Genomic DNA, 113,658 nt, shown 5'->3' with positions numbered 1-113,658 from the left:
ATGGGCACCGCCGCCGGTCTGGCCGTGGGAGGCATGACCGTCTTCGCCTCCACCTTCGCCGTCTTCGCTACGGGACGCGCGTACGACCAAATCAGGCAGTCCATTGCCTACCCCGACCTGAACGTCAAGATCGTGGCGTCGCACGCCGGCATCACCGTGGGGGGCGACGGGGCCTCGCATCAGACCATGGAGGACATCGCTCTTATGAACGCCATCCCCAACATGACCGTGGTGGTCCCGGCCGACGGGCCGGAGACCTATAAGGCCGTCATGGCCATCGCCGAGAGGCGCGGCCCGGCCTACCTGCGCATGGGTCGCAGCGACATACCTATCATAACCTCGAATGCTGACAAGTTCCAGATCGGCAAGGCCTCGGTGATGCGCGACGGGACGGACGTGGCCCTGGTGGGCACTGGCCAGATGGTCGCATCGTGCCTTCTGGCAGCCGAATCACTGAAGGCCAAGGGCGTATCCGCCCGGGTCATCAACCTCAGCACCATCAAACCTCTGGACGTCCATACCCTGGTCAAGGCGGCCAAGGACTGCGGGGCTGTGGTCACCGCCGAGGAGCATAACATCGTGTCCGGCGTCGGCACCCTGGTCGCCGCCGCCCTGGCGGAAGCGTACCCGGTACCAATGGAAAGGGTCGCGATGCAGGACGTGTTCGGACAGTCGGGCGAGAGCGAGGAGCTCATGCGCGAGTATGGGCTGAGCGACAAGGAGGTCGCCGCCGCGGCAATCAAGGTCATGGAGAGGAAAAAATGAAGATATTCATCGACACCGCCAACATAGAACAGATCAAGGAGGTCAACTCCTGGGGCATATTGGATGGCGTAACGACCAATCCCAGCTTGATCGCCAAGGAGAAGAAGGACTTCGCCACCATCGTCAACGAGATCTGCGAGGTGGTCGACGGACCGATAAGCGTGGAGGTCATCAGCCTCAAGTCGCAGGAGATGTACGAAGAGGGCATGAAACTGGCCGCGGTCAATGACAACATCGTGATCAAGGTGCCCATGACCGAGGAGGGCCTGAAGGCCACCAACATGCTGTCCAAGGAGGGCGTGTCCGTGAACATGACTCTCATCTTCTCGGCCAATCAAGCGTTGCTGGCGGCCAAGGCGGGCGCCCGCTACGTCTCGCCCTTCGTGGGAAGGCTGGACGATGTAGGGCAGGACGGCATGGACCTCGTCTCGGAGATCATGGACATCCTGGACAACTACGATTTCGACACCGAGGTCATCGTGGCCAGCGTGCGCGACCCCATCCACGTGACCGAGGCGGCGCGCATGGGCGCCCACATCGCCACCATCCCCTTCGACGTGCTCAAGAAGATGTTCAAGCACCCCCTGACGGACATCGGCATCGAGCGCTTCCTGAAGGACTGGGAGAAGGTCAAGAGCGGCAAGTAGACGCTTTTTCCAAACCACTTCCGTTGTTTTTTCGTTCGAAAGATTTGATATACGCCGCCCCTCTACGAACCTCGATGCGCTGCGACGTGCTGGTCGTCGGCGGCGGCCCGGTGGGCTGCACTGCCGCCTCCGTTCTGGCCCCCGCCCTCGATACGGTGGTGGTGGAGGAGCATCCCTGCATAGGCGAGCCGGTGCAGTGCGCCGGCCTGGTGACACCCAGGGTCGTGGACCTGGCCTCGGCCTGGGACACTGTGATCAATCGCATCGACGGCGCCTATGTGCATTTCCCCGGAGGAAGGACGCTTATCCTTCAGGGCAGCGAGGTCAAGGCCGTGGTGGTGCGCCGGGGCGACTTTGACCGCCGCTGCGCCTTCCTGGCCGAGAAGACAGGGGCGCGGGTGCTGACCTCCAAGCGCTGCTTGTCCGTTCGCAGGGACGCCGACGGGCTGGTCGCCGATATAGAGGAGGGTGAGGAGGTCCGTTGCCGTGCGCTCGTCGCTGCCGACGGATACCGGTCCAAGGTGGCCAAGCAGCTCGGTCTAGGCGAACCCAGGGACCTATTGCGGGGCATCGAAGCGGACCTCCGTGTGAGGATGGAGGACCAGGGCAAGGTGAATGTTTACTTGGGTAGGGACGTGGCCCCGGGCTTCTTCGCCTGGGCCATCCCCTGCGGTGACCTGACCCGGGTGGGACTGTGTGTCACCCCGGGGGGCGGGACCCCGCAGTCCTACCTCGAAAGGCTGCTGGAGAGACAGGGATGGGCCGGAGCGGTAAGGGAGCGCACCTATTCCGGAGCCATCCCCCTGGGCCATCTGGAAAGGACGTACGCCGAGCGGGTACTGCTGGCCGGCGACGCCGCGGGGATGACCAAGCCGCTCAGCGGCGGCGGTCTTTACACTGGCATGACCGCAGGGCGGATGGCCGCCGAGACGCTCATCGAGGCCTTCCGCCAGGACGACCTGTCTGCCCAGAATTTGTCCAGTTACGAAGAGAGGTGGAAGGGGGAGTTCGGCAGCGAGCTGCGGAACTCGTTCCGGGTGCGCCGGGTGTTCGTCAAGATGACCGACCGGGACTTCGACAAGGCCGGAAGCAAGTTCGACCGGGAAAAGGTGCGCGGGGTCCTGGCCACCGGGGACATCGACTTTCCCACCGCACTAGCACGGCCGTTGCTGAAGAAAGCCCCCTCGCTCCTGTCCTTGTCCCCGATGCTGATCCTGCGCCTGATGAGGCGGTGAGATGAGAGCGATAGAGGTCCCCAAGCGGGAGGCCGACGGGGTCAAGGACCACCTGAACCGTCTGCGGTCCCTCGACCTCAACTGGAAACCGGGTAGGAAAGGGGACATGGTGCTGCTCCCTTTGCAGGACGAGAACCCCTTCCCGCAATATCCGGTGGTGGACGTTGAGCTGGAGGCCCAGGACCGCCACCGGCCGCCCCAGGAGCGCATCGCCGAACGACTGGACCTGCCACCGGCTCTTAAAGCGCTGCTGCCGGAGAGATATGAGAGGCTGGGGCACGTGCTGATCATCCAGCTCCCGGAGGAGCTGCTCCCTTACACGCGGGAGGTGGCCAAGGCCTACGCCACGGTCCTCAAGGCCAGGACCGTGCTGCTGGAGAAGGGGATAATCAAGGGCGTGGAGCGGCGGCCGGACGTGGAGCTGGTCTATGGGAAGGAGACGGAGACCACGCATCTGGAGTCCGGGATCCTGTACCGGTTGGACCCCAGCAAGGTCATGTTCTCCTCCGGCAACTTCGATGAGAAGCAGCGGATGGGGAGGCTGGACTGTCGCGGCGAGACGGTGGTGGACATGTTCGCCGGCATAGGCTACTTCACCTTACCCATAGCGGTGAAGGCCAGGGCAGACCGGGTCATCGCCTGCGAGATAAATCCCGTGGCCGCGGACTACCTGCGCACCAACGCCCGCTTGAACGGGGTGGAGGAGCGCATCACCGTATTCGATGGGGACAACCGGGACCTTCCCGGGGAGCGCCTCGCCGACCGGGTGGTGATGGGCTACGTCAACGTCACCTGGCAGTTCCTGCCCAAGGCCTTCTCCCTGGTCAAGAAGGGCGGCATCATCCATTACCAGGACACCTGTTCGATAGACCGCATCCCCCAAGGCCTCTTGGAGAACCTGAAGGAAGGTTGCGGCGGAAGGCCCTTCGAGGTGCTGGGGGTGAGGGAGGTCAAAGCGTACGCCCCGTCCATCTCCCACATGGTGGTGGACGTCAGGGTGCTCTGACGGCCGATTCGCCCGAACCGCTGTCCCTCAGGAGCAGGACGAGCGACTGGTGATATTCCTCGCCGCAGCCTTCGACCATGACCTTGGCGTGCGTGGTGAGGTGCTCCCCATGGTCCCTCTCCTCGTTGCTGAACTGCCATTTGCGGGACTGCCCTTCGCCCACGGCGTTCAGGAAGGCGTAGCATACCGCCCGCAGGAGATGCTCCTTGGCCGTGCGCTCCACCAGCCGCAGCATGGCCGGGGTCCCTTCGGTCTTGTAGGCCTTGGCCAGAGTATCGGCCAGTTGCCCCACCGCTCCCAGTCCGGCGTAGGCCGGCAGGGTGCAGAGGGCCTCCCTCTCCTTCACCAGTCGCTGCGCCTCGGAGAGCATCTGCCCGGGGGTGAGCTCCTTCTGGCCCCATATCCGATCGGCGGTCAGCTCGTCCGATACCGCTATCAGCATGGCCCGACCGTGCGACTCCCACATCTCGCTGATGACCTTTCCGGACTGGTTCTGGTCGGAGACGATGGGTGCGCCACTGGCGATCACGGCCTGCAGCGCCTTGCGCTCCATGTCGCTCCCCTTGAGCGCGTTCAGGAACGCTTCGCCGTCCTTTCCGAAACATTCCTGGCCTATAACGTAGATGGTTCCGCGAGAGCGCATCCTCTCGCTTTTCGCCTGCACGTGCGCGGCGATGAGCCCGGCATCGTCCAGGTCGCCCTGCAGGTACCTCTCGATCAACGCCTTGGGAGTGGCGAACTCCCCCTGGCATTCCGGACGTCCGCCGACGTACGAATGGTCCACGCTGACCTTCAGGTCGTCGTAGGGGTCGGGGGCGGCCATCCGGGCCACGATGTGCTGGGCGGTGTTCATGTCCCCGGCACATTCCGCGCATACCCGCAGCGTCTTGTTGGCCGAGGTCCAGTGTATGAGCACCGCCGGCCGTCCGCTGTGCCCGCAGTTGCCCTCGATGACGCGATAGGGCAGATTGTCCAGTATCTCTTTTACGTAATCCTCCGGAGCCTTGGGACCGGAGAACGAACAGGACAGCCCCTTCTCCGTGGAATAGATATGCATCTTCCCCTCGCGAGCCATGTCCAGGTAGGCCAGCAGCCGGAGGTCCGGATCGTCGAAATGCTGCAGGGCGATCTGCTTTTCCCGGTCCACCTTCCCTCGTAATGCGAATGAGACCGTACCCCCCGGTAGGTTGGCTATGGTCAGGTAGGGCAGCTTGCCCGAGGCGGAAATGGAAATCGCTGCGGCGTAGGCGCGAACGAATTGATCGCCCTTGCCAGCTAGCTTGATGAGCCGTACCGGATCGTCCTTGTACCGCAGGACCTTGTTCAGCCTCTTGTTCAGCTTGGCGAAGGGGTCCTTGCGCACCTCCTCCAGGAGGCGGGGGACGACCAGAGAGGGGTCATCGGCCAGCCTTTTAGACGTGGCCAGCATTTCCTTCTCCATGTTCTTGGGGGTCGTTTTGATGCCGCGGAAGCGGGCCCTGCGAGGCATGAGCCCTCATTCAATCCCCTCCCATAAAATCATTTGCCGAGGTTGCCTCGATAATTATTTCACCGACGCCAATCATATGCTTCACAGAGGGATGGGTTGAGCAAGGATTATGCCGACGGGTACCTGAAGGGCTACGAGGATGGCCTCAGGGAAGCTCTGGACGAGCTGCTCAGCATGACCTGTCGCCGGAACTACAACGCCACGGAGATCCAGCTGCTGGCCAAGAACCAGAAGAACGGCATCCCCAAAAAGCTGGCCCAGCGACGCAAGCAGATACAACGGGAACTGGGCGTGGATCTGGACCAGAAGGAGGAGGGGAAACCGACACCCCGTGGGGAGGCCGGGCCGGGAAAGACGGTGCTGCTCAAGGGGGAGGCCAACGCCGAGGCCCTCGAGGCCTTCCGCGACCTGGTCCGGGAGGGCTGGGACGGGCTGTGCATTTCCCGCACGTGCCCTAAGGACGTGCGTCAGTACGTCGGTAAAGAATGCTCCGTGCTGTGGCTGACCAAGGCCGACCCGCAGGCCGGGGACCTGGACCGTGAGGAGTACCTGCAGCCCACGGAGACGGCCAAGATGCAGACCAGCATACGGAACTTCCTGGCCAAGAACAAGGGCAAACCGTCCGTCATCCTCTTGGACGGGATGACCTACATCGTCACCAACACCGACTTCCGTTCCTTCCTGAAGATCGCCCAGAAGCTGAAGGACGACGTCTTCCAGGCCCAGTCCTTGCTGCTTCTGCCCTACGAGCCCAGCAACATGGCGGAGAACGAGGTCAGCCTGCTCATCAACGAGATGTCCTAACCCTTCTGCAATGATATCTCGATGGAGGAGACGTTCAGCGGTTTACTGTCCTGGCCGGGCAGCACCTCGGTGTTTATCTCGATCCTTTCCAGTTTGGCGTTCTTCACATACCGGTCCTTGACGATCAGTGCGACGTCCACCGCCTTGCTGATGTTCTTGCCCCGGGCCTTGATGATTATCGGTACTTCCCCGCCGTTAAGCTTGGATACCGTGACCAGCACGTAGTTCATGGTCGGCTTCTGGCCTATGTAGATCAATTGGCCTTCGCTCATCTAGTCCTCTGAACTAATTTAATTTAATGATACTATATATTAAACTATGCCGGTGATTATTAAAAATTATAATCAAGGGCGCGCCATGGAACTGGCCACGTTCTTCAGGGCGATCATGTTGGCCGCGGTGCGCATGTCCACCGCCTTCTCCCTGGCCATCGACGATACGTCGCGGTAGGCCATGGTCATCATGATCGACAGGCGCGACCGGACCTCCTCGATGCTGCAGAACTTCTGTTGACGGTCCTGATGCCACTCAAAGTAGCTGACGGTCACGCCGCCGGCGTTGGCCAGTATGTCGGGCAGGACCGGTATCCGGCGTTCGAAGAGAATCACGTCCGCGGCGGGGGTGGTGGGCCCGTTGGCCCCCTCGACGACCATGCGGGCCTGCAAGGCCTCGGCCTCCTGGCGGTCGATGGCGTTCTCCATGGCCGCCGGCACCAGCATGTCGCACTCCAACCGAAGGAGCTCGGCGTTGCTGACGTCCCTGGCGCCCGGGAAACCCTGGAGGGAGCCGGTGCGGTCCTTGTGCTCGCGCACCTTCAGGGGGTCCAGGCCCTCTTCGGCGAATATCCCTCCGCGGGAGTCGCTGAGGGCCACGATGCGGCATTCGCGTTCCTGGTGGAGCAGCCGGGCGGTGTTCCAGCCCACGTTCCCGAAGCCCTGCACCGCCACCCTGGCACCCTTCATGCGGATGCCGTGCTCCTCCGCTCCGGCGGTGGCCACCTCCATGATCCCGCGCGAGGTGGCCTCCTCCCTCCCCTGGGAGCCGCCCAGCTCCAAGGGCTTGCCGGTGACCACGGCTCCGGAGCGGTCCCCGGTCAGCTTCGCGTAGGCGTCCAGGACCCAGGACATGACCTGGGCGTCGGTGCCTACGTCCGGCGCGGGGATGTCCCTGTTCGGGCCGATGATAGGGAATATCTCCATCGTGTATCTCCTGGTCAGCCGTTCCAGTTCCCCCTGACTGAGCGCTTTGGGGTCGCAGGCCACGCCGCCCTTGGCCCCGCCGAACGGCACCTGGACCACGGCGCACTTCCAGGTCATCCACATGGCCAGGGCCTTGACCTCGTCCAGGGTGACCCCGGGATGGTAGCGTATGCCGCCCTTCGCCGGCCCCCTGGCCGTGCTGTGCTGCACGCGGTATCCGCTGAACATACGTTCCTTTCCGTCGTCCATGCGCACCGGGAAGTTGCATTCTAGCACCAGCTGCGGTTTTTTTAGCCTTTCGACCATGAACTGGTCCATGTCCAGCATGGCGCCCACCTTCTCCACGTGCTTCACCGCGTTCAGGTAAAGGGACGTTCCGGTCATCGCTGGTCACTATGGATGCAGCTGCAATTTAACACCATCGCATCAGGGAAAAAATAGTAATGGCTGAGGACAATAGAGTGAATGGGGCAAGATGCCGGTCCCGAGGTGATTCATACCATGTCAGAAGTGGACGTTTCGATGACGAGGGAGGAGATGGAGAGCATGTCCAAGGAGGCCATCACCATCTGGTGGTCCACAGTCATCAAGGCCGTGGTCTCGAGCAGCAGCTCCGAGGAGATGAAGAAGATCTTGCACCATTTCCTAACTTCGGCGGTCAAGGAGATGGTGAGCACCTATGGCTCGAAACGCACCATGGAGCTCATGGGACCAGTGATGAAGCAGGGCGGCAAGAAGGCGGCCGTGCGCGCGCTGGAGGAGCATGAGATCGTGGACCGGGACGGCATCGCCATCTCCTCGCTCATCGACCTGTGGGAGGGGGCGCTGGGCGTGCGCGGCACCATCGTGGAAAAGAGCGAGATATCCGTGGTCAAGGTGGCCAAGGAGTGCCCCTTCGCCAACCAGCCTCCGGAGCTGTGCGCCTTGTTCGGCCGCTTCGTGGACGGCTTCTGCGAGGTCATAAACCCGGATTACGGATGGTGCCAGACCCATAAGATGTCCGTCGGGGACAAGGAGTGCCGCTGGGTCTGCAAGAAAGAGAGATGAGGGGGGACGGTGGAGAACAACGCCAAGGTGGCCGCCATCCTCGAGGAGGTGGCCGACCTTCTGGAACTGAAGGAGAACACCTTCTTCCAGGTCCGGGCCTATCGCCGGGCGGTCAAGGAGATCTCGTCGCTCACCGAGGACATCAAGGACCTGTACGTCCGAGGGCACCTGGACACCGTTCCCGGGGTGGGAAAGGCCATTCACGATAAAATCGTGGAGATACTCCGCACCGGAGAGCTGCAGTACCTGAACGACCTGAGGAACGAGTTCCCCGCAGGGTTGTTGCAGGTCATGCGGGTGCCGGACGTGGGTCCCAAGACCGCCGGCCGTTTGTACAAGGAGCTGAAGGTCACCAACCTGCAGGACCTGCGCACGGCGGCGGAGATGCATCAGATAAGGAAGCTCAAGGGCTTCGGGGAGAAGACCGAGGAGAACATCCTGAAGGGCATCAGGTTCCTGGAGTCACGTCAGGGCCGCATGCTGCTCGGTTACGCGTTTCCGAGGGGGAAGGCCCTGGAGGAGCACATGCGCTCCTGCGGGTTCGAGCTGGTCAGCCTGGGAGGCAGCCTGCGCCGCATGAAGGAGACCATCGGGGACATCGACATTCTGGTGGGGAGCGTGGATGCCGCCAAGGCCATGGACGCCTTCGTCTCCTACCCTCAGGTGGGGGAGGTTCTGCTGAGAGGGGATACCAAGACCTCCATACGCCTGCAGGACGGGGTGCAGGTGGACCTGCGCGTGGTCGTCCCCTCCAGCTACGGGGCGGCGCTGCAGTATTTCACCGGTTCCAAGGAGCACAACGTACGAATGCGCTCCCTGGCCCAGGACCTGGGACTCAAGCTCAACGAGTACGGGGTCTTCCGGAACGCCGACGGGGAGAAGGTGGCCGGGGAGACCGAGGAGGGCGTGTACGACGCGCTGGGATTGCAGTGGATGCCCCCGGAGATGCGCGAGGACCGCGGGGAGGTCGACCTGGCCAGGAGGAACGAGGTGCCCCGGGCGGTCACCCTTTCCGATATCTGCGGCGACCTGCATGTGCACTCGGAGGCCAGTGACGGCGTGGACAGCGTGGAGGCCTTGGCCCGGGCCGCGGCCACCCACGGGTACGAGTATCTGGCGATAACGGACCACAGCCGCTCATTGACCGTGGGTAACGGCCTCAGCGTGGAGCGGCTGCTGGAGAACGCGGACAAGGTGCACGCCGCGGCCAGCGTTGTTCCCGAGGTCCACCTGCTCACCGGGGCGGAGGTGGAGATCGACGAGTACGGCGGCCTGGACTACCCGCCGGAGGTGCTTGGCGACCTGGACCTGGTGGTCGCGGCGGTGCACAGCCGATTCAAGATGCCCCCGGAGGAGATGACGCAGAGGCTGATCGCCGCCGTCTCCAACGAGCACGTAGACGTTCTCGCGCACCCCACCGGCCGCATCATCGGGGAGAGGGAAGGGTACCAATTCGACATGGAGAAGGTCATGCAGGCGGCCAAGGACAACGGGGTGTCGCTGGAGGTCAATTCCTTTCCCGAGCGCCTGGACCTCAACGACGTGCATTGCGCCATGGCCCGGGAGAGGGGCGTCACCGTCTGCGTGAACACCGACTCCCACAACGTCAGGCAATTGGACTACATGTTATTCGGCGTCGCCACGGCCAAGAGGGGCCGGGTGCCGCCGGAGCTGGTCCTCAACTCCCTGCCCTGGGAGGGGCTGAAAAAACGCCTGAACTTGTGAGACTGGACGGGCAACGTTTATCTGGTAGGAGGACCGATACTCAGAGGATGTCGGCCGAGGAGATCGCGGAGCGCATTCGTAGCATGGAGATACGGGGGGCGGCGGAGATCGCCCGCCAGGCGGCCCAAGCCCTGAAGGACGAGGCCGAGGGCTGCCATACCGATGACCTGAAAGAACTCAAGGCCTGCGTGGAAAAGGCCCGGGACATCCTCTTGGCCTCCCGCCCCACTGCCATATCCCTGTGGAACGGCGTGCAGTACGTGTTCAAGGACACCTCGCATCTCATCGATGCCGTCGAGTACCGGGAGAAGGTGAAGGCGAACGCCGACCGGTTCATCAAGCGCTCCAAGAACGCCCTGAAGACCATTGGCAAGCTGGGCGCCAACCGCATCCGCGACGGGGACAAGGTCCTGACGCATTGCAACAGCAAGGCCGCGATAGCCGTAATGGCCGAGGCCTGGGCCCAGGGTAAGCGCTTCGAGGTGTTCGCTACCGAGTCCCGCCCCTGGAGGCAGGGCGTGATCACGGCCAACGACCTGGCGAAATTGGGCATCCCGGTCACCATGATCATCGATTCCGCCGTCCGCTACGTCATGAAGGACATGAACCTGGTGCTGGTAGGCGCGGACACCATAGCTTCCAACGGCGCGCTCATAAACAAGATCGGAACCTCGCAGGTGGCCCTAGCAGCGCATGAGGCCCGAGTGCCGTTCACCGTCTGCGCGGAAACCTTCAAGTTCTCCCCGCGGACGATATACGGGGAATTGGTCAAGATAGAGGAGAGGGACGCCACCGAGGTGGTGAAGGAAGGAGAGGTGCCACCGCAGGTAAAGGTCTTCAACCCGGTCTTCGATGCCACCCCGCCGGAGTACATCGACTCCATCGTGACGGAGATAGGCGTGATACCGCCCTACGCCGCCTACCAGGTGATCGTCAAGGAGCTGGGCCAGGAATTCATATTCTACGAGGATTGATAGCATGGAATACGAGGACAGATACCTTCATCTGAACGAGGCCATAGACGTGGATTCCCACGTCATCTGCAGATACAAGGTCAAGACCGCAATGAAAATGACCACGGCCGCGGCGGCCATCGCCACTGAGCAGTCCACCGGCACGTGGACGAAATTGTCCACGCTCAATGAGGACAACTTCTTAAGGAGGAGCGGCAAGGTCACGGCCATCGACGGGAACATGACCACCATCGCTTTCCCGGTGGAGGACTTCAGCCTGGACATCGGCGGCGTGCCGCAGATACTGAGCGTCATCGCCGGCAACCTGTTCGGCCTGGAGGCCTTGGAAGGCGTCCGCTTGGAGAGCGTCGTCTTTCCCAAGAGCATGTTGAAGGAGTTCAAGGGGCCCAAGTACGGCGTGGACGGCATGCGTAAGATCCTGAAACGACCGAAGAAGCCCCTGGTAGGCACCATCGTCAAGCCCAAGATCGGGCTGTCGCCCAAGGAGACGGCCGACTACGTGTACGAGGCCGGCATGGGCGGGCTGACCAACGGCAAGGACGACGAGACGCTCAGCAACCAGAAGTTCTGCCCGCTGGAGGACCGCGTGGTGGCGATAGCCGAGGCGTTGGACCGGGTGAAGAGCGAGACCGGGCACATCATGATCCACGCCATAAACGTAAGCACCAACGGCCATCAGATACTGGAGGTGGCCGAGCGGGCCCAGGAGCTGGGCGCTTCGCAGCTCATGGTGGACGTGCTGACCTGCGGCTTCGGGGCCATACAGGTGCTGGCCGAGGACCCCTCCATTAAATTGCCCATCCACGTCCACCGGACGATGCATGGGGCGATGACCCGGAACCCGGACCTGGGGATCAACATGAACGTCTTCGCCACCCTGGTGCGCATGGTGGGCGGTGACGCTTTGCACGTCGGGACCTTCGGGGTGGGCAAGATGAAGGGCGTGCCCCAAGAGGACCTGATCAACAAGGACATCTGCTTGACGAAGGACCTGCCGTACAAGAGGGTGATGCCCGTCGCTTCTGGCGGCGTGCACCCTGGAATGATCAAGAAGTTCGTGGACATTGCCGGAACGGATTTGCAGATACAGGCCGGCGGCGGCGTTTCCGGCCATCCAGGTGGAGTGCGCGGCGGCGCCCGGGCCATGGTCCAGGCGGTGGACGCGGCCTACGAGGGCGTCGAGCTGGAAGTGTACGCCAAGGACCACAAGGAGCTGGCCGAGGCTATAAAGAAGTGGGGATTAGCATGAAGCTCAAGGCTAAGTACGTGGATGTGGACACCGGCGAGGTGTCCGTGGTGATGCATGACTTCGACTGCGCTGAGCTCGGGTTGCGGGAGAAGGACAGGGTCAAACTGAGCCATGAGGGGAAGACGACGGTGGCTATCGTCACCACTAGCGACACCGTGGTCAAAAAGGGGGAAATCGGCCTGCTCGGCCACACCTTCCAGACCATCGGGGCGGAGGACGGGGAGATGGTGGAAGTGTGCGTTACTAGCAAGCCTGAGTCCATCGAGTTCATCCGCAAGAAGATGGACGGAGCGGAGCTCAGCACCGAGGAGATCAACACCCTCATCGCCGACATCTCCTCCCGTTCACTTTCCAACATCGAGCTTTCCGCTTACGTTACCGCATTATACATCCGGGGGATGAACATACGGGAGACGGCCGATCTCACGAAAGCGATGGTGGCCACCGGGGAGACCATCAAGTTCGACAACGGGCCGATATACGACTTCCACAGTGTGGGCGGGTGCCCGGGCAACAAAATAACACTGCTGGTGGTGCCGATAATGGCCGCGGGCGGGTGCAAGCTGCCCAAGACTTCCTCTAGAGCTATAAGCAGCGCCGCCGGGACCTCGGACATAGTGGAGGTCTTCGCCAATGTGGCCTTGACGCCTCAGGAGCTCAAGGCCGTCACCGAGAGGGTGGGCGGGGTCATGGCCTGGGGCGGGTCGCTGAACCTGGCGCCGGCGGACGACCTGATCATCAAGGTCGAGTATCCCTTGGGTATCGACCCGCACGCCCAGCTGCTCGCTTCCGTCATGTCCAAGAAGAAGGCCGTGGGAGCGAACTACCTGGTCATCGACATACCCATGGGCGATGGCACCAAGGTCCCCACCATGGATATGGCTAAGGTGTACGCCCGGGACTTCATACAGTTAGGAGAGCAGCTGGATATCCGGGTGGAGTGCGCCATCACCTACGGTGGTCAGCCGGTGGGCCGGGCCATCGGACCGGCCCTCGAGGCCATCGAGGCCATCAGCATCCTGGAGGGGGCCAAGACGCCCAACAGCGTGGTGGAGAAGACCACCAGCATCTGCGGGATGCTCTTCGAGATGGGCGGGGAGTACATGGGCTCGGAGAAGGCCCGGCAGATACTGGAGAGCGGCAAGGCCCTCAAAAAGTTCCGGGAGATCGTGGAGGCCCAGGGCGGTAACCCGGACATAAAGTCCACGGACATCAAGGTCGGGCAGCATAGCGTGGACGTGATGGCCAAGCAGAGCGGGTATGTGGGCGCCATCCAGAACAAGGCGTTAGTGCGCATCGCACGGACCGCCGGCTCGCCCAAGGACAAGGGCGCCGGGCTGGTCATCAGCAAGAAGGTGGGCAACAAGGTGGACAAGGGCGAGACCATCTACACCATCTACACCGAGAACGAGTGGAAGCTGCAGGAAGCGCTCAAACTGGGCATACGCCTGGAGCCGATTTGCATCCAGGGAATGGTCCTGGCCAGGGTGCCCTCATTCTCTCGCGTGGCCCTCTGAAACCCCTTTCCCCTTCTGTTTTTTTATCGCTTCCTCCAAGCCCAGGGCGCCCCGTGCTACGTCACCGGCCAGGGCGGAGGAGATGGTCACCGCCCCGTCGCTGTGGATGCGGCTCAGCCGCTGGATCTCCCTCAGCTCGCCTGGCGTCGGTTCCACCTGCGGCTTGAACGGGATGAGCTCCCCACGCATCTTGGATATGGCCATGGCCGCGTCGGCGTCCGGGCTTCCGGTGCGGCGGGTGGTGGACGTCTCGTCCACCATCTCGATGTTGCGGGTGATGGCCCACAGCGAGTTGATCACCCGGTCGCGGTTGGTGCGGTCGCCGTGACCCACCCGGACCAAAAGCTCGTTCGTGCTTATCAGGGAGAGGAAGTCCTGCACCGCCGGCCCCACCTCCTCCGGGGAGAGGACGGTGTCCGAGTGCAATGCCTTACCATCGCCCAGGAAGGCCACCCCCGGCCGTGGGCCGGGGTCTACGCCCACTATCACGCGGTTGTAGGAGCCGCCCTGCATCAGGGCCAGAGCGGTCTTCACCGCCCTCTCCGGGTCGTCGCTGGCGATCACCCTCTTCCCCCGCAGCCTCTTCCGTTCCGCTTCGGTGGTCAGCACCAGCTCCACGTTCAGCGGCAGGGGGTCGTCGAACCCCATGGAAATGAAAGGATGACCCTTCTCCTTTAACAGCCGGACCGCTCCGTAGAAGAAACGGAAGTCCTCGGTGATGACGGCCACTACTTTCATCCGGGGGCTACTTGGCGCCGCGGGACTTAATGCTTGCCTGCGGAAGAACTTCGCCTGCGTCCGTCGAGGCACCCGCAACGGTGAAATAAATCCTGATGACATGGAATCGCGTGGATGGGAAAGCGCTCAGCGATTCGGTGAAGGGTAGGTGCGAGAACACCTGCCGAGAGTTCCTGAACGAGGAACTGCCGGAGATGGCCAACTAGTATCTGTCGAAGTACCTGGCGGTGCAGATCGACGGGGAGCTTCCGGAGGCCGCCCGGACCATGAAGGGCGAACGCCAGGTGATCGAGGAGAACGACCCTCACTAGTGCGTGCGCGTGCTCACCTCCGAAGGCGGGGAGCACTCCATGATCATCTTAGGTCTGAACCTGCCGCGGGAGCAGACCATGGAGGCGGTGGAGCGATTGAAGGGCTCCCCGACCAGGGAGAAGCTGTTCGTCTACCTCTTCACCTTCGAGAAGGTGGACGACGAGGAGGTCATCTCCCACGCCATCATGGAAGGCGAGCTCTTGCGGATGATACGCGATACGGGCATAATCGCTTTCTTCGCCATGCTGGACGCTCAAGCGGGCATGGGCATGCTGGCCCGCATCGACGGCGATAGGCGGACGATCGAGTACCTGCCGCACTAGACCGCTTCGTTCTCGTCCACGCGGTCGGTGCGCTCCGGTATGGCCCGTCCCAAGGCCAGGAAGCCTATGGCTGCGAACAGCCCGAAGCAGCCGATGCCGGCCCACATTATTATCGGATCGCCCAGGAAATTGTCGTAGAGCAGCCCGCCGAAGAAGGGACCGGCGGAGAATCCGAAGCTGCTCACCAGCCCGTACATCCCTTGGTACCTGCCCCGTTCCTTCTCCGGGGACATCTTGGCCACCAGGGCGGTAGATGACGGCGAGACTATCATCTCGCCCATGGTCACGATGAACATGCACATGGCCAGGTACATGAAGCCAGGGGAGAGCAGCCAGGACGGTAGCTGCAGTCCTAACGTCGGGGTGAGGCCGACAATGCCGTAGCCTATGGCGTACAACAACGAACCAAAGGCCATGACCCTGGTCATCCGATGGTGGCTGATGGCCCGGGAGATGGGGAACTGGATCAGTACTACCATCAGGCCGTTGATCGCGTAGATATAACCGATCTCGGCGCTGGTCAGTCCGATCTGGGCCGTGGAGAACACGGCGTAGGTGGAGGCCATTTGCCCGAACATCATGAACAGGAATATGGAGATGAAGGAGAAGGCTATGAAGCGGCGGTCCTTGCCCAGCCGCCCCAGGTCCCGCAGGGAGAAGCGCTCCCTCTTGGAGCCGGGGCTGATGCTCTCCCCCACGAACAGGAACACTATGATGGACACCGTCCCCGTGGCCAGGGCGCTGATGAGGAACAGGAACGGGTACGATATCATGGCCAGCAGCCCGCCCAGAAGCGGCCCTATAGTCCAGCCGAGGTTGCCGCCTATGCGCAAGAGCCCGTAGGCCTCCAGCCTCTTCTTTGGCTCGACCACGTCGGCTATCATGGCGCTGGAGGCTGGCTCGAAGAAGGACCCGGCCAGGCTGCTCATGCAGATCATGACGGTTATGACCACCAGGTCGGCCCCTCCGGCGATGACGTAGGCCAGCCCGATGAACATCAGGCAGCGGGTGGCCATGGCGATGACCATGACCTTCTTGCGACCGACGATATCGGCCAGCTCCCCTCCCAAGATCTGCCCTGACGCTCCGACGATCGCCGATATTAGGAGCACTAGGCCCACCACGGTCATGGATATGCCCAGCTCCTGGTTCAGGTAGATGGAAAGGAAGGGCATCACGATTGAGAAGCCCAGCGAGGAGATGATGCGCCCGTAGAAGAGCGTCCAGACCCGGCGGTCGTAACCGCGGGCGGATTGGAAGGAAGGCAATCGGATGGCCATTTGTAAGGGGTAGTCAATGCCGAGCCTCAATTAATGATTTCTACTGTCATGGAATAACACGTTTTCCGGCAGGTTTATCTATTGAACTGCGCATCAAAACCATGGTCATTGGACCAGGAGGTTCCCGGATATGATGCCAGCACATATATTTTCAGCAGGATGCCGGGAACCTGACTGAGGTCTCGCCCAGGCATCCTTCTTCGTCAGCGTTCCGACCGATTCGAATTTCGCACAGAGAAAGAGATGCCAAACGATCCGTATCTTGACACCAGCGTGGCCTGGCGCATCAGATCAGGGAACATCGAGTTCCAGGAGAGTGGATACCGTCAGACCGTCCAGTGCATACTGGAGAACGGCCTGGCCACGAAGGTGCGGGGAATGATATCCTCCGGGAAGGAGGCCGAAGTGTACTTGGCCGAGTACCACGACGCGCCCCTGGCCGTGAAGGTGTACCGTTTGTACCAGACCTCGCACCGAGGAGGACACCCTATCAAGCTGATCTCGGCGGGATGGATGGCCGCGCACGAGTACGACATGCTGCTACAGGCCTGGAAGGGCGGGGCTCCGGTATCAACCCCGGTCAGGCGAGTGGAGAACATATTGTCCATGAGGTACCTGGACGATGGATGGGGACTGGCGCCCCGACTGCAGGATTGTGAGCCCCAGGACCCCGCAGGGATGATGGAAATTGTGCTGCAAGGAGTTGCCTCCCTGGCTCGGGCAGGCGTTGTTCATTCAGACCTCAGTCCCTACAACGTGTTGGTCGCCGACGACCGTCCATGGTTCATCGACCTGTCCGAGGCTATCCGGGTGGACCGCATAGGGGATGTGCCCTGGGCCAGGCTGACCGAAGCTGAGAGGGCTCTGCGGCAGGGCCTCGGTTCCTTGGACCAGTACTTCCGAAAATTCGGTCTAAGGGTAGAGCAGGAAGACCTTGTATCTCAGTTGATGAGGGGCTGGGACCGCTTCGGGGTGATGTCGTGAGCTGAGGGCAGGAAAAACCATTTACGGCTCCTGCGCATTTATCTGGTATGGAGTGGGACTATCCGACGCTGCTGTTGGTCGGCGCATACCTGCTGGTCAACCTATTGGCTATGGTGCTGTACGGCTTCGACAAGCACCGGGCCAGGATTGGCGGCCGGCGTATCTCGGAAAAAAAAATGCTGACCATGGCCCTGTTCGGGCCGTTCGGGGCCTTGGCCGGAATGAGATGGTTCCATCACAAGACCAGGAAGACCCTGTTCCTGCTGGTGCCAGTGTTCGCCGTGCTGCACGTACTGCTGTTCGTGCTGCTGCTGACCTAAAAAACCGTCAGATCTTGCTCCGCCCGAAGAGCCCTTTCCTCCCCGGTTCGAGGCCTTCGAACTTCCGCAGCAGTTCCTTCTGCTCGGCCGTCAGCTTCTTCGGCACTACCATTTTCAGGCGGGCGTACTGGTCCCCCCGGCCGTGCCCTTCCATGCGCGGCATTCCCAGCCCCTTCAGGCGCTGCACCTCTCCGGGTTGCGTGCCGGCGGGGATGGTCATTTCCACCTTCTTCTTCTCCAGCGTGGGGACCTCGATCGTCGCGCCAAGCGCCGCCTCGGTGAAGCTGATCTCCTGCGTCATGTACAGGTCCGCACCGTCCCTCTGGAAGACACTGTGCTCCTTCACATTCATGACCACGAAGAGGTCTCCGGGCGGTCCACCGTCCGGCGATGGTTCCCCGGCCCCGGCCACGCGCAAGCGCATTCCGGTGTCCACGCCCTTCGGGATGTCCAGGGATATCTTTTGACGCTTGCGCGTCCAGCCCCTGTCGCACTCCGGGCAGGGGTCCTTGATGTTCTTGCCGGTGCCGTCGCATTTGGAGCAGGGGCCGACGGTCACGAACTGCGAGTAGCCGCGGCGCTCCACGCGCTGCATCTGGCCCTTGCCGCCGCACTGCGAGCACAGCTCCTCCTTGCGGCTCTTGGAGCCGGTGCCCCCGCAGGCCTCGCACTTGACCGTCAGGGGCAGGGTCAGCTCCTTCTTAATCCCTGAGGCCGCCTCCTCGAGTGTGATATCCAGGTCGTAGCGCAGCGACTGCCCCTGGTGCGGGCCGCGCGAACGGCCGCCCCCGAAGAACATGTCGAATATGTTGCCCCCGCCGAAGCCTCCTTCCCCGAATATGTCGCGGATGTCGCCCTGGTGGGTGAAGTCGTTCCAGTTGAACCCGCCGCCCTGGAACTGGCTGTTGACGCCGGCGTGGCCGTACTTGTCGTACAGCTCCCGCTTCTGCTTGTCCATCAGCACTTCGTACGCTTCGGACATCTCCTTGAAGCGCTCCTCGGCCACCTTGGGGTCCTCCTTGGTGACGTCGGGGTGGTACTGCCGGGCCAACTGGCGGTATGATTTCTTAATCTCCTCCTCGCCGGCCTTGCGGTCCACGCCCAGGACCTCGTAGTAGTCGCGCTTCTCGGCCATGTGGACGCCTACTTATCGTCAACAATCTTGTAGTCGGCGTCGACTACGTTGTCGTCCTTGGGGGCCTCGGCTTGCGGGCCCTGTTGGGCCTCCTGCTGCTTCTGCGCCATGTTCTGGTAGATGCGGGTGGATATGGCGTAGAACTCCTTCTGCAGGGCGTCCATCTTCGCTTTGATGGAGGCGGCGTCGCCCTTCTTGATCTCCTCCTTGACGTCGTTGACCAGGGCCTCGACCTTGGTCCTCTCCTCGTTGGAGGCCTGGTCGCCCAGCTCGGTCAGCGCCTTCTCCGTGGCGTAGACCAGCTGGTCGGCCTGGTTGATTGCTTCCACCTTCGCCTTGTTCTTCAGGTCGTCCTCGGCGAAGCGCTCGGCCTCCTTGACCATCTTGTCGATGTCGTCGGTGGAAAGCTTGGTAGAGGCGGTGATGGTGATCTTCGCTTCTTTCTTCGTTCCCAGGTCCTTGGCGCTGACGTTCACGATGCCGTTGGCATCGATGTCGAAGGCCACCTCGATCTGCGGGATGCCCCGCGGTGCGGGCGGGATGCCCATTAGCATGAAGCGGCCCAGGGAGGTGTTGTCCTTGGCCATCGGGCGTTCGCCCTGCGTGACGTGTATCTCCACGCTGGTCTGCCCGTCGGCGGCGGTGGAGAATATCTGGGACTTGCGAGTCGGTATCGTGGTGTTCCTCTCGATGAGCTTGGTGGCTATTCCGCCCAAGGTCTCGATGCTCAGGGACAGGGGCGTCACGTCCAGCAGGAGCACGTCCTTGACCTCTCCGGCGAGCACGGCCGCCTGGACCGCGGCGCCCATGGCCACGCATTCCATCGGGTCGACCCCGCGCTGGATCTTCTTGCCCACCAAACCCTCGACGAACCTCTGTATGACCGGCATGCGGGTCGGACCTCCGACCAGGATGATCGAATCTATCTTGTCGGCGTTGAGGTTGGAGTCCTTGATGGCTCGTTCGACGGGCCCGCGGCAACGGTTGACCACCGGCTCGACCAGCTCTTCTAACTTCGCCCTCGTTAGGTTAAAAGCAAGATGCTTCGGTCCGTCGGCGGCGGAGGCCAGGAAGGGCAGGTTGATCTCGGTGGACATGGTGGTGGAGAGCTCGATCTTGGCCTTCTCGCAGGCCTCGCGCACCCTCCACATGGCCATCTTGTCCGGGGTCAGGTCGATGCCGGACTCCTTTTGGAAGGTGTTGACGGCGAACCTGATCAGCAGCTCGTCCATGTCCGTTCCGCCTAGCTGGGTGTCGCCGCTGGTGGAGACCACCTCGAAGACGCCCTCGCTGAAGTCCATGATGGTGACATCCAACGTTCCGCCGCCCAGGTCGAACACCATGACCTTCTGGGACGTGCCGGCCTTGTCCAGGCCGAAAGCGAGCGCCGCGGAGGTAGGCTCGTTGATTATCCTGATCACTTCCAGCCCGGCGATGGCCCCGGCGTCCTTGGTGGCCTGCCTCTGGTTGTCGTTGAAGTAGGCCGGGACGGTGATGACCGCCTTGGTGACCTCCTCGTTGAGATATGCTTCGGCGTCCCTCTTGATCTTCTGCAGTATGAAGGCGGAGATCTGCTGCGGGGAGTACTCCTTGCCCAGTACCTTGACCTTGTAGTCCGTGCCCATCTTGCGCTTTATGGCGGCAATGGTGCCGTCCGGGTTGGTGACCGCCTGGCGCCTGGCCGGCTCGCCGACCAGAAGCTGGTTGTCCTTAGTGAAGGCCACGTAGGACGGGAAGGCCTTCCCTCCTATGCTGGTCCCCTCCGCGCTGGGTATTATCGTCGGCCGGCCGCCTTCCATGACCGCCGCGGCCGAGTTGCTGGTTCCCAAATCTATTCCAATGATCTTAGCCATCTGATTCACCTCTGTCCTTATCCTTGCCCACTTTCACCTTGGCGTAGCGAATTACTCGCGGTCCCAGACAGTACCCCTTCTGGTACACCTCCAGGACCTTGCCCTCCTCCCCCTCGCCAACGCACAGCGCCTCGTGCAGCGCCGGGTCGAAGGTCTCGCAGGGCGTCTCTACCAGTCCCTTGGACTGGAGCATTGATCGTAAGTTATCGTGGATGGATTCCAAGCCGCTCCGGAGTTCCTCCGGCGTCCCCTTCGATGAGAGGGCCCGCTCGAAGTCGTCCAGGAAGCCCAGCAGTTCGTAGAGCAGCTTGTCGTTGGCCGCCTTCATCTGCTCCTCGCGGTCGCGCTGGGTTCGCTTCTTGTAATTGTCGAAATCGGCCTGTATTCTCTTGGCCAGCTCCAGGTTCCTTTCCGCCTGGGCCTTTGCTTCCACAAGGTCCTTTTTCAAGAGCTCCGCCTCTTCACCCGTTGTTAGCGACCCTTCCTGGGCCTCCCCCGCTTGCGGGGGCCGCGTGTCCTTGGAGCTGTCTTCCATCGAGGGACCACCCGTTAGCTTAGTCTTCAGAATGTAAAAGGTTGTTGATGGGGGGTTTTGCCCCCCGTTAGGGTTTAATCAACGTCGGCCAGTCCCTGCTTGCCGACCATGTCCTTGGAGCTCATGCCAGGGGTGCCCTTGGAGGCGATGACATCGTCGATCCTCAGGATCATGATAGCGGCGTCGGTGGCCGAGCTTATGGCCTGCTTGCCCACCCGGAACGGTTCCAGGACGTCATTGGCAATCATGTCCTCGACCTGCCCGGTGAATACGTTCACGCCAGCGTGCTTCTTGCCCGCCTTGTGGGACTTCCTCATCTCGATGAGTATGTCGATGGGGTCCAGCCCGGCGTTCTCGGCCAGGGCGGTGGGAATTACTTCCATCGCAGAGGCGAAGGCGTCGATGGCGATCTGCTCGCGTCCTCCGACGGAGGAGGAGTACTCGCGCAGGCGCAGGGCCACCTCGACGGCCGTGGAACCGCCGCCGGTGAGCATGTTTCCGTCCTCGATCGCGACGGAGACGACGCTCATGGCGTCATCCAGGGAACGCTCGATCTCGGCCACCACATGGTCGGTACCGCCCCTGATCAGGATGGATATGGCCTTGGGGTTCTTGCAGCCGGTGACGAAGGTCATCTCTTCCTCCTGGATCTTGCGGACCTCTACCAGGTCGGCCTTGCCCAGGTCGCTGACCTCCAGCTCGTTGATCTTGGAGATGATGGTTGCGCCAGTGGCCTTCGACAGCTTCTCCATGTCGCCCTTCTTGACCCGGCGTCCGGCGAAGATGCTCTCCTTGGCCAGGAAGTGCTGGACCAGGTCGTCGATGCCCTTCTGGCAGAAGACGACGTTGGCCCCGATCTTCTTGATCTTGTCGACCATCTCTCTCAGCATGCGCTCCTCCTCGTCGAGGAAGGCGTGCATCTGGGTGGGGTCGGTGATCTCGATCTTGGCGTCGATCTCGGTCTTCTTGATCTCCAAGGCCACGTCCAACAGGGCGATCTTGGCCTTCTCGATCCTCTTGGGCATGCCGGGGTGCACCGGCTCCTTGTCCACGATGATCCCCTGGATCAACTGGGTGTCGTCCATGGAACCGCCGTGCTTCTTGGTGATCTGGATGTTGTCCATGTCCACGACCCATTTGCCGTTGACCTTCTCGGCCACGTTGGACACAGATTCGACGGCCACCTTGGCCATGAGGTCCTTGGAACCGGATACGGACTTGCTCATCATGGCGGTCTTGGCGATCTTCATGAGGGTCTCGCGGTCCTTCGGCTCGACCTTGATGGACACCGAGTCCAGGACCTCCATGGCCTTGGAGCAGGCCAAGCGGTACCCGGCGGTGATGATGGTCGGATGAACGTTGGCGTCGATGAGGTCGACGGACTTCTTCAGCAGTTCTCCGGTCAGAATGACCGCAGTGGTGGTGCCGTCGCCGCACTCCTCGTCCTGGCTCTTGGCGACCTCCACCAACATCTTGGCGGCGGGGTGCTCGACATCGATCTCCTTCAAGATGGTCACGCCGTCGTTGGTGATGACGACATCACCCATGGAGTCGACCAGCATCTTGTCCATTCCACGGGGACCGAGGGTGCTCCTGACCGCGTCAGCGATGGCCCTGGCGGCCATTATATTGTTGTATTGGGCGTCCTTGCCCTTCTCGCGCTTGGAACCCTCTTTGAGTATCAGTATAGGTGTGTTTCCCATTGCCATACTACTAACCTCCATATCAAATCAAATTGACATCTAGCTCTGAGCTAGCGGGCCTTGGAATGTTTGTTCTTCTATATAAGAATATTGTGGCACCCCGTTCCACCCATATTGATAATGATAAAAACCTAGGACGGCTGCCTGAGGGGTCAAATGGCTGGGCCGTATTTTATCCTATCGTGCACTGGGGGCAAGGTTATATCGAAGGAAGGGATTCTTGAGCATGATCGTATGAACGAGCTCCAGCGGACCGTGGCCGTGGTTTTCAACCGCAAGGGGAAGAAGATGCTGTCCGAGCGGGAGTTCATCAACGCCCTGTTCTTCGAGCTGAAATGGTCCGACCCCACCGGCTCCGGCCGGATCGAGGCCAAGGAAGCGCAGCGGATACTGGAGGCGGGGCTGCGCAAAGGGCTTCTAGAGCTTACGGACGGTTACGTGCGCCCGACCTTCGACCACAAGGCGGTGGAAGTGCCGTTGAACTACAAGCCCACCAAAGACCTGCTGAACGAGCTGGGGGAAGCTGCTCCATCGACCAAGGCCGAGGCGTCCCCGGCCGCAGCGAAGGCGGAGGCGCCGCCGGTGTTCTCCGTCCTCATCGACGACATCGCCGCCAAGTCCGGCTGGAACAAGCGGGAGGTCGTGGCCCGCATAAACAAGGTGGTGGAGAAATTGTCCGTTGACGCCGAGGTGGCCGCCCTGCTCGTCGGTAAGGACGTGGGCGTGGACGTCGGCAAGTACATATTAGAAGTGAAGGAAGAGGTTTTGCGGAAGTGATGCTCCGGTACCGGTAGTCACTTCTTTTTCTTAACGCAGTCCTCGAGGGTCAGGGCCTTGCCGCTGGAGGTCTTCTCCACCGTGGTGATCATTACTTTTTCCTTCAGCTTGATGTCCAGGGCCTTCTCCACCTTCCGCACCAGGGTGTCGTTCGGATGCATCGTCCCGCTCTCCAGCTTGTGGATGATGCTGACCCGCTCGTTGATCTTGGCCGCCAGCTCCTCCTGCTTCCAGCCCATCTTCTCCCTGGCTTCCTTAATCCGCTTGGAATAGTCCTCGGCCATCTCGATGGACTCCTCACCCGTTTCGTACACGGAATGGGTCTGCATCCGGCGCTCGCGGTTGTCCAGCCTCGCCTGGATGACCGACGGCTCGGCGGTGGTCGTCTTCTTTCCCCCCGCTTTCACGTTATCGCCGAAGCGGGCGCAGTCGCGGCAGACGCTGAGCACCGTCCCCTCGATCCTCACCGGCAGCAGGCTCGCCATTTCCTTACCGCACATTTCGCATATCATCTCTATCGTTCGAGCTAATGTTAGAAGAATAATTTAAACATGAGCCGCAGTTCAATCCTTCATCCTGTGGAACGGCTTGGGCGGCGAAGGGGCGAAGCACTCCTCTACCTCGAACACCAATACTCGTAGGGGTCATCTATGGCTGCGTCAAGGGCAAGAGCAATGCCACGGGAATGGCCGTAGCCTTCTTGGTGGGGGGGGATGCTGGTCTCCACGGTAAGCACCATGTTCGCTAACCCGGCGGTGACCTTCGCCAGGATGATGACCTATGCCATATGCGGGATTGTCCCCCTCAGTGGCATCGTCTTCATGATAATGGAGGTCGTCGGCGCCCTTCTGGCCATGGTGGTCTTCACCAAGGTGCTGTACCCCACCCCCCTGGAGAAGAAGGAGATATACGAACCGGGATATTGCCCGCCTAAGCTCATCGAGATAAAGGATTAATCTTTAATCCCGGGGAACGCCCAGGCCAGGAGCGCTGATGCCCGCCTCCTGGGCGCCCCTTTGTTTTTATTATGTTGATATGCGTTGGCAAATGCTCAAATATGGGGCGGTTTAATCAATGTTCGAAGGTGCCACGATTGATGGACGAAGAGCTTGACCAATCCATCTCCAACGAGATGGTCGAGAAGCTGGAGCTTATAGAGAGACAGAACTCCGAGCTGCTCGAGGAGGTCAGGAGGGTGGAGGGCGAGAAGAGGTACGTGGAGAGCGAGCTCTTCCGCTTGCAGAAGGAGATCAAGCGCATGCGCTCCGAGCTGGAGCGCCTGAAGTCCCCGCCGCTCATCATCGGCAGCATTAAGGACATGCTGATCGACGGCCGTGTCATAGTCAAGAGCAGCACCGGTCCGGACTTCATCGTCACTACATCTGAGTATGTGCCGCAGGAGGACCTCATCGTCGGCGCGCGCGTAGCTCTAAACAAGCAGACGCTTGCCGTGATGTCCGTTCTGCCGCAGTCCCTGGACCCCATCGTCACCGGGGCGGAGATCATCGACAAGCCGAACATCACCTACGAAATGATCGGCGGGCTGGACGAGCAGATCCTGGAGGTCCGAGAGGCCGTGGAGGACCCGCTGCTCCGACCAGAGCTGTACAAGAAGGTCGGCATCGAGCCCCCCAAGGGCGTGCTGCTGGTGGGACCGCCAGGCACCGGCAAGACGCTCATCGCTAAAGCCGTGGCGAACCACACCAACGCCACCTTCATCCGCTTCGTCGGTTCCGAACTGGTGCAGAAGTACATCGGCGAGGGTGCTCGCCTGGTGCGCGAGCTGTTCGAGCTGGCGCGGGAGAAAGCGCCAAGCATCATATTCATCGACGAACTGGATTCCGTCGGCGCCAAACGCCTGGACGCGGCGACGTCCGGCGACCGCGAGGTGCAGCGCACGCTGATGCAGCTGCTGGCCGAGATGGACGGGTTCAACCCCCTGGACAACATCAAGATCATCGGCGCGACCAACCGCCCGGACATTTTAGATGATGCGCTGCTGCGGCCGGGCCGCTTCGACCGCATAATCGAGATACCCATCCCGAGCTACGAGGCCAGGCTGGTGATCTTCCGCATCCACTCCACCCGCATGAGTGTGGAGGAGGGACTGAACATCGAGGCCCTGGCGACGAAGACGGAGCTGGCCACCGGCGCGGACATCAAGTCCATCTGCACCGAGGCGGGAATGTTCGCCATCCGCGACAACCGCGATGTCGTGACGATGTCCGACTTCGAGCGGGCCATAATCAAGGTGCTGGACAACGAGACGAGCAAGTGCACCGAGTCAGGCGTCATGTTCGCCTGAGAAACCATTTTCCGTTACTTCTATTTCCTTCTCCAGGGCGAAGGAGCCCATGTACCCGCACTTCAGGCAGCGGTACTTCTGGCCCATTATCATCCCTGCTTCGTAGATCAGGTCGGCCGAGCCGCACTCGGGGCAGGTCAGTATCCAGGTCTTCATAGGTTGAATACGTCCGCGGACGGAGATAAATCAATCGTTCGTCAGGTCCTCGCCGCCCTCGAAGGACTGCTGCACCATGTTGTATATGTCCTCCAGCCCCGACGGTTCCGTGGCGGAGGCCGGGACCATCTTCTTGTAGGCCCCGATGGACTCGAGGGCCTTGAACAGCTCGATGCCCAGCAATGTGCGGGAGTCGATCTTGTCGGTTATGGCCCCGTACAATGCGTCGGAGGACTCTGACCAGCCGATTATGGCGTCCTGCTCTTCCTGCTTCAACAGGTCGCTTTTCGATAGTACGGTGAAGAAGGGGACGTTGAAGCGGAAGTGGACGGTCGCCGCCAGCATCACCGAGGAGACGAAGCCCGAAGGCGACTTACATAGGCTGGGGTCGGCAAGGAACAGCAGGCAGGCGTCCTCCTTGCCCAATTCCTCCATGATCACCTCGCTGCTCTGGCGGAAGGCGAACAGCTCGATCTGCCCGGGGGTGTCCACCAGCACGTAGTTGGTCTGGAACTTTTCGATAGATTCCGCCAGGTCCTTGGCGTTCACGGCCATGAGGTCGGCGGCGACGATCTGCGCGCCGTTGGGGCCGAGACCGTACTCCTCCATGACGTCGCTTACCCGCACCCAATCACGTATGTCGACGTCGGCCTCATAGGGCATGTTCTCCACGCCCGGGTCCAGGTTCACGGTGACAGAGTCCAGTCCCTGGAGGGTGAGCCATTCCTTGAAAGCGTAGATGAGGGAGCTCTTGCCGCTGCCGGCGGTGCCCACGAAGTAGATGTAGCGCATGATATCGTTCCGAAGGAAGCCTGCCGGGCTTATGATACTTGCGTTTTGACCATTCTTACAGGTCCTCGCTCGGATAGTAATCCGATGGTTCCTCGTAGTCGGTCTCGTAGTCCTGGGCCACGTTCATTCCTACGTAGCCATCTATCGGGACATAGATGACGAAGATGAGGACCGATGTAATCCAGCTGGGAACGATGTAGGCCACGATCAGCGAGGGAATGCTGACTATTATCAGGAACACGAACAGCTTGAGACCGTGAAAGAAGACGCTTCCCAGATCGATCTCCAGGCTGATGTCCCACACCCGTTCGGCCACGTAGGTGTTGATGTAACCGAACAGGAATATGAGCACCGCCAGCCCGATGATCAGACCGATGAGCCAACCTATCGACACCAGCAGGCCTAGTAAGAAGGCCCAGCCCATGGTCACCCCGAACATGATTACGTCCAGCCCTAGCCCGTGCAGGCAATATTTCAGCAAAGGCGGCCTCTCGGTCTCGATGAACGTTCCCCGGTGTATAATTGGATGCGGGATTTATGAGGGTTTCCTTTGCCTCCCACCATGGAAAAGTGGAACAGCGTTCCTTCCAGATATCAGCGGGTCAGGCGCTCCAGGGCCTTCAGTAGCGCTTCGACCTTTTTCGTCCTCCTCCTTATGGCGCCCTTTATGGCCTTGCGGCTGCGGCGGTTGCCCGGCAGTTTCCTTGTTTCAAGGTACGAATGGATGAGGTGGTCGTCCAGGTGCGACATGCGCCCTTTAAGGCCGGACAGCTCCTGCCGCGGTATGTCGTTCAGCTCGACGGTCAGCAGCTTCCTTTCCATCTTCTCCAGTCTTTGCAGGAGGTCCTCCACCGATTCCCCCACGTTCTCGATAAAGGAGCGGGTGGCCCCTTCCCTGATGCCCGGGGGCATGGCCACGACGATCTCCTGGGTCTCCTTCAGGACACCCTTCACGTCGACGATGAACACTCTCAGCTCCTCCTCCGGGCGCGCCTTGCCCTTTTTCCTAAAGACGTCGAAGAGACCCATAGACTTCCCCTAATCTATCGCCGGGATTAAAAACTGAGGGCCTCAGTCGAAGGTGATCTGCCCCGTGTTCTCCATCTTGACCATAGGCATCTTGACCCTCTTGGCCCGGACCATGGCGTCATAGGCCTCCAAGCCTCCGGCGTCCTCGATTATCTTTTTCCCGTTAGTGGACATCTTGTACACGTTGGCGCTCACCCTTTCCACGGACCCGGGGGCCAGGGTGATCATCAGCGTGCCTAGTAACGGAAGCCCGAAGGGGATGGACTCGCAGATCATGACGGTGCCGGGGATGGCTTCGAACCAGTCTTCCAGGGAGGTTTCGCCGAGCTTGCTTATGGGGTTGCCCATAACCGCCTGCCAGCCGGCGTCCGGTCCTACCACCGCGTCCAGCCACTTACCGTCGATGAAAACCTGGACCTCGGACTCTATGAGGAAGTAGCCCAGGGAGTTGTACCACTTCTGCATGAAGCTGTCCGCCCCCAGCATACGCTGGTACCAGACGGCTATCATGCTCATGGCGAAGACCTTGTACCTGGCCTTTATCCCTGCGGCGCGGCAGAGGGCGATCATCGCCCCAGATAGGTGGAAGCATGTGCCCGTTCCCCGTTCCAAGGTGTCGCCGGCGCTGTCCAGGGGGACATACTCTACGATCATCTTCTCCTTGCATAGTTCGTGAGCCCTTTTAGCGAACTCCAGGTCGGACACCTGGAACGCGCCTAGCTTGTGAGCCATGGCAACGATGCGCGGGTCGCTAGGATCGCAGAAGCGGGTGGATCGCAGGTACTTCTCATCGGACACCGTCCTTCGCATGTCCTCCTTGAACTTGGGGATATCGTATTGGCGCGGGGGGCGTTGGTAGCGCGGTCCCTCCGGCAGGACCCTCATCTTCTTGACCTCGCCCAGATGGAAAGCGCTGGTCTTGAGCACCGAGGTCACGCCCTTGGTCATAAGCTTGATGAAAGGAACGGCGGGAATGTATTCTCGCTCCTTCAGCTGCCTGGGGGTGAGCAGCTCAGGCACCTCCAACGTCCGCGGCCATCATCTTGCGCACCTCTTCACCGCAGCCGCGCATCTCCTGCCCGGCCATGCGGGTGACCCCCGGCTCCAGCACCGGACCAGGGCGGTCGCAGTGGGGACAGTGCTCCAGCATGCGTACGCGGTCGTTGCTGACTATGAACCCGGGATAGCTACCCATGGAACCGTCCAGGAAGGCGAAGCGTCCGAACTTGCCGCAGCCCAGATTATGATTGTGATCGTCCAGCACCATGGGGTGCAGGTATGACGTCGGTATGTGCAGGTGGTGCCCCTCGGGGCACTGCATCATCCAGCCATTCCCCTCGACCATCCCGTAGAGGTCCAGGCAGGACTCGGAAGGTATTCCGAGCACGTCCTCGATGTCCTTGCGGAATTGCTGCTCGGGGATGCGCTGGTCCTCGTGCATCTTCCACCCTCCCCCGGTCAGGACGATGCCTTGTTTCCCGAACTTGAAGGTCTTGCCCCGCTCCTTCAGCTCGTTGAGCACGGAGTTCAGCAGGAACGGCACGCCGACCATGGCGAACCTCTCCCCCTCCTTGGCGCGCCTCTCCACCCAGGAGATGATCTTGTCCACCGACCTCTGCGTGGACTTGCTGACGACGTACTTGGTCAATCGGTCCTTTATACCGTCGCCCTGAGCCATGGACTGTCGCACCGTCTCGGTGTTCACATCGCGGTCCAGGGCCACCTCCACATCCTTCATGATGTCGTAGAACACCGTGCCGAGCCGTCCGGCGAAGAGGTTGGTCTTGAATGGATTGGGCATCATCAGGAATCCGCGCATCTTGGGGTCCCAGCGGGGGAAGAACATGGACACGGCCCCCTTGGCCATGGAATACTCGTTAGCGAAGAAACTCTTCATGTCCCTGGGGATGAATGTGTGACGGCCGCTGGTCCCGCTGCTGTAGGCCACGGCCATGCCGGCCTCGTTGAACGATTCGATCACTTCGTCGTGCGTTGGTTCCTTACCTCGGATGCGCACCTTCGGTAGCTCGCCAGTGTACATATTGGCCAGCCACAGGGCGAAATCCTTTCCTGATGGATAGGCTTTGAAGAAATCGGCAGAGACCACCGGCACCCGGTCCAGGTCCTCCACGGAGGATAGCGAATCGGGGGTGTACTTCTGCTCGTCGCAGAATGTGCGGTAGGTCTTGTTGAGTTTGTAATGCCTGGTGAACTGGAACTTGATGGCGTTGAACCGGAGGTCGTCCGCTTCCTTCTTCTGCATGCGGAAGTAGTGAGAAGGGCTGTAGACGGCTTGGTCGGAAGGTGTCCAATCCACCGTTCTCGGAATATATCGAGAGGTCATTGACTCGAAATTGCGGATGTATTCGCTATATTCCATTTAGAATCCCAAACGAATGTCGATTATAAAGATTTGGTATTTCTCCATCGACGAATAATTTCGACGATTGGCGAATTTATGGTCGTTTCCAGGTTAGCCGGTCCATGAGCAATTATTTATGTATGCAAGTAATTGCTTACATTAATGGGAGATTGTAATGTCCTCTGAACCCGGTATCAAAGTCCCTAAGGCTCGCGAGAAAGTGTTGGACTCTGCGTTCACTTTGTTTGCGGAGAAGGGGTACGATGGCACGACCACCAAGGAGATCTCCGCTCTGGCTGGAGTGAACGAGGTCACCCTCTTCCGCATATTCGGGAGCAAGGAGGCCCTGTTCCGCCAGGTGGTCCAGGAGAAGCTGCCGCTAAGGAGCATCAGGTCCGTAGTAGATTTCGATATGGAAGGCCCGATGGAAGAGGTCCTACTGCGGAACGCACGCAAAGTGCTTGAAACCCTCAAGGAGAACCGGCATTTCCTTATGATGCTGGTGGGGGAGATATGGAGGCACCCTCAGTTCAAGGAGGACGTGAGCACTGAGGCTTTCGAAAGGGCGGCACAGTACCTGGCCGGGCAATTGCAGGTACTTATGGACAGGGGTCGCCTGAGGTCCCTCGATCCGTACGTGGCCGCCAAGTCCTGGATCGGCATGGTGCAGTCGCACTACCTCACCAATTATTTGGTGGGGCTAGGTAACATCGACCCGGCAGAGGAGGAGCGGCTGCTGCGGGGGATGGTCGACATCTTCATTAACGGCGCTGGAAACAGGGAGGGAAACTGATGGAATCCGATGCTGGACACGCGGTGATAACCGAAAGTTTGAGGAAAGAGTACGACGACATCGTCGCCGTCCAGGACCTGAGCCTCAAGATACCTTCCGGGTGCATCTACGGGCTGATCGGTCCGAACGGTTCTGGTAAGACCACGGCCATCAAGGTGCTGATGGGGCTTGTGAGAGCGACCGCGGGCTCGGCCACAGTGCTGGGGCGAACGGTCCCGATCAAAGGCAAGGACAGCCGGGTCAGCTACATGCCGCAGGAGCTGGCGTTGTACGTGGACCTCACGGTGCACGAGAACGCCCAGCTGTTCTCCGAGCTGAACGACATGGAGCCGTCGACCTTCCTGGAGCGGGAGAAGGATGTGCTCCAGGTGGTCGGACTGACGGATAGGAAGGACGACCTGGTCGGTCATTTGAGCGGGGGGATGCAGCACCGGGCCTCGCTGGCCTGCGCCCTTATCAACGACCCGCAGCTGATGTTCCTGGACGAACCTACCGTCGGTGTCGATCCAGAGTTGCGCTCGGGCTTCTGGGAGCACTTCCGCATGCTCAAGGGGAAGGGAATGACCGTCGTTCTCACGACGCATTACATGGACGAGGCTTCACGCTGCGACCTGGTGGGGATGATGCACAAAGGGCGTCTCATCGCCGAGGGGGCGCCCGCCGAGCTCCTTAAGGAGGCGAAGTGCGAAAACCTGGAGGACGCCTTCATGGAGTTCATAAGGAGGTGTTGTCAGTGAACGCCAAAAGGATGCTCGCGGTTACCAGGAAGGTCTTACGATCGCTCAAGCATGATCGGCGGACGGTCGGTTTCCTGGTACTTATGCCCATCTTCATGATAGCCATCTTCGGCTTCACCTTCGGCGGGGAGGTGAAGGGCGTGGAGGTGTACGTGGTTAACTTGGACGAGGGTGTGGGCAACGCGTCCTATGCTAACCTCATAGTTGCTCATCTGCAACAAGACGAGACGCTGAAGATCAAAGAGATAGTCACTTCATCCTCCGGCGTAGCCGATCCTGTGACGTACGGGCGAGAGAAGGTGGAGAGCGGTGACGCCTGGGCCTGCATCGTCTTCCCGGCCGATTTCACCATGGACATCGCCACCTACTCGCCAGGCAACACCTCCATCGTGGACGCGGCCTCGATAACGCTGCTCCTGGACGGCAGCAACACCAACATCGTGCAGTCGGTGACGTCCTCGGTCCAGTCGTCCATGTCCGCCGTGCTTTTCGAGGACCTCGGGTTCACCCAGCCAGTGATGGTCGTCCCGGACATGGTCTACGGGGACGGAATGGAGTTCATAGACACGTTCGCGCCAGGGGTCATCTCCCTGGCGGTCATGATGGTGACCTTCATGCTGTCCATCATCTCCTTCATCCACGAGCGGACGACCGGTACGCTGGCCAGGCTGCTCTCCACGCCAGTGACCGAGGGAGAGGTGGTGCTCGGTTACGCCTTGGCCTTCGGCCTCATCGGCCTGGTCCAATCGATGATGGTGCTGGCGACGGCGCTCCTTCTCTTCAACGTGCAGGTGGAGGGGTCGCTGCTGCTCGTGCTCCTGACCATTCTCCTGCTGGGGGTGGGGATGCAGGGGTTGGGATTCCTTCTATCGGCGAACGCCAGGACCGAGTTCCAGGCCATCCAGTTCATCCCGCTGATTCTATTTCCCTCCATACTGTTGTCCGGGGTCTTCTGGCCCATCCAGGCGGTGCCGGAGCTGCTGCGGCCGATATCCTACTTCCTGCCGCTGACGTACGCCGTGGACGGCGCGCGATCGGTGATGGTCAGGGGATGGGGGCTGGGAGAAATATGGCCGGACCTGGCGATACTGGCGCTGTTCGCCGTGGCCATGCTGGCGTTGAGCGTACTGCTGATGAAGAGGAGATAAGGAGGTTCAGGACAGGGCTTTCAACATCCGCAAGGCGTTGAGCGTAACCCACTTGCTGTCCTTCCCGTTCGTTTCGATGGTGGTGATGAACCGACCGTGGAAGTGGTTCTCCTGCTTCCAACGTCCGTTCTCCCCTTGCTTGTTGAGGACGTGCTCGATGGCCTCGTCCATTCGATCGTCCCTGACACCTAACTTGGCCAGGATGCCCAATATCTCCAGAAGGTCCGTGTTCCACATCAGGGGGAAGGCCAGGTCCAACCAGCCTTTCCTGGATATCTCCTTGAGCTCTGGCGGTTTCTTGAAGATGTGCTGGGCGAGAAGATACTCCACGCCCTGGCCGATCTTTTCACGAACACCCTTGTCCCTTTCCTTCTTCGGGACCTCGGCCAGGGCCTTTAGGGTCTTAACCGCTCCGGAACGGCAGGTGTGATCGCGCCAGCACATATCGTACTGGTAAGGCCATTCCTTAGGTGTCTGAGACACTATCTCGTACCGCATGTATCGCACGATCCAATCGATGGCGTGCTTGACGCGTTCGTCATCTCCGTGACCAAGGCGGATGAGAGAGAACGCCATGTTCCCGGTGAGGCAACTCATGACGCTCCTATTGCCCCCGTTCTTCGCGCTGCCGTTGTGGGAGAACGCGCCTGAGGAACGGTGCTGGCTCCAATTGAGAACGAACTCGCAGGCGGATCTTATCCGTTCATCTTCGGGATCGGCGTACAGTTCGGCCAGCAGGATAAGGTTCCAGACTGTGCCCTTATACTTGGATTTAATGTAAAAGTCCTCCGGAGGGCCCCAGTATCCTCCGGGCTCTTGCTTGGCCAGGACCTTGGGGACGAGGCCGATCTGCATGATCTTCTTCTTGGCGCCCTGAACCTCATCGTCTTCCTCCTTTTTGCCCAGAACATCGCGCAATGCTAGGTAATGGATGGACGGGTTGTCGTCTTCCAGCAGCCATTCCGTGGGGTCGCCCTTTAGTCTCGAAGCCCATTCGGTCATACTATTCCCGTAATCGATGCATTTTCCGGATATTCATTGGGATATCCGATGAAATACCTTCGCTGCGCGTAAAATTGATCGCCCACCGTTCGTCAGACTGTAAGATTGGGTCGAAGACAATTCATTCCTTGCTGGCGATGCATATGTAATAGCTCTCGTCGTCCCTCTCGAATTTGATTGTCATGCCGCATTCGGTCATCATCTGCTTCATTCGCTCCATGGAAGGGAGAAAATCGTTGGATATCTCCAGACCGCCGTTCAGGTGCACCCCGTTGATCTTCTTGGCCGAATCGGAATGGGCCACCATCAGACGTCCTCCCTTTCTTAGTGCCCTATACAAGATCTCGATGGCCAGGGGCTGGTCCATGAAATGGGGGAAGCAAGAATAGCACACCCCCAGGTCGAAGTCCGCCTCGTACTTGAGGTCGTAGAGGTCGGAGACGAGGTAAGAGATCTGGGGATGCTCCTTCTCTGGGTACTTGGAACGGGCCATTTCGATCATCTTCTCCGAATAGTCCACGGCGACGACGCTCCCGTTTGTAAGATGTTTCTCGTAGAAGGGGATCATCACCCCGGTCCCGGTGCCGATGTCCAGTATCCTCTCGTCACCGCGGATCTCCAGCCGGTCGGCGATGTAGTCCACCTTTTTCAGGTCGTGGATGGTGATCTCGTCCCACACCCCGGCCTTCTCGTTGAAGAAGCCCTTCTGCTTCGGGTTGATCCTTTTGGCGTTCATGGTGTTCCCTCCATCATATGGGGATTACCACCGGTATCCCCCGGACGCTCTCCACGTAAGCGTCGATGCTGTACACGGCGCGGATGTTCTCCGGGGTTATGATGGAGTAATCGCCAGTGGTGAATATCACTCCGTCCTTCATCATCACGAACTTATCGGAATGGCGTATGGCCAGGTTGAGGTCGTGTATGGTCAGTATGGCGGCCATGTGGTTCTTCTTCACGATGTTGCGGATGAGGTGCATGATCTTGTGCTGGTTGGAGAGGTCCAGGCTGTTGGTCGGTTCATCAAGAAGGATGACCTTGGGCTGCTGGACGAGGACCCGGGCGATCTGCACCAGCTGGTACTCCCCTCCGCTGATCTCGTCGACGTATTTCAAAGCGAGATGGTCCAGTCCGAGAAGGTGCAGCACCCTGCCGGCCAGCTTTATGTCCTTCTCCGTCACGTCCCACTCGAAGTGCGGCTTCCTTCCGAGGAGCACGGAATCGAACACCGTGGTCCGGGACGTCTCCCCCCTCTGCGCTACGTAACCGATGTTCCTGGCGATGTCCCGCTTGCTCATTTGATAAAGTTGCGCACCGTCGATGAGCACCGAGCCGGCCTCGGGCACCAGCACCTTGTTGATGCACTTCATCAGGGTGGTCTTGCCGACGCCGTTGGGGCCCAGGACGGAGACGACGTCGTCCTTCTCCACGCTGAAGGAGACGCCGTCGAGCACCGGCCGGCTGTGGTAAGAGAACTTGATGCCCTGCACCTCGAAGAACATCATGACCGGTACCTCCTGATCAGCAGGTAGATGAACAGCGGTCCGCCCAGCATGGAGGTGATGATGCCCACCGGTATGACCGATGGGTACAAGATGACCTGCCCGACCCCGTCCGCCACTATCAGGATGATGGCGCCGAGGATGATGGACAACGGGATGAGGTGGCGGTGGTCGCTCCCGATGATCAAGCGGGCGATGTGCGGGCCGAGAAGGCCGATGAAGGCGATGATACCGAAGAAGGAGACGATGACCGCGCTGAGGACGGAGGCCAGGAGCATGCCCACCACCCTCTCCCTCTCCGTGTTTATTCCCAGCCCTTTAGCGCTGTCCTCCCCCGCCTCCATGGCGTTGTAGTCCCACCGCTTGTAGAAGAAGTACAGGGTCACCGGTAAAAGGACCAGGAATATCATGTAGTTCCAGGACCAGGTGGCCTTCCCCAGGTCGCCGAAGGTCCAGGCTACGATGTTCCCGAGCTGGGAGTCGGTGGCGATGTACTGCATGAAGGACAGCCCAGCGGAGAACATGGCGCTGATGGCCACCCCGGCCAGCACCATCGTCTCGGCGCTGACCTTGGTGACCTTGGTGAGGACCAGTATGGAGCCCGTTGCGAGCAGGGAGAACAGGAAGGCACATATGGTGGTGACGTAGGGGTTGCTGATGGAGACCAGGGAGGTCACGCTGCTGCCCGCCCCGAGGAAGATGATGGCGAAGGACGCGCCGAACGCCGCGGCGCTGGATATGCCGAGGGTGAACGGGGACGCTAGCGGATTGCGCAGGATGCACTGCATGACCACGCCGGCGACAGCCAGGCCGGCGCCGGCGAGTATGGCTCCGAAGATGCGCACCATGCGGATGTTCCAGATGACCCCGCCCCTTCCGTCCGTGTCGAAGGTGAATATGTACTTGACGACATCCGCGAACGGTATGTCGATGGGGCCGTTGAACGCGGCGATAATGACGCAAAGGACTAGTACGAGAAGGCCGAGACCGATGAAGAGGCGCTTCCTCTTGACGTAGCCGCGATAGCCCCGGGTGATCTGGGTGCCCTCGTCCCCGTCGTCCTCATAGATGTCGAAGGCCTCGAACCCGTTGTGGTCATGGGATATCTCGTTGCCGTTCGTCTTCATCACCATTATCTGGGAAAGGGTTGGGAAGGGTTTTGAGAATGGATCACAGCGTCACTTTTCCGCATCCGCTGCCGGTCTGACCGTCGACGATGTCGGAATAGGTCATGGTGGTGTCGGGATAGAACAGCTGGATAATCTCGTTGGCCTTCTCCTCGAAGTTCCAGGAGTACAGGCCGCCGTTCATCTTCGAGGCCACGAAGTACGCGTTGACCAGCTGGTTCTCCCAGTTGGTGCCGTAGCACTTGTAGACCATGACCGAGTATATCTTGTCGTTCTGTATCGCCGAGACGTTGTCCAGCCCCGTATCGTCGTTTATGTAACCGTTGATCGAGTCGATGCAACTGCTCAGGCCGATGCTGTCGATGTAGATGTAGTCGGGGTCGGCGGCCAGCAGGGTTTCCAGGGTGATGACGTATGGTTGCCCGTTCACCGCCGGACCGATGGCGTTGGTCACGTTGGAGTAATCGAACGGAAGGTAATCGCCGGAGCCCTTGAGGAAGGACGAGCCGCCGTAGTAGAACATCCCGCAGGCGTAAGCGCTCATGTTGCTGGCGATGGTGGCCTTGGAGGTTATCTCGCCGATCATGTCGGCGATCCCATCGTTCAGCTCCGCGGCCCGGTCCTGCTCGCCCAGCAACGTGCCGAGGGAACTTATCTGTTCGTAGAACGCATCCCCGAACTCCAGGTTGGCGTTGATGGCGTAGACGGGGATGCTGGTCTGGGTCTGCAGATTGTCCGCGGTACCCGTGTCGGTGGCGGTGGAGGTGATGACCAGGTCGGGGTTTAGCTGGAGGATGCTTTCCGCGGTGGTGGCCACTTGCGGCAGTGCGGAGAAGTTCCCCTTGTTGATGAGGTAGTATGTTTGGTCGTCCCGGGTGTTGAACGTGCCGGCCGTTTCTATCGCCTGCACCTTGTCAACGGAGTCGAAATAGGACACCAGCCTCAGGGAACAGGCACCTATGCAGAAAATGGAATCGATCTCTTCTGGAATTTCCACGGTCCTGCCCAAGGAATCGGTGACCGTGGTATCGGATTGACCGTCGCCGTCGTCATTGGTGAAGACCAAGGCGACCCCCAGCGCGGCGATGACGACGATGACCACGGCTACTATGGCGAACATCTTGCTCTTTTGCATATGGACACTTCCGTTCAGGACCAGCGCTCGACACAACGTTCTCGGAGCGCCGACCGAGTGCGTCCCGGATATTGTGGTTGGATTAATAATACTTTTTACAAATTCGTAACACGCATGATAATCGATTGCAGGGCTGGGTGGCGCGGCCTGTGGTGAGAATGGTGCTTAGGATATGGAGCTTTTAAAGTTCGGCCAGGAACTTGTGCGTCTGCTCTTTGGCCATCTCCGGGCCGTCCGGGGTGATGGGTCCCCAGAGGCTCTTGACGGCGAAGTGCATCATTCTGACTACGGAAATCCCGCGCCCCTGGCAGATCTCTTTGATCTTGTTAGCTGCGGTGATGGATTGATCGTTCAGGGATTCCAGGGCCTTCTTGCGCTTCTCCGGATTCCTGGACAGCGGACCGAGGGTGTCGAAGGCGACCACATTCTTCCCCTTCCAGTACTTCACGTCCAAGGACTCGATGAACTCTTTGGTCTCCTTGGTCATGACCCCACCCCGGGTGGGCGAGCCGATGAACAGGAGATCCCCATCGATGTGGCGCTCCATCGGTTCTTTGACGAAAACCATCTGCGCCTCGTGCCCTTCTGATCTAATCTGTTCGGCGATGGCCTCGGCCACCGCCTTGGTACTACCGTGCACGCTGTCGTATGCTACCACGCCCTTCAAGCGAGTTCCCCCCACTGCGAAGTATATTGCCGCGACCTTGGGTTAATATCTTTGGTGGACTTACTATTATCATTTTTATAGATTTATTTTAATAATTATTTTATATAACTTAGCAGGAACGACCAATACGTTTTAAATGTGAACGTTGTCGCCCTTGTAATGAGCCTAATCGATGTGGTCGTTCAATTCTCACTCCAGATCGTTGAGCTTATTGGCTACCTCGGTATCGTTTTTCTAATGACCTTAGAGAGCGTGGGCATACCAATCCCCAGTGAGGTCGTCATGCCGGCTGGTGGTTGGTTGGCCTCCGACGGAACGTTAAATCTTTACTTAGTGACCTTCGCTGGAACCCTCGGATGCGTGATTGGTTCTACTATCGCCTATTGGATCGGTCTTAAAGGCGGAAGGACAACGGTCTTGCGGTATGGCCATTATTTTTTCTTGAACGAAGGCCACCTGGACTCCACCGAACGCTGGTTCAAAAAATACGGGGCGATAACCATATTCCTGACTCGCCTGCTACCAATCGTCAGGACTTACATCTCCTTCCCGGCGGGAATGGCCAAGATGAAGTTCTGGCCATTTATCACACTTACTGCGATTGGCTCGGCCATATGGTGTTTCGCCTTAGCATATATAGGATACATCCTGGGACCGAACTGGAACAGCATCAGTGGTAATTTCAACCTGTTGACCACCGTCGTAGCTGTAGGCCTGGTACTTATCTTCGTTACCTGGTTTTCTTTAAAGTATTTGAAAAAGAGAAACCTTTCGAAGGGAGAATAGGAACGGGCGGTCATATATTTCGGATGGGACATCATCCAAGCCCAATGCTATTGATCACGCCGCCCGAGTTCCCATCTACCACCAGTATGATCTTATTCCCTTCATGATCGTATCGAGCGAACCATATCGGAGCATGTAATAGTTCGGTCTCCGAAACGTCTACTTGAGTATGCAACTGCTGGATCATATGATAATGGGCGTGCGCCTTGTCAGACTGTAACTGGTCCACAAGGGTCTTTGCCTGGTGCCTAGCGACCTCTTCCCCAATATCCCCGTTCATTATCTGTATGCCCTTAGGTACCTGGGCCATATCAAAAAACGTCCGCTCCTCAAGGGCGAAGGAATAATCCTTGGGCTGATATTGCGTGAAAGCTTTGAGAGCCACTATCGGAAAGTTGTAGTTATTATCTATCTCCTGGGTCTTGGTCACGTTGCCGATGCCTCTGCCCATCGTACTTCCAAGCACTGCACCTGTCAAGAGCGGGCCACCGAAACCTCCTCTGCCCCGTCCACCTCCGAGAGCTGCGCCCATTAGACCGGCCAGAGCCATTGTGGTAGCAATTTGCCCGGCTTCAGCGGCCATATCGCTGGCCACAATCGATGTTCGTGCTGAGGTCGATACAATCCAATATGGAATCATGCTGAGGCTCATATCCTCCAATTTTGAATCCTCCTGAAGATGCCTGTGCAACAGCCCCTTGTCCATAAGAGCGTGTATCTTTTCGATGATTTGCTCTTTCTCAGAAAATCTTATCGATAGCATGGTTTGCTTCTGGACGCTCCTCCATCCATCGTTCACCAATGTTATCGTAGACCCACAGTACAGGCAGGTGATCACCATTTCTCCGAACTTCGGGGCGATGGGCGCACTACAATTTGGACACTTAAGCGCCAACGCTTCAGAGGGAGCGATTACCGAAGAAGTAGACGCTTCGGCCGGCTTCGCCTTATCACTAATTATCTTGGTTCCGTACTTTAAGCAGAAAAGCGCATCGTCGGGCAGAACGATACCACAGTGGGGGCAATATATGGTCATCACCTTCACGGTCCATATAGCTATCCGGGGCTTTTTCAATAATGGAAAAAGCTTTGAACAGATCAACACCAGACAGTTACAATAGACATCTGCTCTTATCCCTGAGGTTCTTCATTATTGTTGTGGTGTCTACAATTAGTCTGTATAATTGGCTGATTTAACATTCCAACGATGGAGATCACTTATAGAATACCTTTTAACGAATCTTGGCAGAGGTTGTGATTGATTACCTGAAACCTCCTTCTTTTCATTTTTTGAAGATCTGTTCGGAATGTGGTTAGGGTCGGAGTCGGAGGGTATCGCAAGAGAGCATATCCAGTTCCTCTTTGTGTGAGTTAAATGGGAACTTTGGGAAAACATATATCGTCATGTCGACGTAGAACCTATTATGAAGCGGAGGATGCTCGCCGGGACCTTGCTGTTTGTGGCAGGCGCGCAGTTCCTGCTCTTTCTGATCATAGCTGAGACGCAGTATCCCGGTTACAGCGCTAATGAGAACTACATATCCGACCTGGGCGTGTGGGAGGAATGGTCAGCGGTCTTCTTCAACGTCTCGGTCATCGCCTTCGGCCTTCTGGGCCTCATCGGCGGGTTCATCCTGAGGGAGGACAAGGGAATGAGCTACGTCCCTTGGCTGCTGATTGTGTCCGGCGCCGGGGCGATAATACTTGGAATATTCCCGGAAACGGTCTGGGGATTGCACAAGATAGGGGCGTTCATGGCGTTCATATGCGCGTCGTCGGCGGCCGTGTGCTGCTTCAAAGCCTTCTCTGGGCCGTTCCGTTACATCGCGACTTTCCTCGGTGTGCTCTCGTTCATCACCATGATCCTCTCCATAACGAACATATTCTTAGGCCTGGGACCGGGAGGCATGGAACGGATGATTTTATACCCCATCATAATCTGGATGACCAGCCTCGGAACGGTCCTTTATTCTTCCGCAGAAAGTCCTGAGGGATAGAGGGCCACCCATCGAAAAAGGGACAGCTGGATTGATTATCCCATCGTCTCGTCCAGTTCTTTTTTATTTGAATTATTAAAAAAGGTATTTGGGAAAAGATTTTTTTTCCCCGTCGTTGGGGAGTGCATGAAGTCCAGGGTTCTCGCCGGAACCTTGTTGTTCGTGGCGACCGCACAGTTCGTGCTCTTCCTCAATATCGCCGAGGCGGAATATACTGGTTACAGCACCCATGCCAGTCTCATATCCGACCTGGGCGTTTGGGGGGAACCTTCAGCGATATTCTTCAACCTGTCCGTCATCGCCTATAGCCTTCTTAGCCTCATCGCCGGGGTCGTCCTGAGGGAAGACAAAGGATTGAGCTACATCCCTTGGCTGCTGATGGTGGCCGGCGTCGGGGGGCTCTCAATCGGGATATTCCCGATGACGGTCTGGGGAGTACATGACTGGGGAGCGGTCCTGGCCTTCGTCTTCGCGGCCTTGGCGGCCGTTTACTGCTACTGGGCCCTTTCCGGGCCGTTCCGTTACATATCGATCGTTCTCGGGGTCATCTCGTTCTTCGCCATGATCCTCTACAAGGGTAACGTCTTCCTAGGCCTGGGCGCGGGGGGCATGGAACGGATGATAATGTACCCCATCCTAATCTGGATAGCGGGTTTGGGGACGGTCCTGTTCACTTCTAAAGAACCAATGAAAGGTTGAAAAAGGGTTTCAGGAGGTTGTGGATAGGTCGGAGTGCCGGCCTATGCCTTGCGCCCCCTCAGCAGAACGATGGCCAGGAGGACCACGACCACCAGGCTGAAGATCGTCGCCAGCATTGCCATGAGCTGGACCTGGTCGATCTTATCTGCCAACGGGTCCGTATTATCCTGGGCTTCCGCTCGGTAGATGTAATTCTGGCATTAACGAGAGATAACCGTTGTTCCGCCATTGTTTATTTATACATGACAAATGAAGACCATTATCTATTTTTATAGCGTCTGGGGCGGGGCAAGAGCTATGGATTCTGGAGCTTGTGAATAAAGTGACCTCAGTTGACATAGAAGACGGGACAGATGCAAAACGCAAGAAGCGCAGCAAGACCCTGAGCAAGGAGGAGCATAACGCCATATTGAAGAGGGCTCTCCTTCAGTCGTTCATCAAGCTCGACCCCCGGAGCACCATCCGAAATCCCGTGATGTTCGTGGTGGAGATAGGGAGCGCCATCACCACGATCCTATTTTTTATCTCACTGTCAGAGGATGTTGGTTCATCATCATTTTTCATCGGTCCGATCACGATCGGGCTATGGTTCACGGTCATCTTTGCCAATTACTCCGAAGCTTTGGCAGAAGGCCGGGGAAAGGCCCAAGCGGACGATCTACGACGGATGCGAACTACCATCAGTGCAAGGAAGCTGCGCCCTGATTACAATGTCACCAGGGATATCGAACCATCTGAAAAGGATTGTTCCGCCTGCTCGTCGTCCGATTTGAGGAAGGGCGACCTTTTCTATGTAAAAGCGGGCGACGTCATCCCCAGTGATGGAGAGATATTGGAGGGTGCCGCTTCCATCGACGAAAGCGCCATCACCGGTGAGAGCGCCCCGGTCATACGAGAATCGGGGGGAGACAGAAGTACCGTCACTGGGGGGACCAAGTTACTCTCTGATTGGTTGGTCGTGGGGACCGCGTCCGACCCGGGTGAAGGATTCATAGACAAGATGATTTCCATGATCGAGGGGGCAAAGAGAAAGAAGACCCCCAACGAGATCGCTTTGAACACCCTTCTCGTCGGCCTGACCGTAATATTCATTATCGTATGCGCCACGCTCATACCGTTCTCCGCCTATGCCGTTTATACCACCGGATACGGTGATCCGATCTCTCTGACCGTGACCATCGCCTTGTTAGTATGTCTGGCTCCCACAACGATAAGCGGACTTCTCAGTGCCATCGGGATCGCCGGGATGGACCGCTTGCTCCAAAAGAATGTCATCGCCTCTTCCGGCCAAGCAATAGAGGCAGCTGGCGATGTGAACGTTCTGCTGTTGGATAAGACCGGGACCATAACCTTCGGCAGCCGCCGGGCGGTGGACATAATCGCCTTGGATGAGCAAGAAAAGAACACCGTAGTTGGTCTCGCGTTAATGGGGTCCATTTCTGATGATACGCCAGAAGGGCGGAGCATAGTGACGTTGGTATCGGAAAAGTATGGGATCAGGGAGGAGGACCTCGTAAAGCCCGATGAACTGGACCAGATGAAGGTCATACCGTTCACAGCCCACACCAGAATGAGCGGGGTCGATCTCAACGGAAGTGCCATACGCAAAGGGGCCAGCGACGCCATAGAAAGATATGTCATGTCATGTGGGAACCAGTACCCACATCGAATCAAGGAGGAGGTCGATAAGATCGCCAGGTCTGGAGGTACTCCGCTGGTGATCGCCAAGGACGGTAAGGCCATTGGGGTCATTCATCTCAAGGATGTGGTAAAGCCGGGGATAAAGGAGCGGTTCTCTCAACTTAGACGTATGGGGATCATGACGGTCATGGTCACTGGTGATAACAAACTGACCGCGGCGGCCATAGCCGCAGAGGCCGGGGTCGATGACTTTCTGGCCGAAGCGACCCCTGAGAACAAGATCCAATTGATCAAGCAATATCAGGACGAGGGGAGGTTAGTGGCCATGACCGGTGATGGAACTAACGATGCCCCAGCCTTGGCCCAGGCCGATGTGGCCGTGGCCATGAACAGCGGCACTCAACCCGCCAAAGAGGCGGCCAATATGATCGACCTCGACAGCAATCCCACCAAGCTTATCGAGGTTGTGGAAACTGGCAAACAGCTCCTGATGACCCGGGGCGCTTTGACTACTTTCAGCATAACCAACGACGTGGCGAAGTATTTTGTCATAATTCCGGCGGCCTTTGCCGCGACCTATCCAGCGCTGGAGGCGTTGAACTTCATGGACCTGCACAACGCCATCCTGGCTGCGGTGATATTCAACGCCCTCATATTGCTTATGTTGATACCGTTGGCCCTGCGCGGGGTCAAGTACAGGCCGATGAGCGCCGAGCAGCTGCTGCGCAAGAACCTCCTCATTTACGGTCTGGGCGGAATAATAGTCCCGTTCATCGGCATCAAGCTGATCGACATTGCACTAAGTCTGATGGGGGCGAGCATTTGACCGGGGGTGAGGGAAAAGGCCGGACACCGATGTCGGAACGGTTCAGAACGATGAGGAGGACCTTGTCGAAGCAGGCTCGGCCAGCCCTCGTCCTCTTTCTCATAATGACCCTGGTCACTGGCGTCGTTTATCCACTGGCAGTGACCGGGATCGCTCAACTCGCATTCCCGCATGAGGCGAACGGAAGCCAGATAGTGGTGAACGGTACGGTGGTCGGTTCCGAGCTGATAGGGCAGTGGTTCAGCGACCCGGAGTATTTCTGGGGAAGGCTTTCGGCCACTGATTATAACGCCAGTACATCCGGCGGTACCAACTTTGCCGCGAACAGCACCGATCTGCAGATCGTGGTCCAGGAACGGATCGACGCCTTGCATGCCGCGGACTCTAACAACACCTATCCGATACCTTCGGACCTGGTGACCGCTTCTGCGAGCGGGCTCGATCCAGACATAAGTTACGCGGCGGCGATATATCAATTGCCGAGGGTCGCCAGAGAGAGGGGCATGAATGAGCCTTATGTTATGTCGCTCATCAATGCCAGCGTCACGATCGATATAACCGGTGATAAGTTGGTCAACGTCCTCGAGCTCAATTTGGCCCTCAATGCTGCGGAGGATGCCGGAGCGGGAAGCGGCAATGAAACCGCATCCCTCGATCTCTCGAATATATCGTCAAACGCTGCGTTCCTAGGGATCACGCCTTCAGACTGGCTTTACATAATTCTATTCATAGTGATCATCGGGCCGCTGGCCTGGCTGGTAGGCACGCTCATATCCAATACCTATGATGACCGGCCGGGGCGGTTTACCAGGGCTATCGGTTGGATAGAGAACCGGATCTACAGACCGGCCCAGATCGACAGGAAGGGCATGGGCTGGAGGACCTACCTCTTTAGCCTGTTGTTGTTCAACGGCCTGGGGATCATCGTGCTCATGTTGATATTAATGTTCCAGGGGATCCTTCCGCTGAACCCGGACGGGCTTGGTTCCTTATCGATCGACCAGGCGTTCAACACCGCTGTGAGCTACGTTACGAACACCAACTGGCAATCGTACTCCGGTGAGACGACCATGAGCTATTTCACCCAGATGGTCGGCCTCACGGTACAAAATTTCCTTTCTGCAGCAACCGGGCTGGCAGTGCTGATCGCTTTGATCCGCGGAATACGGAACAGGAGCGTAAAGGACCTCGGCAACTTCTGGGTCGACATGACCAGGGCGACGCTGCTCCTGCTGCCCATAGCCTTCATCATCGCTCTGATCTTGGTGTCCCAAGGTACTGCGCAAACGCTTGATGGAGCGATGGTCGCTAATCTTATTCAACCGTTCACGAATTCTACCGGAGATCTAATTTCGACACAGGCCATAGCCATCGGTCCGGTCGCCTCCCAGGAGGCCATCAAGCTGCTTGGCACCAACGGCGGGGGGTTCTTCAATGCTAATTCCGCCCATCCGTTCGAGAACCCGTCATTGTTGACCAATCTTATAGAGACCCTGGTCGTTCTTTTGATACCGGTCGGACTGTGCTTCACCTTTGGCAGGATGATCAAGGACAAGCGCCAGGGTTATGCTCTTCTGATAGTGATGTCCATCCTCTTTATCGCCTTCTCCTGCGCCATCGTCTGGGCGGAGAACTCTGGTAATCCCGCAATCTCGAACATGACCGGTGTTTCACAGTTTTCGACCATCTACCAGTCCGGAGGCAATCTGGAAGGGAAGGAGCTGAGGTTCGGAGTAGTACCATCGTGCTTGTTTACCATATCCACGACCGCTACATCCTGTGGCGCCGTCGATTCCATGTTGGATTCGTACACGGCGATAGGGGGCATGTGCCCATTGCTCCTGATGCAGTTCGGAGAGGTGGTCTTCGGGGGCATAGGTTCGGGCATGTATGGGATGCTGATCTTCGTCCTAGTGGCGGTCTTCATTGCGGGGCTCATGATCGGCCGCATGCCGGAATATCTAGGTAAGAAGATCGGACCGTACGAGATGAAGCTGTGCACGGTCATTTTGTTATTGCCGATAGCCACGGTGCTTATCGGTACGGCCATAGCCGTGACCATCCCGGAGGGAAGGGTGGCGGTATTGAACGCTGGCCCGCACGGTTTCACGGAGATATTGTACGCCTTCACCTCGGCGACGAACAACAACGGAAGCGCTTTCGCCGGATTGGCGGCAGACTCACCGTTCTACAACTTGGCCTTGGCCATCGCCATGCTGATCGGTCGCTTCGGTATCATCGCCTTGACGCTGGCCTTGGCCGGTAGTCTAAGCGAGAAGAAGGTGGTCCCGGAAACCTCAGGTACCCTGCCCACTCATACTCTTACATTCATGATCTGGTTGCTAGGGGTCGTCATCTTGTTCGGCGCACTAAGTTACTTCCTGACACTGGTCTTAGGACCTATCGCGGAGGCGTTGATGTGACGGCCGACGATAACAATCATAACGGTGAGAGACCGCGGCCGGAATATTTCCTCAATATCGCGAAGAACGAGGAGCGCAAGAAGAAGAAGGGGAAATTGACGGTCTTTCTAGGGTATTCTGCTGGCGTTGGGAAGACGTATGCCATGCTGGAAGATGCCCATCGGCAGCAAAAAAAAGGCGTCGATGTGGTCGTCGCCTGCGTTCTCACGCACGGCCGCAAGGAGACCGAAGAGCTGCTAAAAGGGTTGGAATCCGTTCCCCAGAGAGAGTTGGAGCATCACGGCTTGCGCACGACGGAAATGGACATCGACGCGGTTCTGGCCCGAAACCCCAATCTGGCGCTGGTGGACGAACTGGCGCACACCAATGTCGGCGGGTCCAGAAACCTAAAGCGCTATCAGGATGTCCAGGAATTGTTGGAAGCCGGAATCGACGTCTGCACCACGCTCAACGTCCAGCATCTGGAAAGCATGAACGATGTCGTGGCCCAGATAACGAGTGTGAAGGTCCAGGAGACCATCCCGGACACGATCCTTGAAGAGGCCAATGAGATCAAGGTGATCGATCTGCCCCCCAAGGACCTCATTCAGAGGTTCAAGGACGGCAAGGTGTACGTCCCAGAACAGGCCACGATGGCCTTGAATCATTTCTTCAACGAGGGCAACTTGATCGCCTTACGGGAGATGACCCTGCGAATTGCGGCGGAGCATGTTGATAGCCAGATGCTCGAGTACATGCGGGAACGCTCCATCGAAGGTCCGTGGCCGGTCAAGGACAGGTTGCTCGTCTGCATTGGGAACTCGAAGGAGATGAACGAACGCATCATCCGCAACGCAAAGCGGCTGGCCGATGAGCTGAAGACCGAATGGCATGCCATATATGTCGAAACTCTGGCGAACAGCAGATTGTCCAGACAATCTAGAACGCAGGCGATGGAAGGAATAAAACTGGCGGCATCGTTGGGCGCGAAGACGAGCACCACGTTTGGAGTGATAATCGCCGAGGAGGTCATCCGCTACGCGAAAAAGAACAATATCAAGAGAATAATCGTCGGCAGATCGAGACGCGCGTGGTGGCACGACATCATCTTTGGGTCCCTGATAAATCAGCTGGTCAATTTTGGTACGGAGTTCGACTTGATGGTCATTACCGATCCCCGGATGAGAACGAAAAAGGAGGGGGACGATAATGAACCAAAGACGACCGTTAATCTCGGTCGGTTACAGCCTTATGCATATTGTACCTGGATGGTCCTGCTCTTTACCATCCTTGATTACCTACTACGTTCGACCCTCCAGGAAACGAACCTCATCATGATGTACCTGATAAGCGTCGTCATCGCTGCGGTATTGTGGGGCATATTACCGGCCATTTATACTGCCGTGGCCAGCATCATCATGTTTAATTTCTTCTTTATTCATCCTTATTTTTCATTAAGGATTAGCAATCCAGAATATGTGATATCGTTGCTGACATTTCTCTTCGTAGGCGTGGTGATCAGCCTACTGGTGGTAAGGTCGAGAGATTATGCCAAGGCCGCCCAACGCAGGGACGAGTACACGTCAACGCAGTATTTGCTCAGCCTTGATCTGGTCAGGGCCACAAATATTGAGGCCGTCGTGGAAATGTTGGAATACCATCTTAATAGGGCCTGCCAATGCAAATCCGCATATCTACTGCCACGGGATGGGGAGCTGAAGCTTGTCAGCGCTAGCATTGGCCTCAATATGGACGGTAAAGAGATGACCGCGGCCAGATGGACGTTCAACAATGGTGTCTCCGCGGGCAAGGACACTGATACGCTATCTTCGGCCGAACTGCAATACTATCCGATCCGGACCCCCAATGGTATATTGGGCGTAGTAGGAATAAGGACAGATAATCTCGACAGCGTCGTAAAAATCGAGCAGGAACGGATAATCCAATCATTTTTGAACCAAACCGGGCTGGCCATAGAACGTGTTGAACTCACTAAACGCTTTTTATAAATAACCAAATGAATATAATAATTACCAAACCAGTTATGCTCGGTTAGGTCGTTGTCGCAATTGACTGAGCATGAGGGTTCGGGAGAGAATCGCCCAAATGTATGATTCGGTTAATCCCCCAGGGCCTGGCCTAGTACGATCGTCACTATCATAAGGAAGTAGGATGCCATGTTGAACACCCAATGACATCTCCAAAGCTTTGCCGGTCTTTTCCACATCACCAGTCCGGTTATGATCCCAGCTATGGCTAGAATAAATGATAGAAGACCGACCTGCCCGTGAAGAGTGAAGTAGATCTGGCCACGATTGCTATAGAACGTCATCGACCAGACTATGAACGTTCCAAAATATACGACATAATAAAGTACGCTCAACCATCGATGATATATCCTCGGGACAATTTTCGGGAACAGTTTCGATATTGACTTGATCCTAGAGTTTCTCATTCCGGTCAATGCCGCTAAGAACCCAATGAACGCTGCCAGAGACATCAAGGAAACGTGAAAACTGCCTTCACTGTCTGATTCACCACCATCAGCTGATACGGCCAATGGAAACACGATAATTGCGGAGACGACCAAGAACAATGATAAAATCGCTAAGCAGGAAAGGGGAACCTTCTTTTCTCTGGTCGTCTGAATCATGGTTATTAACCCATATTCGTATGTTTTATTTATAAATGATTATTTTATTGTCCATCGCCCAATATTGGTAATCTATTGGTCATGACAGATGCTTTTTTTGATTGAGGCCTAAACGGTCGGCCAACTTTTTGGTGCGCGACTCCAGCCAGATGACCTGCCTATGTAGGTCTATACTGTCGGCCAAGAGCCCGATGAGTATACCGAGCAATGCTCCACTGGCCACGTCGTACGGGTAGTGAACGCCGAGGTACACCCGGCTGAAACCGATGGCCGCCGCTAACACCAGTAACGGGGGAAGTGCCTTGCGCCATTTCATTCCTACCGCGACCGCGCCGGCGAAGGCCACCATGGTGTGCCCGGAAGGGAAGGATGGATCGAACAGGTGATACGGTGGGTCGACGTGAGCTATCACCTCATATGGTCGCGGTCGGTCAACGGCGAACTTCATCGAAAATCCAATAAATATGACGAGTAGCAAGGCGAAAAGAAGCGTCATGGCCGCTTCCTTCTTCCGTCCCAGCCATAGCAGTGGTACGATTATGAACCAGACCGTCAGGGAGCCAAGTTCGGTGAAGAACCGCAGGAAGGTCTTCAGGCTGGTCTCGTACTCCTCCCGGACCTCCAGGAAGAGCCAGGTGTCCAGATCGACTATTTCCCCGACCTTGAGCAGGAGCGGAAGGAGAATGCAGGTCGCTAGTAGCGCCCCCAGGATATACCATGTCCTTCTAGTCAATCGGATCGTGGTCTTTAACCCCTTGATTTTTATTAAATGTTGGTCATGACGGTAAGCTCTACCAGCAAAATAGATGCATGCGAATGACGCTGTGGACGCGGATATGATGCCGGAACTAAAGACCGTAGAACATGTTGACGTGACAAGGTACATGGGAACCTGGTTCGAGATAGCGAAGTTCCCGCAGCGGTTCGAGAGAGGGCTTGTGGGCGTAACTGCCAACTACACGCTGCTCCCGAACGGAAAGGTCAGAGTGTTGAACAAGGGTTATAGGGAGAATTTCAACGGTGAATTAAGCACGGCCGAAGGCAAGGCCTGGATAGTTGATACGGCCACGAACGCGAAGCTTAAGGTGAGCTTCTTCTGGCCTTTCGCGGGAAACTACTGGATATTGGAACTGGGAAAGGATTACGAGTACGTCGTGGTGGGCGACGAGTCCCGCAAATATCTCTGGATCCTTTCAAGAACGCCCCAGATGGACGAGGCATTGTACGAAGGACTGGTCAAGCGTGTTCAGGACAAGGGGTTTGACATATCCAAGCTGGAAAAGAACCCGCAAAAACCATTGACGGGAGATCAAGGGAATTGATCTGGTAAATGAATGGTCGGGATATGCTTAATGACGGGCTCGGAGTGTGTCGCCATAGAACATATCCAGTCTTCCTTTTATTTTGACCATAGGGGGTTCTATTCTTCAGACCGACTCGATGTGTTCCACGTTCTTCACTCGGGTGAGTATCTGGAACTTGGATACGGCCCTGGGGATGACCATGATGTCCACGTTTTCTATCATCTGGATATGGTCCTTGATGACCGACCAGTCCACGTCCGGCTCGAATACTAGGCGATCGATGTTGTTGATGATCACCGCCCCGTCAATGGATTCCAGGTCGTTGCGGGTTATGGTGAGACAGTCCATGTTACCGATGCGATAGATAGGACCTTTGTTCTGCTCCAGGAAGGACCTCATGGCCTGGGTGGTCAGGTCACCGATGGACATCCCTCTAAGGGTGGCTTCGGCGGAGAATTGCAGGTACGTCTCGTCGTTGATTCCTCTTATGGTCACATTGGTCATCTGATCCACTCACTCCGATTACGCTTACTCCCATGGCCTAGGGAGGAGATAAAAATGATTTCTCCGGACAGGACCACGCCTAGCGATAAGAGGGGCAGGAGCATCCCGTTGAGGCCCAGGATGGTCAGCAGCATGAAAGCTCCGATGACCTGCATGGCCATATCCAATATCGACGAACTCCGATGTTCTGTCCCCAGTCCGTTCCTGTCGGCCACCCCAGCAGTCTCTCTAGGTTCTTCGTGCTTTCTTGTTCCAAGATTCCTAGGCACCGTGATCAGGGGGCTGGTCCCGATGGACCGTATGTGGTCCTCGTCACGAAGCCAGGTGTATTCCGCGTCCCACTTTGCTGGTGTTATTCTCACCTATATCACCATTATCACCATATGTTTACATGTATTATTTGTATGTTTTGATTTACAAGAAAATATAAGCTTGATGGGGAGAAAGTGCAGCAGATGAGAGCGGTCGTGTTAACTGAATACGGTCCACCAGAGGTTCTGCAAGTGAAGGAGGAGGAGAAACCCGTTCCCCAAGACGATGAGATCCTGATCAAGATACATGCGACGGTCGTAACGCGAGTGGACATAGAGATACGAGGTCTATCGGGCCTCGACGGCCACAGGAAGTCTAAGAAGCCCAGAATCCTAGGAAGATACCTGGCTGGGGATATTGAGGCCATAGGGAAGGACGTCAAGCGATTCAAGATAGGCGATCAGGTCCTCGGGGTCAGCAAGTTGGTGGGAGGCACCTACGCCGAGTACAAATGCCTGCCTGAGAAAGGAGTGGTGTTCCTGATGCCGGCCAACCTGACCTATGATGAGGCCGTCGCCGTTCCCAGCGGCGCCATGACGGCATTGCCTTTCCTTACGGTCAAAGGGAAGATACGGAGCGGGCAGAAGGTCCTCGTCTACGGTGCCTCTGGGGCCATAGGTACTGCCGCGGTGCAGCTTGCCAGATGTTACGGGGCAGAGGTCACAGGAGTGTGCAGCGCCGCGAATCTGGAACTGGTGAGGTCCTTGGGGGCCACTAAGGTCATCGATTATACAAAAGAGGACTTTACCCAGAACGGCGAAATCTACGACATCATCTACGATACGGTGGGCAAGACCACGTTCTCCCGTTGCAAGGGCTCGCTGGTGAGAGGGGGCGTGTATCTCACGGTGCTGCCCAAGCGCGAGGACCTCGTCAGCTTGATATGGACTTTCATCGACCGGCGGAAGAAGGCCAGGCTCATGGCCACGGCCTTAAGGTCAAAGAGGAAGAAGAGGAAGGACCTGGCCCTTATCAAGAAGTTCGCTGAGGAGAGTAAGTTGAAGGCCGTCATCGATCGGCGCTATCCGCTGGAGCAGATCGTCGAGGCGCACAGGTATGTCGAGCAAGGACACAAGAAAGGGAACGTGGTCATAACGGTCGTGGACCACGGCCACGCTGGCCAGATCGCGGATCAGTCGTAAGGGCCAGGGAACGAAGGAAAGACTTTACCTTACTCTTTTTTGAAGACCAGGTGCGATAGGAAGATCAGCCAGCTGATGTCGACCACCGCGCAAACCGTGGCGGGGACCGCGGCCGCTGGCCCTATGAGCGCTATGGCCAACGTCGCCGCCATTCCCGTGTTCTTGTGCGTCGAGAACAGCACCTCGGGTACTCTTTGCGCACGGGGCACGTGCTTGCGCTGGAGGTACCAGTTCCAGAGCAGCCCGAGGCCAAAGATCCTCAGCACCGCTACTGCCAGCAGCCCGGAGAGCAGCGCCCAGTCGCCGAAGAATATCTGGCGGTTCGGACCGGCGACGGCCACGATGAGCACGAAGAAAGCGATGTTGATCATGGCCGTCTTGTTCTCCGGGTTGATGTTCAAACTCCGCAGAGGACGGGAAACGAACATCGGCAGCAGGATCAGTAGGCCGACGTAGGTCAGCAGCAAGACCGCGTCGATGGCCTGCCCCAGGAACACGAGCGTTAGTAGGGGGGTGAAGGCCAAGGCGATGACGTACAGGGCCGTTGTGGAGACCAAGGTAGGTTCCAGGTCCCCCTTCATCAGGTAGGTGAAGGGGACGACCGATACGGCGGACGGCACGGCCGCCACGATTATCCAGCCCGCCCGCAGGTCCCCCTGGAACAGGAAGGCCATGAGGACAGTCGTTCCGGAGGCCAGGACCATGGAGAGCAGGAAGGCCCTTCGGATAGGAACGGCGTGGTCGGTGACCTTCAACCCGCGCAGCCGCAAGTTCGTCAGCGATAAGGACATCATGACCATCAGCGAGATCATGGCGATGTTGCTGTTGGTGAGGACGATACCGCTGGGGAAGCCCCCTACCGCTAGAGCGATAATGAAGGACAGCGTCATCATGACCGCGCTGTTACCGAGGATGTGGCGGAGGTCCATGGCACCTGAAGGCGGAACGGTGATTAACGGTTTTCGTGGCGAACTCTCTACGAAAACGATGATGACCTTGCGCTGACCGTTTCAGAACATCGAAATGGTGCAGAGGGATGCTCTCGCATCTGAGTATGGCCAGCATGATATCTGTCGTCGTCTATCGGTTGGGAACTATGCGGACCTTGTTCACTTCCTCCGACGCAGGAACAGGAACACCACTATCGCCAGCACTGCGACGATAGCGATCACTGCCCCGATGATCAACATCGTGTTGTCACTCGATGAACTATCGCTAGGAATGTCGACGGCGATGGCAGAGCAATTGGCCCCTTCCCCGACCGCGTTCAAGGCGCTAATCTTGTACCAATATGTGTGGCCCTTGGTTAGCCCCGTGTCTGTGAAGTTCAGCCCCGAGGGCGAAGCTATCAGAGCATATGTGCCGTCAGAGGTTGTGGACCGGTACAGCTGGTAACTGGTTATCGGACTTCCACCGTCACTGATCGGAGCGGACCATGTCAGGACCACCTCGGTGTCGTTGGCGATAGCCGTAAGACCTTCGGGGTTCCCAGGGACCGTGGGTTCGTTCGTATGGATATAGGTGCCGACCTCAGTGCAATTGGCGCCCTCACCGATGGCGTTCACGGCACTGACCTTGTAAAAGTAGGACGTTCCGTTGACCAGCCCCGTGTCGGTGTAGTTCAAGCCCGAGGGCGAGGCGATGAGAACATACATACCATGGGCCGAGGTCGACCGGTACAGCCTATAGCCTATAATCGTGCTCCCGCCGTCACTGATCGGCGCCTGCCAGGTCACATCGACCGTATTATTGTCCTTATCCAGAGCAAGGTTCTGCGGTGCTCCGGGGACCGTGATCACAGACGACGGGGTCGCATTGACCGCGGTGCAATTGGCGCCCTCACCCATCGCGTTCTCGGCACTGACCTTGTACCAGTATATCTGACCATTTGTCAGGCCTGTATCGGTTAAGTTCAGTTCCGAGGGTGAGGATATCAACGAGTATAGGCCACCGGATGTCAGGGACCGGTACACGTTATAACCGGTGATATTGCTTCCACCAGTTTCAGAAGGAGCAGACCATGTCAGGAACACTTTTGCGACACCCCCGATGGCGGTGAGCTTCTTCGGAATGCCCGGAGAGGTCAAGGGGATGTTCAGACCCATCATCAACCCATGGAAATCGTTACCGGGGGCAGGGAAGTTCGAGGTGGTGTAGGCGTGACCTCTTATTCCTGCGAGAGTACCGAACACCCAATGCTCATCAACAGAGGTCGGGGCAACAAGCCCTGTGAAAATTATCGAGGTCAAGGCGGAACAGAATTGGAACAAATATCCTCCGATAACATTGACGCTGCTGGGGATGGTGATAGAGGTCATTGATGAGCAGTATCGGAACGCCATGGAGTATATGCCGACGACACCATTACCGATGACCACGGACGTCAGATTTGTGCAGAAATTGAAAGTTTGCGAATAGATCGTAGTAACTCTGTCAGGGATAGTGATCGAGGTCAGGTTGGTGCAGTGATCGAAGGCATACGGTCCGATGAAGGTGACGTTGTCGGGGATGATGATCGAGGTCAGGTTGGTGCAGAAAGAGAACGCATATTGATCGATGAAATAAACACTCTCAGGGATAGTGATCGAGGTCAGGTTGGTGCAGTGATCGAAGGCATTGCTCCCGATACGAATGAGGTTGTTGGACGAGGCGAAGGTCACGGATGAGAGTGCTGAGCAGGAATAGAACAAATTATAACCGACGGTCCTAACGTTGCTGGGAATGGTGATCGAGGTCAGATGGTTACACATGTAAAATGCTCCCATCCCGATCGAAGTGACGCTGTCGGGGATGAAGATGGAGTTCAGGGAGCAATAATTGAATGAATAGTTACCGATCGAGGTGACGCTACTGGGGATGGTCAACGTCCCAATTTTGCTGGCAGGGCATTGGATCAGAGCGGTTATGTTCTTGTCGTAAAGCACCCCATCGACGCTAGCATAGTTGACGTTGCTCGGGGCAACATCTATCGAGGTCATCAGGTTGCAGTTGCTGAACGCATTAACACCAATGAAGATCACACCGCTGGGTATGGTCACAGAGGTCAGCGGATCAGAGGTGAACGCCCCTGATCCAATGATCCTTACGCCACTTCCGAGGGTCAAGGAGGTCATTGCGTAGCAATTTTCGAACGCACGGTCCTCGATGGAAGTGACCCTGTCGGGAATGATCAATGAGGTCAAATGGTGGCATGATCTGAACGCCTCTTTCCCGATGGAGATGACATGGTCGCCGATGGTCACAGAGGTCATTGCATTACACCCACAGAACGTTTCGTTCCCGATGGTCTTGACACTGTCAGGGATGACCACCGAGGTCAAGGAGTAGCATATGTAGAACGCAGAATCATTGATGGCCACGACCGGATAGCCGCCCAATACGTCCGGGATAGTGATCGCTCCCCCAGCACCAGTATACCCAGTGATAGTTGCGACGGTAGGACTTCCGCTCGTTGTGTATTCATAATCCCCCTCTATTGCGGCGTCCACTGGATCCGTAGTAACGATGAAGGACCCACCTATAACCAGCATGAACACTAAAATCATGGGTATCGCATACGACCCCAGTCTCTTATCCACGATGAATTTCCCCCTCACTTTTAAATAAAAAATGAGTTAAATTAACATTGTTTGGAAGAGGAATTAATGCTTTGCTGTTAAAAAAGTCGATGCACGATCATGTAAAAAATTGCTCACTCTGCTTTCTTCAGGTTCCCCCGGTCATCATAGACGAACCCTTGGAAGCTCACCTCGCGTTCCGCTTTATCGCGCACTTCCTTCATGATGCTCTGATAGATCCCCGAGGCCATGTCGCGGGAGAACTTGGATTCGGGGAACAACAGGACCAGGGTCCCGATGCTCTTGCCCACGTCGATGTAATCGTCAAAATATCTCAGCTGCCCGGCGGTCGATTCCGACTCGATGAACTCCAGGCGTTCCAGTTCTCCGTTCTTGAACACCTGCAGGGCGCACCGCAGCCCCGATTCGTCCATGGCCAGCTTTATCTCGACGTCGGGAATGACCTTTAGGATCTGCGCCGACCTTCGGTTCGCCACCATCTCGATGAAGGCCCTGATCTCCTCTCGCATATCGAGGGAGTAGACTTCCCAAGGCATCATCCTATGCCTCTCCTGCTCAGAGGTAGATGTCCCCCAATATCCCGTCGCCCGACACCCCACCGTTAGGGATGAAGCCGCTGTGCGAGACACCGTCGCCATTGTCGTCGTAGGTCGGGGTCTGATATGGGACCGAGTAATACGCGGCGTAATTGAAGGCTTCCGCCACGGAGACCTTGCCGTTGAAATCCATGTCTGCTATTATGAGCCCATAATAGCTATTTTTGAACGCGTTCATGAGGTTGTAGGTGAAGTCTCCGTTCGGAATGCTAGGATTGTCGACCGCACCCTGACTTTCTAGGCAGGCGGTCATGATGATTCGGTTGCTATGCCCGTGAAGGTTCCAGGTGAAACCGCCCGAATAGCACAGGTCCAAGATGATGATGGCCTTTTCACAGTCGATATCATAGAGCTTTGTGTTCAGTAGGTCATCCACATAGCTATCGTGCCAAAGGGCGATGTATTCATCATTTCCTTGGTCGTTGCTCGGCTCATTCCCCCAACTTGGTGCACAACTACCATGGTCCGTAGCATAGAAGAAGAACGTGTCCTCTGCTGTCGTGACCTCGGCCAGGTTGTCCAAAATAGTACTAACGTAGGCGGATGAGGCGGAGCAGTCGATCGGTATCTGACCGTCCGCGCCTACACCGTCGTTGTAGATAACATAAATGTTCTCCGGATCATAGCTATAATTCTGGACCAGGACAGAATAGACCAGCACTAGGTCGTTCCAGAACGATGGCCAGGCATCCTCTGTCGAAACTCCCCCACTGATGAGCACGGCTTATTTCGTCGCTGAGTGTTCGGGCGGGATCAGTAGCGGAACGTCGATGACGTACAAGGGCGGGTCGACGAGCGGAAGCAGTACCAAAGTATATTTGTCAGTCCCGAGGTAGACCTTCTCGTCCACGTTGGCCGATTCGAACACCTTTCCCTTGATCAGGTATTTGCCGAATTGGACCGCATCATCGGGCAACGGGGCGTCAATCCGGAGGAGCTCCGAGGTGTTCAATGCTCGTCTGATCTGGGTCAGGGAGGGGTCGGAGATCAGCATTCCCATACCGTTGTTCTTCACATAATACCCTTCGACCGTGACCGTCTCGCCGACCAAGCTTACCCAGTCGTCCCCCTTGAGGTCCGCTATCTGAACGGGGACGTCCTCCTGCTTCACTCCATCGTTGTTGGAATTGATCATGAACTGGAAAACGTTCAACACAAGCAACAGCACGACCGCGCATACCAGTATCAAATGGATGGTCTTGCCTCGCTCCATTTGAACCCCCTGGGATTTTATTGATGAGTGGGGTTATTAATGATTGGCATGGCCTCGTCGTAATGTCAGCGGGCTACTTCCAGCCCGCTTGCTCGGCGGTCCAGGGGTTCTTGACCACCGCCTCGGGGAAGTCCTCGGACACCTTGCCGGTAGTGGCGAAACGGAACAGGGCGGTCAATAGTACCGTGGAGGCGGTGGAATAGAGCACCCCCAGGAACACCCAGTACAGGACGACCGCCACTATAGCGATCAGTATCATCATCAGGCTGCCGTAGATGATGACGAGCACGATGGGCACAAGGCCGAGAAGCGCCAGAGCAAAGAAGATCAGGCCCAGGCCTAGATTGGAGAGCAGGCCCTCGCCCCAGGTCCCCCGTAGGATCCCGAGGCTTCTCTTTATGGCCTGGAAGGGCCCGACGTCCTCGAAGGCGATGACCGGCACGACGAAATAGGTGGCTATAGACCAAGCGGCTCCAATGAAACCGATGACGATCTTCCCCATAGCGCCTGACCGGCTGCTTATCGATTTTAGGATCAGTCCGACCGTCGCCGCTACGAGCGCCCATTTCAGGATGACCTTTAAACGGCCTGCGGCGAAGCCCAGGCCGTAACGTACCGTGGGGTCCCCGCCTTCCAATCTTTTCATCGAGCAAGCGACCAACGCGACGTTGAAAAAGATGACCGTGAAGTAGCTGACCAGATAGAAGAGGAAGAGGAACACGTAGAGCAGGTAATTGTTCTGCATCCCTTCGATGTCGAAGCCGTTCAGGAAGAACCAGGAACCGAAGAACGAGGCCATTACGATGATCGATACCAGCCCGGACATCACCGGGAACAACAGGATCTCCTTGTCCTTGCGGATCACCCGGAAGCTCATCTTTGTTAAGGCGACGCTCCTGCTCCACTTTCCCATTCTATCCCCCTTTGTGAATGACTTGTTATTCACATCTTAAACACGTTGCAGGCGGCGCGCTCGCCATCTCATGGGGGGGTCTGCATTTTTAGTTTTAGGCCCTGGGCGAACTCCTCCGCCCGTTTGAGGTCCTCGGGGTTGGGCCGGCCCTTGTTCAGTCCCCCGAACAACTTTAGGAAGCTATGGGTGTTGAAACCTCCACAATTGAACTCATCGACGATGATGTAGCCTTTCGATTCCAGTCTTTTCCTTAGCGACGAGTGGACCAGGTCGATTCTTCTATCGTAACTGGTCGAGAAAAGGAACGCTTTTTTGTCAAAGACCTGGGGAAGCCTGTCGACCAGGTCGAGCAGGTCCTGGTGATGCTCTCCGCCGTAGATCCCCGATCCGAGGCCTATCAGGTCGTACTGCTGAAGCTCCCCGGGGTCGGTCTGCTCCGGCGTCCTTATCTGCGCGCCAAGGACCTCGGCGAAGACCTTGGCGACCTTTTCGGTGTTGTGATGATGATATGAGAACAGGACCAACAGAGATCTCATCGGCAATGCAACATTCCCCTGATCGATTATTGAGCAATATAAGGTTTTAGAGATATATCGATGGGGTTAGGCTGGAGGGGTACGCACTATGACCACGCCAGCTTATCGATACGATGCTTCAATCAGGGGTGTTTTTGCACCGGCTTAAAATCTTTTCCATTTTATTTTTTTATAACGTATTGGCGATACATGTCTTATCAAAAAATGGAATTGGGAAAGGGTTTGTTCGTGCGATGTTCACTTCCTCCGATGCAGGAACAGGAACGCCACGACTCCTAGTACTGCCACGATGGCGATCACTGCCACAATCAGCAACATGGTACTGTCGCTCGCTGAGCTGCCAGGTACATCGATGGAGATGACTGCGCTTTTAGTTCCTTCCCCGTTCGCGTTCAAAGCGCTGACCTTGTACCAGTAGGTCTGACCGTCGGCCACGTCCTCGTCAATATAGTTCAATCCTGCTGGCGCAGCTATCAGTTCATAGGTGCCGTTGAGGGACGTGGACCGGTACAAGTGGTAGTCGTTGATCGGAACGCCTCCATCTAGGGTAGGGGCGTTCCACGTCAGGACGACCTGGGTGTTGTTCAGGGTGGCGGTGAGGCCGGTGGGTGCACTAGGTAGTATGGACAGGACCGTTCCCATCACCAATCCATGGAAATCGTTTCCCGGTGCGGGGAAGTTCGAGGCGGCATAGGCGTGACCTTGTATTCCAGGATCCGTGTCTATAATCCAATCGACCCCGACCGTGGTCGGCGCTCCTAGCCCTATGAACATGATGGAGGTCAGGTTGATGCATTCGGCGAACGCATTGTTGCCAATGGTCGTGACGCCATTTGGAATCGCGATAGAGGTCAGGGCAGCACAGCCCCAGAACGCTCCCGGCCCAATGGTGGTGATGCTGTCAGGGAGCTTGATGGAGGATAAGGAAGTACAGAAGCAGAACGCATAGTTCAGCAGCGTTGTGACGTTGTTGCCGATGGTCAAAGACGTTAGTTTATAACAATCCAAGAACGCATAGGTTCCGATTGACGTCACGCTCTCTCCGATGACCACGGAGGTCAGGTTGATGCATTCGGCAAACACGTGCATATTGATGGTGGTGACATCGTCTCCGATGACCACGGAGGTCAGGTGTGAGCAGGAGGAGAATGCATAGTTACCGATCACCATCACACCGTTGGGGATGGTGAAAGCCCCCACCTTCCCCTCTGGATATTGTATCAGCGTGGTGAGCGCCTTGTCATATAGAACGCCATCAACGCTGGCATAGTTCGGGTTGGCGACGGCGACGTTGAACGCGGTCAGGGCAGTACATAAGATGAACGCAGTATCTGAGATGGTCGTAACGCCCGCCGGTATTGTCATGGAGGTCAAGGCCGAGCAGTATTGGAATGCTCCTACATCCATAGAGGTCACACCACTTCCGATGATCACGGAGGTCAGGTTAACGCAGTAGCTGAACGCATAGGTCCCGATGGTGACGACACTGTTGGAGATGGTCACGGAGGTCAGGTGAATGCTTGTAGAGAATGCATATGTATCGACCGAGGTCACGCCGTCAGGGACGGTGAAAGCCCCCGTCTTACCACCTGGATATTTTAACAGCGTTGTGAGCGCCTTGTTATATAGAACGCCATCAACGCTGGCATAGTTCGGGTTGCCGGCAGCGACGTTTATCGCCGTCAGGGCAGTACAGGACGAGAACGCATTGTTCGCGATGTTCGTGACGCTGTTCGGTATCGCCACGGAGGTCAAAGCTCTGCAGGTGAGGAACGCGTTACTTCCAATATATGTCACGCTGCCGGGGACCGTGAGATCCCCTGCCTTTGCACACGGGCATTGTATCAATGTGGTGACGGCTTTGTTGTACAGAACGCCATCAACGCTAGCATAGTTCGGGTTGGCGACGGCGACGTTGATCGCTGTCAGATTATTACAGTACACGAAAACATAGTTTCCTATTATCGTGACGCTGCTTGGAATCGTCACGGAGGCCAGAGCCACGGCGCTATAGAATGCTTCATTTCCTATGTTGGAAACGCTACTTCCGATCGTCACGGAAGTCATATGTATGGTATCGGCGAACGCATACTGTCCGATTTTCGTTACGCTGTTCGGTATGGTCACGGAGGTCAGGTTGGTGTTCATCATGAACGCTTCGTCCCCGATATACACAACTGGATAGGTGTCCAATGTGGCCGGGATGGTGATCGCCCCGCCCGCACCAGTATATCCAGTGATCGTGGCCAGACCGCCACTCTGTGAATAGGTATAGTCGCCAGATTGGTCCGCGGATACGGTGTCCGTGGCCATGACGATGAACGCTCCCGATAGCAGCATGAACACAAGTATTGTGGATATGACAGATGTTCCGAGCCCCTTTTCCATGATAGTACCCCCCCCCACTGACGTTACGGCTCAAATCAATAGAAATGGGCCTGGAATTTTATACCTTAATGATGGCTTAATGATATGCCAACGACCTTTGCATTAGAATTTCCCTGTTAAATGGCGTTCCTGTGGCCCTTGTAAAAAGATACCAATTTTCTGATTGGATAGAGTATCAAAATTTCCTAAAGTGAAAAAATTATAAAGAAAAATCGCTTAATGAATCTTAGCAGAGGTTTTTGAGAGATTGATAAAACCCTTACAATTTTTTTAGACAATTGACGAATTTGATGATGCATAAATAGATAGGAACGACAAATTCTTGATTTATTAGGGATGGAAAAAGGAGGATGTAAGCAATAAAATGACGAGATAGAGAGTAAAAATATCTTAATGAGGAAAATAATATTTGAGGTGAAAAATGTCACATTTCTTGGCGTTGCACACCTGGAAGAAAGAAAATTTTAAGGTCGTAGGTAGAAAGATAGTAGAGGCATTACCAAACCTCCCAAAAGGTTCAGCTATTGTTTACAGCTTCACAGACGCACGGCAGACCGGCGCTTGGTGCATTTATGAAACGGAGAAGCCAGAGGAGGTCAAGCAGTTCCTCGACAAGCGCGTTCCAGAGATGACCACTGAGATGATACCAGTATTACAATTCTTCCCTCCAGGAATGGATCTGTATACACTTGTGCACATACTCGCAAGTTAGGGGGGGCGGTTCTCCTTGGATCCGAAACCTCTTACCATTTCTTTTTTTATCGAGGACCTATTCGGAATGCGGTGAGGTTCGGGCTATGAAAATAGAATTGCTCGATAATTCATACGAGGAATGAGGGTCCGTCAGCATTATCCATCTTCAGGAGGAGTTGGATTTGGGGATGCCCCGTTTAAATGAGGTAGGAGCGCCCTGTAAATAGTGGAGTTGATGGGAGTCTCGACTCCATTCTCTCGACCCAGTCGAACGATGGTGCCGATTGTAGCGTCAAGTTCCAGCCGATAGCCCGCCATGAGGTCGACCAGCATAGACGGTCTTACCCAATTCGCATAGCCCTCTAACATCTTCATAGTATCATCGACAAATCTTTCAGGTATAGCGACCCCACATGCCTTTGCCACAACGACGTTCTCCTCCATAGTATCGCGTAGCAGCTGCATAGAATCAGGGTAATCTCTGATAGGTCCTGCTGGGAGCCTAATCAATGAAAAGATCCCGCTGGCTGCTGAGTTGGAGACCATCTTCTCCCACAATGCATGGCGGATATTTGGGTGAAGCTCGGCGACGATATTAGCTTCTTTGAGAACTTTGGAGATCTCTTCTGTGCGCCTTGTCACGCCTCCTGCGAGTTCCCCGAATATTAGCCTCGTTGAACCTCCGTGTATGATAACACCTGGTTTCTCGACTCTGGCGCTCACCCATGAGACTCCTCCGAGGAGATGCTCTAATCCGACTATCTTCCCGATGCGGTCAGCAGCCTCTACGCCGTTCTGAACTGGGATTATGACGGTTCCTTTCCTGATAAGTGGTGACATCTGCTGCGCGGCGGAGTCGAGGTCGTAGGTCTTCACACAGAACATGATTAGGTCAACGGGGTCAACTTCGGCGGGCCTATCAGTTGCTTTCACAGATATTTTGATGTCTCCGAGTGAGTTGGATTTGACGAATAGGCCATTAGTCCTCAGGGCATCCAGGGTTTGCCCCCCTAGCGATTAGGGTTACATCGTTCCCAGCATTTGCGAGAAGTGCTCCGAAGAAGCCACCTTCAGCTCCAATCCCGACGACAGCTATTCTCATCATTTACAAAATTATTGTAAGTGTAGACCATGAATCTTTGCGCGTATTGGCATGTCGAGACGCTTTGAGATTCGGGCTCGATCGGGCCCATCATCATACATATCCATTCGGTGCTAATTTTTTTAAAAGGTGTGCCTTTACATTACCGTTTCTTTTGTCTTATTTTCACAAAGAGGATGGTCGCAACCGCTGCCCCGACGACCCCGACAACCACAATTATTGATACCCAATCGGTCGATTTGCTCGTATCATTGATATCATTATCATTGCCTGCACTGACGTTGTCATGGAAGACCGTGATCTCTGGGTCGCTCTTTATCGACAAGGCGTCCTTGTAGACGAGGCTGGGGAAACCGTGGGTGACATTAGATATTCGGCTAAATTCTATCGTTGAAAAACCGATCGATGTGGAGGATCCGCTCGCATTGAACACCCAGAAATCGTCCTTCATAGTCAATTTCGATAGGGTTACGGGTTGCCCGTTCTCCAGTGTCAGGTTATATTCAAGGCTGGTGTTTGTATGACCCGTGGGGGTCATTATTCTCTCCTCGATCGATGCCGCGTTTGGATCACCAACCGTCATGGTATAACGGATCTCAACGGCGTAGGGCTGGCCAGCACCGAACTCGGTATCGTTCCATGGGTTGATCAACGTGACGTTGCTCAGGCCGAATATCGCCTCCACCTTGACGCTCGTCTCGTTCCATCCGCAGACGAAATGATGGCACAACGTCAAGTCGAAGGTGGAGTTGATAGAGGTGCCGGGATAGATGTCGATGTCCTTGTAAGTGATATTGCACCAAAACGTGGGCACAGCCCCGTCATACTGGATGGGTGTGCGTGTCAGTATAATATCGTCACAGCTCCTCAATGGCACGTTCATGGTCTGATTCCCTATTACGAACGTCACGTACATCATCATGAATTGGGCTATATAATTGGAATGATTGCCGAGGTTATAGTGGATGTCGAAGACGTAATCCGCGTTTAAGGTACCGTTCTGGGTCATGTTCCTGGCCCCTATGTCCGTCATCATGCCCCCGTGATCGATGACAAGGGCCCATTGCTCGTTGAGCTTCATTCCATAGGCATCGACAGGTAAGTCATAAATGTGAATTTCTTGAATTTGGGGCGGGGGTACCAATGGCTCCTCCGCCTGAGAAGTGGGAAGGTTGCCAAAGATACCGATGAGCAGCAAGATAACGACGAAAAGAACGGAAATCGATGTCGGGACCGGGGCCCTCATATCATATAAAAAAAGTCAAGTAGTGGTATATACCTCTTTTCTAACAGAACTTTTCCCCAATATTCCACGCGAATGGATATGCCTAATGGCGGGCCCGGAGGGTATCGCCATGAAGCATGTCCAGTCATTCTTTTTTTAATTCTAATAACGGCATTGTGATAATCTATTTGATATTATAATAATATGATGAATTTATTATTGTTAATTTTATTGGGATAGTGGGATGTATTGCCCTTTATTCTTTATGTCTAACCTTCAATTATCCCTGATTTTTAATTGGTAAGAATAGGGAATAAATGGTCATTCATGGTACTGGCTGTTGTAATCTCCTTTTAAGGTAAGGAAATCGTTTAACGAATCTTAGCAGAGGTTTAAAGAGATTAATAATAAAATATTACAATTTATTCTTAGACATTTGATGATTTTGATTATGCATAAATTGATAGGAACGACAAATTCTAGTTTTATAGGGATGGGAAGGGGAGGTTGATCAAATGGCTGAATTACCGAAATATGAGGTTGGCCCGCAAGAGGCTACGGCTATTATGAGTGATGCGATGGTCAAATGGTGGCTGGCCGCCGTTGGAACAATGACTCATGCAATGGGTTCTGAGAATGCTATGAAAGCCTATGGGCCAGCCATGGAAATGATTGGGAAGGAGAGTACAGAGGAGTTAAACAAGAAGCTCAAGATTACAAGCAAGGACGCTATCGCTTTGGGTTCCTTAGTTAACTTTTGGGAGGGCATGATGGGCATCCAAGGTCGCATAGAAGAGGCTTCACCGAAAAAGGTAGTAAAAGTTATCACTGGCTGCCCACTCTCTAAGGCTCCTTATGAGGCATGCCTGTCGCTAACATGTGCATGTCAAGGAATGGCTGCAGTTGTGAGTCCCGACTTTAAATTTCACGCCACGCATTTCATGACCAAGGGAGATTCATATTGCCGCTGGGTCGTGGAGAAAAAGTAAGATTAGCGCAAATCGCTCTTGGAGGGAAACGCTTTCAATAAACCCTTTATTCTTATTTTTACTAATTAAAAATAGTAATCGTTTTACTGTTCTACTGTTTTTATGTGATAACTAGCCAAATAAACAGTAAAAAATAGTTACCGTTTTTATTGGTTGTTGTGGATAACGGGGGATTTGTATACGGAAAAATGACTGGCTAAACACGAATCTGCTCCATCTTTTCGAAAATCCTGTCTCGGAGGAATAAAAAGGTAAACCCATTATTGTTCTTTCTTTATCAATTCATATTATTCATCGTCTCGCCCAGACCACGGCACTCATGTGATCTTTCCAAATCACATCAACCTTGGAGAATCCAGCATCTATGAGCCACCTGAGTTGGTCCATCAAGCATGGAAAGGAGTCTTCTCTCCTGCACCTTTCAAGCAACGTTTTCACTTCATCCTCATCCATGCTTACGCGCATGAACTCCACCCATTTCCTCATGTAAAGGTCTTCGATCCATTCATCTGTCGATAGTACGGCATCGGCATTGACGAACACACCTCCCGGACGCAAGGAACGGTACACCTTCGCATAGAAGGAGCGTTTATCATCATTGGTCATTAGATGATGAAGCGCCAGGGACGAAACGACCGCATCACAGCCCTCCTGCAATTCAAGGTCATAGAAGTCTTTCTCCAGGTACGTGATGTCCGCACTATCCACTAACCGGAGCTTCGCCTTCTCAAGCATCTCACATGTCATGTCCACGCAGGTGAGCTTACAGTTGGGGAAACGCTGCATGACCCTATTTGACAGGGCGCCGGTCCCAGTTCCTAAATCGATTATATGCAACACCTCGCTCTCGTCAAATGGCAGCGAACCGACTACAGCTGCGAGCATGGTGATGTAGCTCGGTATGCATTTGATAATATCCTGATCATAATCATCGCTCTGGCTGGAGAAATGTTTTCGAATTAAATCCATCTTATTCAGCCTATCATTGCTCATGACAGAGAGCGAAATGACTTGCAACAGATAACACTTCTCCTTGCCAAAATTGAGGACCGCTTTGAATCTTCATAAGCTATGAGATATTAAGGCCAGAATAATAGTGGGCCCTGGGAGATTTGTTGTCCATTAAACCAGTCATTGCAACTACAATACAAAGAAATGTAATAAACATCATGGTCTGGAAGCGTATCTATAGATCATTCAAGCGCGTGCACTGGCTTTATGCAGTATATACTTAGTTCAATGAACGTTTGATGTTATTTCTCCTTCACTTCCAGGTGCTCAATCACGATCACAGCTCCAATTACCAACCTATGATCTACCATGCCTGTAATCGAGACACCAATCTTATCTCGGACAGAGAACCATCTCCTATGCACCATAGCGACCTGAGCGCCGTTGATCTGCATCTGGTAGTCGTGATCGGTGAAGTTCCCAAAGATACGCATCACCTCGACTCCGTTTTTCTCTATCCAATACTCTCTTCCGATCAACTTGATAATCTTTTTCTTTATAACTCCCAACTCTGCTCCAGATCCGTCATACAAAGTGAACTGGTCTCGGATCGACAACACTTTCCCGCCGAGATGCATCAGCTCCGAATTATTGGTGTCCTTGAGAGTGAATTTGGCGGGAATCTGAACCAGATTGCCTTCGGCTTCCCCCAATTTAGTCCCATTTATATCTTCCACATCATAGTGCTCGTGTAAAGACAATATCTTCTTTTTCAGCACCAGATCGTTAATCGCAAGAAGGGAGTACGTATTGGTCATTTGATCAGCCTTTAAAATATAGCGTTTGAAGATTTATAATAATATCCTGGTTATTGACTAAACTCTCAGAATTTTCAGTTTTTAGAAAATGATAATGTATGTCTGTAGCATTTTCAATTGTAAAGATTAGGACTGACAACTTCAGTAATAAAATAAAGAGGTATCATTTTTCTGTCTTAATTAGACCTGAACGATAGGCAGGCCTTTTTCCTTACGACGTAACCAGTACGAGTAAGGGATCATAAGTAAGTGTTAACAGGTATGGGTGGGCCTTTTTTCGGAATTGTATATTACCCCAGTAGTATAGTACGGGGGTAGTATATAGATTGGAAAAATGATACCTCAACGCCCTGTACGCCGTGGCCGGGATCCTGAACGGGTTCTTCGGTGGACCGATCCTGGAGTCGTCCTAAGGGTGCCATGGCTTGGCCTTATTCCATTGATCTTCAAATAGGTCGCTGGCCCATCTCATTGATTCTGAATCGTTACCGGCGAAGACCTGGTAATCCATCTTTCCATCCAACCTCGGTAACGCAATCCCGACTATTTTTTCGGTCATTATCATGACAGCGCAAACTCGGGGGATGAATCTCCTCTCCAGCGATTGCTTAACAGAGATGATCTCCTCTTTCATGCTCTCAATGTTGCTTTCCTGCAACAGGGTCCTGACCTTCACTCCCTCCAACGAGCGCTGTTTGGCTATCTGGACATGCTGCTCCAAGCGATGTTCGCCGATCACGTCGATCCGCTCCTCGGCGCTCTTGAGGACCTCGCTGCCGGTGTTGATGTTGGGGACCGCCTCAGTATGAAGTACGGTCTTCGAGAGCTCTCCGAACCTGGCGCGGAATTGAGGAGGAATGAGCGACGTATCATGGTCTAAGAAATACTCCCTATGTTTGGAAAGAAAGTCCATGGCGGTGGAGGATTCTTGGATGAGCCTCGAATATGGGGTGGAGCGGTATCTGCCATCAGAGGTCTTCTCCAAGAGGCCAGCATCCGTCAACCGCTGCAACTGCCTGAACGCCTCTGTAGCAGTGATATCCAGCTCCTTTGCAACTTCGTTTAGCTTGAGCTTCTTCGTCTGAAGAACCTCAATTATCCTCCGCCTGTCTGCGTTGGATAACTGTATGAGAATGTCGGAGAGGCGGTCCTCATCGACGTTCGTTTTCACCAAATGTAACACCTACACATAACTGCTAATAGCAACACATCCGAATCAAATAAAGATTATCAACCATGGTTCGCGCTTAACTGATTTGAGATTTGAAAATGACCCAAACAAGAAATGGAAAAGACAAACGGATGTTCACCATCGAACTCAAATCGAAAGGGGATGTGAAGAACGTATCCTTGGACAGAGACGAAAAAGTCCTTATCGAAGGCTCTATTGGATCGCTGAAACGAGCTCGATTCTTGGAAGACGTCATTCTGGAAGTGATTGGAAGCAATGGCGAGCTAAGAATGGACCTTGCCATGAGCGATCTGGAGCATCCCAATAAATCTGAGGAATCTAAGATGGTTCGGGGGAGTAAGCAATGAATGTCCTTCAGCGACTTACGTGGAGAAGTGACTAGAATGACAGAAGGATATTACCGAAAGAACGCAATAATTACGGGAGTTTTATTTATAATTGCAACGGGCGTGGATATACTAAGCATCTCATTCCTGGGACCTATAAATGCTACGAATTACCTTGTTGATGTTTCTGCAAATGGAGGCTTAGTGGCAGCAGGAGCCCTTCTTTTGTTTATCGGTGGTGCTGCCGCTACTGGTATTGCTATTTCACTGTATCCAGTGCTAAGAAAATACAATGGAGGTCTAGCTCTTGGAGCGGTTGGTTTCAGGACTATTGAGGGAGTGTTACGTTTTGTTGCTGTGTGCGGTCTGCTACTACTAATAACATTAAGCCATCAATTTGTAGAAGCTGGAGCTCCGGATTCATCGTATTTCCAAACCTTGGGAGCGTTGTTACTAGCAGGATATCGTTGGGTGGCCAATGTTGGGGCGCTGCTGGCCTTTTCTATAGGGTGTATGCTATATTATATCATATTTTATCGAACAAAACTAGTTCCTCGATGGTTATCGGGCTGGGGTCTTGTCGCTGCCATATTGACCATGTTATCATGCGTATTGACCATGTTCGGTGCCATAGATCCTTTTTCAACGGAACAGATCATTTTGAATCTTCCAATACTCCCGCAAGAAATGGTTCTTGCCGCATGGCTGATAGTTAAAGGATTTAATCCATCCGCAATCGCTTCGGGGGAACATTCATGAAAGCAGTTGTATGCTCAAAATACGGGCCACCGGAAGTTCTTCAGCTCAAGGAGGTGGAAAAACCTGTTCCGAAGGAAAATGAGGTGCTTATAAAAGTCCATGCGGCATCCATAAACAAAGCTGACTGGATCATGATCAGAGGCAAACCGTTCGTCGTCCGTATAATGGCCTCTGGGCTTCTGAAGCCTAAAAACAAGATACCTGGATCGGACGTGGCCGGTCGGGTCGAAGCGGTCGGCAAGGAGGTTAGGCAGTTCCATCCAGGTGATGAGGTTTTCGGGAACCTAGCTGAGTGTGGTCGGGGTGCCTATGCCGAATTTGCATGTGCCACCGAAGATGCACTTGTGTTGAAACCGGCCAACATAACATTCGAGGAAGCGGCGGCCTCACCTTTGGCTGCAATCACCGCTCTTCAGGGCCTTCGTGACAAAGGAAAGATTCGGCCGGGTCAAAAGGTATTGATTTATGGGGCGTCGGGCGGCGTAGGTACGTTCGCAGTGCAGATCGCTAAATCGTTCGGGGCCGAGGTAACCGCGGTGTGCAGCACGAGGAATTTGGAAATTGCACGCTCGATCGGGGCAGATCACGTCATTGATTACACTAAGGAAGATTTGACTAAGAATGGCCATCACTATGACCTGATCATTGGCGCCAACGGATATCGTCGAATCTCAGATTACAAGCGGGCATTAAGTCCCAAAGGGATCTACGTCATGAGCGGAGGTTCTGGCGCTCAAATATCCCAGGCGCTGTTGCTTGGGCCATTGATCTCAATGACCGGCAACAAGAAAATGGGCAGCTTGACGGCAAAGTTGAGGAAGGAAGACCTGGCTGTTGTTAGCGAGCTTCTTAAAGATGGTAAGGTGGTGTCATTCATAGATAGACAGTACCATCTGGATGATGTTGCGGAGGCATTCCAGTATTTCGAAGATGGAAAGGCTCGGGGTAAGATCGTCATAACTATAGAACAGAAATAACAAAATCTAACAATCCTTTCGATGTCTTCTCTAGACTTGAATGGCAAGCATGATACTGGTGCAGGAATCTTTCTGGAACATTCGCTTTAACTGATAAATAGCCCTAGATTTCTTTCTCAACCACGAGGAGGCTATGCCAATCAATCCTTTGAATAAAGGCGGGTCGAGGCAATACCATTCAGCACGTGACGTGCAACAGTGCTACCACATTTCTTCCATTCTTCTGCATACAATCGAGCGCGTCCGGCGTAGGTCCGATGAAACTTTTGTTGTCCTTGAGGATTTTTTCGGCCTTGGGTGTAATCGGCATCGCCCCATTCTGACCGGTTCCGATGACTATCAGGTCTGGTTTATTCTTGAGAAGTGGGAGAAGCTCTTTGCGGGTCAATGGCGTATGGCCGTACTTCGCTTTCTTATCCCGGGATAGGTTCTTCTCCCTTTTGACAACAGAACCATCCATTAGGACAACGACATCGTTGTTGAATTTCTTTCCATCAATAATCACCCAACCAAACCCTGAGCTATAGGTTCTGGATTTCGTTGAAGCATCTATCTCCGGTGTGGGTTGCTCGGTGATGCTTGAGATGTTAGGCTCTTCACTCCCCTGCTCTGGAGTTGGAACGAGGGATTGCTCCTGCTCGGTTGGTGGCTTGACCTCCTCCGCTGGGGTCTTGACCTCTCGATTTTTGTCGATTTTAGTAGATGCATTCGTTCTTTTTCCAGCCTTTGTTCCTGCCATGTTCATACCCAACAATATTGATTACCGCGTCCTCTTAAAGTAATTTGTGATAAGTCTGGAATGTTGGAAATGTTGTTAGGTCTCGTGAGTTCAAACTATTACTAGCCAGCTCCGCGGATCCATCCAAGAGATTGTGGAATTGAGTTTTGATTTGAATGTGTTTCAAACTCAAAAACAAAGTCGCAATTTATGTTTCTATGATTTTGCACGGCTGAAATTACTGTTCTTGTTGGTTTAGAGGGGAACGAGCTTGTTCATTCTTACAGTTCCACTTTGTCCAGTAGTTCCAATGGCTTTTGCTCGGTGATGCGTATGGCCCCTTCGAATATCTCGCCGGTTCCGCTATCCATGCTCATTATCACCCCTTCCGAGTACATCTTCCAATCGAGCAAAAGGAATGATTATTGAGGATCAGCCAGCCTCCATCGAAGTCTGCCCATTGTCCCTCACTCCCTTGACCAGAAGCCATAAGGTTAGCGAGATCTCTGCAATGAAGCTCACTACCAGACCGGGATAAGAAATCAAATCATATTCAGAGAGCAGGAAGAACTGAAAGAGAAGTTGTTGAGAAAAGATTTTCTAGATCTGTTTTATTCCAAGAATTGGCATTTTTTTTAAATATTACCATTAATTGGATAGTCAAAGCTATTAGAATCGTTCTGATATTATATGTACTTCATTTTGGTCGTGAAAATAATACTGCACTATCGGCCTTATTTGGAACCCTTGGAATAGTGACATTCGCCACAACATTCTTTTTTACAACTCAACAAAAAATTCAGGAAACCGTTGGGGATCTTGCACAAATACAGATTATGTTTAGAACTTATTTGCTAATTAAAGAAAAAGGGCACCCAGTTCAGCATGCGAATTACCAAGGAGGTAAGAAGCCTATCTTCGGACGAGCTGGAAGATATACAGGAGGCGGCTAACGGAATAAAGGGATGGACGGGCGAGGTGTGTCGCTTCTTGGTGGTCATACTGCCCAATACCGGTCTTCGACCGTCTGAACTAAGACTGGCTGACCTGAAGGATCTGAACCCCGACATGATTTTCATCAAGATCAAGAATCCTAAGGGGAAGGGCAAGTATGGGAGGGAGAGGAAAGCCGTGATCCTTCCTCCGGCCAGACTGGCCATCGTTAAATTCCTTAAAGCTCGTAAGGCTTACCTGGAGAAGTATGGGTTCGACGAGGATGCTGCACCGCTCATTCCCTCGGTGCGGGGGAGATCGAATCCGTGCATCTACTCCAGCAACTCCTTTCGTCGCTTCAAGAAAGTGATTGGGGCTCGTTTGCCAGCGGGCTTTGAGCAATTCTCCTTGAAGACCTTCTGGGCGACCTTCCTGCAGATCGTGATGAAGGACCACCCAGAGCTGCTAGAGGATGTGTCCTATTCCATGGGGCACTCCTCTACCGTAACGACAAAGAGGTACTATCGGCGCATCGAAGAGGACAAGACCGTAGAGAGGATTCATAACGCGTTTGCCACACCTCCCTCGGAACAGGCCGGTGCAAAAAACCCCCTGATTGACAAAAAATTTGAGGTGACTGGATATGCCTAATGGCAAGCCCGGAGGGTATCGCAAGAATGTATATCTAGTTCCTCTTTTTTCTTTCCATTAACGGCATTTTGGTAATCTGTAGGAAATTATAATAATAAAATGAAATTTATATTTTGGTTGAATATTCAATGAAAAGGCGTCGGAATCGTGTCTGAACGGTGGCGGCAACGAATTCGGTCACGTTCCACGCCAATTGTTCCCAGCTTCGATCTTAGCACCATAAGATATGAAATCAATCCATTCCTGAATATTGGCAAAATTGTCTGCCCCAGGCGGTCATTGATATTATGAACGGAGATCGGCCTCGTCCAGATCCTGATATGTTTATCAAATTTAACCTGCGGAGCGTTTTCAGTTGTCTCGATGCCGTGGATCTGGAAATAATAAGATTGGAACAAATTTGCCCCATTGAGCAATTATCATTTCTTATTATCTCCTCCAACAATCTCTTGAACTTTACACTGCACTGCAATAGTTCGTTAAGCTCGGTGAGATGGACTAAAAAAGTCGCATCCTTTTCTTCGTCATATGATACTAAATCGATACCGTGTATGGTGGCGAACGTCGTTAAGGCGGAAGCCCCCAGCCCCGGACCATCGGTGGCATTGACCCAAGCAGGTTCCCCATATTTCGAGCAGATATAATCGGCTGACAAGAAGACCTCAAAAAAGTTGAACACGTCTTCAATTTGATTTTTTACCACTTTTATCCCGACATCGTGCAAGGTCATGGATATGGAGTTCGCCGCGGCCATCGAAATGGGATGTGCAGAATGGAAGAGGACCAACGTTTTTATGGACCTCAACTGGGATATCAGTGACCTCATTACAGATTCAGGTCTGGATCCCACCAGTGAAATTGCATAGGGCATTTCTATCGTTTCGTCCATCGTTTTATTGTATTGTGTCATAAATTATATTATTTTTTGCAACATTGCATTATTTTTGAAAATTATTGCTTATGCAATAAATAGATTTTTATCATGCGACATCCAATTAATTATTGGGATGCACTATGCCAAACTCATTAGTCAAGAGCGCTCTAGCGAGCCTTGAGAGCAATAAGTTGAAAACGCCGGCTCAGGAGAAAGCGGCGACGGAATGCTCCCCTGCCGATGAAGAGATAAGGAAGATCGCCCAACAGCTCGATGTTTGCATCAAGATCATCGGCTGCGGTGGCGGCGGATGCAACACCATAAACCGCTGCGTGGACGAGGGCATAAATGGAGCACAGTTATGCGGCATCAACACCGACGTGAAGCATCTTCTGACCATACGAACCCCGGCCAAGATACTGATCGGTAAGACGACCACCCGCGGCCTGGGAGCGGGGGCGATACCCAGGGTGGGGGAGCAGGCCGCCCGGGAGAACGACACCGAGATCAGCAATTTTCTCAATGGAGCGAACATAGTGTTCATAACCGCGGGAATGGGAGGAGGAACAGGTACGGGAGCGGCGCATTATGTCGCTCAGATGGCCAAGGAACGATATCGTGCCATGACCATCGGGGTTGTCACCCTGCCCTTCAAGGCCGAGGGCGCGATCAGAATGGAGAACGCCCTGGACGGCCTGGAAAAGCTGGCACGCGTCACAGATACTACGATCGTCGTCCCGAACGACAGGCTAATCGACCTGGTGCCAAAACTGCCGATCGAGCAGGCGTTCAAGGTGGCGGACGAAGTACTTATGCAGACGATCAAGGGCTTGACGGAGATAATCACCAAGCCTGGCCTCGTGAACCTTGACTATTCGGACATACTCACGCTCATGAACGAGGGAGGAGTGGCTTTCGTAGGCATTGGAGAAGCGAACAGAAACGACACCGACGATCCAGTCAAGGAGGCGGTCAAGGAAGCTATCAACTCACCTCTTCTTGGTGATATCGCCGTGAAGGACTCGAAGGGCGCGCTGGTACGCATCGTTGGCGGGCCGGATATGACCGTCGATGAGGCGCAGAAGGCCGCAGAGTACGTGGGCAAGAGCGTCGATCCAATGGCCAGGATCATCTGGGGTTGCTCCATAGAGCCGGCGAACGAGGGGCTGATCAAGGTCCTGCTGATCTTCACTGGCGCCAAATCGAAGTTCATGGTCGACTCGATGTCAACGAACGTGGCGGGTAAACTGGGAATCAAGATGTACAAGCTTGGGGAGACCGTCAACGCGCGGGGCGAGTCTTCGGGAGATGGCGTAGACTTCGTGCACTGAAATTTAAGAATGGGTGCGGGCCCGGAGGGATTCGAACCCTCGGCCCATCGGTTAAGAGCCGATTGCTCTACCTAGCTGAGCTACGGGCCCGGTAAGCCACGGAATCATATTTCCATAAATAAACATTGCGGACTCGACCGTCACTCGGCCTTCCGCCAGAAGGGCACGATCTCCTGCGCCTTCCCCCTCTTGATGAGCGCGCAGCCGATCGGCACTGGCAGATTGACCACGTCGTTCTTGTTCAGACGATAAGGACGATCTATCCCGGCAATCTCCGGCAAATCCTCCAGCACCCGGACCAACACCCTATCAAACGTCTTCGACGCATCAGCGTCATCTTTGGCGTCCTTCCCGTTCACCAGGTTCAGCGCTTGCCTCAGCTGCCCCTGGTCCACCGCCCCGCAGACGGAACCGACCTGAGCGCTCGGACGCGCTTCCGGCATCTTCCCCTCCATGGCCAGCTCTCTGCATTCGTTAATAGAGCGCAGCACCTGGTCGTACAGCTCCCGTTCCTCGTCTGTCAGTCGCCCCAGGTCGATCTTGGCCCCGGACGACGCTCGCGTGGCCATGGTGGCCACCTTGCGCATGCGCAGGAAGAATATCTGCTGCCCCTTGGTGGAGACCTTTTTGACCTCGTTGGCCAAAGTACCGGCTTTAAAGGAGTACGGATCGTTCTTTATCTCCTCTTCACTGGCCTTCTTGAGCCCCTCCAGGAACTCCCGGTACGCCGGGTAGAGATCACGCCTGACCTCCATGAGATCCTCGGTCTTCTGCTCCTTGCGGTGGACCTCCATGACCTCCTTGTAGTTGATCTTCTCGAGAGGCTGTGCCATCGCACACGGATTCGGTTGTTGATATAAGAAACTGACCTTGGCGCTCAAAAACTGGCATCCTGGCGCGCCTCTCAACGGTTAAGTAATCCCCTCGTCATTTCCGTTCCGTGGACCTATCCCAATGCCTGCGCCCCTCGGCCGAAGGCTCGGAGCTGGACATTATCGTTACTCCAAACAGCAGCAGCCCGGGAGTGCAGAGCGTCGACCCTTGGCGTCACCGTTTGGTGGTCAAGGTCGGAACGCCGCCGGAAGGCGGTAAAGCGAACGAGGAGGTGGAGGAGCTTCTCTCTTCTATTCTTAGCGTCAAGGTCACCGTCGTGCGCGGCCACCTGCAGCGCATGAAGGTCGTTTCCATTCCATTATCCCCAGATAAAGTGCGTTCCGTTTTGGGAGGGGTCAAATGACAACTTTCTCCGCCAAGGAAAGGCTGGATAAGTTGCAGTCCGTCGTGGACGAGCTGATAGCCCGCGACGAGGACGTCGTCATTTTGGTAGAGGGCATGAAGGACCGCGGCTCGCTAATCATCCTGGGTGTGCGCGGCGAGATCGTTCAAGTGCAGAGCAGCAACGGTTTGTTTCCCGTAGCCGAACGACTGGCTAGAGAGAACAAGAAGGCGATCATAATGACCGACTGGGACCGGAAAGGAGGACAACTGTGCCGCCTGCTCAAGAACGCCCTGAAGGCCAACTCCGTTCCCTACGACGACGTATTAAGGCAAAGAATAGTCACCGTCGCCCGGAAGGACATCAAGGACGTCCAGTCCCTGGCCTCGTTCTACTCCCGCCTGGTGCAAGAGGTTCAGGACCGGGGCGGCTGAACCCCTGTCATGACAAGGTTCTGCATGCCAGCGTCCCAGCCAGATAAACTATTTATCGGGATATCGGCGTAAGAGGACATGTTATCATGGCCTTGGACCGCAGGATGCTGGATGAACTGGGGATCGAGAGCGTGGACGAGCTGTTCTCGGACATACCGAACGAAGTGCGCATCGACGGGATCCCGTTGCCGTCAGGCAAGGGAGAGATGGAGGTCGTGCGCATCATCCAGAAAATGCTCTCTCAGAACCTCACCGCGGAGCAGGCGCCCTGCTTCCTGGGCGGTGGCATCTATCATCACTTCATCCCCGCGGCCGTCAGCACCATCACTTCCCGCTCGGAGTTCCTCACCTCCTACACGCCCTATCAAGCGGAGATCAGCCAGGGCATGCTGCAATCCCTGTTCGAGTACCAGAGCTTCATCTCTGAACTGACCGCCATGGACGTCGTCAACTCCTCCAATTACGATTGGGCCACCGCGCTCGGCGAGGCGGCCACCATGTGCCACCGCATTTCCCCGAAGAAAACGTTCCTGGTGCCGGAGGCCATGTCTTGGGACAAGAAATCGGTTCTGAAGAACTACGTCGCCGGCGCCGACCTGGAGATCGTGGAGTACTGCTATGACGCATTCACTGGCGAACTGGATATAGACGATATCAAGCAGAAGATGACACCCGACGTCTGCGGGCTGTACGCCGAGGTGCCCGACCTTTTCGGGATCATCGATTCTCAAGCTCCCAAGCTCAAGAAGGAGTTCCCCGACGTCCCGCTGGTCGTAGGTGTGAACCCGCTTTCGTTAGCGCTTGTTAAGCCGCCCGGCGAGTACGGCGCGGACATCGTCATCGGCGAGGGGCAGCCCTTGGGCTTACCGATGAACGTCGGCGGACCGCTTATCGGCCTCTTCGCCTGCAAGCTGGAGCACGTGCGCAAGATGCCCGGACGATTGATTGGATTGACAAGAGACCAGGAAGGGCGCCGGGCTTTCTGCATGACGCTGCAGACCCGTGAGCAGCACATCCGCCGCAGCAAAGCGACGTCCAACATCTGCTCCAACGAGGCGCTGATGGCCGTGACCGTGAGCGCCTACCTGGGCATGGTCGGTTCGAAAGGATTGCGTTCCATCGCCCGCATCAACATGAGGAATGCCAAGACGCTCATGGAACGCGTCAACGAGCTGGACGGTTACGAGGCGCCGGTGTTCGACGGTGCGCACTTCAACGAGTTCGTGGTGGAGACGCCGGTGCGCCCGGAGAAGCTGAACAAGATGCTGCTGCGCCACGGCATAATCGGCGGCATGCCCATGCAGAGGCACGTTCCGCGCCTTTCGGAGCACATGCTGCTTACCGCCACGGAAATGACCAGCGAGGCGGACGTGGACCGCCTCATCGTCGCCCTGAAGGAGGCTGCGCAATGAGCTACCGTCAGGCGCGCTACGACGAGCCGCTCATCTTCGAGCTGAAGGGAGAGAACGACTTCTGCCTGACCAGCGAGGAGGAGGTGAAGATCCCCGAGGGCATGGCCCGCGAGTCCTTGTGCCTGCCGGACCTCCCGGAGAGGGAGGTGGTGCGTCACTACGTCAACCTCTCCCAGATGAACTACGGCGTGGACAACGGGATGTATCCGCTGGGCTCGTGCACCATGAAGTATAACCCCAAGTACGCCGACAAGCTGAGCTCGTTGTCGACCGTGACGTCCGTTCATCCGTGCCAGGACGAAGATTCCATCCAGGGCGCTTTGCAGCTCCTACGGGAGCTGGAGAAGGCCCTGTGCGCCATATCCGGCATGGACGCTGTCACCTTGCAGCCAGCGGCCGGGGCCCACGGCGAGTTCACCGGGATGCTTCTGGCGAAAGCGTACCACACCGCCAACGATCAGCAGCGTACGGAGGTCATCATCCCCGACTCCGCCCACGGGACCAACCCGGCCAGCGCGGCCATGGCCGGCTTCACCGTCATCGAGATCCCGTCCGGACCGGATGGGTGCGTCGATCTGGAGGCGCTGAAGGCGGCGCTTTCCGAACGCACCGCAGCGGTCATGGTCACCAACCCTAACACTCTCGGTCTCTTCGAGAAGGATATAACGAAATTGGCGGAACTGGTGCACGGCGCCGGGGCGCTGCTCTATTACGACGGCGCCAATCTCAACGCCATCATGGGTATGACCTCACCGGGGATCATGAACTTCGACATCGTGCATTTCAACCTGCACAAGACCTTCGCCACGCCCCATGGCGGTGGCGGACCGGGAGCCGGACCTGTCGGCGTCAAGGCTTTCCTGGAGCCCTACCTGCCCATTCCCCGCATAAAGAGCGAGGACGGCAAGTATCGCCTCGATTACGAAAAGTCAGATAGCATCGGCAAGGTGCGCTCGCTCTACGGCAACTTCGCCGTGCTCGTCCGGGCCTACGCCTACATCATGGTGAACGGAGGCGATGGGTTGAAAGAGGTCTCGCAGAAGGCGGTGCTCAACTCCAACTACCTCAAGAGCAAGGTCGTTGGAACGTACGAGATGCCTTTCGCCCAGCTGAGGAAGCACGAGTTCGTGATCTCCGCGAAGACATTGGCGAAGGAGAAGGGGGTGCACGCGACCGACGTCGCCAAGGCGTTGCTGGACCGGGGCTTCATGACCCCCACCATCTACTTCCCCTCCCTGGTGGAGGAAGCGCTCATGATCGAGCCCACGGAGACGGAGAGCAAGGAAACGTTGGACCGTTACGCTCAAGCATTGATCGATATAGCCACCGGCGACCCCGCGGATGCGAAAGCATCTCCGCGCAACACGTCTATCTCCCGCGTGGACGAGGTGTACGCGGCCAAGGAGCTCATACTCAGCTGGAGGATCTACCAGCGCAAGGGGGGCAAGGCATGAGCGTGGGAGTGATGGGCGCGTTCATCGTACTGGAGGGCATCGACGGCACGGGCAAAAGTACGTTGAGCAAGAAGCTCAAGACCTGGTTGGAAGCGGATGGACGCAACGTCGTCCTCACCGCCGAACCGACCACGGACTGGCTGGGGATGGCGGTGCGCCGCGCTAACGAGGAGAACTTGGACCCGCGCACTGAATCGTTGCTCTTCACCGCCGACCGCTGCCAGCATACGATCAAGATAAGCGAGTGGCTGAAGGAAGGGAAGACGGTCGTCTGCGACCGCTATTACGGTTCGACCGTAGCGTACCAGGGGGCGGCCCTCGAGGCGGAGATGGGCGACAACGCTCTCGCTTGGCTGCTCAACCTCAACGGGCCTGTCGTCCGTCACCCGGACGTCACCATTCTTCTGACGGTCGATCCGGAGAAGGCCATGAAGCGCGTGGGCAATCGCGGCGAGCTGAGCAAGTTCGAGCGCGGCGAGTACCTGAAGAAGGTGCAGGAGAACTACCTCGTGCTCGCGGAAGAGGCTGGTTGGACGGTCATCGATTCCAGCGGGACCATCGCCGAGGTCTTCAAGGAGATCAAGAAGGCGGTTCAGGCATACGTTTAAATCGAGTCCTCCGAATTTAGACGCATGCATCCCTCCGAAGCGATCAGGGGCACCGGGTCCTCGTTGCTGAAAGGAAGGACCATAGTCCTGGGCATCACCGGCTCCATCGCCGCCGTGGAGTGCTTCGAACTTTCTAGAGAGCTCATGCGGCACGGCGCCCGAGTGATACCTGTCCTGACGCAAGAGGCACAGAAGCTGGTCACGCCCTGCGCCATGACCTTCGCCACCGGAGAGGAGGCGATAACGGAACTGGATGGCTGGGTGCAGCACGTTACACTTATGGGGGATACTCTCAGTCGGGCCGACCTCCTGTTGATCGCTCCCAGCACCGCCAACACCATCTCCAAGATCGCCTGCGGCATCGACGACACCACGGTGACGACGATGGCCACGGTCGCTCTGGGCTCGGGCGTTCCCATTCTTATCGCCCCGGCCATGCACGGAGCCATGTTCCACAACCCCATGGTGGCCGAGAACATGGAGAAGCTGAAGAGAGCCGGCGTTATCTTCGTCGGCCCGCGCCTGGAAGGGAAGAAGGCCAAGATCGCCACGTTGGACGAGATAGTGCACGCCACCATACGCCAGCTGGCCGCAGGGACGCTGAAAGGGAAGAAGGTCCTCATTGTCGGTGGCTCCTCCGCCGAGCATATGGACGACATGCGCATCATCACCAACCGCGGGACGGGCGAGACGGCCGTGGAACTGGCTCTGGCAGCTTATCATCAGGGAGCTGACGTCGAGCTATGGATGGGCCGCTGCAGCGTTCCGTTACCGTCGTTCATAAACAATAGGCGCTTCGAGGCCGTGGCGGACCTGGAGGGAATGATCAGGGACGTCAAGCATGACCTGGTGCTGGTGCCCGCAGCTCTCTCAGATTTCACATTGGACCACAAGGGGGGAAAGCTGCCCTCGGAGGCCAAGGTCACCACGCTGCAGCTGAAGAGCGTGCCCAAGATGCTCCCGCTCATCCGGAAGAAATGCGACAAGGTCATAGGATTCAAGGCCGAGTCTGAAGTGATGATAGAGGAGCTGGTGGCCGAGGCCCGTGCCTCCTTGAAGAGGAACGGACTGAAGGCCGTGGTCGCCAACGACCTGAAGGACGTCAAGACCGGAAGCACCATGGTCGTGTTCGTAAAACCAAAGGGGCAGGTCGTGATGGAAGGCAGCAAGTCGCTCGTGGCGCAAAAGATAATCGAGGAGATCTCCAAATTATGAAGGCGAAAGCGTTCTGCCCCGGACATGTCACCGGTTTGTTCCAGGTGTGCCAGCACGAGGATGTCATGGCCTGCGGCTCCCGCGGAGCTGGACTGAGCTTGTCCTTAGGCGTCATCAGCGATGTGGAGGTGACCGAGGGCACGGGGAAGATAGACACCTGGCTCAACGGTCTGAAGGTCGACGCGCCGGTCACAGCGCACGCGGTGCGCTCGCTTTTAAAGGACCGGCAGCTCGACGTGCAGGTGCGCAACGAACTGCAGTTGCCGTTGGCGCAGGGCTTTGGCACCAGCGCCGCCGGTTCGCTCTCGGCCGCCTGGGCCTTGGTACATCTGTTAGGACTATCGGAGAATGAGGCCTACGCCGCGGCGCACGCCGCGGAGATAGCCAACCGCACGGGCATGGGAGACGTTTCTGGCATAATGCGCGCCGGGGTGGAGATCCGTCGCAAGCCGGGGCTGCCGCCTATCGGTGACGTCAAGCGGATGAGCGGCCGAATGGACCTGATATTGACCGTGGTCGGCCCGTCCATACCGACCGCTGATATGCTGAGCAAGCCGAGCGTCCGCGAGCAGCTCAACGCCGTGGGCGCGGGCTGCGTGGACCGGCTCATCCAGGAACCGACCTTCGAGAACTTCTTCCGCTTGTCCAATGAGTTCATGGAAGGTTCCGGTCTGGCTACGCCCGAGGTCCGTCGCGCGGTCTGGGAAGCGAAGAAGTGGGGCTGGGCCAGCCAGGCCATGATCGGCAATTCCGTCTTCGCCACCGGGCCGGACATGGACCTTCTGGCCGAAGCTCTGTCTGCTTACGGGGAAACGTTCCGCTGCTCCGTGGACCTTAAGGGGCCGAAGCTCCTCTGAGAAAAATCACTCGTACAGGGTGAACAGCTGGTCGTCCTGGTCTACGTCAAATAATCCTATCCGGGCGCCGCAGTCCAGCCATCCGTGCGAGTAGTTCACCGAAGCGAACGCGTTCACGTAATCGCCCTGCTCGGCGAAGTGCACCGCGTCCGCGTAGTACGTCCTCGCCATTTCGAGGAACGATTCCGCCAGCTTCCGGTTGTACGAGCGCTCCGGCGCGGCCACCTTGACCTTGTCCAAGGCACGCTTCGTTATCGCCAGGTACTTGCCGAGATGCTCCTTGGAGATGGTGTCCCTCATCTCACAGCCTCTTGGAGGGGATGATCTCCACGCTCTCCCCGCCGTGCCGGCTCTGGCGTGGACGGACCTCCACGAACAACGGCATCTGGATGTTGCCGCCCATGACCAGGGCCACGCCTATAGGCAGCCGTTGGATCTCCATGTCCATTCCGGCCTGCAACCCTTCCACGGAGGCCACGATGGCCTTCAGGTCGTTGGGGTTGGTGACCTTGAGTATCATCTGGGTGTTGCACTGGGACAGCACGTTCTTATCGATCTTGGCCGCCCTTTGAGATATTATCGTCAGCCCGAGACCGAACTTGCGGCCCTCCGCCGCTATGGTGCGGAATATCTTGGAACAGGAGGTCACGCCCTGCTGGGGGCAGAAGTTGTGCGCCTCCTCGGCGATCATCATCATCGGCGGGACCTTGCCCTGCTTGCGCAGCTCGAACAAGGCCGTGCACAATCGGGTGACGATAAGCTCCTGTATGTCCGGCGGCGTCCCCTTCAGATTGATGATGGTGGTCATCCCTTGGGATATCAGCTCGTCGATCTTGGTGCCCTGCGGAGCGAAGATGTTCACCTCGTTCAGGTATGCCAGTTCGGCGATGAGAGTCTGGTTGTTGGCGTCCTCGTCGGACTCCAGCATGGCTATTATCTCTTTCAGTCCGTAGTCCTTCTTGACCGCCTTCAGGCCGTCTATCGCTTTCCGCAACGCGTTCAAATAGACTTTCCCGTTCTTGATGGAAGTGAGCGCTAACAGATCGCGGGCGTCGATGTTTGCCAGGGTGAACTTCAAAGGCTTGGCGCCCTTGTTGATCGTGATGTCGGTGGCGAACTCCATTATCTTGTCGGCGAAGCCCTGGGGCGTTACGCCGAAGTCCTTCTTGCCCGGCATCACCGAGCCGACGTCGCGCATGGCGCCGTACTCTCCGTGCGGGTCGAGAATGAGCACGGTCACGTCGTGCTTCATCAATTCTTCGACCAGATCGCCGCACAGGAAGCTCTTTCCGCCGCCCGTTTTGGCGAGAATGCTCACGTGCTTCTGCACCATGGCGTTGATGTCCACCTCGATGTTGATGTCGTAGCCGAACAACTTGCCGATGTACGCCCCGGTGGGCGTCCCTTCCTTGAGGCCAATGACATCCCTGATCAGCTGGTCCCTAGCCCGGTAGACCATGTCCCCGGCCTTGAACGGTGAACGGGGCACTTGCAACAACTTGCGCTCGTCCCGGTAACCTAGGATCGTTATCTGGGCGATGACGATCTCGTCGATGTCGACGGCCATGCCATCGCTTATCTGCTTCGCTTTCTCCAGCGTCAGGTCGGTCTTCCGTTCCATGTCGGAGACCTGACCCAGCACCCAGCCGTGCGATTGGTGCACCACCTGCACGTAGTCCATCTTCTGCAGGTCGCCTAAGACCCTTAGGTGGAAGGAGGTCGCCTGCACGTTGCCGTAGATGATGCCCATGCCTTCCAGGTGGCCGTATACCGGGTCCTCGAGGGTGTGCTTCGACGGTTTCCGTTCGCGGTGCACCACCTCCTCGTCCGGAGTGCCGACGTCCTCGACGTCGTCGTCCAGGACCTCTTCCTCTACGACCGGTTCCTCCTCGTCATCCGAGGGCAGGACAGCCTTACCGCTGGATTCTGAAATAGAATTGGTTTGCATTTCCCATCCGTTTGAGATATATGGCAAACACGATAAATAGCTTGGGGAGGACCGCAGCTGGTCCGTTAATATTGTTGCCGAGCGATGGCCCGAACGGCACCCAGGCCCGAGGAATCCCTTATTTATCGGGAACCTAATCTCCGGGCGATGAAAGTCATAGGCGGCTCCGCCTCCACCAATTTGGCCAAGGACCTGGCCAAAGAGCTCAACGGCGAGTATATCCAGGGCATCACCAAGACCTTCCCGGACGGCGAAACGTACGCGCGCATAGACCGCGAGGCCCTGCACGGCGAGGTGGTCATCGTGCAGAACTCCTACCCCAACGAGAAGCTGATCGAGCTTTTCCTTTTACAGGACGCCGCCCGCGCCTTAGGGGCGGAGAAGGTCACCTGCGTCGTTCCCTACTTTGGTTACGCTCGTCAGGACGAGCGCTTCAACCGCGGCGAGCCGCTCTCGGCGAAAGTCATGGTCGACCATATTCAACTGGGCGCGGACAAAGTTGTTTTAATCGACATCCATAACCCGGAGATCATGGAGTGGTTCACCAAGGCGGACGTCGTGGACGTGCACGCCGCCAATTGCGTGGCCGATTTCTTCAAGGAGTTCGGCGTGGACCTAGTGATCGCTCCGGACGAGGGCGCTCTGAAGAGGGCAGGATGGACCGCGGCTCGCTTGGGCGTCGATTGGGACTACTTGGTGAAGACCAGGCTGTCGGGGACGCATGTGCATATGACACCGAAGAACATCGACGCCAAGGGACGCAAGGTTCTCATCGTGGACGACATCATCTCCACCGGCGGCACGATCATCGCCGCGACGGAGGAGCTTAAGCGCCTGGGTGCCCGCACGGTCATGGCCGCCTGCACTCACGGTCTCTTCGTCGGCAACGCGCTGGACAACCTGAAAAAGTACGTGGACAAGCTGGCCTGCGCCAACACCCTGGAGAGCGAGGTCTCGCAGATCTCGGTCGCCTCGGAAGTGGCCAAGGCCATCGCGGAGTAGGTCTTCCTTCCTCGGCAAAACATTAAAACAGTACTGCCCATTCCGAATCCATCCGTACGTAGGGTGCTGCACATGAGGAAAGAAGAGGATTTCAGCGAGTGGTACAACGAGATAGTTGAACTGGCCAACCTCACCGACAAGCGCTACCCCATCAAGGGCATGAACGTCTGGACGCCCTACGGCTGGAAGATAATGCGTTTTATCGACACTTACATCCGCGAGGAGTGCGACGCTACTGGCCACGACGAGGTGTGCTTCCCGCTGCTCATCCCGGAGACGGAGTTCAAGAAGGAAAAAGATCACATCAAGGGCTTCGACGCCGAGGTGTACTGGGTTACCCACGCCGGACTGAACGAATTGGACGTCCGCCTGTTGCTCAGGCCGACCAGCGAGACGGCCATGTACCCGATCTTCGCTTTGTGGGTTCGTTCTCACACCGACCTGCCATTGAAGACCTACCAGCTGGTCAACACCTTCCGCTACGAGACCAAGCAGACCAGAGCCTTCATCCGCGTCCGCGAGATCCACTTCTTTGAATCACACACTTGCCACGTGGACGAGGCGGACGCCCAGAAGCAGGTAGAGGAGGACTTCGTCATCCTGGAGAACGTCATGAAGCACCTGTGCCTGCCTTACTTCCTGCTCCGGCGCACGGAGTGGGACAAGTTCCCCGGCGCCTACTACACCGTGGGGGTTGATACGCTCCTCCCGGACGGGCGCAGCCTGCAGCTGGGCAGCATTCACCATTACCGGGAGAACTTCTCTCGGCCGTTCAACATCACATACGAGGACGAGAAGGGCGAGCATAAGTTCGTGCATCAGACGACATTCGGCATGTCCGAGAGGCTCGTAGGCGCCGTCGTCGCCGTGCATGGGGACGATAAGGGCCTGGTGCTCCCGCCGGACATCTCGCCGTTCCAGATCGTGCTTATACCGATCCTGGCGAAGGGCAACGTGGAGAAGGTGACCGAGGAGTGCCAGAAACTGAGACAGGAACTGACCGCCGCCGGTCTCCGGGTCAAGCTGGACGACAGCGACGAGCGACCGGGAAGCAAGTTCCACACTTGGGAGATACGCGGCGTTCCGCTTCGCCTGGAGATGGGCATGCGCGATATCGAAGGGGGAAAGGTCGCCTACGCCCGCCGGGATACTGGCGGCAAGGGATTGCTGGACCGCGCCGACATCGTGGCCCAAGTCCGCCAGACCCTGCAGACCATCTCGCACGACATGCGCGCGAAAGCTTTAGCTGCTTCGAACGGGGCGATACAGGAACTGGACTCGCTGGACAAGATCCCGGAGAAGGTCGTTCGCTTCGGCTGGTGCGGCGAGGAGGAGTGCGGGCGCAGGTTCGAGGAGAAGACCGGGCTGAAGATGCTCGGTTCCCCGAACCTCAAGGAAGAGTTCCACGGCAAGTGCATCGTCTGCGGCAAGAGCGTGGAGAAACCGACCTACGCCGCCCGCTCCATGTGATCACAGGACCGCGGCTATCGGTATCGCTATCAGCATCAGTATGGTGGTCATCAGCCCGACGTCCGGGGCCCGCCCCTCGTTCCCTCCGACCAGGGTCTGCGTGTAATCGAGCAACGCGCCCAATATCGCCAACTGGACGCCGGCCAACAGCAGCCACTGGATGCCGAAGGTCACCCCGCCCAGGGTCATGGAGGTGGATAGGGCTATAGTGATTATGCCCAGCGCTCCGATGACCACGCTCAACACGATCCCAGCCCAGTTCAGCATGTTGAGCGCCCTCTCCGAACGCCCTTCCTGGCGTCGGTTGAATATGACCATCTCGATCAATCCGAGAGCGACCAATATCACACCCGCGATGGTCATGAACTCCGGACCGGTCCTGAGCTTCGCGTGAATGTTAAGTGTGGCCCTGAGGCCGAAGATGACGATGCCTTCGATGATCACCAGGCAGGAGGCGAACATGCCCAGCCATTCCATCCAGCCCATGTGGGGGTCCTCCAGCGGCACGTAGTAGGAGAACACGAAGGCCAATAGGCCGAGCAGGAAGAGCTGGGCCCCGGCCAGCACCACCCAGTGCTTGCCTAGGTAACCGATGCCCTCCACGTTCGCCGGGACGGCGATCAATATTAGCATCAGAGATGCCAGAAGTATGATCACGGCGGCGGCGATCTGCAGCCGCTTGACCGTTCCCTCGCCCATCTTCTTCTTGAACGACGGGATTATGGGAACGAACATCAGAAGTCCCAGGAGCAGCAGGACGACGCCGACGAGCATGGCGGCCATCTTGTCCAGGGTAAGCACGTCCACCAGCTCGACCCGGCCGGCCATGTCGATAATTACGGCTCCCTCGACGGCAATGAGCAGGCCCATGAGATAAGGCACGAACCAGCTGCCAATTTTTTTCATGCTGTTCACTCCATGAGCGTATTGCACTCACTATGCATAAGATTTACGAGAAAAAGAAATGGTGATTCAATTCCGGTACCTGGTCAGGAGGTACCCGAATATGCCGAAGCCCAGCAGTATGATGAAGATGGAGTAGACCCCCATGTTCTCCGCGGCGAACAGGTTCCAGCTGCCGTAGGAGATGCCCCATACCCAGTAGAATATTATCGCTGTCACTATGAGCAGCAAGGAGAATACCTTCAGCGTCCTCTTAGGGTAGGCGGACTCGGCCATCGGGCGTCAAACGTGGTCGGCCTATTAAAATCTATTTCCCCAGAACTGCCTGATACATCCCTATCCTGCGGAATACTGGCATGGGCGTTTGCGGAGAGGACCTCCATCAGGGACGGCGTACCGTCATCTGCCGAAAAATCAATTTGATATAGGCGCATACCCATGATGAAGAACAGGATGGGATGTCATTGGATGGTTGGATACCGATAGTGCTGTGGCTGGGCATAGGGGCGATCGTGGCCCTGTACCTCTACCGGCGCATGGACATGGAGGGTAAGGTGGTGCGAACGTGGCTGATCGTCGGCCTCCTACTGTCGATACTGGGGCTGCTGCTGTTCCTGGCCTTCCGCTCCTGGAAGGAGAAGGGGCGGGACAAGGCGGTGGACCCTAAGAGCTACCAACCACCGGAGTACAAGATGAAGGGGGCGGAGGAAGCGTCCAAGGCCGAGAAGCCGGCGGAGGAATCGAAGTCTGAATTTAAGAAGAAGGAAGTGCAGCAGATCGAGGGCATACCCCGCTGCCCCGAATGCGGTGCGGCCATCTCCAGTTCCGACAAGAACTGCAATGACTGCGGCGCCAAGCTTAAGGACTGAGGCGCAACCCTTTAATCGCCCCGGCAGGATGACCTACTCATGCTGCCGGAGAACTCCCTTGTGTATCTTTTGGACGAGAAGGGCAAGCGGACCTGGGTGGTCCTGAACAAGGGAATGCTCAAGCTGCCCGGCATGGGCGTGGTGGACGGGGACCGCTTGCTGACGGCGGAGGACGGCACCGAGGTGACCGTGGCGGGGAAGAAATTCTGGCTGCTGGTGCCTGGAGCGTCCGAGATGATGTCGTCCGTTGAACGCGGTGCGCAGGTCATCACCCCCAAGGACGCGGCGACGATCCTGATGGAATTGAACGTCAAGTCCGGGGACAAGGTCCTGGAGGCCGGGGTGGGCTCGGCCGCGCTTACCATAGCGTTGCTGAACCAGGTGCGGCCGTGGGGGAAGGTCATCTCCATGGAGATCCGCCCGGAGTTCGCCGAGAAGGGCAAGCGCAACGTGGACAAAGCCGGTCTTGCGGACGCCTGGCGCCTGGAGATGGGCGACGTGCGCAAGGACCGCCTGGACGTGGTCGTCGACGCCGCCGTCCTGGACATTCCGGACCCCTGGGACGCCGTGGACAACGTCTCCTCTATGCTCCGGAACGGAGGGCGCTTCTGTGCCTACGTGCCAAACACCAACCAACTGGAGGAGGTAGTGCGCCAGCTGCGCAAGAAGGGCTTCGTGGAGATACGCAGCTACGAGAACCTGCAGCGGGAGATGGTGGTGCACGAGATGGGCGTGCGGCCGTCGTACGATACCTTGGGACACACTGGATATCTCGTTTTCGCCCGGAAGGTCTCCTGATCCGTTCGCTTAATTCTTATATAGCCCTATTCCTCTCGCCACATCATGGATGTGGCCTTCGCCGTAACCGCCTTCGCCTCCATATTCGCCATCATGAACCCGGTGGGCAACATCCCGGTGTTCGTGGCCATCACCGAAGGTTACAGCGAAGAGCTGAAGAAGAAGGTCCGCATCAAGGTCTGCCTGGTCGCCAGCGGGGTGCTGGTGATATTCGCCCTTTTTGGCAACTACATCTTCGACCTGTACGGCATAACCATCCCGGCCTTCAAGATAGCCGGTGGCATATTGCTGTTCTCCATCGCCTTCACCATGACCCGGGGTCAGATGACCAAGGCCAAGATGACCGATGAGGAGGCCCAGGAGGCGTCTGAGAAAGAGCAGGTTGGCGTCGTCCCGCTGGGCATACCGCTCTTCGCCGGCCCCGGCGCCATCACCACCGTCATGATCTACGTGAGCTACGCCCTCGATTCTTCGGACGCCACCTTCGACTTCCTGTCCATATTCATCGGCATCTTCGCCACCGTTATCATATCATACTTATTGCTGAAGTATGCTGAACCCCTGTTCACCAGAATGGGGAAGAGCGGCGCGATGGCCTTCACTAGGATCATGGGCCTGCTCCTCGCGGCCATGGCCGTGGAGTTCATCCTCTCCGGCACCTTCGAGTCCGTCTCCCAATATTGGAACATCTAGGGCGGGGCAGAAGATTAATTACGGGAGGGGCATTCCTCACCCGGTGCATCCATGGTTGTGGCAGAGATAAGGATCGAGCTGAAACCGGGGGTCGCTGACCCCGAGGGCAAGAACACCAAGAAGGCCCTGGAACTGCTTGGATTCAATGACATCAAGGGCGTGCGCTCCATCAAGATGTTCGAAATCGAGATGGACGCCGACCCGGTCGTCGCCCGCAAGGAGTGCGAGGAAATGTGCCGCAAGCTGCTGGCCAACCCGGTGATCCAGAAGTTCAGGGTTGACCTCAGGTGAAGGTCATGCCCCTTGACCACCTGTTCTTCAAGCGCGACGTGCCCTTTCGCCTGGTGGAAATAGACCTGGCGAAGGCCACGGACTATGAGCTCAAGGTCCTGAGCAAAGAGATGGGCCTTTCCCTTTCACTGGACGAGATGAAGCGCATCCGCGACCATTTCGTTTCCCTTAAGCGCCGTCCGACGGACGTGGAGCTGGAATCCATCGCTCAAGCGTGGAGCGAGCACTGCTGCTATAAGTCTTCCAAGGTCATCCTGCGCGAGCATATCTTCGGCATCAACAATCCCCGGGTGCTCTCCAAAGGAGACGCTGGCGTAATGGAGTTCGACGACGAGTACGGCTACGCCTTGAGGATCGAGAGCCACAATCATCCCTCTGCAATAGAACCGTACGGCGGCGCCGCCACCGGCATCGGCGGCATCGTGCGCGACGTACTGTGCATGGGCGCCCAGCCTATAGCGCTGATCGACCCCCTGTTCTTCGGGCCGATAGATTATAAGGGCGAGCTGCCCGCTGGATCGAAGACTCCGAAGTACCTGGTGAGCGGCGTCGTCGCCGGCATCCGGGACTACGGGAATCGCATCGGCATCCCGACCGTGTGCGGCGGCCTGTACTTCGACGAATCATACCTGGGCAACTGCCTGGTCAACGTCGGCTGCGTCGGCATCGTCAAGAAGAAGGATCTGCGCAACAACGCCGTGGGCGGCGTTGGCGATTATCTCATTTTATGTGGCGGCCGCACCGGCCGCGACGGCATCCACGGAGTGACGTTCGCTTCGGCCGAGCTCAGCTCCAGGTCCGAGGACGAGAGCCGCGGGGCGGTGCAGCTGGGTGACCCGATAACGAAAGAACCGCTCATCCATGCCTGCCTGGAGGTTAACTCCCTGGGCCTCATCAACGGCATGAAGGACCTGGGAGGCGGCGGGCTCTCCTGCGTCGTCGGCGAGATGGCCCTCTCCGGCGGCTGCGGCGCGGAGGTCCAGCTGGATATAGTTCCACTAAAAGAGAGCGGGCTGGCTCCCTGGGAGGTCTGGGTCTCCGAGTCTCAGGAAAGGATGATGTTGGCGGCGTCGGAAAAGAACGTCAAGAGGATACTGGATCTGTTCGCCATGTGGGACGTGGACGCGACGGTGGTCGGCAAGGTCGTCCCCGGGAACGAGGTGACGTTGTTCTGGCAAGGCACCCAGGTCTTCAAGGTGGACCTGGATTTCCTGACGAAAGGACCTGAATACTGCAGACCGTGCAAGATTGAGACCAGATCGTCGACCACTAAGCACGTCAGGCCCAAGCTGCCTTCCCTGAAGAAGATCATATTGGAACTGCTGGCCGATCCGAACATTGCCAGCAAGGAATGGGTGTTCCGCATGTACGACCACGAGGTGCGCGGGGGGACGGTCATCAAACCGGCGTCCGGGGTCGTTAACAAGACCGGACCTTCCGACGCCACGGTCATCAAGCCTTTGCCTGATAGGGAGCGGGGATTGGCTTTGGCATTGGGCGTCAACCCCTGGTTCTGCGGCCTGGACGCCTACCGCGGCGGCATGGCCTCCATAGATGAGGCGTGCCGTAACATCATCGCCGTGGGCGGTTATCCCGATTCTTTCACCGATTGCCTTAACTTCGGAAATCCGGAAAAACCGGAGCGTCTGGGTGAGTTCAAGCAGGCCGTGGCCGGCATGGGCATGCTGGCGAAATATCTCGACCTGCCAGTGCCGTCCGGCAACGTCTCGCTGTACAACGAGACGGCCCGTGGCTCGGTACTTCCCACGCCGACGGTTCTTGGCCTGGGCATCGTGGAGGACGTGCACAAGTGCGTCACCACCGACCTGAAGAAGATGGGCAACCTGCTCTACCAGGTCGGAAAAAGCAAACGGGAGTTCGGCGGGTCCGCCCTCTACCGCAAGTACGGTGGGCAGGGCGGCGAGGTGCCGGACGTCTCCCCAGAGCGTTTGAAGAGGTCGATGGACGAGCTGCACGGGTGCATGAAGAAGGGGCTGATCGCCTCCTGCCATGACATTTCCGACGGCGGCCTGGCCATAACGGTCGCCGAGATGTGCCTGGGCGGGGATGTAGGCGCTTCCTTGACCTGCGGTTCCAAGATGGACCTGTTCTCCGAGAGCAATACCCGCTGGGTGGTGGAGATCGAACCCTCCAAGGAGAAGCAGTTCCTGTCCAGCATGACCGTGCCGGTGACGAGATTGGGCAAGGTCGGCGGAACCTCGCTGAAGATCAAGGTCGAGGATGAGAACGCGAGCGTCTCCCTGAGCGAGATGCGGAAGGCCTGGAGCGGCGCGCTCCCGAAGCTGATGGGGTGAGCAAGATGAAGGACGTCAAGGTCTGCGTGTTGAGGATAGAGGGCACGAACTGCGAGGACGAGGCCTTCCAGGCTTTCAAGACCGTGGGCGCCACCCCGGAGAAGGTCCATCTGAAGCAGCTGTTGGGGCAATGCCCTTCGGACCTGAAACGGGACCTGAGCAGTTACGACATTCTTATGCTTCCAGGCGGGTTCTCCGCCGGCGATTACGTTCGTGCTGGCGCCATCTTCGCCGCTCGCATGAAGAGCGGGCTGAAGAAGGACATCATCTCCTTCGTCGACGCCGGAAAGCCGGTCCTCGGCGTGTGCAACGGCTTCCAGATCCTGGTGGAGCTGGGGCTGCTGCCGGCCATGGACGGAACGATGTCCGAGGTGCCTGAGGCGGCGCTATACACCAACGACTCCGGCCGCTTCGAGTGCCGGCCCACGCTGCTGAAGCAGGAGAAGAGGGGGAAGAGCGTCTTCACCTCCGAGATGCCGCAGGGATCGGTGGTATTGATCCCCTGCGCCCACGCCGAAGGGAAGCTCATGTTCCCCCGGAGCAAGCAGAAGAAGATGCTGGAACGATTGCTGGAGAACGACCAGGTGGTCTTCCGTTACGTGGACCCGGAAGGCAACTACGCCGGGTACCCCTGGTGTCCCAACGGTTCGTTCTACAACATCGCCGGCATATGCAACCCCGCCGGCAACGTGCTGGGCATGATGCCCCACCCGGAGAGAGTGCTGAAAAGGGAGACCCACCCTGATTGGAGCAGGACCGAATGGAAAAAGGAAGGCGATGGGTTGTCCATCTTCCGTTCCGCGGTCAAGAGCGTAAGGTGATCAGAAGTTCAGGTGGATGCGGACCTCGACCGGGTCCCCGTCCTCCAGTCCGAGCGTGCGTCGCAGGTGGAACTTGCAGATGATCTCAAGTATGTCCTCGTAGTGTGAGCGGGACGGGAGAACCACGGCGCATTCCACGTTCTGGATGCTGGCCGGTATGCAGTGCACGTCTCCGAAGGTGCGCCCGTTCCTTTCGAACCCCTCGATATCGATGGTGCGTCCGTTCCGCAGCGTCTCGATCTTGTGCCGTTCGGTCGGAAGCAATTTGACGTTCAACGTGCCCTCGTAGGGCTTGAACCCTAGCTTGTCGCGGAACTGTTCCATGTAACCGGGCTGCGTAACGTAGTACTGCCCTTCGCCCATGCCCTCGATGACGCTGCCCTTGATGACCATCTCGTCCTTCAGCTCGAATATCTTCTGGTACTCGATGTACTCCTTGCGCAGCATGTCCGAGCCCTTGGAGGTTATCCGGATCCTTTGCCTTCGCGCCCCCAGGTCCCGCTCGATGAGCTTGTCGTCGAGCAGCTCGAGGATGCGCTTGGAGGCGGACTGCTGGGACATATCCAGCATGTCTCCCAGCTCTCTGGAGGACAAGGCGACGTAATCGTGCAATCCACCCATCAGAGCGATGCGCCGGAGGGCGGTAACGAACTTCTCGTCGTTCTCGGGCTGCAAAGGTAACATCTCCGCGCTCCGCTACTATTCATTCCGTAGCAGAGCACTTTCTTGGTTATCAGTTGTCGCCATTAAAAACTTACTAGCCTGTTCTTGGGAGGATTGATATCCGCCGGCATCTTTCCCCTTTTAATGACCAAGGACCGGCACGTGATGGAGGCTTTGGGCAAGACCAGAGTGATCATCGAGGATGGCAAGGTGGTGGAGGTCGGTGAACCGCAGGTGGACTACTGCCCCCTGTTCTTCAAGCACCGGGGCATCGAGAAGATCACCGCCGAACTGGTGCGCCAGAACATCGAGTTCCGCATCAAGGACTTCGGCATGTGCGCTCCCGGGCGCAAGATGCGCATGCGGGACTTCCTTTCCTTCGGAATATCGGAGCTGATGGGCATGTGCGTGGCGAAGGGCATCCTGGACTGCGCCGTGGTGGTCTGCGACGGTTCCGGTACGGCCATCGTCACCGACCCGGAGCTGGTGCAGGGCATCGGCGGGCGCATCTCCGGATTGGTGGAAACGTCTCCGATCGACAGCGTCATCGCGGCCATCGGAAAGGATAACGTACTGGACCCCGCCACCGCCCGCATAGACCAGGTGGCCGGGGCGCGCCTGGCCTGGGACCTGGGCTTCCGCAAGATAGGCGTCACCGTGGCCAAAGGCAACGACGCCGTTCTCATACGTAAGGAGCTGGGGGAGAGCGTGGTGCTCTTCGCCGTGCACACCAGTGGCCTGGACGAGGGGGAGACGAAGATGCTGCTGGACACTTGCGACGTCGTCACCGCGTGCGCCTCCAAGCACGTGTGGAGGATGGCCAAGGAGAGCGATGCCATGCAGGTGGGCACCAAGGTGCCAGTGTTCGCCCTGACGCAGCTCGGAAAGGACATCTGCTCCGTGCGCCTTCAGCAGATGAACCTGAAAGCGAAGAACGGTCCGGAGGACCCGCCCCGTCCGCTGATCTGATTCACTCTTCTATGCACAGGCGCTTGCGCGAGCGGAGAAAAACGGCGCGCACGCCTTCCTGCCTCATCTTGCGCCGCAGGATGTAATCGTTGGTGACCACCATGGCGCCCAGGGCCTTGGCCACCTCCAGGACGCCTGCGTCGCCCTGCGTGGAGGTCTCGTAGCGCTTGTATTTGCCGGCCAGCATGAGCGCGGCCTTGGCGTGCTTGCTCCCCGACCTTTTCAGCTCGCCGATGACCGGGCCGGGGACGTACGCTTCGAACTCCCCGAAAAGACTGGCCAGTTCCAGGTCCAGGTTCATCTTGAACTCGAAGGGCATCAACAGGGCGTTGGTGTCCAGGACCACCTTCTGCATGAGACCTCACTCGACGATGCCGAAGCCGATCAGGCGCCACTTATTGGCGATCTTGCGGGAGATGGCCACGCGCTGCCCCTCTTCGGCGCAGACCGGGATCTTCAGCGCGACCTCGGAAGAATCACCGCGGGCGCTGGTTACCAATCCCACCGTTGTCGCCGTCCCGATGCTCAGCATCAGGGGCTCGTTGGTCTTGATGTTCTCCACTACCATGTCGTCGCTGGTCCCCACGACGCGCTCGAGCAGGTGGGTGCTCATCTTGAACTTGAAATGGACCTCTGGAAGCGTCCCCGGCTTTCCGACTACCCTTCCGGTCAATCCGTCCGACTTGGTCATTGCCGGGTCCAGCTTGGTGCCGATGGCCACCAGGCCGCCGGACTTGATCTTGTTGATGGGGCCGCCGCCGGTGTGCAGCGACTCGATAGTAGTGGTAATGGTCTCCCAGCTGAACTTGCCGCCGGGCAGTTCAACTTTTCTGCCGGGGGATATCTCGATCTCGTCGCCGACCTTCAGCGTGCCCTGCATGAGCGTGCCACCGAGGACGCCGCCCTTGAGATCGTCAACGGAGTTCCCAGGCTGGTTGATGTCGAACGAGCGAGCGACGTACATCTTGGGCGACTTCTTCTCGTCGTGCTTCACCGTCGGTATGTGCTTCTGGATGGCGGTGATGAGCTTGTCGATGTTGACGTCGTGATGGGCGGAAACGGGGATGATCGGGGCGTCCTCGGCGATGGTGCCCTTAACGAACTTCTTGATCTGGTTGTAGTTCTCGAGGGCTTCCTCGCGAGTGACGATGTCGATCTTGTTCTGCACGATGATGATGTTCTGCACGCCGATGATGGACAAGGCCATCAGGTGCTCCTTGGTCTGGGGCTGGGGGCATTCTTCGTTGGCGGCGACCAATAACAGAGCGCCGTCCATCATGGCCGCTCCTGAAAGCATCGTGGCCATGAGGGTCTCGTGCCCGGGCGCGTCGACGAAAGAAACGGAGCGCACGAACTCGGCCTCGCCGCCGCAGACCTTGCATATGGGGGTGTTGGAATAGGTTTCCTCTTCGCACTTCTTGCACTTGTAGAAGGCGACGTCAGCGTACCCCAGCCTGATGGAGATGCCCCTCTTGATCTCCTCAGAATGTCTGTCGGTCCAGTCACCGGAAAGAGCCTTGGTCAGCGTGGTCTTCCCATGGTCCACGTGACCGATCATTCCGATGTTGACCTCAGGCTGGCGGGACACCTTCATTATTTCTTCTCCTCTTTTTTGACGATCAGTTCTTCGACCGGCTTCGGTCCCTGAGAAACGATCTTCATGTTTATCTGGATGGTGTCGGTGGCCACGGCGTTCCCGCGCACGGACTTCCTCTTCCTCAGTCCGCCCTCGGTGGTGTAGAAGCCGGTGCTGGTGGTCAGCAGCAGCTTCTTCCTCCGCGGGCCGGGGAGGTCCTTCCTCATGGCGAAGCCGTCCTTGTCGCTTCCACCAGTGATCGATAGCTTGTAGCCAGGCAGCCCAACGAATATCCCATCTATGGTGTCGCCTATCTTCTTCCCGATCAGGGAGTTGGCATGATGTCCCGATACTGGGACATTGTAAGACTTGCCGGTCTTCAGATCATTAACAACGGCCTTGAATTCAACCATTCCAAACACCTTTTGAGCGTTACGAGTATTTCGCCCTAATGTAGTACCACTTAAATAATTATTGGTGGAAAAATGGGATATGGGGGGAGGCTTAACAGCGCCTCGCCCGGATGTTCCGGCCGCTTCCTTTTATCAACGACTGGATGGTCTTTATCGGCTCCCGCTCCAAGGACGGCAGGGAATACATCATGTCGTCCGGCGAGACCAGCTCGTTCATGACCGCTCCCGACAGCAGCGAACGCAGGCGGACATCGATGCTCTCCGAGGACCACAGCTCCACGAGGGTGTCCCGCAGCACCGCCCCCATCATCAGCTGCCCGCCCATGACCTCCACGAGCTCCTCCTCGTAGCGCTGCCCCGCGCCCTTGACCATGAGGGCGGCGTGTTTTCCAGCCAGACCGCCGCAGATGTAGGAGGGCATGATGCCCTCGCCCACGAACGCGAGCGTTTGCCCGGCGGCGTCCCCGCAGAAGAGGACGTTGCCTCGGACCGGCCCGCCCAGGAAGCCTGGTACCGGCGCATCGCCCATCTTGACCTCCAGCACCTTGTCCACGTCGAAGTACCTGGAGACGACCGGATGCTCGGAGATCCAGTCCTCGAGGAATGTTCGTCGGGAAGCGTTGACGCCGACCAGCCCGAGGCCCACGTTGGCCCTCCTTTTACCTTTGGGAATGATCCAGCCGTAGCCCAGGCCGATCTCGCCCTCGATGAATATCTGCATGCATTCTGGCAGGTCCTTCTTGGCCACCAGCTCGAACTCTACTCCCCTCGCAACGTCCTGGGGGGAGAAGAACTCCGCCCCCATGGCCTTGGACATGGTGGAGTGCACCCCGTCCGCGGCCACCACGACCTTGGGCGATATCTCCACCTCCTGTCCGCGATGAATCAGGAGGCAGCTCTCGACCTTCCCGTCGCTCACCTTCGCCGATACCAGCCTGGTGTCCGCCTGCACCGAGGCCCCGGCCCTGGCCGCCCTCATGGCCAGGTGCTTGTCGAAGATCTTCCGCTCTACGGTTACGCTGCGCCAGTACGGTTCGAAGTTATCGATGACCGCCTCGCGCCCGAGCACGAAGCGGGTGAAGGAGTGGCGGGCCACGACGGTCTGCGCCGGGATGCGCATGCCCGAGCGTTTGACCAGCTCCAGGCCGATGACCTCGCCGCACTGCACCGGGGTGCCGATCTCCTTCTTCTTGTCGATCATCAGCGTCCTCGCCCCGCTCATCGCCGAGGACCTGGCCGCGCCGCTCCCGGCCGGACCGGCCCCCACCACCAGAACATCGCAGTCCATCGTCTCACCAGCCCCATTTCGCCGCCTTGCTGTAGGCACGGTTCAATAACCTGTTCTCCTTTCCCAGGGTCATGGCCCTCAGCCCGGCCATCCTCCCGTACCCTTTGCGGAAGGGGCTTATGGAGCGCTGCAGCGAGGCGTTGTCCATGCCCTTCAGGGCGTCGAAGGCCTTGGTGTAAAGTGAAAGCGCGTAAGGCGATCTGGCCCAGTCCTTGGCGTATGACGCCAGGTCGCCTTTCACGATGGAGGCCGCGGCCATCTTGGCCGCCACCATGCTGATGCGGATGCCCCCGAAGGTCAGGGGGTTCACCTGGCCGGCGGCGTCGCCCACCAGGCAGGCGTTCCCGCTCACCGTCTCGTGATAATCGTAGGGGATGGGACGGCCCTGCCTTTCGATGAACACCGGGCGAGGGTCCGCACCGCGGGTGAAGCCGATCCGGCTCCCCTTCTCGTGCGGGAAGACCCAGCGATACCCTCCCTGGTACCTCTGGTCGTAGTAGAAGTGCATGGCGTCCCTCTCCGTCCTATCCTCGGTGACGTACTGCTCCGCCCACAGCAGGCGGGGTCCGCCCGTAAAGAAGGTCCTCCGCACCAGGGAGTTCCAGCCGTCGGCGCCGACCAGCCACTTGGACCGGTATTCCTGGCCGTTCCGGGTCACCACGGTGTGGAGTCCGTCGTCCCGGGTTATCTTCACCGCCGACCCCTGCTCCAGATGGCATCCCTCCTTGCCTGCTTTTTCCAGCAGCTGGTGCAGGAAGGCCGGGCGGTCCAGGATGTACCCTCGGGAGGGCGTATCTATGTCGATGTCCCCCGGCCAGTGCTCTATCGTGCGTGATATCTCGAAGGTCACCGCTCCCGGGGTCAGCGGAGAAAGGTCGGCGAACGCCTTATGGCTCACCGCCTCTCCGCACATGCGGTGGTAGCGGTCGTAGTTCGGGCCCAATTTCTCCAGGGAAAGCACGTTCAGCTTGCCTTTGCTGAGATGGGAAAGGAAGAAGGCGGCGGCGGCCCCCGCCGGACCGGCCCCCAGCACTATCACGTCATGGCTTTCGATGGCCGATCCCCCCTGATATGCTGATCTGCTCCACGAAGGAGTAGCCGGTATCGAAGCCCAGGAAGGCGATGAAATAGAGGTACGTCGGAAGTATGGCCACCACGCACAGCAGCAGCACGGCCACCTTCAGCACCAGACGTTCCCTCAGCACTTTGGCCAACGGACTGTCGGGCATGCGGTCCCCGCGGTCGCTGAGGACCTCGTCGGCGAAGGCCGCCACCATGACCACTATAGCCCCTACACCGTGGAAGGGGTTCCCGTTGATCACCGCCAGTATGGTCAGGGCCCCGGCGGCCATGAACCCTAGCTGGAAGGCGATGTTGTCGTACTTGGACGCTATCAGCAGGGCCAGCAGCAGCCCGATGAAGATGGTGGCCGAACCCTCGTCCAGGAATATCAGCGCCCCCATGAGCGCCCCGGTTGGTATGGACAGTAATATGGCGCTGCGCTTGCTGCCGATGCCCAGGTCGAAGACCTGGTCCCCGTACTTTATCGCCATACCAAGCGTGACGAAGGCGAAGGGGATCAGCAGCTGGTGATGCAGAGGGACCTCTCGGCTGAACCAGGTGTAGGACCAGGCAATGAGAATGAGGGCCACGGTCAGGCCGAAGTACCATTTGGCCCGGCGGTTCCAACCTTTGCTCTTCATCTGACGTCCTCGGTGTTCTCTATCAAGCAGTACAATGCTATAATACCGTTTTCCGTCTCAGCGCTTCATGAACTGGCGGGCCCTTAACAACCGCTGCAGCATGCGGTCCTTCTCCCCGACGAAGGCCAGCATGGTGAAGTCCCGCATGGCCTCCATGCCTTCTTCGCTGTACGGGGGCCACCATATCTCCGAGGAGAATTTGCCCCGGTCCAGGTGCACGTGCTGGCGTTCTATCATCTCCTCGAAGCCATTGTCACCGTGGGTGCGCCCGAAGCCGCTCTCCCCCCGGCCGCCCCAGGGCGTCGCGCCGAGCCCATAGGTGTAGGCGACATTATTGACAGTGATGGTTCCGGACCGCAGCCGGGTGGCGATCTCCCTTCCCTTCTCCAGGTCGGAGGTCCACACGCTGCCGTTGAGGGCGTAGAGGGAGTCATTGTTGAGGCGCACGACCTCCTCCTCGCTGTCGAAGGTCAGCAGCACGACGATCGGTCCGAAGGTCTCTTTCTGCACGATGTCCGAGCTTTGCGCGGCGTTAGTTATCACTGTCGGCTCGAAGAAATAGCCCTTCTCCCCCGGCTTCCGTTGTCCTCCGATGAGGATCTTGGCCCCCTGCTCCAGGGCCCGGGCCACTTGTGTCTCCATGTCCTTGATCGCCTTCTCGGAGATGAGGGGACCGACGGTGAGCGAGGGGTCCTCTGGGTCGTAGCCCTGCTTGAGGGCGCGCACCTCCTCCAGGAAGAGCTCGGTGAACTTCTTCTCGACGGAACGGTGCAGGTAGATGCGCTTCACCGCCACGCAGGTCTGCCCGCAGTTCACGAAGGAGCCCCAGCAGGCGGCCTTGGCCGCCCTTCTCAGGTCGGCGTCCTTCAGCACGATGAAGGCGTCCTTGCCCCCCAGCTCGAGGGTCAGGGGCGTCAGGCGCTGCGCCGCCACCGTCATGATCCTGTGGCCGACGTCCGGGTGACCGGTGAAGACCAGGCGGTCGACGTTGGACCTGACCAGGGCCTCGCCGACCTCTTCCCCGGAGCCGACGATGACCTGCATGAGCCCCTCCGGGATACCCGTCTTGAGCATCATCTCCCCCATGCGTAGGGCCGTGAGCGGCGTGTGCGATGAGGGTTTCAGTATCACGGCGTTCCCGGCGGCCAGAGCCATCATGGCCTGGGAATAGGGTATGGCCAGGGGATAGTTCCAGGTGGCGATTATGCCCACCACCCCCAGCGGACGCGGTATCATGTGGGACGAGCGGCCCATGTAGCGCATCATGGTGGAGAGGCTGCCGAAGTCCACCGTGCTCTCGCGGAAGATGTGCTCCATGCGCCCCACGGCGAAGTCGCCCACGCTGAGGGCGTTCATGACGTCCGTCGCCAGCGCTTCCATGGCCGGCTTGCCGGTCTCCTGGGAGACCAGCCCGACGAACTCGTCGGTCCGTTTGGCCAGGGCGTTCTGCACCTGGTGCAGGATGTTCTTCCTCTTATCTAGCGGCAGGGCGGCCCATTCCGCCTGGGCCTTTCGTGCAGTGTCAATGATCTTTGGCACTTCCTCGGAAGGCGTGACCTCGGCCTCCCCCACGAACTCGAGGTTGGCCGGGTTGTACTTGTGGATGACCGTCCTTCGACTCATTGCCCGTGGAACACCGTAAGTGTAGATAACCCTGACCATGGTTTATCTATGGGAAAACAGATAATCGGGTATGTCCAAGGCGGCAGTGCTTCTTATGGTCCTGGCGGTCCTGATGGCCGCTGCCGTTCCCGGTTCCGCGTCAGCGATGTCTACGGACGGGGAGGCGGTCATTGCTGCCAACGGGCATCTGGTCCTTCTCAACTTCACCGTCTCTGAAGTTTCGCTGAACGATTCGTCCGAGGCCGGGAACGTGCGCTACCTGGTATATCTGGACCAGGATTCGTTGCAGGACAGTTTCGACGTCTTCATCATGGACCTGGGCAGCTACCAGGAGTACATCTCCGGGGGCGTATTCCAGCTTGTCATCGGTTGGTGCTCCAATAACGCCGGGGTGATCCCCGCCTACAACTACGTGCTATTGTTCAGCGCCGGGCAGTACGTGCTTGTCATCGACAACACGGACGTCGGAAGCGCCCCCAGTTCTCCGGCCGAACTAACGGTCCACTATGAAGTTACGGCTGACAACGTGGAGATGCAGCAGGAGTCCCGCTGGGACCTGTTCATCGCCCTCATGGTCCTTATCGGCCTGATCGGCGTGGCCTTCCTGCTCTTGGTGAACTTCTACACCAAGATCAAGCTGGAAAAGGTGCTCACGGAACGAAAGAAGAAATGCCTCCATTGCGGGGAGACCTCAGAGTCCGATGGCAAGTACTGCCCTCATTGCGGCAAGGAAAGATGATCACATTCCCCAGAACGGGTCGGTCTTGCGCTTGATCTCCAGAAACTGCTCCAGGACCTCCTTCTCGTCGACGTTGAGGTCGTAGTCCTGCAGGTTCTTTATCTCCGATTCTAGGATGTCCACGTAGAGTATGTCCTCCACGTCCATCTGGCGGCCGACCGTGGCGCCCTCGATGGCTATGGCGATCTCTTGGCCGGCTATCGCTTCTTTGAGGACGTCCTCGCCGGTGCGCAGCGAGCGTATGCGACCGATCTCCTTGCCGTCGGGAGAGATGAGCTTCTGGTTGTTGCGGATGCGTCCGGCCAGCACGCGCACGCCGACGATGGCTGGCTTGCTGGCCCGGAAGACGCAGTTGGGAAGGATCTTTATTTTGCCGGGGAAGGCCACCAGGGCGCGCTTGGCCAGCTCCGCCTTGCGCTTCTCTTCCTCCACCCACTTCTGGTAGTCATCGATGAGGCCGTAGACCACGTCGTTGGTGAAGACCTTGGCGTTGTGGTTCAGGAGCGCCTCCTTGGCGTCCGGGAGCATGTTGACGGTGAACCCCAGGACGACCTTGTGCAGCGGGTCGTTGTAGGCGTTCACCTCGGTGATGTCGCGCCGGGAGATGTCCCCGGTCTCGTACTTGCGGATGGGGATGGCGGCGCGCTTGCACTCATACGCCAGCGCTTCCAGCGAGCCGAGGGCGTCGGCCTTTATCATCAGGCCGTCGTCGGCCACCTCGATGTTTATCTTGGTCTCCTCGGCTATCTCAGACAGCACCTCGGCCTGATTGCCCTTGATGGCCCTGATGGGTGCCCCGGCGACGACCCCGTCCAGGTTCTGGCACAGCAGTTTCACTCCGGCGGCGGCGGAGATCTCCTTCATGCGGTCGAACTTGTCCCGCGGGTCGCGTATCTCGTCCAGGGGCTTGGGCTTCAGTATGGCCTTCACCTTGGTGACCAGCGGTTTTCCCTTTGTGCCCAGGGCGATGGTGTCCCCCTGCCGCAGCTCGCCGTCGTATAGGATTACGTCAATGGTCTGCCCCAGCCCGTGCTCCTCCTTGACCTCCAGTATGGTGCCTTTGGCCGGTCCTTCCGCGGTCTTCAGCGATTCCTCGAGGAAGCGCTGGGCCAGGCCGACCAGCACAAGTAAGAGGTCCGGGACGCCCTCACCGTTCTTGGCGCTGATGGGGACGATGGCGATGTTCTTGGTGAAGTTCTCGATGTGATCGTAACGTTCGGAGGACAGCCCCTCTTCGGCCAGGCGGCCGACTATGTTGTAGAGCTTATCGCTCAGCGCAGCCTGGGCCTCCTCGGTCTGGGCCTTCTCCGAGAGGATGAAGGGGGAGGAGGCGTGGGTGATCCAGCCGTCCACCAGGTCGATCTTGTTGAGGGCGATGATGAAGGGCGTCTTGAAGCGCCGCAGTATGTTGATGGATTCCACGGTCTGCGGCTTCAGCCCCTCGTTGATGTCGATGACCAGGATGGCGATGTCCGCCAGGGAGCCGCCGCGCGCGCGCAAGGTGATGAAGGAATGATGCCCGGGGGTGTCGATGAAGAGCAGCCCGGGCACGTTGAACTTCTTGCTGCCGATCAGCTTGGCGCAGACCTTGTAGACGTGGTCCAACGGGACCTCCGTCGCCCCGATGTGCTGAGTGATGCGCCCCGCCTCGTGCGTTATGACCGCCGTGCCCCGGATGTAATCGAGCAGGCTAGTCTTGCCATGGTCCACATGGCCCAGCACGCTGACTATGGGCTGACGGATGGTCATGGACATCGGATTCAGGAATGCGTATTAGTAACTTTTCCACGTCGCTTCAGGCCTGCGGAGCTGACGCTGGACGATAAAAATATGAAAAAATTGGGGTTTGAGGAAGGGATTTGGTCCTACTCGAACAGCCAGACCTTGTTGCAGGCTTCGTAGCTCAGGAGCTCGTAGTCGTTGAAGAACAGCTCGATCTCCCTCTTGGCCGACTCGGGCGAATCCGAGCCGTGTATGATGTTACGGCCGGTCTGCTGGGCGAAGTCCCCGCGGATGGTGCCGGGCGCGGCCTCCATCGGGTTGGTCTTGCCCATCATGCCCCGCAGCACGGAGATGATGTTGTCCCCCTCCCAGACCATTACCAGCACCGGACCGGAGGTCATGTAGTTTATGAGCCCGGGGAAGAACCCCTTGCCCTTGTGCTCGCCGTAGTGCCTTTCGGCCAGTTCGCGCGGGATGCGCATGAACTTCATGGCCACCGGGCGGAAGCCCTTGGCCTCCAGACGAGCGACTATCTGACCCATCAGGCCGCGCTGCACGGCGTCGGGCTTGAGCATCACGAAGGTGCGCTCGATCATTGGGCTCACTCCTTCGCTTCGGTCTTGGCCTCAGCCTTGGTCTTGGCCTTGGCTTTGACCTTCGGCTCGACCTTGGCCTCGGTCTTTTCCTCGGCCTTCTGCTCGGCCTTCTCCTTAACCGCTCGGCTGATGCCCTTCTTGGCGGCGTAGGCCTTGGTCCAGGTGATGTTCCTGGGCACCCTCTTCAGCTCCACCATGTTCTTGTAGCACTTGTTGGTGCAGAAGAGGAATACGGTGCCATCCTTCCTGACGTACATCTTGCCGGTTCCGGGCTCGATCTGCTCGCCGCAGAAGGAGCATAAGTGTTGCTCGACCATGTGATGACCTCCTTACCTTAGGGAGAGCTTCCTAGCCTCTCTGGACGTCTCCCTGAGCATCAGGATGTCGCCCATGCGGACCGGTCCCATGATGTTCCTGGTGATAATCCTTCCCTTATCTCGGCCGTCCAGCACGCGGACCTTGACCTGGGTGGCCTCCCCGGTCATGCCCGTCCTGCCGATTACCTCCACGACCTCTGAAGGGATGCTATCGTCTTCAGCCATTTCCTAACCCCTTTAGCCCTTTATCTTCTTGACCTGATCGACCAGGCTTTCCAGGATGGGCTTGCCCTTTCCGGCGTCGATGATCGCTATGGAAGCGGTGGGCTTCTCCAGTCCGCAGGAGTTTCCCAGCTGGGCCTTGCTGTCTACGTAGACGTAGGGAATGTTCCTCTCTTCGCACAGCATAGGCATGTGGGCCAGAATTTCCGGGGGCTGAACGTCCTCGGCCAGAACGACCAGGACGGCCTCTCCGCGCTCCACGATCTTTGTAACCTCATTGGTGCCCTTCTTGAGCTTGCCGGTGTCCCGGGCCAGCTCCACGACCTCATAGGCCTTGTCCTTGAGTTCCTTGGGCAGTTCGAACCTAACGAATACAGCTTTTGCCAAATTTATACCTCCTTCCGATGTTCAAGACATCCTCATCATTCACAGGCTCATAAGAGCAGGAACGCTCAAAGGAGTGGTCATATAAAAGGGTTATCCACACCCTCCGTGTCGCGGATGAACGTTGATCCAATGGAGCTGGCTGACGCATCTTCTCGTTATATAAAAAAGATGTGCAAGATATTAATGCTCTTCGGGCCTTCCTGGAGATCGGTGCAACCATTATGAAAGACGCGCGCAAGAGAATCTGCTTGATCGGAGCGGGCCTCGCCGTGCTCGGTGACGCTCTGGCCGTCATCGGCGTAGTGGTGCTGCTGGCCGTGGCCTTGTCCAAGGACTGAAACGCCCGTTCATCGTATCAGAGGCGGGAGAACAGCCGGCCCAGGCCGTCGATGGCGACGAAGCCCTTCTCCTCGATGGAGTAGAGGTGCGTCCGGCGATCCACCTTCACGTAGCCGGCGTCCACCAGCTTTCTGAGATGGAATTGCATGTGCCCCTTCTGCAACCCTATCTCCTGGCTCATCTCCGTGAAGCTTCGCGGGCTGATGTAGAGCAACGCCATTATCTTCAGCCGGGTAGCGTTGGAGAGGGGGGCGAGCAAGATCTCCAAATCCTCCGGTTCCAGCCCACCGAATGCGCTCTCGCAAGAGCGCCTGAGCATGGGGCGGCCCACCCGGAAGCGCAGGGTCTCCATCATGGCCATCTGGTCCCTGGCCCTCTTCACCACCGCGGAAAGGACCCGAGCGAGGTCTGGGCCGATGACCGGTACGGAGGCCTCCGACAGCAGGGGACGGAGCTCCTCCAGTCTATCTATCCCTCTGTTGGGGTCGTCCCTCTCGAAGCAGCTCATGGCATCGTCATATATGGCGGACAGCTGCGACAAGGCTTCTTTGGATTGGGATGACCGAGCGTCCTCCTGACCCATGGCGGCCCGGAAAGCCTCCCGGTTCAGATTTAGGAACGATCCTCCGATCTGCTCCCGGAAGGCTGCGGTCATCCCGTCGTACCTAAGGGAGCTGACGGACCGGTGGATGGAATCCATCTCACGGCGCAGCTCTTCGATCTTCCTCATCAGTTCTTCGTTCGCGTCGGTCATGTAGTAATAGAATATTAGTACTTAGGAATATTAAAATATACTTATGATTTAGGTCCATTCGGAGATAGGACATGAGAATCGGTGTCGTGGCCTGCGAATGCCTCAAGAAGGAGATGGAAATGCTGACGGAAGAGGATGCGGACATAACGTACAAGGAATACCTGGAATTCGGACTGCATTCATATCCGCAGGACCTGAAACGGGAGATAGTAAGAAAGGTCAACAGCCTCAAGGGGCAGGTCGATGCGGTCTTCCTTGGATATGGCGTCTGCAACTCCCTTCAGGGCATAGTCAGGGAATTGGAGGTACCTACGGCCACCATCGCCGCCGACGATTGCATAGGGGCGCTGATCACCCCTGAGGAGTACAGCCGGGAAAGGAAGGTCTGCGCGGGAACCATGTACCACATCCCGTTCGTGTCCGAGATGGGCCTCGATTACTTCGAGAAGGAACTGACCTCGAAGATGCCTGACTACAAGGAACGGGGCGTGGACCTTGAATGGTTCCTGGACATCATGTTCGATGGATACTCGAGATGCTTGTTCATCGACACGGGCATCGGCGAGCGCGAACGCTACGAAGGGCTGTCAAGGGAGTTCGCAAGGAAGCGCAACCTACGGCATGAGTCCCGGGAAGGGACGTTGGAGATGCTCAAGGCAGGCCTGACGGAGGCCAAAGCCCTGGCCTCCCGGGCTGCCTGACCCTCAGATGAAGTGCAGCTGCTCCTCGTGCGGCTGCCGCAGGGGCTTCTGCTTCTCGAAGACCGCGCACACCGGCTGCTCCACCTCGAACCCGTAGTGCAAGTACCACTTCCGGCACAGCCACTCCTGCAGCTTGGCGATGTCGTCGTTCTCCATGTGGCGGAAGCGACCTTGCAGCTTCAGGTAGTCGGTGACCGGAAGCATGGTCTGCGGGCGATATGTCGTGCGAGCTGTGCCCCCCTCGATCTCATAGAGCGTCCACATGCCCGTCTCCACCGCCAGTCTCGATATCTCTACGGTCATGGAGGAATCGGAGCGCCAGCCGGGCACGCACGGCGTCATCACGTGCAGGAAGCGGAAGCCCTTCTTGTTCTTGGCCTTCTCCACCTTCTTCACGAAGTCGTTGAAGTGGGCTATAGACAGCGAGGCGGCGTAGGCCGGGTCATGGGCGGCCACGATGGCCATGAGGTCCTTCTTGAACTCCCGCTTCCCCTTGACGACCTCCCCCACCGGCGTCGTGGTGGTCCAGGCCCCGAAGGGCGTGGCCCCGCTCCGCTGTATGCCGGTGTTCATGTACCCTTCGTTATCCAGGCAGACGTAGAGCACGTCCTCGTTGCGCTCCGCCGCGCCGGACAGCGCCTGCAGCCCTATGTCGAAAGTTCCACCGTCCCCGGCCAGGCCGACGACGATCGAGTCGATTCCGCGGCGCCTCTGCGCCGCCCGTATCCCGGTGATCACCGCCCCAGTGTTCTCGAAAGCCGTATAGAGATAGGGGGTGCGGAAGTTGCTGGTGGGGTACATGGCGCTGATGACGATGAGGCAGCTTGCCGGCACGTAAACGGTGGTGTTCTCGCCCAGTATCCTCATGATATTCTTCACTGCCACGGCCATGCCGCAGCCGGCGCAGGCCCCGTGCCCGCTGGTGAACATGTCGTTCGTAGGCATGTCCTTGATGGTACTCATCTCTCTCTCGCTCATTCCATCTCCCCCCTGAGGCCGTGCCAGGTCACCGGGCGCACGTCCTCGCCCCTGGACGCCCTTTCGACGATGGCGTACATCTCCCCCATGTGCGCCGGCGTGACGTCCCTGCCGCCGATTCCGGCTATGTGGCCGGTGACCTTCACCGGCACGTTGCACAGCGCCGCCGCCACTTCGGAATGAACGGGTCCGCCGCCGTTGAAGGAGGCGGAGCGGTCGAAGACGCCGAGAGCTTTAAGCGACTCGGTCGCCTGGCACAGCTCCTGGAAGGGGAACGGGCGCATGAAGCGCAGCTTGATCAGACCGGCCTTCTTCCCCTGCTCCCGGAGCTTGTCGACGGTCCTCCGGGCCAGCCCGGTGGCCGTCCCCAGCGTGAGCATGGCGTACTCCGCGCCCTCCATGCGGTACGTGTCGATCAGCCCGCCGTAGGAGCGGCCGAAGGCCTTGCCGAACTCCGCGTCCACCTCATTTATTACCTCGCGGGAGTGCTCCACCGCCCGGTCCAGCTGGTAGCGCATCTCCATGGCGTATTCCGGCGGCACTATCGGGTTTATGAGCCTGGGGTCCCGGGGGTCCAGCATGTTCAACGGTTCGTACTGTGGCAGGAAACGGTCCACCTCTTCCTGCTCCGGCAGCTCCACCCTCTCCACCGTGTGCGATAAAATGAACCCGTCCAGGCAGACCATGACCGGCAAGAGCACTCGCCGGTCCTCGGCCAGCCTGAAGGCCATGAGGGTGGCGTCCAGCGCTTCCTGGTTGTCCTCGACGTAAACTTGAAGCCAGCCGGAATCGCGCTCGGCCATGGAGTCGTTGTACTCCACCCAGATGCCCGAGGCGGCCCCCAGGCTGCGGTTCACGTTGGCCATGACGATCGGCAAACGGTTCTGTGGCACGCCGTACAGCATCTCGTGCATGAGCGCCAGTCCCTGCGAGGACGAGGCGGTGAACACGCGAACGCCTCCGGCGCTAGCGCCGATGGCGATGCTCATCACCGAATGCTCGCTGTCGGCCGGGATGAAGTCCGCGTCCAGCTCCCCGTCGCTTATGAACTCGGCCAGCTGCTCCACGATGAGCGTCTGCGGGGTGATGGGGAATGACGGAACGACCTCCGTGCGGGCCAGCTTGGCCGCGTAGGCCACGGCGTGGTCGGCGCTGATGACCCGAACCTTCACCTCGATCCCCCCTTGACCATGTCGATGGCCTTGACCGGACATACTTGCGAACAGATGCCGCAACCCTTGCAGTAGTTCAGGTCCCAGCGGACGTAGTCGTCCTCCTCCCGCTTGATGCACCCTTCAGGGCAGGAGAACCAGCAGCGCAGGCAGCGTACGCACTTCTGCTTGTCGTAGCGGGGGGTCTGAACGCGCCAGCTCCCCGTCAGGTTCTGGCGGGCGCTGCCCGGTCCTACCATCACCCCGTCCACGCTGTCCTCGGCCAGGGTCGTCCCGATGGGCACCTCTCTCCACCCTGGAAGCCATTCCTTCTTGGCCACCAACGGACGCATCCCCTTGCATCTTCCGACCGCCGCCTGTTGGTAGGCCGCCGCGGCCGCGGCCGTGTTGACCCGGGCGGCGTCCTTCCCGAACTTTTCCCCGAAGCGGTTCTCGATGGCCTGCCTCATGGAGTTCATGGTGACCAGGTCGGTCATCCTGACCACCGCCCCGAGTATGGCCGTGTTCACGATGGGCGCCTTCAGGAACTCCAGGGCGATGGCGCTGGCGTTGACCGTGGCGCATTCCACCTCGATGCCTAGGTCCAGTTCCGTCGGTAGCTTGCGGGTGTTGATGACCGCCCTTCCGTTCGGCTTCAGCCCTCTGGCCACCGGCTCGATGCCCAGAAGCGACTCGTCCAGCACCACCAGGAGGTCCGGCTCGTAGACCTGGGACTTGATGCTGATCTTCTCGTCATCGATGCGGGCGAAGGCCATCACCGGGGCCCCGCGGCGCTCGGCGCCGAAGAAGGGGAAGGCGTGAGCGTGCCTCCCTTCGATTACCGCCGCTTCGGCCAAAGTCTGGGCGGCCATGACCGCCCCCTGCCCCCCGCGACCATGGAATCGGACCTCGAACAAGGCAACACCTAGTCCATAGAGGCCAGTAGGCGATATTAAATTACTACTTGAAGAAAGGAAAAAAAAGGAAGCGGTTTGGGGGACGCTCAGAGCGTCTCCTTGAACATGTCCTTGGGGTTCCCGCAGACCGAGCACCTCTCCGGGGGCTCGTCGCCCTCGTGGACGTTCCCGCAGATCTGGCAGACCCAGAGCCTCTTTTTCGGCAGGTCCTTGTTGGCCTGCACCGAGCTTAGAGCGGCCTGGTACAGGCCCTCGTGGACCTTCTCCACCTGGTTGGCGTAGCTGAACCCGGTCCTGGCCACCCGCTCGCCCTCAGTTTTGGCCGTTTCGATCATGGCCGGATACATGCTGGTATGCTCGTAGTTCTCTCCACCGACGGCGGCCTTGAGGTTGTCCTCGGTGCTGCCGACACCGCCCATGGCCCTCAAGTGGTAGAGGGCGTGGATGGTCTCCGAATCGGCCGCAGCGCGGAACAGTTTGGCGACCTCCGGAAACTTGTCCTCCTTGGCCTTCTTGGCGAAGGCCAGGTACTTGCGGTTGGCCTGAGACTCGCCAGCGAAGGCGGTCTGCAGGTTGTCTTTGGTCTTGCTCATTATGGACCCTCCTGATGGTCGGTTGTGATGGATGTCGGCAAGATAAAAGGCTACGCACCTTCTCGCGGCCCGATAATCGACCTATACCAGGTCCAACCAGGCCTTGTATTTTGGCTCCTGGCCAGAGACCGCGGAGGTGAACTTGCCTTTCAGGGCCTTGGTTATGGGGCCGATGCTGCCGTCGGCCACCAGGCGGTTGTCGATGGAGCGGATGGGGGATATCTCCGCGGCCGTCCCGGTCATGAAGACCTCGTCGGCCATGTACAGCTCGGAGCGGGTGATGTCCTTCTCCACGACCTCGTAGCCCAGGTCCCGGCCGATGGTCATGACGCAGTCCCGGGTGATCCCTTCCAGTATCCCGGCGGAGACTGGCGGCGTGAGCAGCTTGCCCTTCTTCACCATGAACACGTTCTCCCCGGTGCCCTCGGCCACGTTGCCGTTGCCGTTGAGCATGAGCGCCTCGTCGCAGCCCCGCTGTATCGCTTCCAGCTTGGCCAATACCGAGTTCACGTAATGCCCGGAGACCTTGGCGTTAAGGGCGGCGGCGCGGTTGTTGTACTTCTCCCAGGAGGAGGTGATGATGTTGGCGCCCTGCTCCACCTGGTCCTTCCCTATATACACACCCATGTGCGTGCAGATGATGCTGACGTTCGTGGGCAGCTTGCTGGGGTTGAGCCCGATCTTGAACTCCGGGTGCACCCCGTAGAAGGCTAAGGGCCGGAGATAATCTCCCTCGGCGTCGGCGGTGCGCACCACATCCCGGCAGGCCTCGCACAGTTCGTCCAAAGTGTAGGGCATCTTCATCTGCAGCACCTTGGCCGAGTTCATGAAGCGCACCATGTGGTCCCTCAGGCGGAATATGTTCTTCCCCTGGGGGACGTGGTATACCCGTATGCCCTCGAAGACCCCGGTCCCGTAATGGAACCCATGAGCCAACACATGCACCTTGGCATCCTCCCAGTTCACCAACTGGCCGTCCATCCAAATCTTGCTTTTCATGAGCACACCTCAGAGGGCGTTCACTGCCCTTATGAACTTGTCCGGGTTGGTGGCCTGCAACATCTTTTCCACCTCTTCGATGGAGCCGATGAGCCTGGCCTTGGCCGTTCCGTTGCCCACCAGGGCATAGGCCTCCTGCCGGGTCCCGTCCACCAGCTCGACGTGGATTATGTCCTGCAGCCGCTGCAGGCTGTCCACAGCCCATTCCGCCTCCTTGCGGTCCGAGACGCTGAGCACCACGCGGGACTTGCCGGGGATCTCGCACTTCCCGACGACGATCGTGTCCACGTTAATCCTGCGGCGGGTGAACTCCCCCATGATCCTCTGCATGACCCCGAACTCGTCGTTCACGACCATCGAAATGACTTCCATGTCGATCCCCTTGACCTTCACTTCTTCTTGCCTTTGATCGGTATCTGGTAATTACGGACGGAGTGCTCCTTCTTGATGGGGGTGTAGTACCCCTCGTCGTCCCGACCGTTGTCCTGGCCGCACGGATACTTGGGAGTGGAGAGCCAGGGAAGCTGATGGCATTCGTTGCCGTCCATAAGCTTCTTGGGCCGCCGGGCCCCTCCCTGAGCCACACCGAAAAGCGCCAGACCGAGGACGATAGATCCTTTCATGAACACACCGACCGATGACCGGGAAAACCTGCGGTTTTCCCTTTCAAATACCCAAGACGCGTTGGACCAGAACAATGTCGGTCGAAATCCTCAGCGCGTACATGGTCCGTTTGTATTTCTACTGGCCTATTTAACATTTGTCTTGTCCGTTGTCCCCGTTCGGGACGAAATCGGTTGGTATTCCCGGGTCCATGTCGCCCACTTCCTTCAGTATCCTCTTCAGGAAGGTCTTGGTCCGGGGGTTCTTGGGGTTGACGAACATCTCCTCCGCAGTCCCCTGCTCGGCGATGACTCCCTGGTCCATGAATATCACCTTATCGGCCATCTCCCGGGCGAAGCCCATCTCGTGCGTCACCACCACCATGGTCATGCCCGACAGGGCTAGCTTCTTCATGACGTCCAGCACCTCTCCGATGAGTTCGGGGTCCAGCGCCGACGTCGGTTCGTCGAACAGGATGACCTTGGGGTTCATGGCCAAAGCTCGAGCGATGGCCACGCGCTGCTGCTGCCCCCCGGACATCTCGCCTGGGTAGGAGTCCGCCTTGTCCGCCAGGCCGACCTTCTCCAAGGTCTTGAGCGCTACTGCTTCGGCCTCTGCCTTCTTCATTTTCTTGACCTTCATCAGGGCCAGGGAGATGTTCCTCTTGGCGGTGAGGTGCATGAAGAGATTGAAGCACT

Annotated in this window: 121 protein-coding genes and 1 tRNA gene (2 of these 122 only partly in view); 52 read left to right on the top strand and 70 right to left on the bottom strand. The window is 57.2% G+C overall.

Going from position 1 to position 113,658, the window contains the following annotated elements; translation table 11 throughout:
- The 4 genes from NT131_06875 to NT131_06860 all read left to right on the top strand — a co-directional run.
- Positions 1–765 carry the 3' portion of a transketolase family protein gene (locus NT131_06875; GenBank protein ID MCX6651361.1) on the top strand. It extends 180 nt beyond the left edge of the window, so the window shows 765 of its 945 coding nt (coding positions 181–945); its start codon lies off the left edge, out of view; its stop codon occupies positions 763–765.
- The gene (gene fsa, locus NT131_06870; protein MCX6651360.1) at positions 762–1,412 is read left to right on the top strand and encodes a fructose-6-phosphate aldolase; all 651 of its coding nucleotides are present in this window, start codon (positions 762–764) and stop codon (positions 1,410–1,412) included. Before NT131_06875 ends, fsa begins: the two co-directional genes overlap by 4 nt.
- Before the next feature lie 74 nt (positions 1,413–1,486).
- Positions 1,487–2,647, top strand: coding sequence for an NAD(P)/FAD-dependent oxidoreductase (locus NT131_06865; GenBank protein MCX6651359.1), 1,161 nt, complete (start codon positions 1,487–1,489; stop codon positions 2,645–2,647).
- A 1-nt stretch (position 2,648) separates the two neighbouring features.
- Positions 2,649–3,653 (top strand): class I SAM-dependent methyltransferase family protein, encoded by a 1,005-nt coding sequence (locus tag NT131_06860; protein MCX6651358.1) that lies wholly within the window; start codon positions 2,649–2,651, stop codon positions 3,651–3,653.
- Here the strand turns inward: NT131_06860 and NT131_06855 are convergent.
- The gene (locus tag NT131_06855; GenBank protein MCX6651357.1) at positions 3,640–5,142 is read right to left on the bottom strand and encodes a hypothetical protein; all 1,503 of its coding nucleotides are present in this window, start codon (positions 5,140–5,142) and stop codon (positions 3,640–3,642) included. The two genes, NT131_06860 and NT131_06855, sit on opposite strands and share 14 nt — an antisense overlap.
- A 96-nt stretch (positions 5,143–5,238) precedes the next feature.
- Here NT131_06855 and NT131_06850 point away from each other — a divergent pair, with 96 nt between their 5' ends.
- Positions 5,239–5,946 (top strand): DUF835 domain-containing protein, encoded by a 708-nt coding sequence (locus NT131_06850; GenBank protein ID MCX6651356.1) that lies wholly within the window; start codon positions 5,239–5,241, stop codon positions 5,944–5,946.
- Here NT131_06850 and albA read toward each other — a convergent pair.
- Together albA and NT131_06840 are read right to left on the bottom strand one after the other, a co-directional pair.
- Positions 5,943–6,218 carry a DNA-binding protein Alba gene (gene albA, locus NT131_06845; protein ID MCX6651355.1) on the bottom strand — a complete coding sequence of 92 codons (276 nt, stop codon included), beginning with the start codon at positions 6,216–6,218 and terminating at the stop codon, positions 5,943–5,945. The two genes, NT131_06850 and albA, sit on opposite strands and share 4 nt — an antisense overlap.
- Positions 6,219–6,290: 72 nt before the next feature.
- Positions 6,291–7,529 carry a Glu/Leu/Phe/Val dehydrogenase gene (locus tag NT131_06840; protein ID MCX6651354.1) on the bottom strand — a complete coding sequence of 413 codons (1,239 nt, stop codon included), beginning with the start codon at positions 7,527–7,529 and terminating at the stop codon, positions 6,291–6,293.
- Between the two features lie 117 nt (positions 7,530–7,646).
- Here NT131_06840 and NT131_06835 point away from each other — a divergent pair, with 117 nt between their 5' ends.
- Genes NT131_06835 through NT131_06815 form a run of 5 tightly spaced genes read left to right on the top strand, consistent with a single transcriptional unit; the run spans position 7,647 to position 13,657 of the window.
- Positions 7,647–8,192 carry a hypothetical protein gene (locus tag NT131_06835; GenBank protein MCX6651353.1) on the top strand — a complete coding sequence of 182 codons (546 nt, stop codon included), beginning with the start codon at positions 7,647–7,649 and terminating at the stop codon, positions 8,190–8,192.
- 9 nt (positions 8,193–8,201) lie between these two features.
- The gene (gene polX, locus NT131_06830; GenBank protein MCX6651352.1) at positions 8,202–9,917 is read left to right on the top strand and encodes a DNA polymerase/3'-5' exonuclease PolX; all 1,716 of its coding nucleotides are present in this window, start codon (positions 8,202–8,204) and stop codon (positions 9,915–9,917) included.
- 47 nt (positions 9,918–9,964) lie between these two features.
- A complete protein-coding gene (locus NT131_06825; protein ID MCX6651351.1) occupies positions 9,965–10,891 on the top strand; it encodes a ribose 1,5-bisphosphate isomerase in 927 nt (308 codons plus the stop codon).
- A gap of 4 nt (positions 10,892–10,895) precedes the next feature.
- On the top strand, positions 10,896–12,140 hold the full coding sequence (locus tag NT131_06820; protein MCX6651350.1) for a RuBisCO large subunit C-terminal-like domain-containing protein: 1,245 nt from the start codon (positions 10,896–10,898) through the stop codon (positions 12,138–12,140).
- The gene (locus NT131_06815) at positions 12,137–13,657 is read left to right on the top strand and encodes an AMP phosphorylase (GenBank protein MCX6651349.1); all 1,521 of its coding nucleotides are present in this window, start codon (positions 12,137–12,139) and stop codon (positions 13,655–13,657) included. The genes NT131_06820 and NT131_06815 overlap by 4 nt, the downstream gene beginning before the upstream one ends.
- Here the strand turns inward: NT131_06815 and NT131_06810 are convergent.
- On the bottom strand, positions 13,634–14,395 hold the full coding sequence (locus NT131_06810) for a hypothetical protein (protein MCX6651348.1): 762 nt from the start codon (positions 14,393–14,395) through the stop codon (positions 13,634–13,636). The genes NT131_06815 and NT131_06810 overlap by 24 nt on opposite strands.
- A 314-nt stretch (positions 14,396–14,709) precedes the next feature.
- Here NT131_06810 and NT131_06805 point away from each other — a divergent pair, with 314 nt between their 5' ends.
- Positions 14,710–15,030 carry a hypothetical protein gene (locus tag NT131_06805; protein ID MCX6651347.1) on the top strand — a complete coding sequence of 107 codons (321 nt, stop codon included), beginning with the start codon at positions 14,710–14,712 and terminating at the stop codon, positions 15,028–15,030.
- On the opposite strand, the gene NT131_06800 is transcribed toward NT131_06805, so the two are convergent.
- Positions 15,027–16,310, bottom strand: coding sequence for an MFS transporter (locus tag NT131_06800; protein MCX6651346.1), 1,284 nt, complete (start codon positions 16,308–16,310; stop codon positions 15,027–15,029). The genes NT131_06805 and NT131_06800 overlap by 4 nt on opposite strands.
- Positions 16,311–16,553: 243 nt before the next feature.
- On the opposite strand from NT131_06800, the gene NT131_06795 reads away from it, so the two are divergent.
- Together NT131_06795 and NT131_06790 are read left to right on the top strand one after the other, a co-directional pair.
- Positions 16,554–17,294 (top strand): hypothetical protein, encoded by a 741-nt coding sequence (locus tag NT131_06795; protein MCX6651345.1) that lies wholly within the window; start codon positions 16,554–16,556, stop codon positions 17,292–17,294.
- A gap of 47 nt (positions 17,295–17,341) precedes the next feature.
- Positions 17,342–17,614, top strand: coding sequence for a DUF1294 domain-containing protein (locus tag NT131_06790; GenBank protein MCX6651344.1), 273 nt, complete (start codon positions 17,342–17,344; stop codon positions 17,612–17,614).
- A gap of 7 nt (positions 17,615–17,621) precedes the next feature.
- Here NT131_06790 and dnaJ read toward each other — a convergent pair whose 3' ends face one another.
- The 4 genes from dnaJ to thsB form a co-directional block, all read right to left on the bottom strand.
- Positions 17,622–18,749, bottom strand: a complete 1,128-nt coding sequence (gene dnaJ, locus NT131_06785) for a molecular chaperone DnaJ (protein MCX6651343.1) — start codon at positions 18,747–18,749, stop codon at positions 17,622–17,624.
- Between the two features lie 8 nt (positions 18,750–18,757).
- Positions 18,758–20,602: a molecular chaperone DnaK gene (gene dnaK, locus NT131_06780; protein MCX6651342.1), complete on the bottom strand. Its 1,845-nt coding sequence runs from the start codon at positions 20,600–20,602 to the stop codon at positions 18,758–18,760.
- On the bottom strand, positions 20,595–21,137 hold the full coding sequence (locus NT131_06775) for a nucleotide exchange factor GrpE (protein ID MCX6651341.1): 543 nt from the start codon (positions 21,135–21,137) through the stop codon (positions 20,595–20,597). Before NT131_06775 ends, dnaK begins: the two co-directional genes overlap by 8 nt.
- A gap of 74 nt (positions 21,138–21,211) precedes the next feature.
- Positions 21,212–22,846, bottom strand: coding sequence for a thermosome subunit beta (thsB, locus tag NT131_06770; protein ID MCX6651340.1), 1,635 nt, complete (start codon positions 22,844–22,846; stop codon positions 21,212–21,214).
- A gap of 228 nt (positions 22,847–23,074) precedes the next feature.
- Here thsB and NT131_06765 point away from each other — a divergent pair, with 228 nt between their 5' ends.
- Positions 23,075–23,617 carry a DUF2240 family protein gene (locus tag NT131_06765; protein MCX6651339.1) on the top strand — a complete coding sequence of 181 codons (543 nt, stop codon included), beginning with the start codon at positions 23,075–23,077 and terminating at the stop codon, positions 23,615–23,617.
- A gap of 17 nt (positions 23,618–23,634) precedes the next feature.
- Here NT131_06765 and NT131_06760 read toward each other — a convergent pair whose 3' ends face one another.
- A complete protein-coding gene (locus tag NT131_06760; protein MCX6651338.1) occupies positions 23,635–24,117 on the bottom strand; it encodes a multiprotein bridging factor aMBF1 in 483 nt (160 codons plus the stop codon).
- A 213-nt stretch (positions 24,118–24,330) separates the two neighbouring features.
- On the opposite strand from NT131_06760, the gene NT131_06755 reads away from it, so the two are divergent.
- Positions 24,331–24,573: an aquaporin gene (locus NT131_06755; protein ID MCX6651337.1), complete on the top strand. Its 243-nt coding sequence runs from the start codon at positions 24,331–24,333 to the stop codon at positions 24,571–24,573.
- A 140-nt stretch (positions 24,574–24,713) separates the two neighbouring features.
- A complete protein-coding gene (locus NT131_06750) occupies positions 24,714–25,922 on the top strand; it encodes a proteasome-activating nucleotidase (protein ID MCX6651336.1) in 1,209 nt (402 codons plus the stop codon).
- On the opposite strand, the gene NT131_06745 is transcribed toward NT131_06750, so the two are convergent.
- The 6 genes from NT131_06745 to NT131_06720 all read right to left on the bottom strand — a co-directional run bounded on the left by NT131_06745 (position 25,902) and on the right by NT131_06720 (position 30,216).
- Positions 25,902–26,078 (bottom strand): hypothetical protein, encoded by a 177-nt coding sequence (locus NT131_06745; protein ID MCX6651335.1) that lies wholly within the window; start codon positions 26,076–26,078, stop codon positions 25,902–25,904. The genes NT131_06750 and NT131_06745 overlap by 21 nt on opposite strands.
- A 30-nt stretch (positions 26,079–26,108) precedes the next feature.
- Positions 26,109–26,870, bottom strand: a complete 762-nt coding sequence (locus NT131_06740; protein MCX6651334.1) for an ATP/GTP-binding protein — start codon at positions 26,868–26,870, stop codon at positions 26,109–26,111.
- Positions 26,871–26,925: 55 nt separating this feature from the next.
- Positions 26,926–27,351 carry a hypothetical protein gene (locus NT131_06735; protein ID MCX6651333.1) on the bottom strand — a complete coding sequence of 142 codons (426 nt, stop codon included), beginning with the start codon at positions 27,349–27,351 and terminating at the stop codon, positions 26,926–26,928.
- A 113-nt stretch (positions 27,352–27,464) separates the two neighbouring features.
- A complete protein-coding gene (locus NT131_06730; protein MCX6651332.1) occupies positions 27,465–27,899 on the bottom strand; it encodes a hypothetical protein in 435 nt (144 codons plus the stop codon).
- 42 nt (positions 27,900–27,941) lie between these two features.
- Positions 27,942–28,919, bottom strand: a complete 978-nt coding sequence (locus NT131_06725) for a transglutaminase family protein (protein MCX6651331.1) — start codon at positions 28,917–28,919, stop codon at positions 27,942–27,944.
- Positions 28,912–30,216, bottom strand: coding sequence for a hypothetical protein (locus NT131_06720; GenBank protein ID MCX6651330.1), 1,305 nt, complete (start codon positions 30,214–30,216; stop codon positions 28,912–28,914). The genes NT131_06725 and NT131_06720 overlap by 8 nt, the downstream gene beginning before the upstream one ends.
- 220 nt (positions 30,217–30,436) lie before the next feature.
- Here NT131_06720 and NT131_06715 point away from each other — a divergent pair, with 220 nt between their 5' ends.
- Genes NT131_06715 through NT131_06705 form a run of 3 tightly spaced genes read left to right on the top strand, consistent with a single transcriptional unit; the run spans position 30,437 to position 32,939 of the window.
- Positions 30,437–31,054, top strand: coding sequence for a TetR/AcrR family transcriptional regulator (locus NT131_06715; protein ID MCX6651329.1), 618 nt, complete (start codon positions 30,437–30,439; stop codon positions 31,052–31,054).
- On the top strand, positions 31,054–31,791 hold the full coding sequence (locus NT131_06710) for an ABC transporter ATP-binding protein (protein ID MCX6651328.1): 738 nt from the start codon (positions 31,054–31,056) through the stop codon (positions 31,789–31,791). Before NT131_06715 ends, NT131_06710 begins: the two co-directional genes overlap by 1 nt.
- Positions 31,788–32,939, top strand: a complete 1,152-nt coding sequence (locus NT131_06705) for an ABC transporter permease (GenBank protein MCX6651327.1) — start codon at positions 31,788–31,790, stop codon at positions 32,937–32,939. Before NT131_06710 ends, NT131_06705 begins: the two co-directional genes overlap by 4 nt.
- 6 nt (positions 32,940–32,945) lie before the next feature.
- Here the strand turns inward: NT131_06705 and NT131_06700 are convergent, their stop codons facing one another.
- From NT131_06700 to NT131_06675, 6 genes are all read right to left on the bottom strand, one after another.
- Complete coding sequence (locus tag NT131_06700) at positions 32,946–33,941, bottom strand: hypothetical protein (GenBank protein MCX6651326.1); 996 nt, start codon at positions 33,939–33,941, stop codon at positions 32,946–32,948.
- Positions 33,942–34,062: 121 nt separating this feature from the next.
- Positions 34,063–34,677: a class I SAM-dependent methyltransferase gene (locus NT131_06695; GenBank protein MCX6651325.1), complete on the bottom strand. Its 615-nt coding sequence runs from the start codon at positions 34,675–34,677 to the stop codon at positions 34,063–34,065.
- Between the two features lie 13 nt (positions 34,678–34,690).
- Entirely contained in the window at positions 34,691–35,446 is a 756-nt protein-coding gene (locus tag NT131_06690; GenBank protein ID MCX6651324.1) for an ABC transporter ATP-binding protein, read from the bottom strand.
- Complete coding sequence (locus tag NT131_06685) at positions 35,443–36,576, bottom strand: iron ABC transporter permease (GenBank protein MCX6651323.1); 1,134 nt, start codon at positions 36,574–36,576, stop codon at positions 35,443–35,445. The genes NT131_06690 and NT131_06685 overlap by 4 nt, the downstream gene beginning before the upstream one ends.
- 37 nt (positions 36,577–36,613) lie before the next feature.
- A complete protein-coding gene (locus NT131_06680; protein MCX6651322.1) occupies positions 36,614–37,705 on the bottom strand; it encodes an ABC transporter substrate-binding protein in 1,092 nt (363 codons plus the stop codon).
- Positions 37,706–37,886: 181 nt separating this feature from the next.
- Positions 37,887–38,363, bottom strand: a complete 477-nt coding sequence (locus NT131_06675) for a flavodoxin domain-containing protein (GenBank protein MCX6651321.1) — start codon at positions 38,361–38,363, stop codon at positions 37,887–37,889.
- Positions 38,364–38,510: 147 nt separating this feature from the next.
- Here NT131_06675 and NT131_06670 point away from each other — a divergent pair, with 147 nt between their 5' ends.
- Positions 38,511–39,158 carry a DedA family protein gene (locus tag NT131_06670; GenBank protein MCX6651320.1) on the top strand — a complete coding sequence of 216 codons (648 nt, stop codon included), beginning with the start codon at positions 38,511–38,513 and terminating at the stop codon, positions 39,156–39,158.
- 31 nt (positions 39,159–39,189) lie between these two features.
- On the opposite strand, the gene NT131_06665 is transcribed toward NT131_06670, so the two are convergent.
- The gene (locus NT131_06665; protein ID MCX6651319.1) at positions 39,190–40,194 is read right to left on the bottom strand and encodes a zinc ribbon domain-containing protein; all 1,005 of its coding nucleotides are present in this window, start codon (positions 40,192–40,194) and stop codon (positions 39,190–39,192) included.
- A 388-nt stretch (positions 40,195–40,582) separates the two neighbouring features.
- On the opposite strand from NT131_06665, the gene NT131_06660 reads away from it, so the two are divergent.
- The 5 genes from NT131_06660 to NT131_06640 all read left to right on the top strand — a co-directional run bounded on the left by NT131_06660 (position 40,583) and on the right by NT131_06640 (position 48,732).
- A complete protein-coding gene (locus NT131_06660) occupies positions 40,583–41,155 on the top strand; it encodes a DUF998 domain-containing protein (GenBank protein MCX6651318.1) in 573 nt (190 codons plus the stop codon).
- A gap of 126 nt (positions 41,156–41,281) precedes the next feature.
- Positions 41,282–41,854, top strand: coding sequence for a DUF998 domain-containing protein (locus NT131_06655; protein ID MCX6651317.1), 573 nt, complete (start codon positions 41,282–41,284; stop codon positions 41,852–41,854).
- Between the two features lie 322 nt (positions 41,855–42,176).
- The gene (kdpB, locus tag NT131_06650; protein ID MCX6651316.1) at positions 42,177–44,321 is read left to right on the top strand and encodes a potassium-transporting ATPase subunit KdpB; all 2,145 of its coding nucleotides are present in this window, start codon (positions 42,177–42,179) and stop codon (positions 44,319–44,321) included.
- Positions 44,318–46,744, top strand: coding sequence for a potassium-transporting ATPase subunit KdpA (gene kdpA, locus NT131_06645; GenBank protein ID MCX6651315.1), 2,427 nt, complete (start codon positions 44,318–44,320; stop codon positions 46,742–46,744). Before kdpB ends, kdpA begins: the two co-directional genes overlap by 4 nt.
- Entirely contained in the window at positions 46,741–48,732 is a 1,992-nt protein-coding gene (locus NT131_06640; protein MCX6651314.1) for a DUF4118 domain-containing protein, read from the top strand. The genes kdpA and NT131_06640 overlap by 4 nt, the downstream gene beginning before the upstream one ends.
- 110 nt (positions 48,733–48,842) lie before the next feature.
- Here NT131_06640 and NT131_06635 read toward each other — a convergent pair whose 3' ends face one another.
- Together NT131_06635 and NT131_06630 are read right to left on the bottom strand one after the other, a co-directional pair.
- Positions 48,843–49,376 (bottom strand): hypothetical protein, encoded by a 534-nt coding sequence (locus NT131_06635; protein MCX6651313.1) that lies wholly within the window; start codon positions 49,374–49,376, stop codon positions 48,843–48,845.
- Positions 49,377–49,455: 79 nt separating this feature from the next.
- Positions 49,456–50,109 (bottom strand): phosphatase PAP2 family protein, encoded by a 654-nt coding sequence (locus NT131_06630; protein ID MCX6651312.1) that lies wholly within the window; start codon positions 50,107–50,109, stop codon positions 49,456–49,458.
- A 73-nt stretch (positions 50,110–50,182) separates the two neighbouring features.
- On the opposite strand from NT131_06630, the gene NT131_06625 reads away from it, so the two are divergent.
- Positions 50,183–50,698: a lipocalin family protein gene (locus tag NT131_06625; GenBank protein MCX6651311.1), complete on the top strand. Its 516-nt coding sequence runs from the start codon at positions 50,183–50,185 to the stop codon at positions 50,696–50,698.
- A 105-nt stretch (positions 50,699–50,803) separates the two neighbouring features.
- On the opposite strand, the gene NT131_06620 is transcribed toward NT131_06625, so the two are convergent.
- Both NT131_06620 and NT131_06615 read right to left on the bottom strand, forming a co-directional pair.
- Entirely contained in the window at positions 50,804–51,184 is a 381-nt protein-coding gene (locus NT131_06620) for a hypothetical protein (GenBank protein ID MCX6651310.1), read from the bottom strand.
- The gene (locus NT131_06615) at positions 51,181–51,546 is read right to left on the bottom strand and encodes a hypothetical protein (protein ID MCX6651309.1); all 366 of its coding nucleotides are present in this window, start codon (positions 51,544–51,546) and stop codon (positions 51,181–51,183) included. The genes NT131_06620 and NT131_06615 overlap by 4 nt, the downstream gene beginning before the upstream one ends.
- A 141-nt stretch (positions 51,547–51,687) precedes the next feature.
- On the opposite strand from NT131_06615, the gene NT131_06610 reads away from it, so the two are divergent.
- On the top strand, positions 51,688–52,638 hold the full coding sequence (locus NT131_06610; protein MCX6651308.1) for an NAD(P)-dependent alcohol dehydrogenase: 951 nt from the start codon (positions 51,688–51,690) through the stop codon (positions 52,636–52,638).
- Between the two features lie 29 nt (positions 52,639–52,667).
- Here NT131_06610 and NT131_06605 read toward each other — a convergent pair whose 3' ends face one another.
- From NT131_06605 to NT131_06570, 8 genes are all read right to left on the bottom strand, one after another.
- Positions 52,668–53,567 (bottom strand): hypothetical protein, encoded by a 900-nt coding sequence (locus NT131_06605; protein ID MCX6651307.1) that lies wholly within the window; start codon positions 53,565–53,567, stop codon positions 52,668–52,670.
- Positions 53,568–53,747: 180 nt separating this feature from the next.
- Entirely contained in the window at positions 53,748–56,216 is a 2,469-nt protein-coding gene (locus NT131_06600; protein MCX6651306.1) for a leucine-rich repeat protein, read from the bottom strand.
- A 113-nt stretch (positions 56,217–56,329) separates the two neighbouring features.
- Positions 56,330–56,755 (bottom strand): hypothetical protein, encoded by a 426-nt coding sequence (locus NT131_06595; protein ID MCX6651305.1) that lies wholly within the window; start codon positions 56,753–56,755, stop codon positions 56,330–56,332.
- Between the two features lie 16 nt (positions 56,756–56,771).
- Positions 56,772–57,533 (bottom strand): hypothetical protein, encoded by a 762-nt coding sequence (locus tag NT131_06590; GenBank protein MCX6651304.1) that lies wholly within the window; start codon positions 57,531–57,533, stop codon positions 56,772–56,774.
- 3 nt (positions 57,534–57,536) lie between these two features.
- On the bottom strand, positions 57,537–58,025 hold the full coding sequence (locus tag NT131_06585) for a hypothetical protein (protein ID MCX6651303.1): 489 nt from the start codon (positions 58,023–58,025) through the stop codon (positions 57,537–57,539).
- A 73-nt stretch (positions 58,026–58,098) separates the two neighbouring features.
- Complete coding sequence (locus NT131_06580) at positions 58,099–58,938, bottom strand: DUF6159 family protein (protein ID MCX6651302.1); 840 nt, start codon at positions 58,936–58,938, stop codon at positions 58,099–58,101.
- Between the two features lie 68 nt (positions 58,939–59,006).
- Positions 59,007–59,474 carry a flavodoxin family protein gene (locus tag NT131_06575; protein MCX6651301.1) on the bottom strand — a complete coding sequence of 156 codons (468 nt, stop codon included), beginning with the start codon at positions 59,472–59,474 and terminating at the stop codon, positions 59,007–59,009.
- 237 nt (positions 59,475–59,711) lie between these two features.
- Positions 59,712–61,862: a fibronectin type III domain-containing protein gene (locus NT131_06570; protein MCX6651300.1), complete on the bottom strand. Its 2,151-nt coding sequence runs from the start codon at positions 61,860–61,862 to the stop codon at positions 59,712–59,714.
- A 421-nt stretch (positions 61,863–62,283) separates the two neighbouring features.
- Between NT131_06570 and NT131_06565 the strand changes: the two genes are divergently transcribed.
- Entirely contained in the window at positions 62,284–62,574 is a 291-nt protein-coding gene (locus NT131_06565; protein ID MCX6651299.1) for a hypothetical protein, read from the top strand.
- A gap of 137 nt (positions 62,575–62,711) precedes the next feature.
- On the opposite strand, the gene NT131_06560 is transcribed toward NT131_06565, so the two are convergent.
- Both NT131_06560 and NT131_06555 read right to left on the bottom strand, forming a co-directional pair.
- On the bottom strand, positions 62,712–63,554 hold the full coding sequence (locus tag NT131_06560; GenBank protein MCX6651298.1) for a 2-dehydropantoate 2-reductase: 843 nt from the start codon (positions 63,552–63,554) through the stop codon (positions 62,712–62,714).
- Positions 63,555–63,799: 245 nt separating this feature from the next.
- Entirely contained in the window at positions 63,800–64,738 is a 939-nt protein-coding gene (locus NT131_06555) for a hypothetical protein (GenBank protein MCX6651297.1), read from the bottom strand.
- A gap of 659 nt (positions 64,739–65,397) precedes the next feature.
- Here NT131_06555 and NT131_06550 point away from each other — a divergent pair.
- A complete protein-coding gene (locus NT131_06550) occupies positions 65,398–65,871 on the top strand; it encodes a hypothetical protein (GenBank protein ID MCX6651296.1) in 474 nt (157 codons plus the stop codon).
- 291 nt (positions 65,872–66,162) lie between these two features.
- On the opposite strand, the gene NT131_06545 is transcribed toward NT131_06550, so the two are convergent.
- From NT131_06545 to NT131_06535, 3 genes are all read right to left on the bottom strand, one after another.
- A complete protein-coding gene (locus tag NT131_06545; GenBank protein MCX6651295.1) occupies positions 66,163–66,864 on the bottom strand; it encodes a class I SAM-dependent methyltransferase in 702 nt (233 codons plus the stop codon).
- Positions 66,865–67,124: 260 nt separating this feature from the next.
- Positions 67,125–67,640, bottom strand: a complete 516-nt coding sequence (locus NT131_06540; GenBank protein ID MCX6651294.1) for an LURP-one-related family protein — start codon at positions 67,638–67,640, stop codon at positions 67,125–67,127.
- A 409-nt stretch (positions 67,641–68,049) separates the two neighbouring features.
- The gene (locus NT131_06535; protein ID MCX6651293.1) at positions 68,050–68,811 is read right to left on the bottom strand and encodes a helix-turn-helix domain-containing protein; all 762 of its coding nucleotides are present in this window, start codon (positions 68,809–68,811) and stop codon (positions 68,050–68,052) included.
- A gap of 98 nt (positions 68,812–68,909) precedes the next feature.
- Here NT131_06535 and NT131_06530 point away from each other — a divergent pair, with 98 nt between their 5' ends.
- The 3 genes from NT131_06530 to NT131_06520 are packed head-to-tail and all read left to right on the top strand — an operon-like array spanning position 68,910 to position 70,894.
- Positions 68,910–69,179: a hypothetical protein gene (locus NT131_06530; protein ID MCX6651292.1), complete on the top strand. Its 270-nt coding sequence runs from the start codon at positions 68,910–68,912 to the stop codon at positions 69,177–69,179.
- Positions 69,180–69,917: a DUF4386 domain-containing protein gene (locus NT131_06525; protein MCX6651291.1), complete on the top strand. Its 738-nt coding sequence runs from the start codon at positions 69,180–69,182 to the stop codon at positions 69,915–69,917. It begins immediately after the preceding gene.
- Positions 69,914–70,894: an NAD(P)-dependent alcohol dehydrogenase gene (locus NT131_06520; GenBank protein ID MCX6651290.1), complete on the top strand. Its 981-nt coding sequence runs from the start codon at positions 69,914–69,916 to the stop codon at positions 70,892–70,894. Before NT131_06525 ends, NT131_06520 begins: the two co-directional genes overlap by 4 nt.
- 178 nt (positions 70,895–71,072) lie before the next feature.
- Here NT131_06520 and NT131_06515 read toward each other — a convergent pair whose 3' ends face one another.
- Positions 71,073–71,633: a hypothetical protein gene (locus tag NT131_06515; protein MCX6651289.1), complete on the bottom strand. Its 561-nt coding sequence runs from the start codon at positions 71,631–71,633 to the stop codon at positions 71,073–71,075.
- An 864-nt stretch (positions 71,634–72,497) separates the two neighbouring features.
- Here NT131_06515 and NT131_06510 point away from each other — a divergent pair.
- Positions 72,498–73,196: a site-specific integrase gene (locus NT131_06510; GenBank protein MCX6651288.1), complete on the top strand. Its 699-nt coding sequence runs from the start codon at positions 72,498–72,500 to the stop codon at positions 73,194–73,196.
- A gap of 232 nt (positions 73,197–73,428) precedes the next feature.
- Here NT131_06510 and NT131_06505 read toward each other — a convergent pair whose 3' ends face one another.
- Positions 73,429–74,085, bottom strand: a complete 657-nt coding sequence (locus NT131_06505; protein MCX6651287.1) for a helix-turn-helix domain-containing protein — start codon at positions 74,083–74,085, stop codon at positions 73,429–73,431.
- A 125-nt stretch (positions 74,086–74,210) separates the two neighbouring features.
- Between NT131_06505 and ftsZ the strand changes: the two genes are divergently transcribed.
- Positions 74,211–75,401, top strand: a complete 1,191-nt coding sequence (gene ftsZ / locus NT131_06500; GenBank protein ID MCX6651286.1) for a cell division protein FtsZ — start codon at positions 74,211–74,213, stop codon at positions 75,399–75,401.
- A 16-nt stretch (positions 75,402–75,417) separates the two neighbouring features.
- On the opposite strand, the gene NT131_06495 is transcribed toward ftsZ, so the two are convergent.
- Positions 75,418–75,491: transfer RNA gene (locus tag NT131_06495), tRNA-Lys, on the bottom strand.
- A gap of 50 nt (positions 75,492–75,541) precedes the next feature.
- A complete protein-coding gene (locus NT131_06490; GenBank protein MCX6651285.1) occupies positions 75,542–76,234 on the bottom strand; it encodes a hypothetical protein in 693 nt (230 codons plus the stop codon).
- A gap of 107 nt (positions 76,235–76,341) precedes the next feature.
- On the opposite strand from NT131_06490, the gene NT131_06485 reads away from it, so the two are divergent.
- From NT131_06485 to NT131_06455, 7 genes are all read left to right on the top strand, one after another.
- The gene (locus NT131_06485) at positions 76,342–76,638 is read left to right on the top strand and encodes a DUF167 domain-containing protein (protein ID MCX6651284.1); all 297 of its coding nucleotides are present in this window, start codon (positions 76,342–76,344) and stop codon (positions 76,636–76,638) included.
- Positions 76,635–77,051, top strand: a complete 417-nt coding sequence (locus tag NT131_06480) for a Toprim subdomain protein (GenBank protein ID MCX6651283.1) — start codon at positions 76,635–76,637, stop codon at positions 77,049–77,051. The genes NT131_06485 and NT131_06480 overlap by 4 nt, the downstream gene beginning before the upstream one ends.
- An 86-nt stretch (positions 77,052–77,137) precedes the next feature.
- The gene (gene gcvPA, locus NT131_06475) at positions 77,138–78,463 is read left to right on the top strand and encodes an aminomethyl-transferring glycine dehydrogenase subunit GcvPA (GenBank protein MCX6651282.1); all 1,326 of its coding nucleotides are present in this window, start codon (positions 77,138–77,140) and stop codon (positions 78,461–78,463) included.
- Positions 78,460–79,917 carry an aminomethyl-transferring glycine dehydrogenase subunit GcvPB gene (gene gcvPB, locus NT131_06470; GenBank protein MCX6651281.1) on the top strand — a complete coding sequence of 486 codons (1,458 nt, stop codon included), beginning with the start codon at positions 78,460–78,462 and terminating at the stop codon, positions 79,915–79,917. Before gcvPA ends, gcvPB begins: the two co-directional genes overlap by 4 nt.
- Entirely contained in the window at positions 79,914–80,525 is a 612-nt protein-coding gene (tmk, locus tag NT131_06465; protein ID MCX6651280.1) for a dTMP kinase, read from the top strand. The genes gcvPB and tmk overlap by 4 nt, the downstream gene beginning before the upstream one ends.
- Before the next feature lie 24 nt (positions 80,526–80,549).
- Complete coding sequence (gene coaBC / locus NT131_06460) at positions 80,550–81,740, top strand: bifunctional phosphopantothenoylcysteine decarboxylase/phosphopantothenate--cysteine ligase CoaBC (GenBank protein ID MCX6651279.1); 1,191 nt, start codon at positions 80,550–80,552, stop codon at positions 81,738–81,740.
- Positions 81,737–82,597 (top strand): pantoate kinase, encoded by an 861-nt coding sequence (locus NT131_06455; GenBank protein ID MCX6651278.1) that lies wholly within the window; start codon positions 81,737–81,739, stop codon positions 82,595–82,597. The genes coaBC and NT131_06455 overlap by 4 nt, the downstream gene beginning before the upstream one ends.
- A gap of 6 nt (positions 82,598–82,603) precedes the next feature.
- On the opposite strand, the gene NT131_06450 is transcribed toward NT131_06455, so the two are convergent.
- On the bottom strand, positions 82,604–82,897 hold the full coding sequence (locus NT131_06450) for a DUF357 domain-containing protein (GenBank protein MCX6651277.1): 294 nt from the start codon (positions 82,895–82,897) through the stop codon (positions 82,604–82,606).
- Position 82,898: 1 nt separating this feature from the next.
- Positions 82,899–84,545 carry an ATP-binding protein gene (locus NT131_06445; GenBank protein ID MCX6651276.1) on the bottom strand — a complete coding sequence of 549 codons (1,647 nt, stop codon included), beginning with the start codon at positions 84,543–84,545 and terminating at the stop codon, positions 82,899–82,901.
- 147 nt (positions 84,546–84,692) lie between these two features.
- Between NT131_06445 and NT131_06440 the strand changes: the two genes are divergently transcribed.
- Both NT131_06440 and proS read left to right on the top strand, forming a co-directional pair.
- Positions 84,693–85,547 carry a ribose-phosphate diphosphokinase gene (locus tag NT131_06440; protein ID MCX6651275.1) on the top strand — a complete coding sequence of 285 codons (855 nt, stop codon included), beginning with the start codon at positions 84,693–84,695 and terminating at the stop codon, positions 85,545–85,547.
- Between the two features lie 72 nt (positions 85,548–85,619).
- Entirely contained in the window at positions 85,620–87,017 is a 1,398-nt protein-coding gene (proS, locus tag NT131_06435; protein MCX6651274.1) for a proline--tRNA ligase, read from the top strand.
- Here proS and NT131_06430 read toward each other — a convergent pair whose 3' ends face one another.
- Together NT131_06430 and NT131_06425 are read right to left on the bottom strand one after the other, a co-directional pair.
- On the bottom strand, positions 87,018–87,923 hold the full coding sequence (locus NT131_06430; protein MCX6651273.1) for a hypothetical protein: 906 nt from the start codon (positions 87,921–87,923) through the stop codon (positions 87,018–87,020).
- Positions 87,924–87,989: 66 nt separating this feature from the next.
- Positions 87,990–88,196: a hypothetical protein gene (locus NT131_06425; GenBank protein ID MCX6651272.1), complete on the bottom strand. Its 207-nt coding sequence runs from the start codon at positions 88,194–88,196 to the stop codon at positions 87,990–87,992.
- Positions 88,197–88,378: 182 nt separating this feature from the next.
- On the opposite strand from NT131_06425, the gene NT131_06420 reads away from it, so the two are divergent.
- From NT131_06420 to purQ, 6 genes are read left to right on the top strand one after another with little or no spacing between them, the layout of a single operon-like run.
- On the top strand, positions 88,379–88,789 hold the full coding sequence (locus NT131_06420) for a zinc ribbon domain-containing protein (GenBank protein MCX6651271.1): 411 nt from the start codon (positions 88,379–88,381) through the stop codon (positions 88,787–88,789).
- A gap of 39 nt (positions 88,790–88,828) precedes the next feature.
- Positions 88,829–89,587, top strand: a complete 759-nt coding sequence (locus tag NT131_06415) for a tRNA (adenine-N1)-methyltransferase (protein MCX6651270.1) — start codon at positions 88,829–88,831, stop codon at positions 89,585–89,587.
- Positions 89,588–89,632: 45 nt separating this feature from the next.
- Positions 89,633–90,280, top strand: a complete 648-nt coding sequence (locus NT131_06410; GenBank protein MCX6651269.1) for a MarC family protein — start codon at positions 89,633–89,635, stop codon at positions 90,278–90,280.
- 51 nt (positions 90,281–90,331) lie between these two features.
- The gene (purS, locus tag NT131_06405; GenBank protein MCX6651268.1) at positions 90,332–90,571 is read left to right on the top strand and encodes a phosphoribosylformylglycinamidine synthase subunit PurS; all 240 of its coding nucleotides are present in this window, start codon (positions 90,332–90,334) and stop codon (positions 90,569–90,571) included.
- A gap of 5 nt (positions 90,572–90,576) precedes the next feature.
- Positions 90,577–92,886 carry a phosphoribosylformylglycinamidine synthase subunit PurL gene (purL, locus tag NT131_06400; protein MCX6651267.1) on the top strand — a complete coding sequence of 770 codons (2,310 nt, stop codon included), beginning with the start codon at positions 90,577–90,579 and terminating at the stop codon, positions 92,884–92,886.
- A gap of 5 nt (positions 92,887–92,891) precedes the next feature.
- Complete coding sequence (purQ, locus tag NT131_06395; protein ID MCX6651266.1) at positions 92,892–93,707, top strand: phosphoribosylformylglycinamidine synthase subunit PurQ; 816 nt, start codon at positions 92,892–92,894, stop codon at positions 93,705–93,707.
- Here the strand turns inward: purQ and NT131_06390 are convergent, their stop codons facing one another.
- Positions 93,708–94,382 (bottom strand): DUF120 domain-containing protein, encoded by a 675-nt coding sequence (locus tag NT131_06390; protein MCX6651265.1) that lies wholly within the window; start codon positions 94,380–94,382, stop codon positions 93,708–93,710.
- A 132-nt stretch (positions 94,383–94,514) separates the two neighbouring features.
- Between NT131_06390 and NT131_06385 the strand changes: the two genes are divergently transcribed.
- Complete coding sequence (locus NT131_06385; protein MCX6651264.1) at positions 94,515–95,339, top strand: DUF2099 family protein; 825 nt, start codon at positions 94,515–94,517, stop codon at positions 95,337–95,339.
- 1 nt (position 95,340) lies between these two features.
- On the opposite strand, the gene NT131_06380 is transcribed toward NT131_06385, so the two are convergent.
- The 7 genes from NT131_06380 to NT131_06350 all read right to left on the bottom strand — a co-directional run bounded on the left by NT131_06380 (position 95,341) and on the right by NT131_06350 (position 101,942).
- Positions 95,341–95,694, bottom strand: coding sequence for a twitching motility protein PilT (locus NT131_06380; GenBank protein ID MCX6651263.1), 354 nt, complete (start codon positions 95,692–95,694; stop codon positions 95,341–95,343).
- Positions 95,695–95,700: 6 nt separating this feature from the next.
- Positions 95,701–96,933, bottom strand: a complete 1,233-nt coding sequence (locus NT131_06375; GenBank protein ID MCX6651262.1) for a translation initiation factor IF-2 subunit gamma — start codon at positions 96,931–96,933, stop codon at positions 95,701–95,703.
- Entirely contained in the window at positions 96,933–97,328 is a 396-nt protein-coding gene (locus NT131_06370) for a 30S ribosomal protein S6e (GenBank protein MCX6651261.1), read from the bottom strand. Before NT131_06370 ends, NT131_06375 begins: the two co-directional genes overlap by 1 nt.
- 91 nt (positions 97,329–97,419) lie before the next feature.
- Complete coding sequence (locus tag NT131_06365) at positions 97,420–98,616, bottom strand: NAD(P)/FAD-dependent oxidoreductase (GenBank protein ID MCX6651260.1); 1,197 nt, start codon at positions 98,614–98,616, stop codon at positions 97,420–97,422.
- Between the two features lie 4 nt (positions 98,617–98,620).
- On the bottom strand, positions 98,621–99,655 hold the full coding sequence (locus tag NT131_06360; GenBank protein MCX6651259.1) for an NAD(P)/FAD-dependent oxidoreductase: 1,035 nt from the start codon (positions 99,653–99,655) through the stop codon (positions 98,621–98,623).
- A gap of 1 nt (position 99,656) precedes the next feature.
- On the bottom strand, positions 99,657–100,319 hold the full coding sequence (locus NT131_06355) for a hypothetical protein (protein ID MCX6651258.1): 663 nt from the start codon (positions 100,317–100,319) through the stop codon (positions 99,657–99,659).
- Between the two features lie 57 nt (positions 100,320–100,376).
- Positions 100,377–101,942, bottom strand: coding sequence for an aldehyde dehydrogenase family protein (locus NT131_06350; GenBank protein MCX6651257.1), 1,566 nt, complete (start codon positions 101,940–101,942; stop codon positions 100,377–100,379).
- Positions 101,943–102,012: 70 nt separating this feature from the next.
- Between NT131_06350 and NT131_06345 the strand changes: the two genes are divergently transcribed.
- Entirely contained in the window at positions 102,013–102,681 is a 669-nt protein-coding gene (locus NT131_06345; protein ID MCX6651256.1) for a hypothetical protein, read from the top strand.
- Here NT131_06345 and infB read toward each other — a convergent pair whose 3' ends face one another.
- From infB to NT131_06315, 6 genes are all read right to left on the bottom strand, one after another.
- On the bottom strand, positions 102,682–104,430 hold the full coding sequence (infB, locus tag NT131_06340; GenBank protein MCX6651255.1) for a translation initiation factor IF-2: 1,749 nt from the start codon (positions 104,428–104,430) through the stop codon (positions 102,682–102,684). It lies immediately after the preceding gene.
- A gap of 116 nt (positions 104,431–104,546) precedes the next feature.
- Positions 104,547–104,999, bottom strand: a complete 453-nt coding sequence (gene ndk / locus NT131_06335; protein ID MCX6651254.1) for a nucleoside-diphosphate kinase — start codon at positions 104,997–104,999, stop codon at positions 104,547–104,549.
- A gap of 5 nt (positions 105,000–105,004) precedes the next feature.
- A complete protein-coding gene (locus NT131_06330) occupies positions 105,005–105,316 on the bottom strand; it encodes a 50S ribosomal protein L24e (protein MCX6651253.1) in 312 nt (103 codons plus the stop codon).
- Between the two features lie 12 nt (positions 105,317–105,328).
- Entirely contained in the window at positions 105,329–105,541 is a 213-nt protein-coding gene (locus NT131_06325; GenBank protein ID MCX6651252.1) for a 30S ribosomal protein S28e, read from the bottom strand.
- A 12-nt stretch (positions 105,542–105,553) separates the two neighbouring features.
- Positions 105,554–105,925, bottom strand: coding sequence for a 50S ribosomal protein L7Ae (gene rpl7ae, locus NT131_06320; GenBank protein MCX6651251.1), 372 nt, complete (start codon positions 105,923–105,925; stop codon positions 105,554–105,556).
- A gap of 355 nt (positions 105,926–106,280) precedes the next feature.
- Entirely contained in the window at positions 106,281–107,018 is a 738-nt protein-coding gene (locus NT131_06315) for a winged helix-turn-helix domain-containing protein (protein MCX6651250.1), read from the bottom strand.
- 71 nt (positions 107,019–107,089) lie between these two features.
- On the opposite strand from NT131_06315, the gene NT131_06310 reads away from it, so the two are divergent.
- Positions 107,090–107,719: a DUF1638 domain-containing protein gene (locus NT131_06310; protein ID MCX6651249.1), complete on the top strand. Its 630-nt coding sequence runs from the start codon at positions 107,090–107,092 to the stop codon at positions 107,717–107,719.
- 3 nt (positions 107,720–107,722) lie between these two features.
- On the opposite strand, the gene NT131_06305 is transcribed toward NT131_06310, so the two are convergent.
- From NT131_06305 to NT131_06270, 8 genes are all read right to left on the bottom strand, one after another.
- On the bottom strand, positions 107,723–108,697 hold the full coding sequence (locus NT131_06305; protein ID MCX6651248.1) for a thiamine pyrophosphate-dependent enzyme: 975 nt from the start codon (positions 108,695–108,697) through the stop codon (positions 107,723–107,725).
- Positions 108,694–109,869, bottom strand: coding sequence for a pyruvate ferredoxin oxidoreductase (porA, locus tag NT131_06300; protein MCX6651247.1), 1,176 nt, complete (start codon positions 109,867–109,869; stop codon positions 108,694–108,696). Before porA ends, NT131_06305 begins: the two co-directional genes overlap by 4 nt.
- On the bottom strand, positions 109,866–110,765 hold the full coding sequence (locus NT131_06295) for a 2-oxoacid:acceptor oxidoreductase family protein (GenBank protein ID MCX6651246.1): 900 nt from the start codon (positions 110,763–110,765) through the stop codon (positions 109,866–109,868). Before NT131_06295 ends, porA begins: the two co-directional genes overlap by 4 nt.
- A gap of 86 nt (positions 110,766–110,851) precedes the next feature.
- The gene (locus tag NT131_06290; protein MCX6651245.1) at positions 110,852–111,358 is read right to left on the bottom strand and encodes a rubrerythrin family protein; all 507 of its coding nucleotides are present in this window, start codon (positions 111,356–111,358) and stop codon (positions 110,852–110,854) included.
- 81 nt (positions 111,359–111,439) lie between these two features.
- Entirely contained in the window at positions 111,440–112,357 is a 918-nt protein-coding gene (locus tag NT131_06285) for a branched-chain amino acid transaminase (protein ID MCX6651244.1), read from the bottom strand.
- 9 nt (positions 112,358–112,366) lie between these two features.
- Positions 112,367–112,729: an acetolactate synthase gene (locus NT131_06280; protein ID MCX6651243.1), complete on the bottom strand. Its 363-nt coding sequence runs from the start codon at positions 112,727–112,729 to the stop codon at positions 112,367–112,369.
- A 17-nt stretch (positions 112,730–112,746) separates the two neighbouring features.
- Positions 112,747–112,980 carry a hypothetical protein gene (locus tag NT131_06275; GenBank protein MCX6651242.1) on the bottom strand — a complete coding sequence of 78 codons (234 nt, stop codon included), beginning with the start codon at positions 112,978–112,980 and terminating at the stop codon, positions 112,747–112,749.
- A 130-nt stretch (positions 112,981–113,110) separates the two neighbouring features.
- On the bottom strand, positions 113,111–113,658 hold the 3' portion of the coding sequence (locus tag NT131_06270) for an amino acid ABC transporter ATP-binding protein (GenBank protein MCX6651241.1). It continues 250 nt past the right edge of the window; only the last 548 of its 798 coding nucleotides appear in the window; the start codon falls outside the window, past its right edge; it ends in the stop codon at positions 113,111–113,113.

The organism is Methanomassiliicoccales archaeon (genome assembly GCA_026394395.1).
Classification (GTDB): domain Archaea; phylum Thermoplasmatota; class Thermoplasmata; order Methanomassiliicoccales; family UBA472; genus UBA472.
The sequence above is the reverse complement of the archived record's forward strand: the minus strand, read 5'-3'. Positions and strand labels throughout refer to the sequence as shown.

Bases quoted from the DNA above. Each gene is read 5' to 3' on its own strand.
- fsa (MCX6651360.1), top strand. From the start codon at position 762: ATGAAGATATTCATCGACACCGCCAACATAGAACAGATCAAGGAGGTC.
- NT131_06865 (MCX6651359.1), top strand. From the start codon at position 1,487: ATGCGCTGCGACGTGCTGGTCGTCGGCGGCGGCCCGGTGGGCTGCACT.
- NT131_06860 (MCX6651358.1), top strand. From the start codon at position 2,649: ATGAGAGCGATAGAGGTCCCCAAGCGGGAGGCCGACGGGGTCAAGGAC.
- NT131_06855 (MCX6651357.1), bottom strand. From the start codon at position 5,142: ATGCCTCGCAGGGCCCGCTTCCGCGGCATCAAAACGACCCCCAAGAAC.
- albA (MCX6651355.1), bottom strand. From the start codon at position 6,218: ATGAGCGAAGGCCAATTGATCTACATAGGCCAGAAGCCGACCATGAAC.
- NT131_06840 (MCX6651354.1), bottom strand. From the start codon at position 7,529: ATGACCGGAACGTCCCTTTACCTGAACGCGGTGAAGCACGTGGAGAAG.
- NT131_06835 (MCX6651353.1), top strand. From the start codon at position 7,647: ATGTCAGAAGTGGACGTTTCGATGACGAGGGAGGAGATGGAGAGCATG.
- NT131_06825 (MCX6651351.1), top strand. From the start codon at position 9,965: ATGTCGGCCGAGGAGATCGCGGAGCGCATTCGTAGCATGGAGATACGG.
- NT131_06820 (MCX6651350.1), top strand. From the start codon at position 10,896: ATGGAATACGAGGACAGATACCTTCATCTGAACGAGGCCATAGACGTG.
- NT131_06815 (MCX6651349.1), top strand. From the start codon at position 12,137: ATGAAGCTCAAGGCTAAGTACGTGGATGTGGACACCGGCGAGGTGTCC.
- NT131_06810 (MCX6651348.1), bottom strand. From the start codon at position 14,395: ATGAAAGTAGTGGCCGTCATCACCGAGGACTTCCGTTTCTTCTACGGA.
- NT131_06800 (MCX6651346.1), bottom strand. From the start codon at position 16,310: ATGGCCATCCGATTGCCTTCCTTCCAATCCGCCCGCGGTTACGACCGC.
- NT131_06795 (MCX6651345.1), top strand. From the start codon at position 16,554: ATGCCAAACGATCCGTATCTTGACACCAGCGTGGCCTGGCGCATCAGA.
- NT131_06790 (MCX6651344.1), top strand. From the start codon at position 17,342: ATGGAGTGGGACTATCCGACGCTGCTGTTGGTCGGCGCATACCTGCTG.
- dnaJ (MCX6651343.1), bottom strand. From the start codon at position 18,749: ATGGCCGAGAAGCGCGACTACTACGAGGTCCTGGGCGTGGACCGCAAG.
- dnaK (MCX6651342.1), bottom strand. From the start codon at position 20,602: ATGGCTAAGATCATTGGAATAGATTTGGGAACCAGCAACTCGGCCGCG.
- NT131_06775 (MCX6651341.1), bottom strand. From the start codon at position 21,137: ATGGAAGACAGCTCCAAGGACACGCGGCCCCCGCAAGCGGGGGAGGCC.
- thsB (MCX6651340.1), bottom strand. From the start codon at position 22,846: ATGGCAATGGGAAACACACCTATACTGATACTCAAAGAGGGTTCCAAG.
- NT131_06765 (MCX6651339.1), top strand. From the start codon at position 23,075: ATGAACGAGCTCCAGCGGACCGTGGCCGTGGTTTTCAACCGCAAGGGG.
- NT131_06760 (MCX6651338.1), bottom strand. From the start codon at position 24,117: ATGTGCGGTAAGGAAATGGCGAGCCTGCTGCCGGTGAGGATCGAGGGG.
- NT131_06755 (MCX6651337.1), top strand. From the start codon at position 24,331: ATGCTGGTCTCCACGGTAAGCACCATGTTCGCTAACCCGGCGGTGACC.
- NT131_06750 (MCX6651336.1), top strand. From the start codon at position 24,714: ATGGACGAAGAGCTTGACCAATCCATCTCCAACGAGATGGTCGAGAAG.
- NT131_06745 (MCX6651335.1), bottom strand. From the start codon at position 26,078: ATGAAGACCTGGATACTGACCTGCCCCGAGTGCGGCTCGGCCGACCTG.
- NT131_06740 (MCX6651334.1), bottom strand. From the start codon at position 26,870: ATGCGCTACATCTACTTCGTGGGCACCGCCGGCAGCGGCAAGAGCTCC.
- NT131_06730 (MCX6651332.1), bottom strand. From the start codon at position 27,899: ATGGGTCTCTTCGACGTCTTTAGGAAAAAGGGCAAGGCGCGCCCGGAG.
- NT131_06715 (MCX6651329.1), top strand. From the start codon at position 30,437: ATGTCCTCTGAACCCGGTATCAAAGTCCCTAAGGCTCGCGAGAAAGTG.
- NT131_06710 (MCX6651328.1), top strand. From the start codon at position 31,054: ATGGAATCCGATGCTGGACACGCGGTGATAACCGAAAGTTTGAGGAAA.
- NT131_06700 (MCX6651326.1), bottom strand. From the start codon at position 33,941: ATGACCGAATGGGCTTCGAGACTAAAGGGCGACCCCACGGAATGGCTG.
- NT131_06695 (MCX6651325.1), bottom strand. From the start codon at position 34,677: ATGAACGCCAAAAGGATCAACCCGAAGCAGAAGGGCTTCTTCAACGAG.
- NT131_06690 (MCX6651324.1), bottom strand. From the start codon at position 35,446: ATGATGTTCTTCGAGGTGCAGGGCATCAAGTTCTCTTACCACAGCCGG.
- NT131_06685 (MCX6651323.1), bottom strand. From the start codon at position 36,576: ATGGTGATGAAGACGAACGGCAACGAGATATCCCATGACCACAACGGG.
- NT131_06680 (MCX6651322.1), bottom strand. From the start codon at position 37,705: ATGCAAAAGAGCAAGATGTTCGCCATAGTAGCCGTGGTCATCGTCGTC.
- NT131_06665 (MCX6651319.1), bottom strand. From the start codon at position 40,194: ATGACCATATATTGCCCCCACTGTGGTATCGTTCTGCCCGACGATGCG.
- NT131_06660 (MCX6651318.1), top strand. From the start codon at position 40,583: ATGAAGCGGAGGATGCTCGCCGGGACCTTGCTGTTTGTGGCAGGCGCG.
- NT131_06655 (MCX6651317.1), top strand. From the start codon at position 41,282: ATGAAGTCCAGGGTTCTCGCCGGAACCTTGTTGTTCGTGGCGACCGCA.
- NT131_06635 (MCX6651313.1), bottom strand. From the start codon at position 49,376: ATGATTCAGACGACCAGAGAAAAGAAGGTTCCCCTTTCCTGCTTAGCG.
- NT131_06625 (MCX6651311.1), top strand. From the start codon at position 50,183: ATGCATGCGAATGACGCTGTGGACGCGGATATGATGCCGGAACTAAAG.
- NT131_06620 (MCX6651310.1), bottom strand. From the start codon at position 51,184: ATGACCAATGTGACCATAAGAGGAATCAACGACGAGACGTACCTGCAA.
- NT131_06605 (MCX6651307.1), bottom strand. From the start codon at position 53,567: ATGGACCTCCGCCACATCCTCGGTAACAGCGCGGTCATGATGACGCTG.
- NT131_06595 (MCX6651305.1), bottom strand. From the start codon at position 56,755: ATGATGCCTTGGGAAGTCTACTCCCTCGATATGCGAGAGGAGATCAGG.
- NT131_06585 (MCX6651303.1), bottom strand. From the start codon at position 58,025: ATGGAGCGAGGCAAGACCATCCATTTGATACTGGTATGCGCGGTCGTG.
- NT131_06580 (MCX6651302.1), bottom strand. From the start codon at position 58,938: ATGGGAAAGTGGAGCAGGAGCGTCGCCTTAACAAAGATGAGCTTCCGG.
- NT131_06575 (MCX6651301.1), bottom strand. From the start codon at position 59,474: ATGAGATCTCTGTTGGTCCTGTTCTCATATCATCATCACAACACCGAA.
- NT131_06570 (MCX6651300.1), bottom strand. From the start codon at position 61,862: ATGGAAAAGGGGCTCGGAACATCTGTCATATCCACAATACTTGTGTTC.
- NT131_06565 (MCX6651299.1), top strand. From the start codon at position 62,284: ATGTCACATTTCTTGGCGTTGCACACCTGGAAGAAAGAAAATTTTAAG.
- NT131_06555 (MCX6651297.1), bottom strand. From the start codon at position 64,738: ATGAAGCTCAACGAGCAATGGGCCCTTGTCATCGATCACGGGGGCATG.
- NT131_06550 (MCX6651296.1), top strand. From the start codon at position 65,398: ATGGCTGAATTACCGAAATATGAGGTTGGCCCGCAAGAGGCTACGGCT.
- NT131_06545 (MCX6651295.1), bottom strand. From the start codon at position 66,864: ATGAGCAATGATAGGCTGAATAAGATGGATTTAATTCGAAAACATTTC.
- NT131_06540 (MCX6651294.1), bottom strand. From the start codon at position 67,640: ATGACCAATACGTACTCCCTTCTTGCGATTAACGATCTGGTGCTGAAA.
- NT131_06530 (MCX6651292.1), top strand. From the start codon at position 68,910: ATGACCCAAACAAGAAATGGAAAAGACAAACGGATGTTCACCATCGAA.
- NT131_06525 (MCX6651291.1), top strand. From the start codon at position 69,180: ATGTCCTTCAGCGACTTACGTGGAGAAGTGACTAGAATGACAGAAGGA.
- NT131_06520 (MCX6651290.1), top strand. From the start codon at position 69,914: ATGAAAGCAGTTGTATGCTCAAAATACGGGCCACCGGAAGTTCTTCAG.
- NT131_06515 (MCX6651289.1), bottom strand. From the start codon at position 71,633: ATGGCAGGAACAAAGGCTGGAAAAAGAACGAATGCATCTACTAAAATC.
- NT131_06510 (MCX6651288.1), top strand. From the start codon at position 72,498: ATGCGAATTACCAAGGAGGTAAGAAGCCTATCTTCGGACGAGCTGGAA.
- NT131_06505 (MCX6651287.1), bottom strand. From the start codon at position 74,085: ATGGACGAAACGATAGAAATGCCCTATGCAATTTCACTGGTGGGATCC.
- ftsZ (MCX6651286.1), top strand. From the start codon at position 74,211: ATGCCAAACTCATTAGTCAAGAGCGCTCTAGCGAGCCTTGAGAGCAAT.
- NT131_06490 (MCX6651285.1), bottom strand. From the start codon at position 76,234: ATGGCACAGCCTCTCGAGAAGATCAACTACAAGGAGGTCATGGAGGTC.
- NT131_06480 (MCX6651283.1), top strand. From the start codon at position 76,635: ATGACAACTTTCTCCGCCAAGGAAAGGCTGGATAAGTTGCAGTCCGTC.
- gcvPA (MCX6651282.1), top strand. From the start codon at position 77,138: ATGGCCTTGGACCGCAGGATGCTGGATGAACTGGGGATCGAGAGCGTG.
- gcvPB (MCX6651281.1), top strand. From the start codon at position 78,460: ATGAGCTACCGTCAGGCGCGCTACGACGAGCCGCTCATCTTCGAGCTG.
- tmk (MCX6651280.1), top strand. From the start codon at position 79,914: ATGAGCGTGGGAGTGATGGGCGCGTTCATCGTACTGGAGGGCATCGAC.
- coaBC (MCX6651279.1), top strand. From the start codon at position 80,550: ATGCATCCCTCCGAAGCGATCAGGGGCACCGGGTCCTCGTTGCTGAAA.
- NT131_06455 (MCX6651278.1), top strand. From the start codon at position 81,737: ATGAAGGCGAAAGCGTTCTGCCCCGGACATGTCACCGGTTTGTTCCAG.
- NT131_06450 (MCX6651277.1), bottom strand. From the start codon at position 82,897: ATGAGGGACACCATCTCCAAGGAGCATCTCGGCAAGTACCTGGCGATA.
- NT131_06445 (MCX6651276.1), bottom strand. From the start codon at position 84,545: ATGCAAACCAATTCTATTTCAGAATCCAGCGGTAAGGCTGTCCTGCCC.
- NT131_06440 (MCX6651275.1), top strand. From the start codon at position 84,693: ATGAAAGTCATAGGCGGCTCCGCCTCCACCAATTTGGCCAAGGACCTG.
- proS (MCX6651274.1), top strand. From the start codon at position 85,620: ATGAGGAAAGAAGAGGATTTCAGCGAGTGGTACAACGAGATAGTTGAA.
- NT131_06430 (MCX6651273.1), bottom strand. From the start codon at position 87,923: ATGAAAAAAATTGGCAGCTGGTTCGTGCCTTATCTCATGGGCCTGCTC.
- NT131_06425 (MCX6651272.1), bottom strand. From the start codon at position 88,196: ATGGCCGAGTCCGCCTACCCTAAGAGGACGCTGAAGGTATTCTCCTTG.
- NT131_06420 (MCX6651271.1), top strand. From the start codon at position 88,379: ATGTCATTGGATGGTTGGATACCGATAGTGCTGTGGCTGGGCATAGGG.
- NT131_06415 (MCX6651270.1), top strand. From the start codon at position 88,829: ATGCTGCCGGAGAACTCCCTTGTGTATCTTTTGGACGAGAAGGGCAAG.
- NT131_06410 (MCX6651269.1), top strand. From the start codon at position 89,633: ATGGATGTGGCCTTCGCCGTAACCGCCTTCGCCTCCATATTCGCCATC.
- purS (MCX6651268.1), top strand. From the start codon at position 90,332: ATGGTTGTGGCAGAGATAAGGATCGAGCTGAAACCGGGGGTCGCTGAC.
- purL (MCX6651267.1), top strand. From the start codon at position 90,577: ATGCCCCTTGACCACCTGTTCTTCAAGCGCGACGTGCCCTTTCGCCTG.
- purQ (MCX6651266.1), top strand. From the start codon at position 92,892: ATGAAGGACGTCAAGGTCTGCGTGTTGAGGATAGAGGGCACGAACTGC.
- NT131_06385 (MCX6651264.1), top strand. From the start codon at position 94,515: ATGACCAAGGACCGGCACGTGATGGAGGCTTTGGGCAAGACCAGAGTG.
- NT131_06380 (MCX6651263.1), bottom strand. From the start codon at position 95,694: ATGCAGAAGGTGGTCCTGGACACCAACGCCCTGTTGATGCCCTTCGAG.
- NT131_06375 (MCX6651262.1), bottom strand. From the start codon at position 96,933: ATGAAGGTGTCCCGCCAGCCTGAGGTCAACATCGGAATGATCGGTCAC.
- NT131_06370 (MCX6651261.1), bottom strand. From the start codon at position 97,328: ATGGTTGAATTCAAGGCCGTTGTTAATGATCTGAAGACCGGCAAGTCT.
- NT131_06365 (MCX6651260.1), bottom strand. From the start codon at position 98,616: ATGGACTGCGATGTTCTGGTGGTGGGGGCCGGTCCGGCCGGGAGCGGC.
- NT131_06355 (MCX6651258.1), bottom strand. From the start codon at position 100,319: ATGAAGAGCAAAGGTTGGAACCGCCGGGCCAAATGGTACTTCGGCCTG.
- NT131_06350 (MCX6651257.1), bottom strand. From the start codon at position 101,942: ATGAGTCGAAGGACGGTCATCCACAAGTACAACCCGGCCAACCTCGAG.
- NT131_06345 (MCX6651256.1), top strand. From the start codon at position 102,013: ATGTCCAAGGCGGCAGTGCTTCTTATGGTCCTGGCGGTCCTGATGGCC.
- infB (MCX6651255.1), bottom strand. From the start codon at position 104,430: ATGACCATCCGTCAGCCCATAGTCAGCGTGCTGGGCCATGTGGACCAT.
- ndk (MCX6651254.1), bottom strand. From the start codon at position 104,999: ATGATCGAGCGCACCTTCGTGATGCTCAAGCCCGACGCCGTGCAGCGC.
- NT131_06330 (MCX6651253.1), bottom strand. From the start codon at position 105,316: ATGGTCGAGCAACACTTATGCTCCTTCTGCGGCGAGCAGATCGAGCCC.
- NT131_06325 (MCX6651252.1), bottom strand. From the start codon at position 105,541: ATGGCTGAAGACGATAGCATCCCTTCAGAGGTCGTGGAGGTAATCGGC.
- NT131_06315 (MCX6651250.1), bottom strand. From the start codon at position 107,018: ATGACCGACGCGAACGAAGAACTGATGAGGAAGATCGAAGAGCTGCGC.
- NT131_06310 (MCX6651249.1), top strand. From the start codon at position 107,090: ATGAGAATCGGTGTCGTGGCCTGCGAATGCCTCAAGAAGGAGATGGAA.
- NT131_06305 (MCX6651248.1), bottom strand. From the start codon at position 108,697: ATGAGCGAGAGAGAGATGAGTACCATCAAGGACATGCCTACGAACGAC.
- NT131_06290 (MCX6651245.1), bottom strand. From the start codon at position 111,358: ATGAGCAAGACCAAAGACAACCTGCAGACCGCCTTCGCTGGCGAGTCT.
- NT131_06285 (MCX6651244.1), bottom strand. From the start codon at position 112,357: ATGAAAAGCAAGATTTGGATGGACGGCCAGTTGGTGAACTGGGAGGAT.
- NT131_06280 (MCX6651243.1), bottom strand. From the start codon at position 112,729: ATGGAAGTCATTTCGATGGTCGTGAACGACGAGTTCGGGGTCATGCAG.
- NT131_06275 (MCX6651242.1), bottom strand. From the start codon at position 112,980: ATGAAAGGATCTATCGTCCTCGGTCTGGCGCTTTTCGGTGTGGCTCAG.